104 protein-coding genes, 1 tRNA gene, 2 rRNA genes and 2 pseudogenes (2 of these 109 running past the window's edge) are annotated in these 113,875 nt (G+C 63.3%); 52 read left to right on the forward strand and 57 right to left on the reverse strand.

The features are described from left to right. The 7 genes from RQ479_RS27745 to RQ479_RS27775 form a co-directional block, all read left to right on the forward strand. Positions 1-2,667: ribosomal RNA gene (locus RQ479_RS27745) — 23S ribosomal RNA — on the forward strand; it begins 132 nt to the left of the window's first position. A 100-nt stretch (positions 2,668-2,767) separates the two neighbouring features. After that, positions 2,768-2,882, forward strand: a 5S ribosomal RNA gene (gene rrf, locus RQ479_RS27750). Positions 2,883-3,012: 130 nt separating this feature from the next. Next, a tRNA-Met gene (locus RQ479_RS27755) sits at positions 3,013-3,089 on the forward strand. 188 nt (positions 3,090-3,277) lie between these two features. Continuing rightward, entirely contained in the window at positions 3,278-3,631 is a 354-nt protein-coding gene (locus tag RQ479_RS27760) for a transposase (protein WP_376702193.1), read from the forward strand. Further along, entirely contained in the window at positions 3,628-3,975 is a 348-nt protein-coding gene (gene tnpB / locus RQ479_RS27765) for an IS66 family insertion sequence element accessory protein TnpB (RefSeq protein ID WP_376702194.1), read from the forward strand. The genes RQ479_RS27760 and tnpB overlap by 4 nt, the downstream gene beginning before the upstream one ends. 66 nt (positions 3,976-4,041) lie before the next feature. Next, complete coding sequence (locus RQ479_RS27770) at positions 4,042-5,718, forward strand: IS66 family transposase (protein ID WP_376702195.1); 1,677 nt, start codon at positions 4,042-4,044, stop codon at positions 5,716-5,718. Between the two features lie 2 nt (positions 5,719-5,720). Further along, positions 5,721-5,954 (forward strand): hypothetical protein, encoded by a 234-nt coding sequence (locus tag RQ479_RS27775; RefSeq protein ID WP_376702196.1) that lies wholly within the window; start codon positions 5,721-5,723, stop codon positions 5,952-5,954. 160 nt (positions 5,955-6,114) lie between these two features. Here the strand turns inward: RQ479_RS27775 and RQ479_RS27780 are convergent, their stop codons facing one another. The 6 genes from RQ479_RS27780 to RQ479_RS27805 all read right to left on the reverse strand — a co-directional run bounded on the left by RQ479_RS27780 (position 6,115) and on the right by RQ479_RS27805 (position 12,083). Then, positions 6,115-6,621 (reverse strand): L-2-amino-thiazoline-4-carboxylic acid hydrolase, encoded by a 507-nt coding sequence (locus RQ479_RS27780; protein WP_376703126.1) that lies wholly within the window; start codon positions 6,619-6,621, stop codon positions 6,115-6,117. Further along, positions 6,618-7,409 carry an ATP-binding cassette domain-containing protein gene (locus RQ479_RS27785; RefSeq protein ID WP_376703127.1) on the reverse strand — a complete coding sequence of 264 codons (792 nt, stop codon included), beginning with the start codon at positions 7,407-7,409 and terminating at the stop codon, positions 6,618-6,620. The genes RQ479_RS27780 and RQ479_RS27785 overlap by 4 nt, the downstream gene beginning before the upstream one ends. Next, positions 7,406-8,392 carry an ABC transporter ATP-binding protein gene (locus tag RQ479_RS27790; RefSeq protein ID WP_376703128.1) on the reverse strand — a complete coding sequence of 329 codons (987 nt, stop codon included), beginning with the start codon at positions 8,390-8,392 and terminating at the stop codon, positions 7,406-7,408. Before RQ479_RS27790 ends, RQ479_RS27785 begins: the two co-directional genes overlap by 4 nt. Further along, positions 8,389-9,219, reverse strand: coding sequence for an ABC transporter permease (locus RQ479_RS27795; protein WP_376703129.1), 831 nt, complete (start codon positions 9,217-9,219; stop codon positions 8,389-8,391). The genes RQ479_RS27790 and RQ479_RS27795 overlap by 4 nt, the downstream gene beginning before the upstream one ends. After that, complete coding sequence (locus RQ479_RS27800) at positions 9,216-10,202, reverse strand: ABC transporter permease (protein ID WP_376703130.1); 987 nt, start codon at positions 10,200-10,202, stop codon at positions 9,216-9,218. Before RQ479_RS27800 ends, RQ479_RS27795 begins: the two co-directional genes overlap by 4 nt. Positions 10,203-10,472: 270 nt before the next feature. Continuing rightward, on the reverse strand, positions 10,473-12,083 hold the full coding sequence (locus tag RQ479_RS27805) for an ABC transporter substrate-binding protein (protein ID WP_376703131.1): 1,611 nt from the start codon (positions 12,081-12,083) through the stop codon (positions 10,473-10,475). 365 nt (positions 12,084-12,448) lie between these two features. Here RQ479_RS27805 and RQ479_RS27810 point away from each other — a divergent pair, with 365 nt between their 5' ends. After that, positions 12,449-13,636 carry a M24 family metallopeptidase gene (locus RQ479_RS27810; RefSeq protein WP_376703132.1) on the forward strand — a complete coding sequence of 396 codons (1,188 nt, stop codon included), beginning with the start codon at positions 12,449-12,451 and terminating at the stop codon, positions 13,634-13,636. An 11-nt stretch (positions 13,637-13,647) separates the two neighbouring features. On the opposite strand, the gene RQ479_RS27815 is transcribed toward RQ479_RS27810, so the two are convergent. From RQ479_RS27815 to RQ479_RS27825, 3 genes are read right to left on the reverse strand one after another with little or no spacing between them, the layout of a single operon-like run. After that, positions 13,648-14,067 carry a cupin domain-containing protein gene (locus tag RQ479_RS27815; protein ID WP_292661228.1) on the reverse strand — a complete coding sequence of 140 codons (420 nt, stop codon included), beginning with the start codon at positions 14,065-14,067 and terminating at the stop codon, positions 13,648-13,650. A gap of 27 nt (positions 14,068-14,094) precedes the next feature. After that, positions 14,095-14,934, reverse strand: a complete 840-nt coding sequence (locus RQ479_RS27820; RefSeq protein ID WP_352468717.1) for a phosphoenolpyruvate hydrolase family protein — start codon at positions 14,932-14,934, stop codon at positions 14,095-14,097. A gap of 11 nt (positions 14,935-14,945) precedes the next feature. Then, positions 14,946-16,142, reverse strand: coding sequence for a Tm-1-like ATP-binding domain-containing protein (locus RQ479_RS27825; protein ID WP_376703133.1), 1,197 nt, complete (start codon positions 16,140-16,142; stop codon positions 14,946-14,948). 134 nt (positions 16,143-16,276) lie between these two features. Between RQ479_RS27825 and RQ479_RS27830 the strand changes: the two genes are divergently transcribed. The 7 genes from RQ479_RS27830 (at position 16,277) to RQ479_RS27860 (ending at position 22,983) form a co-directional block, all read left to right on the forward strand. Beyond that, positions 16,277-16,945, forward strand: coding sequence for a TetR/AcrR family transcriptional regulator (locus tag RQ479_RS27830; RefSeq protein WP_376703134.1), 669 nt, complete (start codon positions 16,277-16,279; stop codon positions 16,943-16,945). 359 nt (positions 16,946-17,304) lie between these two features. Beyond that, a complete protein-coding gene (locus RQ479_RS27835) occupies positions 17,305-18,621 on the forward strand; it encodes an ABC transporter substrate-binding protein (protein ID WP_023722314.1) in 1,317 nt (438 codons plus the stop codon). A 74-nt stretch (positions 18,622-18,695) separates the two neighbouring features. Beyond that, complete coding sequence (locus RQ479_RS27840; protein ID WP_376703135.1) at positions 18,696-19,601, forward strand: carbohydrate ABC transporter permease; 906 nt, start codon at positions 18,696-18,698, stop codon at positions 19,599-19,601. Between the two features lies 1 nt (position 19,602). Then, complete coding sequence (locus tag RQ479_RS27845; protein WP_376703136.1) at positions 19,603-20,562, forward strand: carbohydrate ABC transporter permease; 960 nt, start codon at positions 19,603-19,605, stop codon at positions 20,560-20,562. Beyond that, entirely contained in the window at positions 20,559-20,780 is a 222-nt protein-coding gene (locus RQ479_RS27850) for a hypothetical protein (RefSeq protein WP_352864033.1), read from the forward strand. Before RQ479_RS27845 ends, RQ479_RS27850 begins: the two co-directional genes overlap by 4 nt. Beyond that, positions 20,777-21,880: an ABC transporter ATP-binding protein gene (locus RQ479_RS27855; protein WP_376703137.1), complete on the forward strand. Its 1,104-nt coding sequence runs from the start codon at positions 20,777-20,779 to the stop codon at positions 21,878-21,880. The genes RQ479_RS27850 and RQ479_RS27855 overlap by 4 nt, the downstream gene beginning before the upstream one ends. After that, positions 21,880-22,983, forward strand: a complete 1,104-nt coding sequence (locus RQ479_RS27860) for an ABC transporter ATP-binding protein (RefSeq protein ID WP_376703138.1) — start codon at positions 21,880-21,882, stop codon at positions 22,981-22,983. The genes RQ479_RS27855 and RQ479_RS27860 overlap by 1 nt, the downstream gene beginning before the upstream one ends. Before the next feature lie 422 nt (positions 22,984-23,405). On the opposite strand, the gene RQ479_RS27865 is transcribed toward RQ479_RS27860, so the two are convergent. Further along, a complete protein-coding gene (locus RQ479_RS27865; protein ID WP_376703139.1) occupies positions 23,406-24,386 on the reverse strand; it encodes an AraC family transcriptional regulator in 981 nt (326 codons plus the stop codon). A 91-nt stretch (positions 24,387-24,477) separates the two neighbouring features. Between RQ479_RS27865 and RQ479_RS27870 the strand changes: the two genes are divergently transcribed. After that, the gene (locus tag RQ479_RS27870) at positions 24,478-25,701 is read left to right on the forward strand and encodes an MFS transporter (protein ID WP_376703140.1); all 1,224 of its coding nucleotides are present in this window, start codon (positions 24,478-24,480) and stop codon (positions 25,699-25,701) included. A 125-nt stretch (positions 25,702-25,826) separates the two neighbouring features. On the opposite strand, the gene RQ479_RS27875 is transcribed toward RQ479_RS27870, so the two are convergent. After that, positions 25,827-26,174, reverse strand: coding sequence for a GFA family protein (locus RQ479_RS27875; protein WP_376703141.1), 348 nt, complete (start codon positions 26,172-26,174; stop codon positions 25,827-25,829). 119 nt (positions 26,175-26,293) lie between these two features. Here RQ479_RS27875 and RQ479_RS27880 point away from each other — a divergent pair, with 119 nt between their 5' ends. Then, positions 26,294-27,589, forward strand: a complete 1,296-nt coding sequence (locus RQ479_RS27880) for an amidase (protein ID WP_376703142.1) — start codon at positions 26,294-26,296, stop codon at positions 27,587-27,589. Between the two features lie 14 nt (positions 27,590-27,603). Here the strand turns inward: RQ479_RS27880 and RQ479_RS27885 are convergent, their stop codons facing one another. The 5 genes from RQ479_RS27885 to RQ479_RS27905 are packed head-to-tail and all read right to left on the reverse strand — an operon-like array spanning position 27,604 to position 31,842. Then, on the reverse strand, positions 27,604-27,987 hold the full coding sequence (locus RQ479_RS27885) for a hypothetical protein (RefSeq protein ID WP_376703143.1): 384 nt from the start codon (positions 27,985-27,987) through the stop codon (positions 27,604-27,606). A gap of 42 nt (positions 27,988-28,029) precedes the next feature. Further along, the gene (locus RQ479_RS27890; protein ID WP_376703144.1) at positions 28,030-29,010 is read right to left on the reverse strand and encodes a hydroxyacid dehydrogenase; all 981 of its coding nucleotides are present in this window, start codon (positions 29,008-29,010) and stop codon (positions 28,030-28,032) included. Between the two features lies 1 nt (position 29,011). Beyond that, positions 29,012-29,728, reverse strand: a complete 717-nt coding sequence (locus tag RQ479_RS27895; RefSeq protein ID WP_292661187.1) for a FadR/GntR family transcriptional regulator — start codon at positions 29,726-29,728, stop codon at positions 29,012-29,014. A gap of 1 nt (position 29,729) precedes the next feature. Then, positions 29,730-30,899 (reverse strand): mandelate racemase/muconate lactonizing enzyme family protein, encoded by a 1,170-nt coding sequence (locus RQ479_RS27900; protein WP_352469251.1) that lies wholly within the window; start codon positions 30,897-30,899, stop codon positions 29,730-29,732. Between the two features lie 55 nt (positions 30,900-30,954). Continuing rightward, on the reverse strand, positions 30,955-31,842 hold the full coding sequence (locus RQ479_RS27905) for a sugar phosphate isomerase/epimerase (RefSeq protein ID WP_352469252.1): 888 nt from the start codon (positions 31,840-31,842) through the stop codon (positions 30,955-30,957). 392 nt (positions 31,843-32,234) lie between these two features. Between RQ479_RS27905 and RQ479_RS27910 the strand changes: the two genes are divergently transcribed. The 3 genes from RQ479_RS27910 (at position 32,235) to RQ479_RS27920 (ending at position 35,707) form a co-directional block, all read left to right on the forward strand. After that, the gene (locus RQ479_RS27910) at positions 32,235-33,290 is read left to right on the forward strand and encodes a sugar phosphate isomerase/epimerase (protein WP_352469253.1); all 1,056 of its coding nucleotides are present in this window, start codon (positions 32,235-32,237) and stop codon (positions 33,288-33,290) included. A gap of 153 nt (positions 33,291-33,443) precedes the next feature. Next, positions 33,444-34,631 carry a Gfo/Idh/MocA family protein gene (locus RQ479_RS27915; protein ID WP_376703145.1) on the forward strand — a complete coding sequence of 396 codons (1,188 nt, stop codon included), beginning with the start codon at positions 33,444-33,446 and terminating at the stop codon, positions 34,629-34,631. Between the two features lie 224 nt (positions 34,632-34,855). After that, entirely contained in the window at positions 34,856-35,707 is an 852-nt protein-coding gene (locus RQ479_RS27920; RefSeq protein ID WP_376703146.1) for a sugar phosphate isomerase/epimerase family protein, read from the forward strand. Positions 35,708-35,732: 25 nt separating this feature from the next. Here the strand turns inward: RQ479_RS27920 and phnE (RQ479_RS27925) are convergent, their stop codons facing one another. From phnE (RQ479_RS27925) to phnG, 12 genes are all read right to left on the reverse strand, one after another. Next, positions 35,733-37,100 (reverse strand): phosphonate ABC transporter, permease protein PhnE, encoded by a 1,368-nt coding sequence (gene phnE / locus RQ479_RS27925; RefSeq protein WP_376703147.1) that lies wholly within the window; start codon positions 37,098-37,100, stop codon positions 35,733-35,735. Positions 37,101-37,102: 2 nt separating this feature from the next. Further along, positions 37,103-38,059, reverse strand: a complete 957-nt coding sequence (gene phnE, locus RQ479_RS27930) for a phosphonate ABC transporter, permease protein PhnE (protein ID WP_292664869.1) — start codon at positions 38,057-38,059, stop codon at positions 37,103-37,105. Positions 38,060-38,225: 166 nt separating this feature from the next. Beyond that, complete coding sequence (gene phnD, locus RQ479_RS27935) at positions 38,226-39,134, reverse strand: phosphonate ABC transporter substrate-binding protein (protein ID WP_352469257.1); 909 nt, start codon at positions 39,132-39,134, stop codon at positions 38,226-38,228. 89 nt (positions 39,135-39,223) lie between these two features. Then, on the reverse strand, positions 39,224-40,072 hold the full coding sequence (phnC, locus tag RQ479_RS27940) for a phosphonate ABC transporter ATP-binding protein (protein ID WP_352469258.1): 849 nt from the start codon (positions 40,070-40,072) through the stop codon (positions 39,224-39,226). 168 nt (positions 40,073-40,240) lie between these two features. Continuing rightward, positions 40,241-40,951 (reverse strand): DUF1868 domain-containing protein, encoded by a 711-nt coding sequence (locus tag RQ479_RS27945; RefSeq protein ID WP_376703148.1) that lies wholly within the window; start codon positions 40,949-40,951, stop codon positions 40,241-40,243. A 166-nt stretch (positions 40,952-41,117) separates the two neighbouring features. Further along, positions 41,118-41,735: a DapH/DapD/GlmU-related protein gene (locus RQ479_RS27950; RefSeq protein ID WP_352469192.1), complete on the reverse strand. Its 618-nt coding sequence runs from the start codon at positions 41,733-41,735 to the stop codon at positions 41,118-41,120. After that, the gene (gene phnL, locus RQ479_RS27955) at positions 41,732-42,439 is read right to left on the reverse strand and encodes a phosphonate C-P lyase system protein PhnL (protein ID WP_376703149.1); all 708 of its coding nucleotides are present in this window, start codon (positions 42,437-42,439) and stop codon (positions 41,732-41,734) included. Before phnL ends, RQ479_RS27950 begins: the two co-directional genes overlap by 4 nt. A gap of 2 nt (positions 42,440-42,441) precedes the next feature. Then, positions 42,442-43,218: a phosphonate C-P lyase system protein PhnK gene (gene phnK / locus RQ479_RS27960; protein ID WP_065009749.1), complete on the reverse strand. Its 777-nt coding sequence runs from the start codon at positions 43,216-43,218 to the stop codon at positions 42,442-42,444. After that, on the reverse strand, positions 43,215-44,126 hold the full coding sequence (locus tag RQ479_RS27965) for an alpha-D-ribose 1-methylphosphonate 5-phosphate C-P-lyase PhnJ (protein ID WP_376703150.1): 912 nt from the start codon (positions 44,124-44,126) through the stop codon (positions 43,215-43,217). Before RQ479_RS27965 ends, phnK begins: the two co-directional genes overlap by 4 nt. After that, complete coding sequence (locus tag RQ479_RS27970) at positions 44,123-45,235, reverse strand: carbon-phosphorus lyase complex subunit PhnI (protein ID WP_376703151.1); 1,113 nt, start codon at positions 45,233-45,235, stop codon at positions 44,123-44,125. Before RQ479_RS27970 ends, RQ479_RS27965 begins: the two co-directional genes overlap by 4 nt. 1 nt (position 45,236) lies before the next feature. After that, positions 45,237-45,848 (reverse strand): phosphonate C-P lyase system protein PhnH, encoded by a 612-nt coding sequence (gene phnH / locus RQ479_RS27975; RefSeq protein WP_376703152.1) that lies wholly within the window; start codon positions 45,846-45,848, stop codon positions 45,237-45,239. After that, complete coding sequence (gene phnG / locus RQ479_RS27980; protein WP_376703153.1) at positions 45,848-46,309, reverse strand: phosphonate C-P lyase system protein PhnG; 462 nt, start codon at positions 46,307-46,309, stop codon at positions 45,848-45,850. Before phnG ends, phnH begins: the two co-directional genes overlap by 1 nt. Positions 46,310-46,444: 135 nt before the next feature. Between phnG and phnF the strand changes: the two genes are divergently transcribed. Then, complete coding sequence (phnF, locus tag RQ479_RS27985; protein WP_376703154.1) at positions 46,445-47,188, forward strand: phosphonate metabolism transcriptional regulator PhnF; 744 nt, start codon at positions 46,445-46,447, stop codon at positions 47,186-47,188. Positions 47,189-47,206: 18 nt separating this feature from the next. On the opposite strand, the pseudogene RQ479_RS27990 reads toward phnF, so the two are convergent. The 5 genes and pseudogenes from RQ479_RS27990 to RQ479_RS28010 form a co-directional block, all read right to left on the reverse strand. Further along, positions 47,207-48,224: pseudogene (locus RQ479_RS27990) on the reverse strand (zinc-binding alcohol dehydrogenase family protein). A 70-nt stretch (positions 48,225-48,294) separates the two neighbouring features. After that, positions 48,295-49,260 (reverse strand): ABC transporter permease, encoded by a 966-nt coding sequence (locus RQ479_RS27995; RefSeq protein WP_292664616.1) that lies wholly within the window; start codon positions 49,258-49,260, stop codon positions 48,295-48,297. After that, positions 49,257-50,810: a sugar ABC transporter ATP-binding protein gene (locus RQ479_RS28000; RefSeq protein ID WP_376703155.1), complete on the reverse strand. Its 1,554-nt coding sequence runs from the start codon at positions 50,808-50,810 to the stop codon at positions 49,257-49,259. The genes RQ479_RS27995 and RQ479_RS28000 overlap by 4 nt, the downstream gene beginning before the upstream one ends. Before the next feature lie 103 nt (positions 50,811-50,913). Next, positions 50,914-51,909, reverse strand: a complete 996-nt coding sequence (locus RQ479_RS28005; RefSeq protein WP_376703156.1) for an ABC transporter substrate-binding protein — start codon at positions 51,907-51,909, stop codon at positions 50,914-50,916. Positions 51,910-52,225: 316 nt separating this feature from the next. Next, positions 52,226-53,731 (reverse strand): UxaA family hydrolase, encoded by a 1,506-nt coding sequence (locus tag RQ479_RS28010; RefSeq protein ID WP_376703157.1) that lies wholly within the window; start codon positions 53,729-53,731, stop codon positions 52,226-52,228. A gap of 256 nt (positions 53,732-53,987) precedes the next feature. Here RQ479_RS28010 and RQ479_RS28015 point away from each other — a divergent pair, with 256 nt between their 5' ends. The 8 genes from RQ479_RS28015 (at position 53,988) to RQ479_RS28050 (ending at position 60,218) form a co-directional block, all read left to right on the forward strand. Continuing rightward, positions 53,988-54,890 (forward strand): FCD domain-containing protein, encoded by a 903-nt coding sequence (locus RQ479_RS28015; RefSeq protein ID WP_376703158.1) that lies wholly within the window; start codon positions 53,988-53,990, stop codon positions 54,888-54,890. A gap of 119 nt (positions 54,891-55,009) precedes the next feature. Further along, positions 55,010-55,366, forward strand: a complete 357-nt coding sequence (locus tag RQ479_RS28020) for a DUF2946 family protein (protein ID WP_352469205.1) — start codon at positions 55,010-55,012, stop codon at positions 55,364-55,366. A 99-nt stretch (positions 55,367-55,465) separates the two neighbouring features. Then, positions 55,466-56,002, forward strand: a complete 537-nt coding sequence (locus RQ479_RS28025) for a copper chaperone PCu(A)C (protein WP_352469206.1) — start codon at positions 55,466-55,468, stop codon at positions 56,000-56,002. Between the two features lie 25 nt (positions 56,003-56,027). Then, positions 56,028-56,546 carry a YcnI family protein gene (locus RQ479_RS28030; RefSeq protein ID WP_376703159.1) on the forward strand — a complete coding sequence of 173 codons (519 nt, stop codon included), beginning with the start codon at positions 56,028-56,030 and terminating at the stop codon, positions 56,544-56,546. 52 nt (positions 56,547-56,598) lie between these two features. After that, positions 56,599-58,236 (forward strand): copper resistance CopC/CopD family protein, encoded by a 1,638-nt coding sequence (locus RQ479_RS28035; RefSeq protein WP_376703160.1) that lies wholly within the window; start codon positions 56,599-56,601, stop codon positions 58,234-58,236. Then, positions 58,233-58,400, forward strand: coding sequence for a hypothetical protein (locus RQ479_RS28040; RefSeq protein ID WP_376703161.1), 168 nt, complete (start codon positions 58,233-58,235; stop codon positions 58,398-58,400). Before RQ479_RS28035 ends, RQ479_RS28040 begins: the two co-directional genes overlap by 4 nt. After that, positions 58,376-59,800 carry an NADP-dependent phosphogluconate dehydrogenase gene (gndA, locus tag RQ479_RS28045; protein WP_376703162.1) on the forward strand — a complete coding sequence of 475 codons (1,425 nt, stop codon included), beginning with the start codon at positions 58,376-58,378 and terminating at the stop codon, positions 59,798-59,800. Before RQ479_RS28040 ends, gndA begins: the two co-directional genes overlap by 25 nt. Before the next feature lie 202 nt (positions 59,801-60,002). Further along, positions 60,003-60,218 carry a hypothetical protein gene (locus RQ479_RS28050; RefSeq protein WP_376706030.1) on the forward strand — a complete coding sequence of 72 codons (216 nt, stop codon included), beginning with the start codon at positions 60,003-60,005 and terminating at the stop codon, positions 60,216-60,218. 270 nt (positions 60,219-60,488) lie between these two features. Here RQ479_RS28050 and RQ479_RS28055 read toward each other — a convergent pair whose 3' ends face one another. From RQ479_RS28055 to RQ479_RS28080, 6 genes are all read right to left on the reverse strand, one after another. Beyond that, positions 60,489-62,630: a beta-galactosidase gene (locus RQ479_RS28055; RefSeq protein WP_376703163.1), complete on the reverse strand. Its 2,142-nt coding sequence runs from the start codon at positions 62,628-62,630 to the stop codon at positions 60,489-60,491. A 24-nt stretch (positions 62,631-62,654) separates the two neighbouring features. After that, complete coding sequence (locus RQ479_RS28060; RefSeq protein ID WP_376703164.1) at positions 62,655-63,557, reverse strand: carbohydrate ABC transporter permease; 903 nt, start codon at positions 63,555-63,557, stop codon at positions 62,655-62,657. Further along, entirely contained in the window at positions 63,557-64,477 is a 921-nt protein-coding gene (locus RQ479_RS28065) for a sugar ABC transporter permease (protein ID WP_353004400.1), read from the reverse strand. The genes RQ479_RS28060 and RQ479_RS28065 overlap by 1 nt, the downstream gene beginning before the upstream one ends. 77 nt (positions 64,478-64,554) lie before the next feature. After that, positions 64,555-65,862 (reverse strand): ABC transporter substrate-binding protein, encoded by a 1,308-nt coding sequence (locus tag RQ479_RS28070; RefSeq protein ID WP_376703165.1) that lies wholly within the window; start codon positions 65,860-65,862, stop codon positions 64,555-64,557. Positions 65,863-65,973: 111 nt separating this feature from the next. Then, positions 65,974-67,104: an ROK family protein gene (locus RQ479_RS28075; protein ID WP_376703166.1), complete on the reverse strand. Its 1,131-nt coding sequence runs from the start codon at positions 67,102-67,104 to the stop codon at positions 65,974-65,976. A 462-nt stretch (positions 67,105-67,566) separates the two neighbouring features. Beyond that, positions 67,567-68,616, reverse strand: coding sequence for a LacI family transcriptional regulator (locus tag RQ479_RS28080; RefSeq protein WP_376703167.1), 1,050 nt, complete (start codon positions 68,614-68,616; stop codon positions 67,567-67,569). A 393-nt stretch (positions 68,617-69,009) separates the two neighbouring features. On the opposite strand from RQ479_RS28080, the gene RQ479_RS28085 reads away from it, so the two are divergent. From RQ479_RS28085 to mgrA, 7 genes are all read left to right on the forward strand, one after another. Further along, positions 69,010-70,248 carry an ABC transporter substrate-binding protein gene (locus tag RQ479_RS28085; protein WP_352517508.1) on the forward strand — a complete coding sequence of 413 codons (1,239 nt, stop codon included), beginning with the start codon at positions 69,010-69,012 and terminating at the stop codon, positions 70,246-70,248. A gap of 107 nt (positions 70,249-70,355) precedes the next feature. Further along, on the forward strand, positions 70,356-71,249 hold the full coding sequence (locus RQ479_RS28090) for a sugar ABC transporter permease (RefSeq protein WP_352468313.1): 894 nt from the start codon (positions 70,356-70,358) through the stop codon (positions 71,247-71,249). Then, positions 71,242-72,177 carry a carbohydrate ABC transporter permease gene (locus RQ479_RS28095; protein ID WP_292663277.1) on the forward strand — a complete coding sequence of 312 codons (936 nt, stop codon included), beginning with the start codon at positions 71,242-71,244 and terminating at the stop codon, positions 72,175-72,177. Before RQ479_RS28090 ends, RQ479_RS28095 begins: the two co-directional genes overlap by 8 nt. A 5-nt stretch (positions 72,178-72,182) precedes the next feature. Beyond that, complete coding sequence (locus RQ479_RS28100) at positions 72,183-73,331, forward strand: ABC transporter ATP-binding protein (protein WP_376703168.1); 1,149 nt, start codon at positions 72,183-72,185, stop codon at positions 73,329-73,331. A 90-nt stretch (positions 73,332-73,421) separates the two neighbouring features. Continuing rightward, positions 73,422-74,168 carry a sugar phosphate isomerase/epimerase family protein gene (locus tag RQ479_RS28105; protein ID WP_376703169.1) on the forward strand — a complete coding sequence of 249 codons (747 nt, stop codon included), beginning with the start codon at positions 73,422-73,424 and terminating at the stop codon, positions 74,166-74,168. A gap of 12 nt (positions 74,169-74,180) precedes the next feature. Continuing rightward, on the forward strand, positions 74,181-75,329 hold the full coding sequence (locus tag RQ479_RS28110) for a Gfo/Idh/MocA family oxidoreductase (RefSeq protein WP_352713919.1): 1,149 nt from the start codon (positions 74,181-74,183) through the stop codon (positions 75,327-75,329). 131 nt (positions 75,330-75,460) lie between these two features. Beyond that, positions 75,461-76,507: an L-glyceraldehyde 3-phosphate reductase gene (gene mgrA, locus RQ479_RS28115; protein WP_376703170.1), complete on the forward strand. Its 1,047-nt coding sequence runs from the start codon at positions 75,461-75,463 to the stop codon at positions 76,505-76,507. 81 nt (positions 76,508-76,588) lie between these two features. On the opposite strand, the gene RQ479_RS28120 is transcribed toward mgrA, so the two are convergent. Beyond that, on the reverse strand, positions 76,589-76,918 hold the full coding sequence (locus tag RQ479_RS28120) for a DUF2934 domain-containing protein (RefSeq protein ID WP_376703171.1): 330 nt from the start codon (positions 76,916-76,918) through the stop codon (positions 76,589-76,591). A 190-nt stretch (positions 76,919-77,108) separates the two neighbouring features. Between RQ479_RS28120 and RQ479_RS28125 the strand changes: the two genes are divergently transcribed. Both RQ479_RS28125 and RQ479_RS28130 read left to right on the forward strand, forming a co-directional pair. Further along, positions 77,109-77,459, forward strand: a complete 351-nt coding sequence (locus RQ479_RS28125; protein WP_352468319.1) for a hypothetical protein — start codon at positions 77,109-77,111, stop codon at positions 77,457-77,459. A gap of 119 nt (positions 77,460-77,578) precedes the next feature. Beyond that, positions 77,579-77,752: a hypothetical protein gene (locus RQ479_RS28130; protein ID WP_376703172.1), complete on the forward strand. Its 174-nt coding sequence runs from the start codon at positions 77,579-77,581 to the stop codon at positions 77,750-77,752. Between the two features lie 27 nt (positions 77,753-77,779). Here RQ479_RS28130 and RQ479_RS28135 read toward each other — a convergent pair whose 3' ends face one another. From RQ479_RS28135 to RQ479_RS28145, 3 genes are all read right to left on the reverse strand, one after another. Then, positions 77,780-79,144, reverse strand: coding sequence for a S1C family serine protease (locus RQ479_RS28135; protein ID WP_376703173.1), 1,365 nt, complete (start codon positions 79,142-79,144; stop codon positions 77,780-77,782). 303 nt (positions 79,145-79,447) lie between these two features. Then, positions 79,448-80,041, reverse strand: coding sequence for a hypothetical protein (locus RQ479_RS28140; protein ID WP_376703174.1), 594 nt, complete (start codon positions 80,039-80,041; stop codon positions 79,448-79,450). Positions 80,042-80,155: 114 nt separating this feature from the next. After that, positions 80,156-81,250: a S1 family serine peptidase gene (locus tag RQ479_RS28145; protein WP_376703175.1), complete on the reverse strand. Its 1,095-nt coding sequence runs from the start codon at positions 81,248-81,250 to the stop codon at positions 80,156-80,158. A gap of 391 nt (positions 81,251-81,641) precedes the next feature. Between RQ479_RS28145 and RQ479_RS28150 the strand changes: the two genes are divergently transcribed. After that, the gene (locus RQ479_RS28150; RefSeq protein ID WP_376703176.1) at positions 81,642-82,724 is read left to right on the forward strand and encodes a trypsin-like serine peptidase; all 1,083 of its coding nucleotides are present in this window, start codon (positions 81,642-81,644) and stop codon (positions 82,722-82,724) included. Positions 82,725-82,808: 84 nt separating this feature from the next. Here the strand turns inward: RQ479_RS28150 and RQ479_RS28155 are convergent, their stop codons facing one another. The 3 genes from RQ479_RS28155 to RQ479_RS28165 form a co-directional block, all read right to left on the reverse strand. Continuing rightward, complete coding sequence (locus RQ479_RS28155) at positions 82,809-83,513, reverse strand: hypothetical protein (protein WP_376703177.1); 705 nt, start codon at positions 83,511-83,513, stop codon at positions 82,809-82,811. After that, complete coding sequence (locus RQ479_RS28160) at positions 83,510-83,890, reverse strand: hypothetical protein (RefSeq protein ID WP_376703178.1); 381 nt, start codon at positions 83,888-83,890, stop codon at positions 83,510-83,512. Before RQ479_RS28160 ends, RQ479_RS28155 begins: the two co-directional genes overlap by 4 nt. 101 nt (positions 83,891-83,991) lie before the next feature. Beyond that, complete coding sequence (locus tag RQ479_RS28165; RefSeq protein ID WP_376703179.1) at positions 83,992-86,193, reverse strand: caspase family protein; 2,202 nt, start codon at positions 86,191-86,193, stop codon at positions 83,992-83,994. A 211-nt stretch (positions 86,194-86,404) separates the two neighbouring features. Here RQ479_RS28165 and RQ479_RS28170 point away from each other — a divergent pair, with 211 nt between their 5' ends. Next, a complete protein-coding gene (locus RQ479_RS28170; RefSeq protein ID WP_023675234.1) occupies positions 86,405-86,809 on the forward strand; it encodes a Fur family transcriptional regulator in 405 nt (134 codons plus the stop codon). Between the two features lie 226 nt (positions 86,810-87,035). Here the strand turns inward: RQ479_RS28170 and polA are convergent, their stop codons facing one another. Continuing rightward, positions 87,036-89,984 carry a DNA polymerase I gene (gene polA, locus RQ479_RS28175; protein ID WP_376703180.1) on the reverse strand — a complete coding sequence of 983 codons (2,949 nt, stop codon included), beginning with the start codon at positions 89,982-89,984 and terminating at the stop codon, positions 87,036-87,038. A gap of 441 nt (positions 89,985-90,425) precedes the next feature. Between polA and RQ479_RS28180 the strand changes: the two genes are divergently transcribed. The 5 genes from RQ479_RS28180 to RQ479_RS28200 all read left to right on the forward strand — a co-directional run bounded on the left by RQ479_RS28180 (position 90,426) and on the right by RQ479_RS28200 (position 96,188). Then, positions 90,426-91,811, forward strand: a complete 1,386-nt coding sequence (locus tag RQ479_RS28180) for a M20/M25/M40 family metallo-hydrolase (protein ID WP_376703181.1) — start codon at positions 90,426-90,428, stop codon at positions 91,809-91,811. Positions 91,812-91,914: 103 nt separating this feature from the next. Continuing rightward, positions 91,915-92,535: a ribonuclease D gene (locus tag RQ479_RS28185; protein ID WP_023675237.1), complete on the forward strand. Its 621-nt coding sequence runs from the start codon at positions 91,915-91,917 to the stop codon at positions 92,533-92,535. A gap of 41 nt (positions 92,536-92,576) precedes the next feature. Next, a complete protein-coding gene (locus tag RQ479_RS28190) occupies positions 92,577-92,828 on the forward strand; it encodes a hypothetical protein (protein ID WP_376703182.1) in 252 nt (83 codons plus the stop codon). A 292-nt stretch (positions 92,829-93,120) separates the two neighbouring features. Further along, positions 93,121-95,373: a transglycosylase domain-containing protein gene (locus RQ479_RS28195; RefSeq protein ID WP_376703183.1), complete on the forward strand. Its 2,253-nt coding sequence runs from the start codon at positions 93,121-93,123 to the stop codon at positions 95,371-95,373. A gap of 62 nt (positions 95,374-95,435) precedes the next feature. Continuing rightward, the gene (locus RQ479_RS28200; RefSeq protein ID WP_023718933.1) at positions 95,436-96,188 is read left to right on the forward strand and encodes an SDR family NAD(P)-dependent oxidoreductase; all 753 of its coding nucleotides are present in this window, start codon (positions 95,436-95,438) and stop codon (positions 96,186-96,188) included. Positions 96,189-96,197: 9 nt separating this feature from the next. On the opposite strand, the gene RQ479_RS28205 is transcribed toward RQ479_RS28200, so the two are convergent. Together RQ479_RS28205 and RQ479_RS28210 are read right to left on the reverse strand one after the other, a co-directional pair. Next, positions 96,198-97,997 (reverse strand): cation:proton antiporter, encoded by a 1,800-nt coding sequence (locus RQ479_RS28205; RefSeq protein WP_376703184.1) that lies wholly within the window; start codon positions 97,995-97,997, stop codon positions 96,198-96,200. 226 nt (positions 97,998-98,223) lie between these two features. Next, entirely contained in the window at positions 98,224-98,673 is a 450-nt protein-coding gene (locus tag RQ479_RS28210) for a host attachment protein (protein ID WP_376703185.1), read from the reverse strand. 440 nt (positions 98,674-99,113) lie between these two features. Here RQ479_RS28210 and cysG point away from each other — a divergent pair, with 440 nt between their 5' ends. From cysG to RQ479_RS28240, 6 genes are all read left to right on the forward strand, one after another. Next, a complete protein-coding gene (gene cysG, locus RQ479_RS28215; RefSeq protein WP_376703186.1) occupies positions 99,114-100,565 on the forward strand; it encodes a siroheme synthase CysG in 1,452 nt (483 codons plus the stop codon). Then, positions 100,562-100,867 carry a DUF2849 domain-containing protein gene (locus tag RQ479_RS28220; RefSeq protein WP_376703187.1) on the forward strand — a complete coding sequence of 102 codons (306 nt, stop codon included), beginning with the start codon at positions 100,562-100,564 and terminating at the stop codon, positions 100,865-100,867. The genes cysG and RQ479_RS28220 overlap by 4 nt, the downstream gene beginning before the upstream one ends. Positions 100,868-100,940: 73 nt before the next feature. Next, positions 100,941-102,611, forward strand: a complete 1,671-nt coding sequence (locus RQ479_RS28225; RefSeq protein ID WP_376703188.1) for a nitrite/sulfite reductase — start codon at positions 100,941-100,943, stop codon at positions 102,609-102,611. Further along, positions 102,586-103,350, forward strand: coding sequence for a phosphoadenylyl-sulfate reductase (locus tag RQ479_RS28230; RefSeq protein ID WP_292664601.1), 765 nt, complete (start codon positions 102,586-102,588; stop codon positions 103,348-103,350). Before RQ479_RS28225 ends, RQ479_RS28230 begins: the two co-directional genes overlap by 26 nt. Positions 103,351-103,565: 215 nt before the next feature. Beyond that, positions 103,566-104,102 carry a DUF934 domain-containing protein gene (locus RQ479_RS28235; RefSeq protein WP_376703189.1) on the forward strand — a complete coding sequence of 179 codons (537 nt, stop codon included), beginning with the start codon at positions 103,566-103,568 and terminating at the stop codon, positions 104,100-104,102. 137 nt (positions 104,103-104,239) lie between these two features. Next, a complete protein-coding gene (locus tag RQ479_RS28240) occupies positions 104,240-104,860 on the forward strand; it encodes a DJ-1/PfpI family protein (RefSeq protein WP_376703190.1) in 621 nt (206 codons plus the stop codon). Between the two features lie 40 nt (positions 104,861-104,900). On the opposite strand, the gene RQ479_RS28245 is transcribed toward RQ479_RS28240, so the two are convergent. Both RQ479_RS28245 and RQ479_RS28250 read right to left on the reverse strand, forming a co-directional pair. Next, positions 104,901-105,923 (reverse strand): fatty acid desaturase, encoded by a 1,023-nt coding sequence (locus tag RQ479_RS28245; protein ID WP_023675248.1) that lies wholly within the window; start codon positions 105,921-105,923, stop codon positions 104,901-104,903. Between the two features lie 126 nt (positions 105,924-106,049). Next, positions 106,050-106,253 carry a hypothetical protein gene (locus tag RQ479_RS28250; protein WP_023675249.1) on the reverse strand — a complete coding sequence of 68 codons (204 nt, stop codon included), beginning with the start codon at positions 106,251-106,253 and terminating at the stop codon, positions 106,050-106,052. A 237-nt stretch (positions 106,254-106,490) separates the two neighbouring features. On the opposite strand from RQ479_RS28250, the gene grpE reads away from it, so the two are divergent. Then, on the forward strand, positions 106,491-107,126 hold the full coding sequence (gene grpE, locus RQ479_RS28255) for a nucleotide exchange factor GrpE (protein ID WP_376703191.1): 636 nt from the start codon (positions 106,491-106,493) through the stop codon (positions 107,124-107,126). Positions 107,127-107,262: 136 nt separating this feature from the next. Here the strand turns inward: grpE and RQ479_RS28260 are convergent, their stop codons facing one another. The 6 genes and pseudogenes from RQ479_RS28260 to RQ479_RS28285 all read right to left on the reverse strand — a co-directional run. After that, complete coding sequence (locus RQ479_RS28260; protein WP_292664606.1) at positions 107,263-108,138, reverse strand: GNAT family N-acetyltransferase; 876 nt, start codon at positions 108,136-108,138, stop codon at positions 107,263-107,265. Positions 108,139-108,287: 149 nt separating this feature from the next. Next, the gene (locus RQ479_RS28265; protein WP_376703192.1) at positions 108,288-110,576 is read right to left on the reverse strand and encodes a response regulator; all 2,289 of its coding nucleotides are present in this window, start codon (positions 110,574-110,576) and stop codon (positions 108,288-108,290) included. Positions 110,577-110,663: 87 nt separating this feature from the next. Then, positions 110,664-111,653, reverse strand: coding sequence for an MDR family oxidoreductase (locus RQ479_RS28270; protein ID WP_376703193.1), 990 nt, complete (start codon positions 111,651-111,653; stop codon positions 110,664-110,666). A 51-nt stretch (positions 111,654-111,704) separates the two neighbouring features. After that, a complete protein-coding gene (gene lspA / locus RQ479_RS28275) occupies positions 111,705-112,181 on the reverse strand; it encodes a signal peptidase II (RefSeq protein WP_376706031.1) in 477 nt (158 codons plus the stop codon). Positions 112,182-112,207: 26 nt separating this feature from the next. Then, positions 112,208-113,071, reverse strand: coding sequence for a TrmH family RNA methyltransferase (locus RQ479_RS28280; protein ID WP_376703194.1), 864 nt, complete (start codon positions 113,069-113,071; stop codon positions 112,208-112,210). Further along, positions 113,072-113,875: pseudogene (locus RQ479_RS28285) on the reverse strand (class I SAM-dependent methyltransferase) (it continues 257 nt past the right edge of the window).

The raw sequence follows: 113,875 nt of genomic DNA on the forward strand, positions 1-113,875 counted from the left end.
CTAAGGTACTTGGAAAATCAGAGCAGCAGGGCAACTTGCTGCTGTGGTTTCCAAGTATCGATAATAGGTAACTTACCCTGAATAAAATAGGGGTAAAGTGGCGAACGCGGGGAACTGAAACATCTAAGTACCCGTAGGAAAGGACATCAACCGAGACTCCGGAAGTAGTGGCGAGCGAACCCGGACCAGGCCAGTGGCGATGATGAGACAAGCGGAACCTTCTGGAAAGTAGGGCCATAGTGGGTGACAGCCCCGTACGCGTAATGCAAATCATCGTCCTCGAGTAAGGCGGGACACGTGAAATCCTGTCTGAAATTGGGGGGACCACCCTCCAAGCCTAAGTACTCGTGCATGACCGATAGCGAACTAGTACCGTGAGGGAAAGGTGAAAAGCACCCCGACAAGGGGAGTGAAAGAGTACCTGAAACCGATTGCCTACAAACAGTGGGAGCCCGCAAGGGTCACCACGTACCTTTTGTATAATGGGTCAGCGACTTAGTGTGACGAGCAAGCTTAAACCGATAGGTGTAGGCGCAGCGAAAGCGAGTCTGAACAGGGCGTTCAGTTCGTCGCATTAGACCCGAAACCGAGTGATCTAGCCATGAGCAGGTTGAAGGTAAGGTAACACTTACTGGAGGACCGAACCCATAACTGTTGCAATAGTTCGGGATGACTTGTGGCTAGGGGTGAAAGGCCAATCAAACTCGGAAATAGCTGGTTCTCCGCGAAATCTATTTAGGTAGAGCGTCGACCGAATACCCCAGGGGGTAGAGCACTGGATGGGCTAGGGGTCCTCACCGGATTACCAAACCTAACCAAACTCCGAATACCTGGGAGTAATAGTCGGCAGACACACGGCGGGTGCTAACGTCCGTCGTGAAAAGGGAAACAACCCTGACCTACAGCTAAGGTCCCCAAGTTATGGCTAAGTGGGAAAGGATGTGAGGATCCCAAAACAACCAGGATGTTGGCTTAGAAGCAGCCATCATTTAAAGAAAGCGTAACAGCTCACTGGTCTAAATAAGGGTCTTTGCGCCGAAAATGTAACGGGGCTAAAGCCATACACCGAAGCTTAGGGTTTGCAGCAATGCAAGCGGTAGCGGAGCGTTCTGTAAGCTGATGAAGCCATACCCGTGAGGGGTGGTGGAGGTATCAGAAGTGCGAATGCTGACATGAGTAACGTAAGGGGAGTGAGAGACTCCCCCGCCGAAAGTCCAAGGGTTCCTGCTTAAAGCTAATCTGAGCAGGGTTAGCCGGCCCCTAAGTCGAGGCAGAAATGCGTAGACGATGGGAACCACGTTAATATTCGTGGGCCTGGAGGAAGTGACGGATCATTGAGGTAGTCCAATCTTATCGGATTGAAAGGGCTGCTGCGTGGTTCCAGGAAATAGCTCCTCCTTATAGACCGTACCCGAAACCGACACTGGTGGACTGGTAGAGTATACCAAGGCGCTTGAGAGAACTATGCTGAAGGAACTCGGCAAATTGCACGCGTAACTTCGGAAGAAGCGTGACCCTTTCATGCGCAAGCATGGGAGGGTGGCACAGACCAGGGGGTAGCGACTGTTTATCAAAAACACAGGGCTCTGCGAAGTCGCAAGACGACGTATAGGGTCTGACGCCTGCCCGGTGCTGGAAGGTTAAGAGGAGGGGTGCAAGCTCTGAATCGAAGCCCCAGTAAACGGCGGCCGTAACTATAACGGTCCTAAGGTAGCGAAATTCCTTGTCGGGTAAGTTCCGACCTGCACGAATGGCGTAACGACTTCCCCGCTGTCTCCAGCATAGACTCAGTGAAATTGAATTCCCCGTGAAGATGCGGGGTTCCTGCGGTTAGACGGAAAGACCCCGTGCACCTTTACTATAGCTTTACATTGGCATTCGTAGTGGCATGTGTAGGATAGGTGGTAGGCTTTGAAACCTGGGCGCCAGCTCAGGTGGAGCCACCCTTGAAATACCACCCTTATCACTATGGATGTCTAACCGCGGCCCGTTATCCGGGTCCGGGACAATGTATGGTGGGTAGTTTGACTGGGGCGGTCGCCTCCTAAAGAGTAACGGAGGCGCGCGATGGTGGGCTCAGAACGGTCGGAAATCGTTCGCTGAGTGCAATGGCATAAGCCTGCCTGACTGCGAGACTGACAAGTCGAGCAGAGACGAAAGTCGGTCATAGTGATCCGGTGGTCCCGCGTGGAAGGGCCATCGCTCAACGGATAAAAGGTACGCCGGGGATAACAGGCTGATGACCCCCAAGAGTCCATATCGACGGGGTTGTTTGGCACCTCGATGTCGACTCATCGCATCCTGGGGCTGGAGCAGGTCCCAAGGGTATGGCTGTTCGCCATTTAAAGCGGTACGTGAGTTGGGTTCAGAACGTCGTGAGACAGTTCGGTCCCTATCTGCCGTGGGTGTAGGAATATTGAAAGGATCTGTCCCTAGTACGAGAGGACCGGGATGGACGGATCTCTGGTGGACCTGTTGTGGCGCCAGCCGCATAGCAGGGTAGCTATATCCGGACGGGATAACCGCTGAAGGCATCTAAGCGGGAAACCCACCTTAAAACGAGTATTCCCTGAGAACCGTGGAAGACGACCACGTTGATAGGCCGGGTGTGGAAGAGCGGCAACGCTTGAAGCTTACCGGTACTAATAGTTCGATCGGCTTGATCGTTCTCATTCCTAATGCCCATCTCGGCGCAATCCGAAGGATTGTCGCCTGACACGATGGATGGCACAGAAAACAGCTTCTCGAGCAACGTGCGTTTTGCCGACCTGGTGGTTATGGCGGAGCGGCTGCACCCGATCCCATTCCGAACTCGGCCGTGAAACGCTCCAGCGCTGATGGTACTTCGTCTCAAGACGCGGGAGAGTAGGTCGCTGCCAGGTCTGCCAAGCGCACGTTGTTTAATCTTCTCCTTACGAACAGGCCCGCCAACGGGACTCCGGGCCGCGCAAGCGGCCCTTTCATTTGGCGGAAGCTTGAATTCGGTGAGCCAAGGCTTACCTTTAGGGTTGACGCGGGGTGGAGCAGCCCGGTAGCTCGTCAGGCTCATAACCTGAAGGTCACAGGTTCAAATCCTGTCCCCGCAACCAAATACGAAAACGGCCCGCCTTGTGCGGGCCGTTTTCGTTTTGATATCGAACCCCGGTAGCCCTACGGCGCCGGGGTTTTTGTTTTGGGGCGTGGTACGCCTCCGGCGAAGGCCGCCTTGCGGGAGGATGGCACGGTAGCGAGGCTGCGCTCTTAAGGTCGTCCTTACGAGCGTAGTTAGCAGCACAGCATGAGCCATGTGACGTTATTGACCGGGCCGGAGCGGCGGCGCCGTTGGAGTGAAGCGGATCAGTGCCGGATACTGGCCGCGGCATTCGCGCCCGGGGCCACGGTGGCGGCGGTGGCGCGTCAGTACGATGTCGCGACCAGCCTGATCTACAAGTGGCGCCGCACGATGAGAGCCCGCGAGACGGGCTTTGCCGAAGTTGTCGTGGCTCCCGACGAGCCTGTCGCCGTTTCGCGGCCGGCGGCATCCCCAGCGGTGATCGAGCTGGAGGTCGCCGGCAAGGTGCGGCTGCGGATTCCGCTGACCACGCCGCCGACACTGGCGGCGGCGATGGTGAAGGCGCTGGGCGTTTCATGATCCCGGTCCCGAGCCAGGTGCGGATCTGGTTGGCGGTCGGCCGGACCGATATGCGTCGTGGGATGCAAGGCCTCGCTCTGCAGGTTCAGGAGACGTTGGGCCGGGATCCGCATGCCGGCGATATTTATGTCTTCCGCGGCCGCAGCGGCAATCTGATCAAGATTATCTGGCATGATGGGCTCGGCATGTCGCTGTATGCAAAACGGCTCGAGAAGGGCCGGTTTCTATGGCCGTCGCCGGCGGACGGCATGGTTTCCATATCGCCGGCGCAGCTCGCCTACATGCTCGACGGGATCGATTGGCGCAACCCGGTTCACACCTTCCGCCCGCAGCGCGCGGGCTGAGTTTTTCTTTGAGTTTGCGCCATTTTCCGCGAGTCAGCGGACGCGTTTTATGATTCACTCCAGGGCATGGTTGCCACCGCCCAGGATGCTGTTCCGGACGATATCGGCGCGCTGAGAGCAGCGCTGACCGCGGCGCTGGCCAGAGCCGAAGACGAGGCTGCGCGCGCTGCGCTGGTCGAGGCCGAACTGGCGGTCGCCAGGGCCAAGGCATCGGATGATGCGGCGCTGATCGCGCATCAGCATCTGACGATCCGCAAGCTGCAGCGGGCGCTGCATGGTCAGAGTTCTGAACGCTCAGCCCGCCTGCACGATCAGATGGAGCTCACCTTCGAGGAACTCGAGAGCACCGCGACGCAAGACGAGATCGCCGCCGAACAGGCCGCGGCCCGGACCACCGAGGTGGCGCCTTATGTGCGCAAACGACCGGCGCGCCAGCCATTTCCCGAGCATCTGCCGCGCGAACGCGTGGTCGAGCCGGCGCCGACCGCTTGCCATTGCTGCGGCGGTCATCGGCTGCGCAAGCTGGGTGAGGATATCACCGAGACGCTGGAGGTGGTGCCGCGGCAATGGAAGGTGATCCAGCACGTGCGGGAGAAGTTCACCTGCCGCGACTGCGAGACGATCAGCCAGGCTCCGGCGCCGTTCCACGCCACCCCGCGCGGCTGGGCCGGTCCCGGCCTGCTGGCGATGATCCTGTTCGAGAAGTTCGGCCAGCATCAGCCGCTCAACCGCCAGGCCGAACGCTATGCCCGCGAAGGTGTGCCGCTCAGCCTGTCGACGCTCGCCGATCAGGTCGGCGCCGGCGCCGCGGCGCTGATGCCGCTGTTCAAGCGGCTCGAAGCCCATGTGCTGGCCGCTTCACGTCTGCACGGCGACGACACGACGGTGCCGGTCCTGGCCAAGGGCAAGACCGATACCGGCCGATTATGGACCTATGTGCGCGATGACCGACCGTTCGGCGGCGCCGATCCGCCGGCGGCAGTGTTCTACTATTCCCGCGATCGTCGAGGCGAACATCCCGCGGCGCATCTCGCCGGCTGGAGCGGCATTCTGCAGGCCGATGCCTTTGGCGGTTATGGCGATCTCTATGCGACGGGTCGTCAGCCGGCGCCTGTTCTGGAAGCCAGCTGCTGGGCCCACAGCCGGCGCAAAGTGTTTGAGCTGGCCGATGTCGAAGCGGCGGCGCGCAAGAAGGCGCACGGCGAGAAGCCCAACCTGGTCTATCCGCTAGCGGTTGAAGCCGTGAAGCGCATGGATGCCCTGTTCGATATCGAGCGCGCGATCAACGGCCTGTCGCCGGCCCAACGCCACGCCGGGCGCCAAGAGCGGAGCGCGCCGCTGGTCACCGAGCTCGAGCGCTGGATGATCGAGACGCGCGACAAGCTCTCGCGCGGGCACGACCTGACCAAGGCGTTCAACTACATGCTGCGCCGCTGGTCATCCTTCACCCGGTTCCTCGAGGATGGGCGGATCTGCCTATCCAACAATGCTGCCGAGCGAGCCCTGCGCGGCATCGCTCTCGGCAGAAAGTCCTGGCTGTTCTGCGGTTCCGATCGCGGCGGACAGCGCGCGGCCGTTCTCTACAGCCTGATCGTCAGCGCCAAGATGAACGATATCGACCCGCAGGCCTGGCTCGCCGACGTCCTCGCCCGACTGCCCGCCTATCCGGCCCATCGGATCGATGATTTGCTGCCGTGGAATTGGAGATCCGCAAAATTGCGGACCCAACCAGCGGCGGCCTGATCATGCAGCGCAATAAGGTGCATCACGTCTACACCGTCGAACGTGTCGCCAGGGACCTCGGCGTCAGCGAAGCGCTCATCCAGGAACTGACCCTCGGTCTCGAGCCCGAGGACGGCGTCATCTGGGTGTACGGCGCCAACGATGACGACGAGATCTTGGCCTTCACCGATGAAGGCTTCGAGGAGGTCAAACTCCTCCTCGAAGAATATCATCGCGTCTCCCCATCGAAAGCTTGACCCAGCACTCCGGTGCTCAGGTCCTCATGGCCACCAGATACGGACGTCTGCGGTCTTCACCGGATGGGTACGGGGCGTGCTGCCAAACACCGGAACAGCGCGCGCGGGGACGGAATTCCACAATCTCGCCGACACCTGAATGTGCTGCATGGATGCGGCTCTAGCCGGCATCCCGGTTGGTCAAGGCGATGTGGCAGCAACCGGAACCGTGGCCCGGCGTCCAGGTGACGTTGTCGAAGCGCACTCCGGTGGCCTCGAACAGGCCACGGTCGAAGGCGCCGGCGATGCGGCAGAGCGTGGCGAGCTTCTCGTCGCCGACGCCGGCTTCGACCCAAGCGTCCTTCAGCGGACAGCGCCTGACCTTGAAGGCGATGCGGTCCGGACCGCGTTCGACGTCGGTCGGATAGATGCGGCCGCCATCCGGGCTGACGGCGAGGAACGCCTCGCCGATTGCCGGCGCGTCGTTCGGACCGAAATCGGCGAAGGCCGCCGCCGCAACCTCCTTGCCGCGCCGATCGATGGTGCGGATCATGATCGCCTCAGCCCTTTCCGCGCCAACTTCCGCGGTTAGCTCGTCGAGCAACAGACGATAGAGATCGGCGCGGTTGCGGAAGGCGGAATCGAGTTCGCGCGACAGTTTTTCGGCTCGGGCTTCGACGTCGGTCATGATGCGTCCTGTTCGATCCTTGACACTCTTGGCGCTGCCGCCACCAGCGCCTTGCCGATCGCGGATTGCGGCGCGTCGATGACGGTGCGGGCATCGCCGCTCTCGGCAATGCGCCCGGCGTCCAGAATGGCGACGCGGTGGGCGATGGCACGGACGACGCCGAGATCGTGCGAAATGAACAGATAGGCGATGCGCTCCTCGCGTTGAAGGTCGAGCAGCAGCCGCAGGATCTGCGCGCGCACCGAAACGTCGAGCGCCGACACGGCCTCGTCGAGCACGACCAGCGACGGTTTCGTGGCGATGGCGCGGGCGATTGCAACGCGCTGGCGCTGACCGCCGGAGATTTCGTGAATGGCGCGGCTGGCGAGACCGGGGCTGAGGCCGACGCGTTCCAGCAGAGCGGCAATGCGGCGCGGACGCTCGGCACGAGAGGCGATATGATGAATGCGCAAGGGGTCGTCGAGCACCCGCGCCACCGTGGCGCGCGGGTTCAAGGCGGCGAGCGGATCCTGAAACACCATCTGCTGACGAGCGCGCCGGTCGCGCAAGGCAGCGCCGTTCAGCGACAGGAGATCGCTGCCTTCAAATTCGACCTGGCCAGCGTCGGCTTCGATGAGCCGCAGTATGAGCCGAGCTATCGTCGACTTGCCGCTGCCGGAAGGTCCGGCCAGCGCCAGCGTCTCGCCGGGTTCGATGTGGAAGGAAACGTCGTCGACCGCGGCGATGGTCTTGCCGCCGCGACTGTATCGTTTGGTCAGGCCGGAAACGGCGAGCAGCGGGTTGGTCATGTTCGCCGCAACAGCGGCTCGGCGTCGAGGCCGAGATGAGCGTCAAGCAGCACACGAGTGTATGCGTGACGCGGCGCACTGACGATTTGGGCGGTCGAACCGAGCTCGAGCAGCTCGCCGTGCCGGAACACCGCGATGCGCTCTGCCAGCTCAGCGGCCAGCGCGATGTCGTGGCTGACGAACAGCAGCGTCACGCCGTCCTCGGCCACCAACTGCCGGATTAGTGCGACGATCTCGGCCTGCACGATGGTGTCCAGCGCGCTGGTCGCCTCGTCGGCGATCAGCAGTTTCGGCCGGGCCGCAATCGCGGCGGCGATCGCCACGCGCTGCTTCTGGCCGCCTGAGAGCTGGTGCGGAAAGGCGCGCAAAGCGGCATCGGGATCGGGCAGACGGACACGTTCGAGCAGGGTTTTTGCCCTGGCATAGGCGTCTCGCCAACTGAGGCCGAGATGGGTGTAGGCGACTTCCGCGATCTGCTTGCCTATTGGCATCACCGGATCGAGACTTGCGGATGGGTCCTGGAAGATGAAGCCGATGTCCAGGCCGCCGAGGGGACCGAATTTAGGTTGGCGTCTCGTCGCACCCCCCTCTGTCCTGCCGGACATCTCCCCCTCAAGGGGGGAGATTGCGCTTTCATCTCTGCCTTCGCCAATCACCGAAGCTGGCGGAAAGGAACCGGCTGCGGAACTGCCGATCTCCTCCCTTGAGGGGGAGATGTCCGGCAGGACAGAGGGGGGTGCCTTGGCACCAAACATTGGCGGCGCGCGCAAGAGCCAATCGATGCGGCCTTCGATCCTGGCGGTGGCCGGCAGCAGCCCGGCAATGGCCAGCGCCAACGTGCTCTTGCCCGAACCGCTTTCACCGATGATGGCAAAGCGCTCGCCGGCGGTGATGTCGAAGCCGACATTCTTCAGCGCCGCCACCTCGGCGCCGTCGCGGCGATAGGTCACCGTCAGATTGCGGATCGAAGCAAGCGCCGTCACGACAGGCTCCTCCTCATCGCCGTGGTCTCGACGACGCCTTCGCCGGTGAGATACACACCGAGCACGGTCAGCACGAGTGCTGCACCTGGAATGATCGACAGGAACGGCGCGGTGCGCAGCACGGAGCGGCCTTCGGCGATCATGCCGCCCCAGGTAACCCGGTTGGGATCGCCGAGGCCGAGAAAGGACAATGCCGCTTCGGTGAGAATCGCCGCGGCGACGATCACGGACGACAAAGCCATTACCGGCGGCAGCGCATTGGGGAGCACCTCGCGAAAGGCGATCTCCAGCGGATGCATGCCGATGACGCGGGCGCCGGCAACAAAATCGCGCTCGCGGATCGACAGCACTTCGGCTCGCGCCACGCGTGCCGGTCCGGTCCAGGCGCCCAGTGCGATCGCCGCGACCACGACGCCGAGCGACGGCCCGACGATGCTGACGAAAGCCAAAGCCAGCAGGAAGGCTGGCACGGTCTGGAAAGCGTCGGTGATGCGCATCAGCACCTCGTCGACAAGGCCGCCGGCAAAGCCGGCCAACGTGCCGATCACGGCGCCGACGGCAAGGGCGGCGGCTGCTGCTGCCAGCCCGACCGCCAGCGAGGTGCGGGCGCCATGGAAGAGCTCGGCAAGCACGTCACGGCCGAGGCGGTCGGAGCCCAGTGGCAACGACCAGTCCTGGAACGGCGGCAGCAATGCCGGCCCGGCAATTGCCTGCGGATCGCCGGGAAAGAACAAAGGTGCGGCAAGCGCCACGGCAAACAGCGCCGCCAGGATGACCGCCCCGGCGATCGCTTCCGGGGTCCGGAGAAAGCGGCGAAGCGGGTTCACGCGCCGGCCTCACTGGCCCCGACGCGCGGATCGAGGAAGGCGTAGGCGATGTCGACGAGAAGGTTGATGATGACGACCAGGACGGCGCTGACGAGAATGATGCCGAGCAGCAACGGCGTGTCGCGTGCCGCCACCGCTTCCTGCGCCAGCCGGCCGAGGCCTGGCACGGAAAAGACGCTTTCGATGACGACGCTGCCGCCCAGCATTTGCGCGGACTGCAGGCCGAGCATGGTGACCAGCGGCAACAGCGCGTTACGGGCGACGTGAGCGAGCACGATGCGACGGCGGGAAAGTCCCCTGGCGCGAGCGGCCAGCACAAAATCCTGTCGCCACACCTCGGCCATGCCGGCGCGCATCATGCGCAGATAGAGCGCGAGATAGATGAAGCCGAGCGCCGAAACCGGCAGGACGAGATGGCGGGCGATATCGGCGGCGCGATCGAGGCCGGTCCTGGCCGAGGCGATACTCTCGATGCCGCCGATCGGAAACCAGTGCAGGTCGACGGCGAAGACAATGATCAGCACAAGCCCGAGCCAGAAGCCCGGCACGGCATAGAGCGCCAGCGAACCGATGGAGAGAAAGCGATCGCGGAAGCTGCCGGGTCTGGCGCCGGCATAGATGCCGAACGCCGAGCCGAGACCGAAGGAGAGCGCGGTGGCGCTGCCCATCAACAGCAGCGTGTTGGGCAGGCGCTCGAGCATGATATCGCGGATCGGCCGCGAAAAGGTGACCGATTGGCCGAGATCGAGATGCAGCAGCGCCCAAAGATAATTGGCGAGCCGCGTCAGCTCCGACTGATCGAGACCCCAGCGATGGCGCAACAGCTCGATCATCCCGGCGTCGCCGCCGGTCGAGACGATGTAGGCATCGACCGCGTCGCCGGGAGCGGCTTCGAGCAACAGGAAGGTGCCGATGACGACAATCAGCAGCACGAACATGCTGCCGACGAGACGGCGGCGAAGGAGGATGACGGCGCGGGTCATGGCGCAACGCCGATAGGAGAGCCAAGTTTTCGGCGCCGCGCTCTACGGCGCCCCCCTCTGTCCTGCCGGACATCTCCCCCACAAGGAGGGAGATTGGCAGCTTCGGCGTTGCCGGCCGTCTTGCAACGCTGGAGATTGGCGAAAGCGACAATGACAGCCGATCTCCCCCCTCGTGGGGGAGATGTCCGGCAGGACAGAGGGCGCGAAGGAACTCTCATTGCCGAAGCTGAGCACCCACATAGGCGATGTGCAAGCCTTGAGCCGACCTACCTAAGCCTGCAGCCAAGTGTCCGCCCAGTTCGATACCGCCCAGCGCGGGTTGTTGGCGATGTTCTTGACCGTGTCGCGGGCGACGCTGATGAAACTCCATTCGGCGACGTTGATCAGCGGCAGGTCGGCGGCAACTTTTCTCTGGAACTCCTTGTAGAGTTCGGTACGGGCGGCGGTGTCGAGCGTCTCCGATGCCTTGGCGATCAGGGCGTCGAGATCGGCGTTCTTGTAGCCACCCTGGTTGGAGAAGGGCACGCCGTCGGGAATGCCGCTCTGCACCAGGATGGTGGTCGAGATCGCCGGATCGCCGCGGAACACTGGCGGCCCGACCGCAAGGTCGAAGGCGTGGTCGGTGTAAACAGCCTTGATATGCGCGGCAGAGTCGTTGTTGACCAGCTGGGCGTCGATGCCGATGGCGGCGAGCGCCTGGCGCAGATAGTCGCCGAACTGCTTGGTTTCGTTGAAGTAGGGCGCCGGCAGCAACCTCAGTGAAAAGCGCTTGCCGTCATCGCCTCGGCTGTAGCCGGCCTCGTCAAGCAAGGCGTTGGCCTTGGCGACGTCGAAGGCGTAGGTCGGCACGTCGGCGGTGTAGAATTGCGGGTCGTTTTTCGGCACCGGGCCAGTGGCGGTCGCGGCATAGCCAAGGAATACCGTCTTGACGACGAAATCCTTGTCGATGGCGTGAGCGATCGCCTGGCGTACTTTCAGGTCGGCCAGCTCCTTGCGGCGATGATTGATCTCGACGACGAGCTGATAGGTCAGTCCTTCATAACCCTTGGTGATCACCTTGAGACCGGGCACTTTGGAGATGCGGTCGAGATCGGCCAGGGGCACGGCGGAGAACGCGGCGAGCTGGATCTCTTCGGCTTCCAGGGCGCTGGCCGCCGACGTGCGGTCCGGCAGCACCTGATAGATGATCTCGTCGAGATAGGGCTCGTCCTTGCCCCAATAGTCGGTGTTCTTCTCCAACCGGTAATATTCGCCGGGCTTGTGTTCGGCAAATTTGAACGGTCCGGTGCCGACCGGGGCGTTGTTGGCCGGGTTGTCCTCGATCTTTCCGGTCTCGTAGATGTGCTTGGGCACCACGCTGCTCAGCGCCGGCAAGGCGTTGCGGATCAGCTGGAACGGGGTCGGCTTGGCGAATTTAAACACGGCGGTGGCTTCGTCCGGCGTGTCGACCGCCTCCAGATCCTTGAACACGGTGCGGCCGAGATTCTGCAGCGGTTTCCAGACCTGCAGCGCCGAGAAGGCGACATCGGCTGAGGTGAAGGGCTTGCCGTCATGCCATTTGACGCCCTCGCGCAGTTTGAACGTCACCGACAGGCCGTCGGCGGCACCTTCCCAGCTGAGCGCCAGGCGCGGATCGAGCCCGTCCTTGCCGCCGAAGGAGGCCTCGGCCAAAGTTTCCACGATCTTGCTCGAAATGAAGAAGACGCCGTTCGAGGCGACAATCGCCGGATTGAGATTGCGCGGCTCGGAATCAGCGGCGACAACCAGTCGTCCGCCCTTTTTCGGCGTCTGCGCCCAGCCGATCGCCGGCATCGCGGTGGAGGCCAGCAGCAACGCCGAACCGGCCAGCATCGTACGTCTGGAAATGGTGAACTCTGGCATGATTGAACTCCGTCCTCTCCGCGGACCCGGCCGGGTCCGCCGTACCCCTCGGACACTCGTGAGCATCCCGCAAAGCGATTATGGGCCTTGTGCGGGGTTTCGCCAGAGACGGAATTGGCGCATCTTTACGTGGCTTTGAAATTTCCGTCCGCTGGACCAGTTGCACAGAAGCGGTTCGACGCGCGGATTCTGGCAGGACCAGACTGGAGTAGAGTGCAGCAGGTGGAGCAGCTTTTGGGCCTGGTTCGCCCATTCTGGCTGGACCAGATCGGGCAAAATGATGCAGATTTAAGCATAGCCGAGGATCAGAGCCGGAAAAGCCGGTGCCGGCGAGCGGCCGGCTAAGGGATTTCAGGGAGAGAGACATGAACATTGCCCCAGGCAAGAATGCCGTCGGCAGCGTGCCGTTCGACCAAGCCAGGGTGGATGGGCTGATGGAGGAGGCCGGCATTGACGTGCTGCTCGCCACTTCCAAGCACAACACGCAATATCTGCTTGGCGGCTACAAGTTCATCTTCTTCGCCGCCATGGATGCGATCGGCCATAGCCGCTATCTGCCTGTTGTCGTCTATGAGAAAGGCGGGCCGGAGCACGCCGCCTATATCGGCAACCGCATGGAAGGCGGCGAGCACCAGAACCATCCGTTCTGGACGCCGACACTGCATGCCGCCTGCTGGGGCACGCTCGATGCCGCCAATCTGGCGGTCGAGCACTTGCGAAAGTTAGGCAAGGGCATTGCCCGCATCGGCATCGAGCCCGCCTTCCTGCCATCCGACGCCTATATGCTGATCCGCAACGCGCTGCCGGATGCCAAGCTGATCGACGCGACTGATATGCTGGAGCGCATGCGGGCAATCAAAACCGAGGCCGAGTTGGAAAAGCTGCGCATCGCTTCGGAGCTGATCACCGATTCCATGCTGGCGACCATCGGCTGGGCACGCGAAGGCACGACCAAGAGCGAGATCATCGAACAGCTCAGGCGCGAGGAGACCAATCGCGGCGCGCATTTCGAATACTGCCTGTTGACGCTAGGCTCCAGCCACAACCGTGCCGCCTCGCCGCAGGCGTGGAAGAAGGGCGAGGTGATGTCGATCGATTCCGGCGGCAACTACCACGGCTATATCGGCGACCTCTGCCGTATGGGCGTGCTGGGTGAGCCTGACGCCGAACTCGAGGATCTGCTGGCCGAGATCGAGACAGTGCAGCAGGCGGCCTTCTCCAAGGTCAAGGCGGGCACGCTGGGCGGTGACATGATTTCTCATGCCGAAGGCGTGCTGAAGAAGTCGAAGGTTGCGCCCTATACCGATTTCTTCGCGCATGGCATGGGGCTGATCACGCATGAAGCGCCGTTCCTGATGACCAACCATCCGGTGACCTATGAAGGCACCTATGCCGCAAAGCCGCTGGAGAAGAACATGGTGCTTTCGGTCGAGACGACCATGCTCCACCCGACGCGCGGCTTCATCAAGCTGGAGGACACGGTGGCGGTGACCGGTGCCGGCTACGTCATGTTCGGCGATCGGGGCCGGGGCTGGAACAGGGGCGGGCTTTAGGCGCTTCTATCTCACTTCCCGCCCGGCGGCAGCAGCCTGAAATCCGGCAGGTCGCGCAGTGCCAGTTCCGGCCCGGCCGGCGAGTAAACGACGAAAAGCTGCATCGGCCCGTCGCCGGTATTGAGCGTCGAGTGGAAGCGGCTTTCCGGCACATAGATGGTGCAGCCGGGGCCGACTTTCTCGACGACCGGGCTGCCCTTCTCGTCTTCGACCATCTGCTCGCCACTGCCTGAGATGACGAAGATAATCTCCTCCGCACCCGGGTGGTTATGACGCGTATGGCCCTTGCCCGACGGCAGGTCGACGACACCACCGGAAAATCGCTTCGCGCCGTTCACTTCGGGAGCGACCGTCAGCGACAGCCTGCCCCAGTCGAAGCCGAAGGCGCTGACGTCTTTTGGATATACGAATACCTTGCTGTTGTCGGTCATCGTCCCACCCTTCTTTTTGCTGGTCTTCTACGCAGCGCCGAACGTGACGGCCTTGAAATCCGCCGTTTGCCTGGCGATCGAGGCTTCTGCCGGAAGCCGCTCCATCGAACTGGCGCCATAGAACCCGTGCAGGCCCTTGCAGCGCTCGAGAATATATTTGGCGTCGTCCGGCATCGAGATCGGCCCGCCATGGCAAAGCAGGATTATATCCTCGCGCACTGAGCGTGCCGCTTCGGCGATGGCGTCGATCGCCCCTATACAGTCGTCCAGCGATTTGGCCGATGTCGCGCCGATCGAGCCGCCGGTGGTCACCCCCATATGGGCGACGACGATGTCGGCGCCGGCTTTTGTCATGGCGCGCGCCTCGTCTGGGTTGAAGACATAGGGCGTGGTCAACAGGTCGAGTTTGTGAGCCTCGGCGATCATGTCGACCTCGAGCCCGAAGCCCATGCCGGTTTCTTCAAAACTCTGCCGCATCTGGCCGTCGAACAGGCCGATGGTCGGAAAGTTCTGCACACCGGAAAAGCCCATCGTCTTCAACTCGGTCAAAAGCAGCGGCATGATGACGAAGGGATCGGTGCCGTTGACGCCGGCCAGCACCGGCGTCTTCTTCACTACCGGCAGCACTTCGTAGGCCATCTCCTTGACGATCTCGTTGGCGTTGCCATAGGCGAGCAGGCCGGCGGCCGAGCCGCGCCCGGCCATGCGGTAGCGGCCGGAATTGTAGATGATGATCAGGTCGATGCCGCCGGCTTCCTCTGCCTTGGCCGACAGGCCGGTGCCGGCACCGCCGCCGACGATCGGCACGCCGTCCGCGATCATCTTGCGGAATTTCTCCAGGATTTTCTTGCGCGGTATGGCGGCCATGTCTTGGTGTCTCACTGTCTGGCGATGTCGAGGAAGGCCGTGGTGGCAGCCCAGGCGAATTCGGGGTCGTTGATATGCAGCGGCAAGCGCAGCACGCGGCGCTTTTTGTCGGGCTTGATGGTGCGCTCGATCGCTTCGAACAAAGCTGCATCGGCTTCAGGGTCGAAGAAGGCGCCGCCTTCGATGTCGAGCGCCGACACGCCTTTCTCCGGAATGAGGAAGCGAACCGGACCCTGGCAGAGGCTCAGCCTTGTACCGATCCATTCGCCGATCATTCTGCTTTCGTCGGCGGTGGTGCGCATCAGTGTGACGTTTGGATTGTGCTCATAGAATAGCCGGCCGCGATAGCGTTCCGGAATTGTTGGCGGCGCCCAGAAATTGACCATGTCGAGCGCGCCGACCGAGCCGACATAAGGCAGCCCGGTGCGGGCGATGGCACCAAAGCGATCTTCGGTCGCCGGCAGCACGCCGCCAAACAGCAAGTCGCAGACTTCGGTCGTTGTGATGTCGATGACGCCGGACAACAGGCCGCTGTCGGCCAATTTTTCCATGGTGCGGCCGCCGGTTCCGGTGGCATGAAAGACCATGCAGTCATAGGTGGAACGAAGCTCATCGGCGATCGCGGTCACGCATGGCGTGGTGACGCCGAACATGGTCAGGCCGATCGAGGGTCTGCCGTCGGCCGGCGGCGCCGGCTTTGCCGCCATGCCTGATATCGCCTGGGCGGCATTGTGCAGCACGACACGCGAAAGCCGGTTGAGGCCGGCCATGTCGGTCACCGACGGCATCATGACGATGTCGGAGACGTCGACATAGGGCGCGGTGTCACCGGAGGCCAAGGTCGAAACCATGATCTTGGGCAGACCGAGTGGCAGCGTGCGCATGCCTGCGGTGATGATCGAGGTGCCGCCACCGCCGCCAATGCCGATAATCCCGGCAATATCGCTGCGCGACTGGACAAACCGTGCAAAGGCGGCGGCCATTGCCGCCACCGCAGTGCCGCGATCGTCGACGCCGAGCACGGCATTGCGACCCTCGGGATGGCGGCTGGCGACCTCGCCGGCCGAAACATCGACCGGCACGGTCGCGCCGCGTGTTCCGATGTCGATACGGGCAACCGAAGCGCCGGTTGCGGCGACCGCATCGGCCAGAAAAGCGAGTTCCTCGCCCTTGGTGTCGGCGGTGCCCACCACATAGATGCGCTTCATCGCGTTTCCCCGGTCTTGGGCGTGTTCGGCGCTGCCGCCCCTTTGCCCCGCCGTTCGACGGCGCGAACGGCCATTGCAATTTTTTGAGACGCGCGTATCGTATTGACATGAATGTCTCACGTCAACAAGCGGCAATGGACGACGATGCGGGCCAAGGGCCGAACCCGCAGGTAGAGCGCGGGGCCCGCGCGCGCACCAGGCGTCTCATGCTGGAGACGGCGACAAAGCTGATGCAGGCGGGCGCCACGCCCTCCGTCAGCGAGGTGGCGGAGGCAGCGGAAGTCTCGCGCGCCACCGCCTATCGGTATTTTCCGAGCCAGGCGGCGCTGGTGCAGGCGGTGGTCGATGAGGGGCTTGGGCCGATCCTTACCTGGAAATCGAGCTCTGCCGATCCCGAGCGCCGGGTCGCCGAGCTGTTCGAGACCGCCATGCCGCGCATCGAGGTCTTCGAAGCGACGTTCAAGGCGGCGCTGAAACTGTCGCTCGACCAGTGGGCGCAGCGACAGGCAGGCACGCTTGACGGCGAACCTGCCTTCACGCGCGGCCATCGCGTCGATCTTTTGAAAGATGCGATCGCGCCACTCAAAGGCCGGTTGCCGCCGCGCGAATTCAAGCGGCTCGCGCAGGCGCTGTCATTGATCTTCGGTGTTGAGATGCTGATCGTATTGAAGGATATATGGGGATTGGATAGCCGCAGTATGATGTCGGTTGCGCAATGGGCGGCCGGCGCTCTGGTGCGCGCGGCTATGACCGAATCGATGATTGAAGGAGATGGGATCGCGCCGACGTCGGCCGCTAGATAACGCCAATCTGGTTCGACCAGATTTTCAACCTGACTATTCATACTAGTAGCGATGCAGCGGCCCAAGCAAGGCATTCATGTATCAAGGAGTAGGAAAATTCAGGGAAAACAGGCAGATATCGCAGAAACCAACTTGTCTGCGTGTCCGCCACCGTCCAAGAAAGGGCTTGACGTTCGTCTGAAATTGGTAATACCAGATCAGGACAAATAAAGCGGATCAAAGGGTGAAGGCTAAGATCCGTTTCGGTCGAACGAGGAGGCTCAAAAACCGGAACGGTGCCGTCACGGGAGGACTACCAGGGCCGGCCTCGCCGCCGGCTCGCATGACGCGGTAGAATGCGCACAAGGGAGGAAATCATTATGCGCAAGACAATGACCAGCTTGCTTGCTGGTATCGGCCTAGTGCTCGCCTGCGGAACGTCCGTCTACGCGCAGGAAAAGGAACTTACAATCTTCTGGGCGGAATGGGATCCGGCCAATTACCTGCAGGAACTCGGCAACGAGTACGAGAAGGAAACCGGCGTCAAGATCACGGTGGAAACCACACCGTGGCCCGACTTCCAGACCAAGGCCTTCACCGAGTTCAACGCCCATGGCGACGCCTATGATATGGTCGTCGGCGACTCGCAATGGCTCGGTGCCGGCTCGACCGGTGGCCACTATGTCGACCTGACCGACTTCTTCAATAAGCACAAGGTCGGTGACGTGATGGCACCGGCGACGGTGAAGTACTACGCCGAATATCCGGGCGGCAGCAGCAAGTACTGGGCCATTCCGCTTGAAGGCGACGCCGTCGGCTGGTCCTACCGCAAGGACTGGTTCGAGGATCCGAAGGAAAAGGAAGCCTTCAAGGCCAAATATGGCTACGATCTCGACGTGCCGAAGGATTTCAAGGCGCTGCGCGACATCGCCGAGTTCTTCTACCGGCCGGACCAGAAAAAATACGGCATCGCCATCTACACCGACAATTCGTATGACGCGATGGCGATGGGCTTCGAAAACGCGCTGTTTTCCTTTGGCGGCGAGCTGGGTGATTATAAGACCTACAAGGTCGACGGCTTCATCAACTCCGACAAGGCGATCGCGGCGCTCGATGCCTACAAGGAACTCTACAAGTTCACGCCTCCGGGCTGGGCCAAGTCGTTCTTCGTCGAGGACAACCAGGCGATCACTGAAAACCTGGCCGCGATGAGCATGAACTACTTCGCGTTCTTCCCCTCGCTGATCAACGAGGCGTCGAACCCGAATGCCAAGAACACCGGTTTCTTCGCCAATCCTCCCGGCCCGAACGGCGACCAGTTCGCCGCACTCGGCGGTCAGGGCATCTCCATCGTTTCATACTCGCAGAAGCAGGAAGAGGCGACGAAGTTCCTGGAATGGTTCATCAAGGACGAGACCCAGAAGAAATGGGCAGCGCTTGGCGGCTACACCTGCAGTGCCGCCGTGCTCAAGTCGCCCGAATTCCAGAACGCCACGCCCTACAACAAGGCGTTCTACGAGACCATGTTCAAGGTCAAGGACTTCTGGGCGGTTCCGGAATATGCGGAACTGCTGCAGCAGCTCAACCAGCGCATCTATCCCTACATGATCGGCGGCGAAGGCACCGCCAAGGAGACGCTGGACGCACTGGCAGCCGACTGGAACGCGACCTTCAAGAAATACGGCCGCGGCCAATAAGTATGAAGTTTCACGGAGGGGGCGTTCGTGCCTCCTCCGTTTCTTTTTCTGATTCTTGAACCGGGAGCAGGGTCTTGGCGACCACGATGATCACCACGCTGGACAGGACCTCGCGGGCCGCCGCTCGCGGTCTAAGCGACATTTCGATCCGCAATCTCTTCATCATCCCGACGATCCTGTTTCTGATCGTCTTCAACATCTTCCCGCTGATCTATTCGCTGGGCTATTCGTTCACCGATTTCCGCGCCTCGACCAGCGCGGCGGCGAATTTCGTCGGGCTGCAAAACTATCGCGACCTGCTCAGCGATCCCTATGTCTGGTCCAACTTCGCCATCACCGCAAAATACGTCATCATCTCGGTCGCCGGCCAGCTGCTCGTCGGCTTCGGCGTGGCCATGCTGCTCAACCGCGACATTCCGCTCAAGGGCCTGCTGACGACGCTCCTGTTGTTGCCGATGATGCTGTCGATGGCCGTCGTCGGCCTGTTCTGGAAGCTGCTCTACGATCCGTCCTTCGGCATCATCAATTATGCGCTGGGCCTCGGCACCTTCGAATGGCTGTCGGATCCGAAAATGGCGCTCTATGCGGTCGCGCTGACCGACATCTGGATGTGGTCGCCCTTCGTCATGCTGTTGTCGCTGGCCGGCCTGTCGGCCGTGCCCAAGCATCTCTACGAGGCAGCCGCGATCGACAGGGCCGGGCCGTTCTACACCTTCTTCCGCATAACGCTGCCGCTGGTTGCGCCGATCCTGATGATCGCGGTCATCTTCCGCACCATGGAGGCGTTCAAGACCTTCGACCTCGCCTACATCCTGACCAGCCAGCCGACGGCCGAGCTGATCTCGATCCGGCTCTACAAGATGGCGTTCCAGGAATGGCAGACCGGGCGTTCCTGCGCGCTCGCCTACATCGTGCTGATCATGGTGCTGGCGATCACCAACATCTATGTCAAATACCTCAACAAGGTGAAGGAGCGCTGAGATGGCCGCAGTCCGCACTTCTTCCGAAATCACCTTCAACCGGGTCGCCATCGTCGCTGTCCTGCTGGTGACGATCATCTTCCTGGCGCCGATCTACTGGATCGCCTCGACGGCGTTCAAGCCGCGCAACCTCGCCACCACCATTCCGCCGACGGTGGTTTTCCAGCCGGAGATATCGCCCTTCGTCAAGTTGTTCACCAAGCGCTCGCAGCTGCGCAGCCCGCCGTCGCCGGAGGAGTACGCGGCCGCGCCGTGGTGGGAGCGCGTCGTCTTCAATGGCGGCGAAAAGATCGTGCGCGACGGCAAGGGCCAGGTCCAGTGGTCGGGCTATCCGAGCCGTTTCATGAACTCGCTGATCGTTGCCATAACCTCGACCGCCCTGGCCGTCGGCATGGGCACCTTCACCGCCTATGGGTTCTCGCGCTTCAAGGTAAAAGGCGAGGCGGACCTGCTGTTCTTCATCCTGTCGACGCGCATGCTGCCGCCGGTGGTCGTCGCCATTCCGATGTTCCTGATGTACCGGGCGGTCGGCCTCAACGATTCCCATATCGGACTGATCATCCTTTACACCGCCTTCAACCTGTCGTTCTCGGTGTGGCTGATGAAAGGCTTCATGGACGAGATCCCCAAGGAATATGAGGAGGCGGCCCTCGTCGACGGCTATACGCGCATGGAGGCCTTCTTCAAGATCGTGCTGCCCGAGGCCGCCACCGGCATCGCCGCCACCGCCGTGTTCTGCTTCATCACGGCGTGGAACGAATATGCCTTCGCACTGATTATGACCAGCCGCCGTGCCCAGACGGCACCGCCTTTCATTCCCAGCCAGGTCGGCGCCGGCCTGCCGGACTGGACGGTGATCGCCGCCGGAACCTTCCTGTTCCTGCTGCCGGTCGCAATCTTCACCTTCCTGCTCCGCAACCATCTGCTGCGCGGAATGTCGTTTGGAGCGATCCGCAAATGAGCTTTCGCGCCATCAACCAGAAATATCTTGAACCAGGCTCTCAAGTGCTGATGGTGCTCGGTATCATCGCGCTCTGCCAGCCGTGGAACATGCTGCTGCACAGCTATGGCGTGACCATCATCCTGATCGGCCTGATCGGCTTCAACATCACCTCCAAGATCGCGCCGGAGGAGAAGGCCGGCACCGGGCAAGGGGCAAATCCGGGGGCGCAGCATTGACCCAGATCGAGCTTCGCGGCGTGCAGAAATATTTCGGCGCCGTCCAGGTCATCAAGGACCTCAACCTCAAGATCGACGACAACGAGTTCATCGTGCTGCTCGGCCAGTCGGGTTGCGGCAAGACGACGACGCTCAGGGCCGTTGCCGGACTGGAGACGATCGACGGCGGCGACATCCTCATCGACGGCAAGCCGGTCCAGCACCTCAAGGCCGCCGACCGCGACATCGCCATGGTCTTCCAGTCGTTTTCGCTCTATCCGCATATGAGCGTCTACGAGAACATCGCCTTTCCGCTCAGGGCGACGCGCAAGAGCAAGGCCGAGATCGACAGCGAGGTGCGCTCGGTCGCCAAGACGCTGCAGATCAGCGATCTCCTCGCCAAGAAACCGTCGGCGCTGTCGGGCGGCGACATGCAGCGCGTGGCGATCGGCCGGGCCTTGGTGCGGCGGCCGAAGGCGATGCTGATGGACGAGCCGATCGGGGCGCTCGATGCCAAGCTGCGCGAGGAGATGCGGGCCGAGATCAAGCGGCTGCACATCAAGCAGGGCTCGACCAGCATCTACGTCACCCACGACCAGATCGAGGCGATGAGCCTCGCCGACCGCATCGTCATCATGCATGAAGGTGTGCTGCAGCAGGTCGGCTCGCCGGACGAGGTCTATTCGCATCCGGCGAATCTTTTCGTCGCGCAGTTTGTCGGCAGCCCGGTGATGAACGTCACCGACGCTTCGGTGACCGAGAAAGCCTCGTCCGCCTCGGTGACGGTCGGCGATGCGGCCGCCGGCTTCGAATTCCCGCGCGCGTTGCTGTCGAAGCTCAACGGGCATGCCGGCGGGCAGCTCGCGCTCGGCATCCGGCCGGAAGGCGTTCTCGTTCGCCGCGAAGCCGCCGAAGGGTTCTTGCCGGTAGAGACGCAGATCGTTGAGCCGCTCGGGTCCTTCGACATCGTCGACCTCAAGGTCGGCTCCAAGATGCTGCGTGCGCGCACCAAGAGCGGCTTCATCGGCGGCCCCGGCGAAAGGGTCTTCGTCAGAATCGATCCCAGCCAGGCGCATTTCTTCGACACGGCGAGCGGCAAATCGCTGGGAGTGAGACTCTGATGGCCCACATCCAGCTCAAGAACATCTCAAAGAAGTTCGGTAACCACACCGCCTTGACCGGGCTCGATCTCGACATCGCCGATGGCGAGTTCTTCGTCCTGCTTGGCGAGACCGGCGCCGGCAAGACGACGACGCTGCGCATGATTGCCGGCCTGGAAAAACCCAGCGAAGGCCAGGTCTTCATCGATGGCGTCGATGTCGCCGACTGGGGCGCGGCCGAGCGTGACGTGGCACTGGTGCTGCAGCAATATTCGCTCTATCCGCGCTATACGGTGCGCGAAAACCTCGAATTTCCGCTGAAGCCGAAGATCCGCCGGCTGCCCGATGCCGAGATCAAGGATCGTGTCGACCGCGCTGCCAGGACGCTGCGGATCGAACATCTGCTCGACCGCAAGACCGACAGGCTTTCAGGCGGCGAGATGCAGCGCGTCTCGATCGGTCGCGCCATCGTGCGCAAGCCGCGGGTATTCCTGATGGACGAGCCGTTGTCGGCGCTCGACGCCAAATTGCGCGAGGCGCTGCGCACCGAATTGAAGAACCTGCAGATGCAGCTTGGCGCCACCTTCCTGTTCGTGACGCACGATCAGATCGAGGCGATGTCGATGGGGGACAAGGTCGGCGTGCTCAACCATGGCCGCATCGTCCAGACCGGCACGCCGTACGAGATCTACAACAATCCGCGCGACACCTACGTGGCGAGCTTCGTCGGCTCGCCGCCGATGAATCTCATCGACGGCAAGCTTGTGAACGGACGTGCGGTGATGGCGCCGCTCAATTTCGAATTGCCGTTTGCGGGGGGTGCCAAGACTTCGGGGGGTGCCAAGACGGGCGCGGCGACCGACGGTCGCCCGCTCGTCTTCGGTATTCGTCCCGAGGACGTCTATCTCGAGACCGGCGCGCCGGTCGAGGCGCGGGTCCATGACGTCGAGAACCATGGCGTCGAGAAGATCCTGACGCTGCGGGTCGGCGACGCCATGCTGCGCGCCACCGTGCCGGCCAGGACCGACGTGCAGATAGAGCAGCCGGTGCGCTTTGCCTGGAACCCGGACAAGGTGGTGCTGTTCGACAAGGGCAGCGGAATAAGCCTGCGTCACGCCAGCTAAATGCCCTGGGCCATCCGCATCCCCCGTACGGGGGATGCGGATGCTCCGATTTGTCGAATAGGCTGATCCTTCGGTTCCAAAAAGGGATTTGCACGCCCAATTTGGAGACCCAAATACGGAGGGTTGGCTATGGGAAATCTGTTACGCAATTTTGCGACGATCCTGCTTGTCGCCGGTATGGGATTGTCGGCGGCGCATCTGGGCGAGGCGCAGGCAGCCAAGAAAGTTGTCGCCGGCGCGAAGGTCGACCCAAGAAGATCAAGGACCTCAACGGCGCGGTCAATCTGTCCACCAGCGACTGCAAGCTGTTGTTGAGCGGCACCGTCGTCGAAGTCTCGGATGGCAGGTGCGGGGCTTCCGGCAAATATTGCAAGAGCAGCGCCGGCTCGGCCTGCATCACCGAGCAATAACCCGGCCAATGTTTAGCCGGCCTGGCGGATCTCCGCCTGTTCCTCGGCCCGAAAATGGCTGGGCGGCGATCCGATGACCCGTTTGAAGGCGCGGCTGAAGGAGGCGTCGGATTCGTAGCCGAGGCGCGCCGCGACGACGGAAATCTTGAGCCGGTCACGGACCAGCCATTGCCTCGCCTGGTGCATCCGCACCTGCGTGACGTACTTTGCCGGTGTTTCGCCGACAATGGTGGCGAAGCGCTCGGCGAAACCTGATCGCGAGGCGCCCATCATCTTTGCCAGAGCCTCCACCGTCCAGTCGCGATTCGGTTCCAGATGGATCGCGGCGAGCACCCGGCCGATCTCGCGGTCCCTGACCGCCGCAATCCATCCGGAGGCATCGCCGCAGCCGCGCTCGACCCATGAGCGGATGACGGTCGCGGCAAGCACATCGGCCAGCCGCGCCAGGATGCCGCCGGAGCCGACGCGCTCCATCGTGACCTCGCGGGCCATCGCTTCCAGCAAATGCGGGATACCCGGCTCATAGGCTTCCAACTCATGCGCACGCATCACGTCCGGCATCATGCCGAGCAAGGGGTGCAAGCCATCGAGATTGAAATACATGCTGCCGAAAAACAGCAAGGTGCCCGGACGGCAGCCGGGCACGCCGTCATTCGACATGCAATAGACGCCCTTGCAGATTTCCTCGACCTCATAGCCATGGATCGGCGCCGCCTCGATACCCGGCTCGCTCGCCAGCGTATGGGCTGAGCCGCGCGGCAACAAGGCAGCGTCGCCCGCCTTGAGCTCGACCCAGTCGCCGGACGGCTGCAGCAACCAGCAGCCTTTGCGTCCGATGAAATGAAACCGTGCCGCCGCCTGAGCCGGAAAATAGATGCCCCAAGGTTCCTTCATCTCGCAACGGCCGTAATCGACGCCTTCCAGACGCAATCCGCGCAATATGTCCGTCAGCGGATCGCCGGTGATTGGAATTTTGGACGAACGGTCAAACATAATGGTGTTTCTAGCATGGAAACTCCAGCCAGTCACTCCTTATGTTGCATTGCAGCCAAATGCTGCGCTGCAACAGACCGGAGATTCTCTCATGACCGAACCCGCGACAGGCGTCATGGACGCCGTTCTCGATCCATCGGAAACCGGCGAACGATCCGAGCCCGCATGGGGGGCGGTGGTCTCCCTGGCGCTCGGAGTCTTCGGCCTGGTGACCGCGGAATTCCTGCCGGCCAGCCTGCTGACGCCGCTTGCGCAGGATCTCGGCATCACCGAAGGCGCCGCCGGGCAGGCGGTAACGGCCACCGCTGTCATTGGTGCGATAGCGGCGCCGACCATGGCCATTGTCACCAAGCGGCTGGACCGCAGGCTGGTCATGTGGGCGCTGACGGTGCTGCTTGTGCTGTCAAACCTGGTAGCCGCGTTTGCGTCGTCGCTTCCCGTTCTTCTGATCGCCCGCATCATGCTTGGCATTAGTCTCGGCGGCTTCTGGTCGATGTCGGCTGCCATGGCGATGCGGCTCGTTCCGATGCGGCTGATGCCGCGCGCCATGTCGATCATCCTCACCGGCGTTTCGGTGGCGACGGTCTGTGCGGCTCCAGTCGGCGCCTATGTCGGCGACATCTGGGGATGGCGGACGGCGTTCATGATCGCCGCCGTGGTCGGCGCGCTGGCGCTGCTGGTGCAGGTGGCTACCATTCCGAAGCTGCCGCCGGCAGGTACGGCAGGTTTTCGCACGCTGCTGGAGGTGATGAAGCGGCCGATGATCAGGGTGGCACTGCTGGTGGTGCTGCTGGTCGCCTCGGGACACTTTGCCGGCTTCACCTATGTCCGCCCGTTTCTCGAGAAGGTTCCCGCGCTGGACATCGAGACGATCTCGCTTGTGCTGCTCGCCTACGGCATTGGTGGCTTCTTCGGCAATTTTGCCGGCGGCTTCATTGCCGAACGCAGCCTCAAGGCAGCCGTCAGCCTGGCGCCTCTGCTGATCGCGTTTTCGGCGCTCTTGCTGCTGGTCGTCGGAGGCTCACCCGTGGTTGCTGCAATAGCAGTGGCCAGCTGGGGCTTTGCCTTCGGCGCCGTCCCAGTCGGGCTGCAGACCTGGCTAGTGCGGGCCGCCCCCGATCAGGCGGAAAGCGCCGGCGGGCTGATGGTTATGACATTCCAGGTCGCCATCGCGTTGGGCGCCGTCTTCGGCGGCCTGCTGGTCGACAATGTCGGCGTTGCCAGCGCCTTCGCCTATTGCGCGGCTGCGACATTGCTGGCGGCACTGGCGGCGTTCTTCCTTGGCCCGAAGCCGGTCGACGATCCCAAGGCCTAAAGCGCATCGCACTCGATCGGCCTCACGCGATGCGCCTTAGATTCTTGTTTTTACGTATGTCGTTATCGCAAAACCGCTGCACACCCTCGGGTCAAGCCCGAGGGCATGCTTTTGCGCGACATGCATTAAACGGAACGGCCGTCGAAGTCGAAGACCGGCACGGCGGCGACGTCCAACGCCTCGATGCAATGAATATTGATATAGGCACTTCGCCCGCTCCCTTCGCCGACATCCTCGGCGAAGGGGTGAATGCCGCAGCTGCGGCAGAAGCGGTGGGCGATGACATGGTTGCCGAAGCTGTAGCGGCCGAGATCATCGCCCCAGGCAAGTACCCGCATGCTCTCATGCGGCACTGCCCATAGCAGTGCACCCTTGCGCGAGCAGATCGAGCAATTGCACCGTGCGACTCCGGTCAGCTCGCCTTCGACCTCGAACGCGACCTTGCCGCAGTGGCAGCTGCCTTGGTAGCGCATCGGGCCTTCCTCCTTCGGTTCGACAGGTGCAAATCCGACCGTGCCGGGCTATGTCTCCTGCGGCCAGTTTCAGGCTGCTACCTTAAGACGTTGCAAGCGTGCGGAGTCCGACACCGAAAATGCAATCAGCTCGTGATAGCCTCGAAGCAATTCTTTCGCGTCTTGACGCTCGCGCGGGCAACGAAAGCGTTTTCGTAAAGCTCTACCCTGAAGCGGCACGGGCGGCGGCGGACGCCGCCGATGCGCGGCGAAAAGCCGGCGTGACGCTCGGGCCGCTCGATGGGGCGATCGTCTCGATCAAGGATCTGTTCGATGTCGCCGGCGAACCGACTACGGCGGGCTCGCTGCTGCTCGCCACGGCTGCGCCGGCGCTGCGGGATGCCATTGTCGTGCAACGGCTGCGCCAAGCCGGTGCAGTCATCCTCGGCAAGACCAACATGACCGAGTTCGCCTTTACCGCGATCGGCGTCAATCCACATTACGTTACGCCCGGCAATGCAAGCGATGCCAGCCGTATTCCGGGCGGCTCGTCCTCAGGCGCCGCGGTTTCGGTGGGCGAGGGTACCAGCGAAATCTCCATCGGTTCCGATACCGGCGGTTCGGTACGCATTCCGGCATCGTTGAATGGCGTCGTCGGTTTCAAGCCGACGGCGCGGCGCGTGCCGCTCGCGGGTGCGTTTCCGCTGTCGGCCACGCTGGACTCGATCGGTCCGCTGGCCCGCACCGTCGCCGAATGTGCGGCGGCCGATGCAGTGATGTCGGGCGAAAACCTGGCGGCACTGTTGCCGCCTCCGCTGGACGGCCTGCGCATCGGTATTCCGCGCGGCGTGCTGTTCGATGATACGCAGGAAGAGGTCGCGACGACGTTCGACCGGTGTCTTCGCAAGATGGAGCTTAGCGGCGCACGGCTTGTGGAGTTGTCGATCGACGACCTGCTTGCCGATTTGCGCGCGGCAACCCAACGCGCGTCGATCGCGGCGATGGAAGGGGCGGAGATCCATGCCGACTGGCTGGCGACGGGAGCGACGGCGCCGGTCGACCCGCGGGTAAGCGGGCCATTGTCGCGCGCCGCCGCCATTCCGGCCACGGTCTATATCAGGGCAATGCGCCGCCGCACGGCGCTGGCCGCCGCGATGGATGAGCGACTTGCAGCGGTCGACGTGCTGGCCCTGCCGACCACGCCGGTGACGGCGCCGACGACCGTGTCGATGACCAGCGACGAGGCTCTGTGCAACAGGACGGAAGGCCTTCTGCTGCGCAACACGCAGGTCGCCAACCAATTCGATCTATCAGCCATCTCGCTGCCGATGCCGGGAATGACGCGTCCGGCCGGGCTGATGCTGGTGGCGCGCAATGGCCATGACCACCACCTGCTGCGCATCGCAGCGGGCGTGGAGGCGCTGCTTGCAAATTGATAGGGTAGCGCGTGTCAGCGCGACGAGCAGTGGCCGCGTTCGCTGTCCTTGGCGGCGCGTTCGATGCTGGTGGCAACCAGCCAAGGCAGGGTGTACCGCTTGCCGTTGAAGGTCCGGGTGCGGTTCTCGATCGATCCGACAACAACGACCTTGCCGGCATAGAGCTTGTCCGAAAGATCGAGGGCCTTGTCTTGCTGCGGCAGGCGATCGATGTCGATTGAAACGCCTTTGATGAGCTTACCAGTAGCGAGGTCGAGTGCGCTGTTCGATGGACAGGGTGCCGCCACGCAGCGTATGCCGTTGTCGCAGAACACGTAGCTGCCCTGTCCGTTGGCGAAGGCTTGCGCCGTCGCCACGCAGAAGCAGGCGGTCAGCAGGAATTTTGTGACGTGTGCCATGCCGGTACCGTCGCCGGCGAATTCGGGAAAATTAGGGCGCTCTCAGAAATCGGCAGGGAACCGCCGCCGGTAGTGCTCGACCACTTCGGGGTTGCACAGATTGACCGGCAATCTGTTGGCCAGCACCAGCAAGGCTTCGCCAGCCGCGCCGACGCCCATGCGCATCATCGACTGCTCGGTAATCCCAGCCATGTGCGGGGTGACGATGACGTTGTCGAAGCCGAAATAAGGATGGTTGGGCGGTAGCGGTTGTGTTGCAAAGACATCGAGCGCGGCGCCGCCGATGCGGCCCTTCTGCAAGGCTTCGATAAGGGCGTCGTCGTCGATCACCGGCCCGCGCGAAACATTGATCAGCAGCGCATCCGGCTTCATCCGGTCAATGCGCTCCCGGCTGATCAGCCCCCGTGTTTCGGGCGTCAGCGGGCAGCACAGAACGATGATGTCGCTCTGCTCGATGAGTGCATCGATCGACAGGAAGCCGACCCTGTCCGGCGCCGGCCGCATGCTGCGCGTCGTCGCCACCACATTCAGATCGAACCCATGGGCCGCGATATGGCCAACCGCCTGGCCGATCGCGCCGAGGCCGACAATGCCGATCGTCTTGCCCGCTAGCTCACTGGCCACGACGGTGTGTTCGCGGCCGGCCAGCCAACCCTTCGCGCGCAAGTCGCGGTCCAACACACGAAAGCGCCTAAGCAGTGCCAGCGCCGCGAACATCACATATTCGGCGACGGATCGCGCGTTCACCCCCGGCACGTTCGCCACCAACACGCCGGCCGCATTGGCCGCTTCCATCGGTACCATGTCCAGCCCGGCGCCGTGGCGGATCGCGGCCCTGAGCTTCGACGTGCCTTCGAAAAGCGCCGCAGGCAAGGGAGCGCGAACGATGATGACATCGGCGTCCCTTGCCTCGGCGGCCAGCGTGTGCGCGTCGAGGGCGGAAGCAACGACGAGTTCGCCGGCCCCTGTCAGCATGGAAGAGGCACGGGGGTGCAGTCTGTGTGTCGACAGGATCTTGGGCATTTCAGGCCTTTTCGAGCGCTGGGCTTTCGGGTTCCGCCCCACGCCCCTCGATCAGCCCCTTCCAGTAGCTTTCCGCGCCTTGCAGGTGGGCGCTCATCAGCGCCTGGGCGAGATTGCCGTCGCGGCGCAGCAGCGCCTCGTAGATCTGGATATGCTCGGCATGGGAGCGCACGCTGCGTTCGGGATCGTTGAAATAGATCGGCAGGCGCAGCTCACCCATCATGTAGTAGACGCTGCAGATATTGTGGAAGACGCTGTTCTTGGTCGCCCGCACGATCTCGAGGTGGAACTCGCGGTCTTCCCGGGCAAGGCCTTCACCGGCGGCGATGCGATCCTCGGAGGCCTTCAGGATCTCGCGCAGCCGCTCGAAATTCTCCTCGGTGGCGCGTGAACAGGCAAGTTCGGCGGCCTTGATCTCGTGGATCTTGCGCAACTCGACCGTCTCGTAGATCTGGACGGGATCGAGCGGCAGGCCGGCGCGGGCGAACAGCGCCATCGCCTCGACGCTCGCCTGCTTCGTATCGATGTAGATGCCGGATTTCGCCCGTCGCTCGACGATGCGCATGGCCTCGAGAATGGCCAGCGCCTCGCGGATCTGGCCGCGGCTGACGCTGAAATGCTCTGCCAGTTCGCGCTCCGACGGCGTGCGGCCCGTCTCCTTGTCCGAATGGGAGAACAGATAGGCGGCGAGTTCCGCGAGAAGGTTCTTTTCTTTCATGTCAGCCGTGTTGCGCGTGCGCCTCCAGGAACCGCTCCGAAATGGTGAATCCCAGCCCGGGTCTATCAGGGATCGCTACCATACCGTCCTTTGCTTCGACAGTCTCTTCGATCAGATCGTGGATCATCGGGTTGGCGCCGAGCGAATATTCGACGGTGAAGCTCGCCGGCGAAGCAGCGCAGACATGCAGCCCGGCAAAGAAGCAGGGCGCACCCGCCCAAAGATGCGGCGCAAAGCGCAGATTGAAGGCGCTGGCGATGGTGCCGATTTTCATCGCCTCGCTGATTCCACCGCAAAAGGCCGGATCCGGCTGGAAGATATCGGCGGATTTGAGTATGGCGAGGTCGCGGAAGGCATAGCGCGTCGCCTCGCTTTCGCCGGTGGCGATCGGGATCGAGCCGCAGGCGCGCACCTCGGCCATGCCGGGCTTGTCGTCGGCGATCACCGGCTCCTCGAACCAGGCGAGATCGAGGTCGCCGGCGAGATGGATGAAGCGCTTGGCTTCGGCCACCGTGTAGGTGCCGTGCGCGTCGACCATCAGGTCGATATCGGGACCGAGCGCCTGTCTGGCGGCGCGGACGCGAGCGGCCGAGATATGTGGGGCGCCGTCCATGGCGCCGACGCGCATCTTCAGCGCCTTGAAGCCGCCCTTGGCGATGTAGGACTGCAGCTGGTCGCCGATGGCTTCCGCAGTGGCCCAGCCGCCGGAAGCATAGGCCGGCATGCGGTCCAGCTTGCGGCCGCCGAGCAGCCGCCAGACCGGAACGCCGAGCGATTTGCCAAGAATGTCCCACAATGCGATGTCGACCGCGCTGATGGCGGCGATGCTCATGCCCCGTCGTGCCAATTGCGGCATGGCATGGCCGGCGCGAGCGGCGCTGTCGTGGCGCGTGCCATTATAGAGCATCTCCCATATGACGCCGATGTCGGCCGGGTCGCGGCCGACCAGCTGCGGGCCGACCTCGTAGTTTAGCAAATGGACGAGAGCGCCGTAGCTGCCGGCGCTGCCGGCGGCATTCTTGCCTTCGCCCCAGCCGACCAGACCGTCGTCGGTTTCGATGCGCAGGATGGCGGCGTCGAATGTCGCCACCTGACCGAAGTCGCTGCGATGCTGCTTCGCGACTTCGATCGGTATGCGAACCCACCAGGCTTGGACCGTCTTGATGCGCATGTTCATCCTCGGCCCGGCCGCGGTGAGGCGGAAGGGCTTTTTCCAAACGGCTCGGCTACTTGATCAGCGGCAGCAGCGTTTCCGCATTGATGCGCATCTGGTCGGTGTAGAATTTTTCCGTGAGCACGCTGGAGCCGTGGTCCTGAATGAATTTCAGCTGCTCCGGCGAGATGTCGACGGGGTTGCGTTCGACCATGTCGGGATAGGGGGCAGCCGGCGTCCGGTCGACGGGGGCGACGAATTCGTTGGTCAGCGCGCCATCATAGCCGATCTCCTTCAGCGTGCCGACGATCTTCGGCCAGTCGATCTGCCCGAGGCCGGCGGCGAAGCGGTTGTTGTCGGCGACATGGAAGTCGTATAGGCGCTTGCCGACCTGCCGGATGGCGTCATAGACGTTAAATTCTTCCATGTGGATGTGGTAGGCGTCGAGGCAGACGCCGCATTCGGGGCTGACCGCATCGGCCAGCGCCAGTGCCTGGGCGCCGCGGTTGAACAGATAGGTTTCAAAGCGGTTGAGCGGCTCGACCGCGATCTTGACGCCGACCTTCTTGGCGTGGGTGAAGCATTCCCGGGTGGCGTCGACCACCCATTTCCATTCCTCTTCCTCGGTGCCGTCCGGCACCACCTTGCCGACGGTGGCGGGAACCAGCGTGATGATCTCGCCGTCGAGCTCGCTGACCATGGTCAGCACGTCCTTGACGTATTGCACGGAGCGCTCGCGCTGGCCCTGGTTCTTGGCGGCGAGATTGCGCTCGCCCAGCATCAGCGTCACCGCTCCCCAGCAGCGAATGCCGTGCTCCTTCAACAACGCGCGCGTCTCCTTGGGCTTGTATTGTTCGGGTTCGCCTGAAATCTCGATCGACTCATAGCCGAATTTCTTGATGCGCTTGAGCGTCGTTTCCAGCGGCTCCGCCCGCATCCAATTGTGTGTCGAAAGATGCATGGTCTATCCTTCCCAGAATCGCCTGTACCAGTCGCCTGCGGCGCACTCTGCCGAAGCCTGCCGCATGATTCCTCCCCAAGGCGTCCCAGCATTTTTTAGCAAACTGGTTCGACCAATTGGGCTTAATGGGAGGTCTACAGTAATTTTATCTGGACGGCAAGAAGTGCTGCCATCAAGCGTTGGCTCATGACTATGCTATTGATTATACTTAAACATGTGGCTTAACTCGGCATGGTTGCAGGGCTGCGGCAGCGCGTCAAACGGCTTGACCAGATTTCGGCATTTGGTAATACCAGAATAGCGGCGCCGAGCGCGCTGTGCAAAGAGACCAAAGAAGCTGGCCCTGTTTTCAATCGGCGCTATGCTTGGTCGTGAAACATAGGGAGATGCCGATGCCGACGACGATGAAGGGGCCTGGTCTGTTCCTGGCGCAGTTTGCGGGCGACGCCGCGCCGTTCAATTCGCTGGCCTCGATCACCAAATGGGCGGCTGGTCTGGGCTACAAGGGCGTGCAGATCCCGACATGGGACGCCCGACTGTTCGATCTCGAGAAGGCAGCCTCCTCCAGGGCCTATTGCGACGAGGTGAAGGGCGTCTGCGCCGATGCCGGCGTCGAGATCACCGAATTGTCGACGCATCTGCAGGGGCAGCTGGTGGCGGTGCATCCGGCCTATGATGCACAGTTCGACGGCTTCGCGCCGGCTGCGGTGCACAACAATCCAAAGGCCAGGCAGCAATGGGCGGTCGAACAGATGAAGTTCGCCGCCAAGGCGTCGAAGAATCTCGGGCTCAAGGCGTCGGTGTCGTTTTGCGGCGCGCTGGCTTTCCCATACCTCTACCCCTGGCCGCAGCGGCCGGCGGGATTGATCGAGGAAGCGTTTGCCGAACTCGGCAAACGCTGGAAGCCAATCCTCGACGTCTATGACGAGAACGGCGTCGATGTCGGCTACGAAATCCATCCGGGCGAGGACGTGTTCGACGGCGCGACGTTCGAGATGTTCCTCGATGCGGTCGGCGGCCACAAGCGCTGCAACATCAACTACGACCCGTCGCACTTCCTGCTGCAGCAGCTCGATTATCTCGAATTCATCGACATCTACCACGAGCGGATCAAGGCGTTCCACGTCAAGGATGCCGAGTTCAATCCGACCGGGCGGCAAGGCGTCTATTCCGGCTACCAGAGCTGGACCAACCGCGCCGGGCGTTTCCGCTCGCTCGGCGACGGGCAGGTGGATTTCGGCGGCATCTTCTCCAAGCTCACCCAATACAATTACGATTCATGGGCGGTGCTGGAATGGGAATGCTGCCTGAAGCACCCGGAGGATGGTGCGGCCGAAGGCGCTCCCTTCATCCAGCACCACATCATCAGGGTTACGGAAAAAGCGTTCGACGATTTCGCTGGCGGCACGACCGATAAAAAGGTGCTGCGCGGGATGATGGGGATCTAGCACAGATATCCCTCCCCCTCGAGGGGAGGGTGGCCCGGAGGGCCGGATGGGGTCGGTCCATGCCGAGCTTCATGCCCGGCGACCCCACCCCGACGCTACGCGTCGACCCTCCCCTTAAGGGGAGGGGTATCTCAGATAACGAGGGAGAAAATCGTGGTTGGCGCATCGAAGACGGAAACGGGAGGCGGTCCGATCCGCTACGGCATGGTTGGCGGCGGACAAGGCGCCTTTATCGGCGCGGTGCACCGCATCGCGGCGCGCATGGATAACGAGTTCGTGCTGGTTGCCGGCGCCTTGTCGTCGAATCCGGAGCGCGCCAAGGCCTCGGCGACCGAGCTTGGCCTCGATCCGGCACGCAGCTACGGCTCCTATGCCGAGATGGCGAAGGCAGAGGCCAAGCGGCCGGACGGCATCGAGGTGGTCGCCATCGTCACGCCGAACAATGTGCACGTGCCGGCCGCCAAGGCTTTTCTCGAGGCCGGCATCCACGTCATCTGCGACAAGCCGCTGGCGACGACGCTGGCCGAGGCAAAGAAGCTGGCGGCTCTGGTCGAAAAGACCGGCAAGCTGTTCGTGCTGACGCATAACTACACCGCCTATCCGATGATACGGCAGGCACGCGAGATGGTGGCCAAGGGGCAGCTCGGCGACATCCGCATCGTGCAGTCGGAATATCCGCAGGACTGGCTGACCGAAGATCTGGCCGCCACCGGTCAGAAGCAGGCTGCGTGGCGCTCAGACCCCAAGCAGGCCGGTGCCGGCGGTGCGCTGGGCGACATCGGCACGCATGCCTACAACCTTGCCCGTTTCGTCTCCGGGCTGGAGCTCGATTCGCTGTCGGCCGATCTCGATGCCTTCGTGCCGGGGCGGCTGCTCGACGACAACATCAATGTGCTGCTGCGCTTCAAGCCGGTCGGCGGGTCGCACCCGGCCAAGGGCATGATCTGGGCAAGCCAGGTGGCGCCCGGCCACGAGAACGGGTTGAAATTACGCATCTACGGCTCGAAGGGCGGGCTCGAATGGGTGCAGGCCGACCCGAACTATCTCTGGTATACGCCGTTCGGCCAGCCGAAGCAGTTGATCACCCGAAATGGCGCCGGCGCGCTTCCCGTCGCCGGGCGCGTGAGCCGCGTTCCGCCGGGCCATCCGGAAGGCTATCTCGAAGGCTTTGCCAATATCTACCAGGAGGCCGCGCGGGCCATTCGTGCGGCGCGCCGGAAGGGCGGCAAGCCGGCCAAGGATGTCGTCTTCCCGACCGTACAGGACGGCGTCGAAGGCATGGCGTTCATCGAGGCCTGCGTGAAGTCGTCGAAGAAGAATGGGGCGTGGACGAAACTCTGATCGCTGCGCCCGGTTCACGAGAAGTCCCCCCTCACCCGGACTGCCAGCCGAATTGCAAGGGCAATTCGGGGCATTCCAACCTCTCCCCGAGGGGAGAGGAGATCGCCAGCGTTGGCGTCTGCCACCTTCTCCAAGGAGAAGGTGGCCGCGAAGCGGCCGGATGAGGGGGCTTGTAGCGAAGTCGGCGGAGGAGCCGGCCGGCCGTGAATGGAGAGGGGGCGTCGATGAAAATCGGCATGTGCATGTTGTTGTGGACGACCAGTGTCTCGAAAAAACACGAGCCGTTGTTGAGGGACATCAAGGCGACCGGCTTCGACGGCGTCGAAATACCGGTCTTCTCCGGCACGCCGGACGGCTACAAGAAGCTCGGTGATCTGCTCGACCGTATCGGGCTGCAACGCACCGCGGTCTCGGCGATGGGCGATCCGGCGATGAACCTGATCTCGCCGTATGCCTCGACGCGCAAGGCCGGCATCGACTACATGAAGTCGGCGATCGACTGCGCTCAGGCGCTTGGCGCGAACACGTTGAGCGGCCCGCTGCATTCGACACTCGGGGCCTTCTCCGGCAGCGGGCCGACGGCGGCCGAGAAAAAACGTTCGATCGCTTCGCAACGCGCCATCGGTGACCATGCCGGCAACAAGGGTGTCACCATCGGGCTGGAGGCGCTCAACCGCTTCGAATGCTATCTGCTCAACACGATGGACGATTTGTCGGAGCATATCGACGCGATCGACCGGCCGCACATCAAGGCGATGTACGACACCTTCCATGCCAACATCGAAGAGGCCGACCCGATCGGCGCCTATACGCGCAACCGCAAGAACATCGTCCATATCCATATTTCGGAGAACGATCGCGGCGTGCCGGGCCGCGGCCACGTCCCCTGGAAGGAGACGTTCTCCGCCATCCGCAAGAGCGGCTATGACGATTGGCTGACGATCGAGGCGTTCGGCCGCTCGCTGAAGGATCTGGCCGCGGCCACCAAGGTGTGGCGCGACTTTTCCCAAGGCCCTGAAGCCGTCTACCGCGACGGCTACAAGCATATCAGGAATGGATGGAGGAAGGCGCCCTAACCGCACGCCTGCGCAACGCCATCCGTCAGCCCTGGCCGGCCTGGATCCGGTTGTAGTCGTGGATCGTCCTGCTCAAGCGGCGGCGCAGGAAATTGGAAATGTTGTCGAAGATGAAAACGACGAGCAGGACCAAGAGCACCATGTAGAAGACATTGGCCCAGTTGGAATTGGTGCGCATCGCCTCCCAGAGCTTCAGGCCGATGCCACCGGCACCGACGGCGCCGATGATCGTCGCGCCCCTGGTGTTGGATTCCCACTGATAGAGTGTCTGGCTGATGAAGACCGGGATCACTTCCGGCAGCACGCCATAGCGCTGCACCAGCAAGCCGTTGGCGCCGGTCGACTGGATGCCCTCGCGTGGCTTGTCGTCGATGTTCTCGAGGCCTTCCGAATAGACTTTGCCGAGCGTGCCGATCTCGGTGAAGAAAATCGCGGCGCTGCCGGCAAGCGGGCCCGGGCCGAAGGCGCGGGTGAAGAACAGCGCCCAGATCAGCATGTCGACCGAACGCATGAAATCGAAGAACCGCTTTAGCACCTGGCTAAGCAGGCCGCTCGGGGTGATGTTGCGGGCGGCGAAGAAGGCGAGCGGGAAGGCAACGATGCCGCCGAGCAAGGTGCCGAGAAACGCCATGACGATGGTCTGGAACAGCTTCGTCCAGACGTCGCCATGCTGCCATTGGGCGTTGTTCCAGATATTGTCGGCGGCCAGCGCAATGTTTGATGTGCCCGGCTTGAGCTGGGGTCCGGACATCAGCAACGAGACCACCTCGCCGGGCGACTTGCCGAAGAAGGGCGAGCGTGTGTCGAAGACGAAATTCGCCCAGCCGAGGAAGCGCTTGCGGACCTTGACGCGATCGGCGGTTATTCGGACCTCGCCGGCAAAGCCCATCCTGGCGACGATCTCATCGTCGTGCGCAGTGATCCACTCCGGCACCGGGCCGGATATTACCGGTTTGCCGCTGGTCAACGACACCGGCACCGCCTGGCCATTGGCGACAAGCGTCGCCTCGGCCTTGTCGAAGGTGACCGATTTGGCCCGGCCGTCGATCAGGACGGTGTAGGAACCGTTGGCATTGGTGATGACCCAATCGGGATGAGGGTCTTCGCCAAGTGCGGAAAACCGCGGGTATTTGGGCGTGATCTGAGGCTGGTCGAGACGGAATTCCGGCTGCAGATCGTAGCTGATCCATTGCGTCAGGAAGAGCGGCAGGCGCTCCCAGTGCGATTCCCTCAGCACTTGCGGCAGGCTGAAGAACCACAAGGCGTAGAGGAGGTAGAGCAGGATGCCGGTGAACAGGACCAGCGGGCCGAAGCGTTTGTACAGGGGCCGCCGGAACACTTGGGGAAAGCGCTCCTCGATCGCCTGCATCTCATCCGTCGTCAACGCGGCCATGCTCAGGCGCCCATCATGAATGCCTGTTCGCCGACGAGCTTGCGGCGTAGCCAGGCGGAAAACTGGTCGACGAGGAAGATCGTCGTGAACAGCAGCAGCACCAATGCCAGCGTCTTGGCGCCGAAACCGCGCGAGATGGAGAGCTTCAGTTCCTCGCCGATGCCGCCACCGCCGACCGCGCCGATAATGGTCGAGATGCGCACATTGATCTCGATCCTGAGCAGCGTGTAGGACATGAAATTGGGCAGCACCTGCGGCAGGCCGGCGAAGCGCACGCGCTCGAACCAGTTGGCGCCGACCGCGCGCAGGCCTTCTTCGGCGCGCATGTCGATGTTTTCGTTGATCTCGTAGAAGAGCTTGCCGAGGGCACCGATCGAATGCAGGCCGATGGCGATGATGGCCGCGACCGGGCCGGTCGAGAGGATGGCTGCGAACAGGCCGGCAATGACGATCTCCGGGAACGCGCGAAGCAGTTCCATGAAGCGCTTGACGACGAGCCTGAGCACCGGACTGGGTGTCAAGTTGCGCGCCGCGATGAAGGAGAAGGGCACCGCAAGGACGAAGCCGATGAAAGTGGAAACCAGCGCCACGTTAAGCGTGGTGAGCATCAGCTCGAAATATTCGGGTAGATAAAAGCCGCCCCAGAGATAGACGCGGCCAAGCGGGAAGTTGAACTCCTGGCTGCCCTTGTCGTGCGGCGATGCGATGTCGAACAGCGCCCGCCAGACGTCGTTCCAGTCCTTGGGAACAAGCCAACTAAGGAAATCCAGTATGTGCGGCAGCCGCTCGAAGAAATGTCCGGCATTGGCCTCGTCGGCGAACCACATGGCTGTGCACATGGCGACAAGCAGCAAGCCGATGCCGAGCGCCGTGTAGAACCTGCGCAAGGACGTCTGGCGTCGCCAGGCGTCTGCTGCCTGCCGGACCGCGTCTGAACGAATTGTAGCGGCGAAGGTCATACGGGGTCACGAGGGGACACGCAAAAAGGGCGGCGACCGCATCGGCCTGAAAGTCGAAGTTCGACTTTCGGAAAGCACGATGCGGCATCTAAGTGTTAGAGCGTACTTTGTGCGTCCAAGTGGACGCACGTCGCTCTAATGGACGCCGCCCTTTCCGCAATTGTCGTCAGCCGCCGATCGCGGCTTTGCGGGCTTCGACGATGACGCTGTAGAAGTCCGGCTTCACCGGAACGTAGCCGGTGAAATCGCCGCCTTCGATGGCCTCGAAGCAGGGCTTGTCCTTGGCCGGCAGGCTGGTGAAGAAGTTGGCGAGCTTGGCGGTCATATCGCCGCCGAGCGCGGTGCGCACGACCAGCGGGCCGTTCGGGATCAGGCCAGAACGCCAGACTTCGACGAAGTCGTTGGGGTCGACGGCGCCCTTGGCGACTTCCTTGTGGAAGGTGCCGGAAGTATAGCCGTTCTTGAAGTCGCCGATGCCCGAGGAGTCGTCAACCGCTACGTCGACCTTGCCGTCGCGGACGGCGAGAAGGTTGTTCTCGTGACCGCCATTGAACTGCGTCGAGGCGAAGAAGGTTTCGTTCGAAGCGCCGGTGTCCTTCGGGATCTGGGTCAGCGGGATCAGGTAGCCGGAGGTCGAATCCGGGTCGGCATAGCCGAGCTTCTTGCCCTTTGCCGACTTGATGTCGGTGATGCCGGACGACTTCAGCGCCAGGCCAATCGAATAATAACCGGTCGCGCCGTCGGTCTGCTGGGTGGTGAGGATCGGGGTGACGGCGTTCGGATCCTTGAGATAGACGCTGGCATAGCCTGACGCGCCAAGCTCGGCGAAATCGAGCGTGCCGCCGAGCAGGCCCTGGATGACGCCATCATAGTCGGCAGCCGGGAACAGCGAGACCTTTTCGAAACCGAATTCGGTCTTCAGATGATCGGCGAGGCACTGAAAGTTGCGCAGCCGGTCCGCTTCGTTCTCGCCGCCGAGAATGCCGACGCGGAATTCCTTGATATCCTGGGCGTGAGCAGCACTTGCTGCGATGGCGAGCAATGAAACCGCGCCGAAAACCATCTTCCTGAACATTATCTCTCTCCTATTGGTCCCGGCCTCGCGCCGGTAGCGTTCGAATTTTTGACGAGTGCCTTTGACGCGGGCGAGCGATCAGGCCGTTCTCAGTAACCAGGAAACGCTGGCTCGAGCGGTCCGGCGGATGCAGCGATCTTCTGTTTGACGGCGACACTGGTCGAGGTGATGGCCTCGGAGATTTCGGCGCCATTGCTGTCGGCGCCGTAGACCATGCGCACGGCCTCGCGGTTGAGGTCTTCGGGCGGGCCGTCGAAGACCACCTTGCCGGCGGCCATGCCGACGATGCGGTTGCAATAGTTGCGGGCCGTATCAAGCGTATGGAGATTTGTGATGACGGTGATGCCTTCGCGCAAATTGATGTCCTGCAGCGAATCCATCACCACCTTGGCGTTGAGCGGATCGAGCGAGGCAATCGGCTCGTCGGCCAGCAGCACCTTTGGCTGCTGCATCATGGCGCGCGCAATCGCAACGCGCTGCTGCTGGCCGCCGGAAAGCGTGCCAGCAGGCTGCAGCGCGGTGCGGGCGATGTCGAGGCGCTCGAGGGCTGCAACGGCCTCGGCGCATTCGCCGCGGGAAAACATGCCGAACAGGTTGGACAGTGTCGAGCGGTGGTTGAGCCGGCCGAGCAGCACATTGGTCAGCACGTCGAGGCGCGGCACCAGATTGAACTGCTGGAAGATCATGGCGCAGTCACGCTGCCAACGCCGGAGCGGCGAGCCGCGCAACCCGGAGACCTCGATGCCGTCGAACAGGATGGATCCCTGGCTGGGATCGATGAGGCGGTTGATCATGCGCAGAAGCGTCGATTTGCCGGCGCCGGAGCGGCCGATGATGCCGACCATCTGGCCTTGCGGAATGGAGATGTGAACATTGCTGACGGCGGTGTTCTTGCCGAACCGTCGGGTGACGCCGCGGATTTCGAGCGTAGCTGACATGGTGCAGGCTCCAGTCCAGTCGCAATTGAAGGTCTGTTAACTCTCGCTAGCGCAGCCGCATGAACCTGCGGTGTCGGATTGATGTCAGTTTTGTTACCGCCCACAGGCACGTCGAGCGGGGGAAGGGAGTTCATCCAAACCGCTGCTGTCCGGGCGGCGTGCATGGGATCAGCCGAGCACCAGCAGCTCCTCGAAATGCTCCATGTCCCTGAAGCTGCAGAAGGCGGGTGGCCGCAGCTCGATCACCGGAGCCTGCCGGGCAAACAGCGAGAGGCAATCGTCGAACAGATCCCGCCACGCGGATGCCCTTTCGTCGTCGAGACGACGGATCTGGTAGGCGAAAGTGATGTGGAAGACGTAAGCATCGTGGTCAGGGTGCCGGTATCCGAACGGCACCGACAAGGCATCGCGCCAGGCGTTCATGATGCGCACGTCCTCATCGGTTGCGCCGGCAACGGTCAAGCCGGTCGGCACGACATCGACGACCTTGATCTTGAAGGCGCTGCGGCCTTCGAAGCCGTTCAAGCGTTCCCGATAGAGGCGGGTCATGGCGTCAATGCTGGTGTCGAGCGGCACGTCCTGCGGCCAGTAGGGAAGGCGGCGGCGATGTTCGATGATGCCCTGGAAGAGCGTCATGTGCAGGCTGGAAACCGTAGTGAAAGCAAGCCGATCGGCGTCTGGCATTGCGCGCATCTGCTCGCGAACGTCGATGACCGCCGCTTCCGAGGCGGCACCGCCGGCAAGATGGCAGACCACAGTGTTGCCGGGCTCGAAGAGAAAATTTCCCGCAGTGTCGTAGCGCGTGCCTAGATGCAGCGGAGGGGCCGGATTCGAGCCCGCAAAGAATCCGGAGAGTGACGGTTTGATGGAAACAGGCATTGCGATCTCCAGAGGAAGAGACCGCGTCCTGTCCGAGTCATGTGTCAGGGGTGTGAATGGTGAATGGTGAATGGTGAATGGTGAATGTGAATGGCGATAAAGAAGGCGTCCCTGAGCCTCGAAGCCTATTCTCTGCCGCCATTCACCATTCACAATTCACCTTTCGCTAGCCGCCATATTTCTCCAAAAACGCCTCCGCCGACAGTTCCCGAAAATCGTCGAGGGCGGCGTGCAGCCTTGCGTGGTCCCAGTCCCACCAGGCGAGCGCCTGGTAGCGTTCCGCAGTGCGGCGGTCGAAGCGTTCGCGGATCGGCTTGGCCGGTACGCCGCCGACAATGGTGTAGGGGGCCACATCCTTCGAGACGACCGCCCCGGCACCGACCGCCGCACCATCGCCGACGGTGACGCCGGGCAGGATGGTCGAGCCGTGACCGAGCCAGGTGTCGTGGCCGATGGTGACGCGTTTGGCGCGGCGCTGGGCGAAGAATTCGCTCTCGTGCTCGGCGTCGTCCCAATAGTCGGAGGCGCGATAGGTGAAATGGTGTAGCGTCGGCCGCCAGGTCGGATGATTGGTGGCATTGATGCGCACGCTAGCGGCGATGTTGGCGAATTTGCCGATCGTCGCGCACCAGACGGCGCAGTCCTGCATCATGTAGGAATAGTCGCCGAGCGTGCTTTCGGAAACCCGGCTGCGTTCGGCGATCTCGGTCCAGCGGCCAAGCGTCGAGCTCTCGATCTCCGCCGTCTCGTGGACCAGCGGCGCCTCCGACAATTTCCTCGTCATGCAGCGATTTTCCCGGTGCCAAAGGCGGTCACGTCGATGACGCGGTCGGCGACCGCCTCGCGCACGTCGTGATCGTGGAAGATGCCGAGCAAAGCGATGCCCGCCGCCTTCTTGGCGGCGATCAGCGTTATCACCACGTCGCGGTTTTTCGCGTCGAGCGAGGCGGTCGGCTCGTCAAGCAGCAGGATCGGATGCTCGGTGATGAAGCCGCGCGCGATGTTGACGCGCTGCTGCTCGCCGCCGGAGAACGTCGCCGGCGGCAGCGCCCAGAGCTTCTCCGGCAGGTTGAGCTGCGCCAGCAAGGCGCGTGCCTTGCCGCGCGCTACTTCGCGCTCCTCGCCGCGCTCGACCAGCGGTTCGGCGACGACATCGAGCGCCGAGACGCGCGGCACGGTGCGCAGGAACTGGCTGACATAGCCGATCGTGAGCCGGCGCACAGCTAGCACGGTGCGCGGGCTGGCCGAAGCCAGGTCGATCAGCCCGTCCTCGTGCTGGACGATGATCTGGCCTGCGTCGACGGCATAATTCCCGTAGAGCATTTTCAGGATCGAGCTCTTGCCGGCGCCGGACGGGCCGCCGAGCACGGCGCATTCGCCGGCCCTGATCGCGAACGAGACACCGGCGACCACCGGCAATTTGATGCCCTCGCGCAGATGCATGGTGAAGCTCTTGGCGACATCGGAGACAACGAGCGGGGTTGCCATCGTCACACCTGCAATATCGAGGAAACGAGAAGCTGGGTGTAGGGCGCGCGCGGATCGTCGAGCACGCGGTCGGTGAGGCCGCTTTCGACGACGCGGCCGTCCTTCATCACCATCATGCGCTGCGACAAGAGCCGCGCCACCGCGAGGTCGTGCGTGACGACGATGGCCGCCAGGCCAAGGTCGGTGACCAGGCCGCGCAACAGATCGAGCAGACGCGCCTGCACCGAGACGTCGAGGCCGCCGGTCGGCTCGTCCATGAACACCAGCCGCGGCCCGGTCACGAGGTTGCGGGCGATCTGCAGGCGCTGGCGCATGCCGCCGGAAAAGGCGCGCGGCTCGTCGTCGATGCGGTCCTCGTCGATCTCGACGCGCGACAGCCAGTCGACCGCCGTCGCGCGGATTTTTCCATAGTGGCGGTCGCCGACCGCCATCAGCCGCTCGCCGACATTGGCGCCGGCCGACACCGTCATGCGCAGCCCGTCGGCGGGGTTCTGATGGACAAAGCCCCAGTCGGTGCGCATCAGGAAGCGGCGTTCGGCCTCGCTCATGCGGTAGAGCTCGCGGAACTGCCCGTCGCGCATGCGGTAGCTGGCGGTGCCGGAGCTGGGCAGCAGCCTTGTCGACAGGCAGTTGAGCAAAGTCGTCTTGCCGGAACCGGATTCGCCGACGACAGCCAGCACTTCGCCCGGCCAGAGGTCAAAGGTGACGTTCTCGCAGCCGACGCGCGAGCCGTAGAATTTGGACAGCGCCGAAACGCGCAGCAGCGGTTCGTCGGTCATTGCGCCGGCTCCGTTTTTTCTGGGGCAAGATGGGTTTCGGGCGCAAGGTGGCCGCGATGGCCTTCGGCCCGCCGCTTCTCGCAATGATCCGTGTCGGAGCAGACGAACATGTGGCCGCCATGGTCGTCGAGGATGACCTCGTCGAGATAGACGTTCTCGGCCGCGCACAGTGCGCAGGGCTGGTCGAAGGTCTGCACCTCGAACGGATGGTCCTCGAAGTCGAGGCTGACGACATCGGTGAAGGGCGGCAGCGCATAGATGCGCTTTTCGCGGCCGGCGCCGAACAATTGCAAAGCCGGCGAACGGTGCATCTTCGGATTGTCGAATTTCGGCGTCGGCGAGGGATCCATCACATAGCGGCCCTCGACCTTGACCGGATAGGCATAGGTCGTGGCGATGCGGCCGTGCCTGGCGATGTCCTCGTAGAGTTTTACATGCATCAGGCCATACTCCTCCAGCGCATGCATCTTGCGCGTCTCCGTCTCGCGCGGCTCGAGGAAGCGCAGCGGTTCGGGGATCGGCACCTGGTAGACCAGCACCTGGCCGGCACTGAGCGGATATTCAGGGATGCGGTGGCGCGTCTGGATGATGGTCGCCTTCGCCGTCTCGGTGGTGACAGCGACATTGGCGACCTTCTTGAAGAAGGCGCGGATCGAAACCGCATTGGTGGTGTCGTCGGCGCCCTGGTCGATGACCTTGAGCACATCGTCCGGGCCGATGATCGAAGCGGTGACCTGCACACCGCCGGTGCCCCAGCCATAGGGCATCGGCATTTCGCGCGACGCGAACGGCACCTGATAGCCGGGGATGGCAATGCCCTTGAGGATGGCGCGGCGGATCATCCGCTTGGTCTGCTCGTCGAGATAGGCGAAGTTGTAGGTGGCGATGTCGGTCGGTTGTCCGGTCATTCCGCGGCCTGCCTCTTCTCTTCGCCCTTGCCGGCATTTTCGCGGGCGTCGTGCTCTGCGCGCATGCGGCGCACGAGGTCGAGCTCGGCCTGGAAGTCGACATAGTGTGGCAGCTTGAGATGCTCGACGAAGCCGGTCGCCTGGACATTGTCGGAATGCGATATGACGAACTCCTCGTCCTGCGCGGCGGCGACGACGTCCTCCCCGAACTCCGAGGCGCGCAGCGCGCGGTCGCATAGCGCCATGGCCATCGCCTTGCGCTCGCTCTGGCCGAAGACGAGGCCGTAGCCGCGGGTGAATTGCGGCGGCGCCTTAGCCGAGCCCTTGAACTGGTTGACCATCTGGCATTCGGTGACGCGGATGCTGCCGAGCGGCACGGCGAAGGGCAGTTCCTGCACATCGAGTTCCAGCTCGACCTCACCGATGCGAACCTCGCCGACGAAGGGATGGTTGCGGGCGTAGCCGCGCTGGGTGGAATAGCCGAGCGCCAGCAGAAAACCCTCGTCACCGCGTGACAGCGCCTGCAGGCGGATGTCGCGTGCCATCGGGAATTCCAGCGGCTCGCGGGTGATGTCGCCCGGCACATGGTCTTGCGGCATGTCGCCGTCGGGCTCGATCAGGCCTTCACGGGCGAGGATGGCCGATACCCGCGGCATCGCCTCCGTCTCGCCTGCACGCTGTTCCGGTTCGGCGACATCGCCGCCGGCGGCAAGCTCGGGATCGAGCAGCCGGTGGGTGTAGTCGAAGGTCGGGCCGAGCAGCTGGCCGCCGGGCAGGTCCTTGTAGGTCGCCGACACGCGCCGCTCGACCAGCATCGTGCCGGTGTCGATCGCCCTGGTGTAGCCGAAACGCGGCAGCGTGGTGCGATAGGCGCGAACCAGGAAGATCGCCTCGATCATGTCGCCGCGCGCCTGGACGATGGCGAGTGCCGCCAGTTCGCGATCATAAAGCGAACCTTCGCTCATCACCCGGTCGACGCCGAGCGCCAACTGCTCGACGATCTGGTCGAGGCGAAGTGCCGGCACCGATCGGTCGCCGCGCCGGCGGTCGGCGAGCAGTTTGTGAGCATTGCGAATGGCCGCTTCGCCACCCTTTACCGCGACGTACATGCTACGCCTCCATCGTCTTGATGCGCGTCGTGCGCGGCAGGCAGGCAATTGCGTCGGACGTGGCGAGGATGATGTCGACGCCACGCGGAAAGCGCTGGTTGTTCTGCTTCCATTGCTCGACGAAATGGCGCGGCATTTGCGCCGGCGCGATCGTCGCCGTCTTCTCGATGCCCGGGCCTTCGAGCAGCAGCGGAGCGCCGGAGACGAGATCGCCGACCTCGAGGATCAGCGTCGTCGAGCGATCGGGATAATCCTGGGTGCCTTGCGAAAAGCCGTCGAGCGCCATCATCTCGGCCGGCGTGGCGATCAGCGCGAAATGCGCGTCGGCCGGGGTGTTGGCCAGCGGCGCGCCGGTATGGAAGCCAAGCCAGGATTTCATCGCCGCCGACCCCTGCAAAACCAGGTCGAGCCAGAGCGGCGTGTCGTTGTCGCACAGCGCCAGCGCAATGGCGCCGGCGGTGGCCGATAGCGGCGCTGGCGGCTGGGCGAGCGCCGGCAACGGCTGCACGCTGCCCGGCCGCGCCATCGCATCCATGATGGCACGGAATACGGTCTGGGCGTTGAACACCGGATCGGCAAAGCCGCCTTCGATCGATTGCACCGCTGCGTCCATCAGTCTTCTCCGCGCACCATCGTGAAGAAATCGACCTTGGTCGCCGCCGTCTCGGCGCGGCGCTGGTCACGCGCCTTGGCCAGTGCCGCTTGCAAGGGCGCGAGGATCCTGGTCTCGACCTCGTTGCGGTGGGCAGGATCCTGCCAGAGCGCGTCGGCGATTGCCGCCAGCCTTGCCTTCTGCTTGTCGCGGCCGAGCGCGTAGCAGTGGCCGACATGGCCGGACGCAAGCCGCACCGTGGCGCGGGTGACCGTCGCCTCGCCAACATTGAAGGGCGCGCCGCCGCCGCCAATGCGGCCACGCACGGTAACCAGGCCGGTTTCGGGGCCACGCAGAAGTTCCGCCTCAGAAGGCAGGCCGGCTTCGTCCCACAGACGGACGATGTCGTCGCCGGCCGATTGTGCCAGCGTCGCCATCACGGCCTTGCGTTTGGCCTGCTCTCGCGCTTCCTGTCCTCGCATGGCCGGTGCTCCTCGTCTGCGTGCATTTGTCTATTGATATAGACAACTATACAAATTATATCTATTATTTAGCGCGTGTCCATGACGTGTACGTGACACGGGCCAAAAGATCGGCGCAAAGAATTGGGGCGGGAGATGATCGGACAAGCCAACAGCATCGAGCGGCGCAGCGGTGTCGCGCTGTGGCGGCAGATCGCCGACCAGATCCTGCATTCGATCGCCGTCGGCGATTTTCCCGAGAATGCCGCGCTGCCGCCGGAGATCGCGTTGGCCGGACGCTATGGCGTCAACCGCCACACGGTGCGCAGCGCCATCGCAGCGCTGGTGCAGGAGGGTGTGCTCAGGGCAGAGCAGGGGCGCGGCACCTTCGTGCTGTCGCGCAGGCGGCTGTCCTATCCGATCGGCGCCCGCACCCGCTTTTCCGAGGGATTGCAAGGACAGGCGTCAGAGCGGCATATCACCTTGCTCGCGTCATCGGTAGAGCCGGCCAACCGTCGTGTCGCAGAGGGCTTAGGCCTTGCGAAGGGGGCCGATGTGATACGCCTGGAAACGCGCGGCGAAGCCGATGGAGTGCCGGTGTCCCGCGCTGCCGGCTGGTTCGAGGCCAGGCGCTTTGCCGGCATCGATGCCGCCATGGCGGAAACCGGTTCGATCACCGCATCGCTGGCACGTTTCGGCATTGACGACTATCTCCGGCAATCGACCGTGCTGTCGGCGCGCCATGCGGATGCCGCCGACCTTGCGGACCTCGAGCTGCAGCCCGGCGCCATCGTGCTGGTGACGGTCGCCGTCAACGTCACGCCCGACGGTCAGCCGATACAGTTTTCGGAGTCGCGCTTCCCGGCCGAGCGGATCGAGCTCAAACTGTCGGCGCTCTGAGATGCGCCAGCCTTGGCATCATCCGACCTGAATGACAGCCTTGATCAGGCCGGACTTCTCATGCGCCCAGCGGGCGAGGTCGTGCGGCGTCTCGCCAAGCGTGGTGCGGTGGGTGACCAGCTTTGCCAGCGGCAGCGCGCCGTTGCGGATCGAGGCGGCGACATGATCGAAATCGGCACGCAGGGCGTTGCGGCTGCCGATCAGCATCATCTCGCGCTTGTGGAATTCGGGATCGGAAAAGGCGATGTCGTCCTTGACGACGCTGACCAGGACCAGCGCCCCGCCGTGCGCGACATGGGCGAAAGCCGACTGCACCGACCGGGTGTTGCCGGTGGCGTCGAACACCACGTCAAAGCCGTCGCCGCCGGTTGCTTCCCGCACCAGATCGGCGGCGACGCCCCGCGAGCCGTCAAGGGTCGCGAAGCCGAGTTCACTTTCGGCGAAACCCAGCCTCTCCGCACTCATGTCGAGCAGCGTCACGTCTAGCCCGGCGATGCGGGCGAACAGCGCCGTGCCGAGCCCGATCGGGCCGGCGCCGATGACCAGCGTGCGCGCACCTGGATCAGCCAGCGAGCGCCGCACGGCATGGGCGCCGATCGCCAGGAATTCGACGGCGGCGGCATCCGGCCAGCGACAGGCCGTTTGCCGGATAAAGATTTTGCGCCGGCACCAGGATCTGCTCGCACATGGCGCCGTCGCGGTGGACGCCGAGCACCTCGATCCTGACGCAGCAATTCGGCTTGCCTTGCCGGCAGGCGATGCATTTGCCGCAGGCGAGATAGGGATTGACGATCACCGCTTCGCCGACGGCGAGATCGACGTCCTCGCCAACCTCGATCACGGTGCCGGAAACCTCGTGGCCCATGACGCGGGGATAGGCGAGGAACGGGTGCTTGCCTTCGAAGATGTGATAGTCGGTGCCGCAGATGCCGACATGGCTGACGGCGACCAGCGCCCAGCCGGCGGGGGGCGCGCCAGGCGCCGGGCGGTCTTCGAGGACAAGTTCGCCGGGCGAGCGGCAGACGACGGCTTTCATGCTTCAATCCAGTCGGTTCATGGCACCGCCGGCTCTGCTGTCGCGAGGCCGGCGGTTGTTGGGAGGCGGTCTATTTGCCGCGACGGCGCAGCCCGTCGAAATAGACGATGACGATGATCAGCACGCCGGTGATGATGCGCTGCCAGAAGGCGTTGACGTTGAGCAGATTGGCGCCGTTGTTGATGGTGGCAAGGATGAAGGCGCCGAGCAGCGGCCCGTGCACCGAGCCGACAGCGCCGAACAGCGAGGTGCCGCCGATCACCGAGGAGGCGATCGCCTGCAATTCCCAGCCCTCGGCCTGCGTCGGATTGCCGATGCCGATGCGCGACGCGAGCAGCACGCCGACGAAGGCCGCACACAGCCCCGACAGCGTGTAGGCCATGTAGATGGTGCGCTGGACGTTGACGCCCGACAGACGCGACGCCTCGGCGTTGGAGCCGACAGAGAACAGATAGCGGCCCCAGCGGCTGTGGTGCAGGAAGATGTAGGCCGGGATGCCGACCAGGATCACCATCCAGAACAGATTGGGGACGCCGACGAAGGAACTGCGCGAGAACGTCTGGAAGGCGTCGTTGTTGATCGAGATCGAGTTGCCGTTGGTCATCAACAGACCGATGCCGCGCAGCGAGGTCAGCGTCGCCAGGGTGATGATGAAGGGTGGCAGGCCCATCTTGACGATGCCGAAGCCATGGAACATGCCGATGGCGACGCCGACCAGCAAGGTGATCAGGATGGCGAGGAAAACCGGTGTGCCGGCGTTGATCAGCATCGCGACGATGACGGTGGCGAAGCCAACCACGGCGCCGACGGAAAGGTCGATGCCGCCGGTGATGATGACGAAGGTCTGGCCGACCGCCAGGATGGCGATCATCGACCCTTGCCGCAACAGGTTGGAGATGTTGTTGGCGGAGGCGAAGCTCGGCGTCGCCACCGACAGGATGACCCACAAAAGAACCAGCAGCGCCAGCAGTGTCAGCCCGAACAGGGCGTTGTAGTTGCGTTTCGGCCTTTCGACAGCGATCGCCTCGGTGCTCATATCCGTCCTCCCGGTTTTTCTTGTTTCTCGGCCAGCGCCTGGGTGAGGATCTCCTCGTGGTCAGCGGTACGAAACCCATGCGTGGCCACCAGCTTGCCGCGCCGGAACACGTGCAGCGTGTCGGCGAGCTCATAGACCTCCGGCAGGTAGGACGAGATCAGGATGATGCCGGCTCCCTTGGATAACAGCGCGCCGAACAGGCGGTAGATCTCGGCCTTGGTGCCGACATCGACGCCGACAGTCGGCTCGTCGAAGATGAACAGCTTGGCGCCATGGGCGAGCCATTTGCCGATGACGATCTTCTGCTGGTTGCCGCCGGACAGGCTGGAGGCCAGCGCGCCGCGCGTCGGCGTCTTGATGCGCAGGTCGGCGATCTGGCGATCGGCTTGCGCCTTTTCCTGCGCGCGGGAGATCAGCAGATTGCTCGAGATGCGCTTGTAGATCGGCAGATTGAGGTTGAGTCCGACCGGCAGGTTGAGGCAGAGGCCCTGGTCGCGGCGGCTTTCCGGGGCCAGCGCCATGCCGAGCCTGATCGCGTCATGTTCGGAATTGACCTTGACCTCCTTGCCCTCCCACAGGATCTGGCCGGCCGATTTGCGGTGCCGGCCATAGAGCGTGGTGACGAACTCGCTGCGCCCGGCGCCGATCAGGCCATAGAGGCCGACGATCTCGCCGGCGCGGACGGACATCGAGACATTTTCGAAACCCTTGCCGGACAGGTTCCTGGTTTCTACAAGCATCGCGCCCGGGGTGAAATGCTCCTTGTGGTAGACCTGCTCGATCGAGCGGTTGATCATCATCTTGACCAGCTCGGCGTCATTGGTCTCGGCAATGTTCCTGGTGCCGACCAGCGTGCCGTCGCGCAGCACCGAGACGCGGTCGGCGAGCTCGAACACTTCTTCCATGCGATGGCTGATGTAGATGATGGTGACGCCTTCGCCCTTCAGCCGGCGGATCAGCGTGAACAGCTGGTCGGCCTCCTTACGGGTAAGATAGGCGGTCGGCTCGTCGAAGATCAGGAATTTGGTGCCGCGAACGGTGGCGCGGGCGGCGGCGATCAGCTGCTGCTGGCCGATGGTCAGGTCACCCAGCATGACATGCGCCGGCAGGTCGAAGCCGAGATCGTCGATGATCTTCTGCGCCTGCCTGACCATCGCCCGCTGCTGCAGGATGCCGAAACGTGCATCCTCCTCGCCGAGGAACATGTTGGCGGCGACGGTGAGATGGCGGCACAGGACGACTTCCTGATGCACGGCATTGATGCCGAGCGCCATCGCCTCATGCGGCGTCGCCAATGCGGCAGGCTTGCCCTCCCAGATGACGTCGCCGGAGGTGCGCGGCATGACGCCGGTCAGAAGCTTGATCAGGGTGGATTTGCCGGCGCCGTTTTCGCCGACGATGGCATGGATTTCGCCGGCCTTGAAGGCGAGGTCAACCGGCTTCAGCGCGTGAGTGCCGGGATAGCGCTTTTCCAGCCCGCGGAGTTCGAGGATGGTCCTGCCCGGTTCCAGCGTTGGGGCCGGATGAAGTTCCTGCGCCGTCGACATCATGACAATCCTCCCAGATTGGCCCCTAAAGATTGGCCTCGCGATTGGCACGAGCGGGATGTTTCCGGGGCGAAAGGCCCCGGAAACAATTCACTTGCGGCTATGCTCAGTCGAGCTTGGGGTTGAGCAGCGCGTCGATCTTCGGGTCCTTCATGTTGGCCTTGGTGACCAAATTGGCGCCGGTGTCGACATTGGCCTCGACCTTCTCGCCTTTCGAGGCGGCGAGCGCCGTCTTGATGCCGTCATAGCCCATCCGGTACGGATCCTGGACGACGAGAGCCGAAATGACGCCGTCGTTGAGGAATTTGATCAGCTTCTCGTCGCTGTCGAAGCCGACCAGCCCGACCTTGCCTGCGAGGCTGTTCTCGGCGATCGCCTGACCGACGCCCTGCGCCATGATCAGGTTGGAGGCGAAGATGCCCTTGAGGTTGGGGTTGGCGGTGATCAGGTCGGTGGCGATGTTGAGGCCGGTGGTGGCCTGGCCGTCGGCGTATTTGTCGGCGACCAGCTTGAGGCCGGGATATTTGGCGGCGAGCTGTTCCTTAAAACCCTGGGCGCGCTGTTCGAGCGAGCCGGCGCCCGGAAGCGCAGTGATCAGGGCGACGTCGCCCTCGACCTTGCCGCCATTGGCTTCGCCGATGGCTGCGGCAAGGCCGTCAGCGGCGACGCGGCCGCCCTGGATGTTGTCGGTGGTCAGGAACGAGGTGAAGGCCTTGGAGTCGGCACCGGAGTCGATACCGATGATCTTGACCTTGGTGGCGGCCTCGTCGATCGGCTTGCCGAGCGCCTTGGCTTCGGTCGGCGCGATGACGACGGCGGCCGGGTTGCCGGCGACGGCATTTTCGAGGATCGAAATCTGGCCGTTGACGTCGGTCTCGGCCTGGGCGCCGAGTTCCGGCACGTTGACGCCGAGATCCTTGCCGGCCTTACGGGCGCCGGCCAGAACGATCTGCCAGTAGAAGGACGTAGTATCCTTGACGATGATCGGAATGGTCGCGTCAGCCGCGGATGCCGGCGCCGAATGCATCACGCCGGCAAGCATCGAGGCGGCCGTGAGTGCCACGAAGGCGCGGCGATTGAGAATGCTGGTCACGAATTTCATTAGGAGTCCTCCCTAAGTCGCCCGGTGAATGTTACGGAAGCTCCATTCGGATGGCGCGGCCCAAACGGAACTTTATCAATAAAAAACATTTACCGCATTTTGATAGTGCATCATCTCGGTCGGCGCAAGCGCTGTTTGATGGCCGCTTCGAATGGCTGGGTGGGAAAGCTTGCTCCCTCGGAACTCCGCTGCCAATCTCCTCCAATATGTCGCATGGAATATTAATTCCATCGCTCAGTCAATATGGAATGTTCATTCTTTTTTGGGGCGTACGAACTGTGACACCTGGCGATCACGTCAGGTGTTTGCGACTGGCTTAGAGCGTCGCTCCGAGGTGCCACGGCACGAACTCGTTGTCGCCGTAGCCGAATTCCTCACTCTTGGTCTTGCGGCCCGAAGCCGTCTCGACGATCAGCTCGAAGATCTCGCGGCCCATGCCGGCGATGGTCTTTTCGCCCGAGGCGATGACGCCGCAATTCACGTCCATGTCCTCTTCCATGGTGTGGTACATGGTCGAGTTGCTGGCGACCTTGATCGACGGCGTCGGCCGGCAGCCGAAGCAGGAGCCGCGGCCGGTGGTGAAGACGATTACGTTGGCGCCGCCCGCCACCTGGCCGGTGGCCGAGACCGGGTCGTAGCCGGGCGTGTCCATGAACACCAGCCCGTGCCCGGTGACCTTTTCGGCATAGCCGAAGACGCCGTTGAGCGGCGTCTGGCCGCCCTTGGCGACCGCGCCGAGCGACTTTTCCAAGATGGTGGTCAGGCCGCCGCGCTTGTTGCCCGGTGAGGGATTGTTGTCGATGGATGCGCCATGCTTGGCGACGTGGTCTTCCCACCATTTCACATAACCGTCGAGCTTGGCGGCGATCTCGGGAGTTGCGGCGCGATAGGCGAGCAGGTGCTCGGCGCCGTAGATCTCCGTCGTTTCGGAGAGGATGCCGATGCCGCCGACGCCGGCCAGGATGTCGACCGCGGCACCCAGCGCCGGATTGGCGGTGATGCCGGACATGCCGTCGGAGCCGCCGCATTGCAGGCCGACGACGATCTCGCTGACCGGGATCGGCTCACGCTGAAGCTTGCCGACCTCTTCGGCAATCTCGGCCAGCACGACCAGTGCTTTCTCGACCGATTTGCGCGAGCCGCCGGCTTCCTGGATATTGAAATGGCGTTTTCCCGCGGCAACGCCCTTCTGGCCATAGAGGGTGAGCTGGTTGACCTCGCAGCCGAGCCCGACCATCAGCACACCGCCGAAATTCGGATGACGGGCGTAGCCGGCCAGCGTGCGGTGCAGCACCATCATGCCGTCGCCGGTGGCGCTCATGCCGCAGCCCTGGCCGTGGACGATCGGGACGAAGCCGTCGATGCCGGGATATTGCGGCAGAAGCGTGCGGTTCGCGGCGTCGGCGATGGCGTGGCAGACGGTGGCCGAGCAGTTGACGCTGGCGAGAATGCCGACGAAGTTGCGCGTGCCGGCGCGGCCGTCGGCGCGGCGGTAGCCCATGAAGGTGCGGGCGCGGTCGGCCCCGGTCGCATGCACTGCCTCGCTCGGCGGCACCACCGGCAAACGCCCGCTTTCGAAGACCAGATTGTGCGAATGGACATGCTCGCCGGGCGCGATGTCCTGCGTGGCGCGGCCGATCGCCTGGGCGTATTTGACCACGGCTTCGCCGGCCGCAATCGGCTTGATCGCCACTTTGTGGCCCGGCTCGATCAGCGCGGCGGCGACGGCGCCGCCCGGCAGCACGGTGCCGATCTCGATGCGGCCATTGGCGACCGCGACATTGTCAGCGGGAGACAGAAGAATGCTGTTTGCGGCGTTCACGGGAGCTTCCTGGGTGTGTTCCTGGGTGCGCGAGCGGATTGACACGCGGCTCTTAACATATAATGTCTTTTATCGTGAAAAAACATTTATGCGTCAATTGTTTTTTCGCCAGAGCGCGACGCTTCTTTTGGATGCGTGAAGTAGGCTCTACAACCAAAACTAGCGTTGCGCATGATGTTTTCCGAAGCGGTACCGGTTTCATGCGCGAGAAACGCTTCACATCGGACGCAAACGGCGGCGCGCCACGGGGCAGGGGATGTCGAAGAGCAACAACGTTTACAAGGATGCCTATAATCGCGGTCTGAGGCTGCTCGACGAAACCAGGAGCCTGCCTTCGGAGCCGGAGCTGGGCACGCTGCTCGGCGTCAGCCGCACGACGGTCCGCACCATCCTTGCGCGCATGGAAGAGACCGGGCTGATCGACTGGAACAAGCGCAGCAAGACGGTTCTGCGCGAACCGCGGCCGGACGATTTCTTCCCCGAGGAAGAAACCGACACGCTGGCCGAGATCATTGAGCGCTCCTTCATGCGGCGGCTGCTTGCCAGCGGTGCCGAGGCCGGAATGCAGATCAACGAGCTCGAACTGGCGCGCGAGATCGGCGTCGGCACCACCAGCGTGCGCGAATTCCTGATCCGCTTCTCGCGCTTTGGGCTGATCGAGAAGCGCCGCAACAGCCATTGGGTGCTGAAAGGCTTCACCCGCGCCTTCGCGCTGGAGCTGACCGAAATCCGTGAGATGTTCGAACTGCGCTCGGCCGCAGCCTTTGCCGCTCTGCCCGAGGACAGCCCGGTGTGGGCCGACCTCGACCGTCTGGAAGACGAGCATCACCGGCTGGCGCGCGAGATCGCCGTGCGTTTCAACGAATTCTCCGAGCTTGACGAGCGCTTTCACCGGCTGATCCACCGGGCGTCGCACAACCGCTTCATCGTCGATTTCTACGATGTCATCGCCATGATCTTCCACTATCATTACCAGTGGAACAAGGCGCAGGAGCGCGAGCGCAACCAAGTCGCGGTCCAGGAGCATCTCGCCTATATCGCCGCGCTCAAATCGCGCGATCTCGCCAAGGTCGACGCCGCCTGCCGCAAGCACCTGAAATCGGCCCGCCACACGCTGCTGACGTCCATTCCCGAGGGCAGGCAGCCGCAACGCGCGTGATTGTGTTGCGTTGCCGCAGCAACGTTTTGGCGATTTTCCGGCCGCCGTCTCCGTGCTAGAGAGCTGACGTTGCTGCGTGAAGAGGCTGGTTCTTGACCATACGCCGGAGACGATGGAGCATGCCGGTCGCGTTCGCCGCGGCGTGGCTTTTCGTGCTCCAGTCGATGTTCGGCGCGTTTGCTTCCGGCGTCGAGCCGAACGCCTCGCAATTCGATGCTTTCGGCAACACGATCTGCACCCATGACGGTGCGGCGCAACTCCCCGCCGGCGATCCGCATCAGCAGCACATGCCGGCTTGCTGCATGCTTGGCTGCAATCTGGTTTCGGCGGTCTACGTGCCGCCCGATGCCGCCGGGAGCCTGTCTCGCAGCCCCTCCGTCGAAACCATCGCCTTTTTCCTGCCAGCCTTCCGGCATCGCGATTTCGCCCGCGCCCGCACTCCGTCCAATCCGCGCGCACCACCGGCGACGGCCTGATCCGTTCCGGTTCGCGCCGCGCAACGGTTTGCCGGCGCGTTTATCGACATCGTTCGCGACCGGCCATCGGCGCGATCCCCTAAAGTCCACGGAGCAATCATGTCTCACTCTTTTCGCGCTGCCGCATCCAGCCGCAGGCGCTCCTCACTGGGTATTTTCGAGCAGCGTCTCGGCGTCACCCTTTGCGTTCTTGCCCTCCTGTTCGCCAGCGCCCAGATGGTGTTGGCACATGAGTTCAAGCTTGGCGATCTCGAGATCGGGCACCCCTGGTCGCGTGCCACGCCAGCCGGTGCCAAGGTAGCCGGCGGCTACTTCACCATCACCAACACCGGCAGTGCGCCGGATCGCCTGCTGTCGATCACCTCCGACATTTCGGCCAAGGCCGAACTGCACCAGATGGGCGTCAGCAATGGCGTCATGACCATGCGGCCGGTCACCGGCGGCCTCGAAATCCCGGCTGGCGGCAAGGTCGCGCTGGCGCCCAACGGCTATCATTTGATGTTCATGGATCTGAAGCGGCAGCCCAAGGAGGGCGAAATGTTCTCCGCCACGCTGACCTTCGAAAAAGCCGGGCCCGTTCAGATTGAATTCGCCGTGCAAGGCATCGGCAGCGCGGCGCCCCAGGACGACGACTGACTTGGCCGCTTCGAGAGGTAGCATCATGAAGAAATCTCTTTTGCCCGGCTGCGTGCTTCTTGTCCTCGGGACCAGCGCGGCCTTTGCCCACATCACGCTCGAAACGCCGGAGGCGGTGGTGGGCTCGACCTACAAGGCGGTTCTTCGGGTGCCGCATGGCTGCGAGGGCAAGCCGACGACCGCGCTGCGCGTGCAGATCCCGGAAGGGGTGCTCTCGGTCAAACCGATGCCGAAGCCGGGTTGGACGCTGCAGGTCAAGAACGGCAAATACGAGAAGTCCTACCAGCTCTACGGCCAGGCAGTGACCAGCGGCGTCAAGGAGATCGACTGGAGCGCCGGCAGCCTGCCGGACGAGTTCTACGACGAATTCGTCTTTCGCGCGACGCTGGCGTCCGACCTGCCGGCAGGCCAGATGCTGCATTTTCCGGTGGTGCAGGAATGTGACGGCGTTGCCGATCGCTGGATCGAGATTCCGGCGGCCGGGCAGGCTGAGGACGCGCTGGAATTTCCGGCGCCCGGCCTCAAGCTGCTGCCGCAGAAGTGAGCTCCAGCGGCGCGCTTTGGCGGATGAGCGCGCCGCTGCTCTTGGCGGTGAGATGAGCGCGGCATCCTTCCTGCGGCAAGCTTGCATGGCCGGCAACTATTCTGGCCGGCTTGTGGCTGGCCTGCTGGCCGCCATCGTGCTGCTCGCCGCAATTGCCATGCCTGATCTGGCCCTCGCCCATGCGGCGCTGATCAAGGCCGAGCCGGCTGACGGTGCGGTGCTGGCGCAGAGCCCGTCGCAGATGTCGCTGACCTTCAGCGAGCCGGTTTCGCCGCTGGTGCTGACGCTGGTGCGGCCCGACGGCACGGCGGTTCCGCTGACGTCCTTTCGGCTCAGCGGCCAGACCGTCGAGATCGACAATCCGCATGCGCTCACGTCGGGCACACATGTGCTGAGCTGGCGGGTAATCTCCGCCGACGGGCATCCGGTCGGCGGCTCGGTGCTGTTCTCGGTCGGTGCACCGAGTGCTGCGCCGACCGTTGCCGAAGCCGTCGACCGGGGGCTTCGAACGGCGATCTGGATCGGCAAGGTTTTTCTATACATCGGCCTGTTTTTCGGGGTCGGTGGTGCCTTTGCGCAGGCTTGGCTGGCGCAAGGCGGCCGATCCGGCCGGAACCTTGTCGTCGCCGCGATTCTGTGCGGGCTGGCCGCCGCACTCTTGTCGCTCGGTTTCCAGGGGCTGGATGCACTCGGTGCGCCGCTCGCCCGGCTGGCGCAGCCGGTCATCTGGCAGACCGCGCTCGGCACCAGCTTTGGCTGGACGGTGCTGATCGCGCTGATGGCGCTCGGCCTTGGCCTGTTGTCGCTGGTCGTGCCGCCCGCCGACGCCAGGCCGCTCGCCTTGGTCGGACTGGTCGGCGTCGGCGCTGCACTTGCCGCCAGCGGGCATGCCAGTGCCGCCGAGCCGCAATGGCTGACAAGGCCGATGGTGTTTCTGCACGGCGTCGGCATTGCTGTCTGGGCCGGCGCGCTGATGCCGCTCGGTCTAGCCTTGAAACGGCAGCCGGCCGAAGCCGGGCCGTTGCTGCGCCGGTTTTCGCGAGCGATCCTGTTCGTCGTGGCCGTGCTTGCGGCAGCCGGCATCGTGCTCGCCGTCATCCAGGTGCAAACGCCGTCGGCGCTGGTCCATACCGCCTACGGCCGGCTGCTGCTGCTCAAGCTGGTGCTGCTCGTCTTTCTGTTCACGCTCGCCGCGGTCAACCGCTTCAAGCTCACGGTCCCGGCCGAGGCGGGAAAGACGGAAGTCCAGCGGCGGCTGGCCCGCTCGATCGGCATCGAGGTGCTGATCGTGCTGGCGATCTTCGGCGTTGCCGCCGGCTGGCGCTTCACGCCGCCGCCGCGCGCGCTGGCGATCGCCGCGGCACAGCCGGCATCGGTGCATATCCACACGCTGCAAGCGATGGCCGATCTCAGCATTGCGCCCGGCCATGCCGGGCCTGTTGCCGCTTCGATTTTCATCATGACCGGCGATTTCGGCCCGCTCGACGCCAAGCAGGTGACGCTGGTGCTGTCAAAGCCCGATTCCGGCATCGAGCCCATCAAACGCCCGGCGACGAATCCCGGCGACGGCACCTGGCGCGTCGACGATCTCGTCATTCCGGTCGCCGGCCGGTGGACGGCACGGCTCGATATCCTGGTCTCGGATTTCGAGATGGTGAAGATAGAGGCGCCGATCGACATCCGGCCATGAAGACGGCGCTGGTCTGCGCAACACAATTCGGCGAGACGGTTGACGCCGCCTTGAAGGCCCGTCAATCATCGTCATCAAGAATGGGCATCCAACCCAATCGCGGCTCAAAGCAACAAGATCCGAAAGCAGGGAAGAAACAATGGAAAAAGCCGAAATCGGCCTGATCGGCCTTGGCACGATGGGCTCCAACCTGGCGCTCAACATCGCCGAGAAGGGCCACCGCATCGCGGTCTTCAACCGCACCGCGGCGCGCACCGATGCCTTTGTCGAAAATGCCGGCGCGCTCAGGGATAGGGTGGTGCCCTGCTACAGCCTCGAGGAACTGGCCGCCGCGATCCGGCCGCCGCGGCCGATCATCATGATGGTGCTGGCCGGCAAGCCGGTCGACGAGCAGATCGCGGCATTGCGCGGCGTGCTGTCGGCCAACGACATCGTCATCGACGCCGGCAATGCCAATTTCCGCGATACGATGCGGCGCTTCTCGGAGCTTGCCGATTCGGGCCTGACCTTCATCGGCATGGGCGTGTCCGGCGGCGAGGAGGGCGCCCGCCACGGTCCCTCTATCATGGTCGGCGGCACCGAAGAGTCCTGGAAGCGCGTCGAAAAGGTGCTGACCGCGATCTCGGCCAAGTTCAAGGGCGAGCCTTGCGCGGCGTGGCTTGGCACCGACGGCGCCGGCCATTTCGTCAAGACCATCCACAACGGCATCGAATATGCCGACATGCAGATGATCGCCGAGATCTACGGCATATTGCGCGACGGGCTTGGCATGGGGCCGAAAGAAGTCGCTGAGGTGTTTTCCCAGTGGAACACGGGCAGGCTCAACTCGTACCTGATCGAGATCACCGCCAAGGTGCTGGCTGCCGACGACCCCAAGACCGGCAAACCGGTGGTCGACATCATCCTCGACCGCGCCGGCCAGAAAGGCACCGGCAAATGGTCGGTGATCGAGGCGCAGCAGCTCGGCATCCCGGCCACCGCGATCGAGGCGGCTGTGGCGGCCCGCGTGCTGTCGTCGATCAAGGACGAGCGGCTTGCCGCCGAAAAGGTTTATGGCGGCGGCGTGAGCAAGATTTCCGGAGATAGGGACGCCCTGCTCGGCGATCTCGAACTGGCGCTGTTTGCCGGCAAGATCGCCGCCTACGCGCAAGGCTTCGCGGTGATGAGCGGCGCGTCGAAGGAATTCAACTGGAACCTGCCGATGCCGGTCATCGCCAAGATCTGGCGAGCCGGCTGCATCATCCGCTCGCAATTGCTGGATACGATGGCGGAGGCCTTCGGCGCCGGCGGCACAGCCACCAACCTGCTGATGGCGCCGGCTTTCGTCTCGTTGATGCAGGAGGCACAGCCGTCGCTTCGCCGTGTCGTGGCAAGGGCGGCCGAAGCCGGGTCTCCGGTGCCGGCCCTGTCATCCGCACTTGCCTATTTCGACAGTTACCGGCAGGGCCGCGGCACCTCGAACCTGATCCAGGCGCAGCGCGATTTCTTCGGCGCGCACGGCTTCGAGCGCATCGACGGGCAGGGCGCTTTCCATGGCCCGTGGGGAAGCGGCGCGGCGGGTTAGCGCCGCGACTTGGACCTAGAGTCCAATTTTGCGGTTGCCAGAAAGCAGACATCTCCAGCGACCAACTGGGTGTCGGGTCGCGCCAGGAACCTGCTATGCCGGTAGAGACGATTGACGGTCTCATCGGTATCGGCGGAGCCGCGAATCTGTGGTAAGCCGCCGCTCAACCAACCAAAGGACGACACCTGTGAGCGAACCGACCATGGCCCAGGCGACCGAAAGTATCTATGCCTCCCTCCGGGCGGACAATGCCGACATCGACGCACATATCGCGACGCTTAAAGCAGCGCTGACACGAGAAGGGATAAAACAGGCGGTGTTCGATCCGACCAAGTTGGCGCAGAACAACCGCTCGGGGCGCAAGTTGATGCAGGCCTATTTTCGGCAGCACGGCGTGAGCGTGAGGTTTTCGGACTAGTAGAGCCGCGCTCGGGTGATCTCAAGCGCGCCGTTGGGAGTTCTCGGGCCGGTCCGGCGGTTCGCAAGTTGGACGTCGGGACTGCGCCTAATGTCGGCCATTGAGGTCTCCTTCGTCGGTTCCCGAAAGCAGACATTCGGCTCGTGCGGGATGATGTCCGGGTTTGGCCCAAAGCGGCCGTCGAGAACTGGGCAACTCCGTTCCGTACGAGGCACTCCGATCCAACTCCGTCGTGTCGTCCCCTACTTCGGTCAGTCGCGCCCAAGCATCCTAATCGAGTTCGATGATGCTGCAGCCATAGGCGGGGAGCCTCATGCGGCCTGCCTTCACCTGCGCGTCGCCGAGCAGATCGGTGCCCTTTGGAACATTCGGCACGTCTGCCGGCTCGCCTAGCGTGTTGAGGATGAACAGCAGGCGGCGGTCCTTGCTCTCGCGGATGGTCGCTTCGACGCCGGCCGGCATTTCGGCGATGAGCGGCACGATACCGGCGGGCGCCAGCACTTGATCGGCCAGCACCTCGACCAGAGCATCGCTGAGGTACGTGCCGAGGTAGATCACATTGCCCTTGCCGACTTTGCGCGAAGTCATCGCGGCTTGGCCCTCGGCGAAGCGGCTGGCCCAGCTGCCGATAACCTCCGTGCCGGGCGCGACGTTAAGCAGCTCATAAAGATGCGCCGCCGTCACCTGCGCATTCCCGATCTTGAGCTCGTATTGGCGGCCCGCCGACGTCGCCGGCAGCTTCTTGCGCACCGTGTTGGCGCCGAAGCGGCCGCCATGCTCGAACAGGCCGTCGCCGCCGATCGGCGTCAGCAACCCGAACTCCTCGACCGTGATCCCGGCCAGCGCCGAGAGCGTCTTGCCCGGCGAGGTGTCGCGGATAACGTGGTTGTTAACGTCGCGTGATCCGGTGCGGCCGCCCAGGATTACCGTTCCACCCGCCTTAGCGAAGGCCTCGATCCGCGCCGTCCACGCATCGGTCCATTTCAGCCAATGCGGCACGTAGAGCGCCTTGAGCTTGCTGAGATCATCCTCGGGATGGATGAAGCCGCAGGCGATGTTGTTGCGGTAGCAATAGCGGTGCAGCAGCGTCGCATCGTCCTGCGGGCTCGGCATGCCGATGGGGTAGGAGCGGTGCATCTCCTGATTGTCGAAATCTGATCCGGCGATGCCCAAATCCATGCGCACATGCGTGCCGAGGATCTTGTCCTTGAGCGGCGTGACCTCACCCGCAAACTGCTTGGCCTCGTCATAGCGCCGCCGCGGGATGTCGTCGTGATCGATGATGCCCATCCAATAGATCTCGGCGCCGAAATGCGCCGGCCGCCAGCGGAAGAACATCACGCCATCGGCGCCGCGCGCCACTGACGTATAGGCCATGCGGCGCATCTCGCCGGGTTCGGGCGTCAGCGTCGAGAAGTTCGGCTGCGCACCGAAGCCCGATTGCTGCTCGGGCACGATGAAGTTGCCGGTGAGGCCGCGGCAGATGTCGAGACGCAGCGCCTGCACCTCGCCGACGCCGCCGACCCGCTGCATCTCGTCATCGAGATGCGGGTAGATGTCGAAGCCGAGAAAATCGAGATCGGTCGAGAACTCGCCGCGGAAGTCGATGTCGTCGATCCGCCCGAGATTGTGGAAGACGAACCAGTCTGGATTGGTGGCGCGCAGGATCAGCACCTGATCGTGCTGGAACCGCGCCGTGACGAAGGCGAGGAAGCGGTGATAGTCGACCACATGGGTCGGCCCGACCGGGGCAGGGGCGTAGTCGAGGGGCAGCACCACTTGATCGAAATCGTCGTAGGCGGTGGCCCAGAAATGCCCGCCCCACGCATCGTTGAGCGCGACGATGGTCTTGTACTTGTCCTTGAGGAAGGCCTGGAACTCGGCCAGAGTCACCGGACCGTAGGACAGCGATCCAGAGGTATTGAGCTCATTGTCCGTCTGCCAGCCGATGATGTCCGAATTGCCGCGATAATGCTCGGCCATCGCTTCAGTGATGCGCTTCGAATGCTCGCGGAACACTCCGCTCGCAAGATTGGCGTGCTGGCGCGAGCCATGGCTCATGGCGCGGCCATTGGCATCGACGCGCAACACTTCGGGATAACGCGCCGTCAGCCAGCGCGGCGGCGTCGCCGTCGGCGTGCACATGATGGTCTTGATGCCAGCCTTGCCCAGCACATCTATGGCGCGGTCGAACAAATCGAAGTCGAACGTCCCCTCATGCGGCTCGATAATATGCCAGGCGAATTCCGCAAGTCGCACCGCGTTGAAGCCCGCGGCTGCCATGCGGTCGGCGTCGCGCTGCCAATAGCTCTCATCGACATGCTCCGGGTAATGCGGGGTACCGACGAGGAAAGTGTCGGTCGCGATCGGCCGCCAGACAGAGAGCGGCGCGGACTTCGAGGCAGTCGTCATAGTCGGAAAACTCCAGGCGATAGTCTATTTGATGGAGCCGGCGGTGAGGCCGCCCTGCCAGAACCGCTGCAGCAGCAGGAACACCACGATGACCGGGATGATGCTGACCAGCGCGCCGGTGATGATGATCGAGAACAGCACCTCTCCGCCGCCACCGCCCTGCTGCGCGAGCTGATACCAGGTCGCAAGGCCCACCGTGATCGGCTGGTACTCCTGCGAGCGCAGCACGATGAGCGGCAGGAAGTAATTGTTCCAGGTCCCGACGAACGAGAGCAGCGCCACGGTCACCATGCCCGGCGCCACCAGCCGCAGCACGATGGCGCGGAAGATCACGAACTCGCCGGCGCCATCGATACGCGCTGCGTCGAGCAGTTCGTCGTCGACGCCCTGCTCGATATAGACGCACATCAGATAGACGCCGATCGGCGAGATCATCGAGGGCAGGATCACGCCCAACGGATTGTCGCTGAGACCCGAAAGCGCCAGCAGCAGGAAGATCGGCACGACGAGGGCGGTCTGCGGGATCATCACAGCGCCCAAGACCAGCGCAAACAGCAGATTGCGGCCGACGAATTTGAACTTGGCGAACGCATAGCCTGCCGCGGTAGCAAAGATCGCGGCACCGAGCCCGGCGACGGTGGAATAGAGCACGCTGTTGAACATCCAGCGCATGAAGACGCCGTTGTCGCGCGCCAGCAGATCGCTCAGATTCTGCCAGAGGTTGAACTCGGTGCCGAAGCCGAAGCCGAACGTGGTGAACAGGTCGCCATTCGTCTTCGTTGCCGATAGGACCAGATAGACCAGCGGCACAAAGCTGTAGAGGAGGAACACTGACAGCAGCAGCGTGAGGATGATCCGCGAGCGCCGCCGTTCGCCGGGCCGGCGCTTGGCAGCTTCGAAAGTGGCGATGTCGGTGGTCGCAGTCATCATTGCTCCGGCCGACGGCGGTTGGTGATCAGGGTGAAGATGTAGGAGGCACCGGCGATCACGAAGCCAAGCACGAACGAGACGGCGGCCGCATAGCCATACTGCTGGTTCGAAGTCGCAAGCGAATAGGCATAGAGGTTCGGCGTGTAGCTCGAATTGATGGTGTTTCTGGCGAGCGCGCGCATCAAATACGGCTCATTGAACAGCTGCAGTGTGCCGTTGATCGAAAAGATAATGGTGAGCAGGATCGCCGGCCACAGCAGCGGCAGCTGGATCAGCCGCGCAAATTGCCAGGCCGAGGCGCCATCGATCCGCGAGGCCTCGGCGAGGTCCGACGGGATCGTCTTCAGCGCGGCGTAGTAGATCACCATATTGTAGCCGACATATTCCCACGTCACGATATTGGCCAATGAGAAGATCATCGCGCCCGGCGACAGGAAGTCCGGCGGCGGCAGGTTGAACGCCTTGGCCATCTGCGTGAACGGGCCGAAGTTGGGGCCGTAGAGATAACCCCACATGATCGTCGCGATCACGCTCGGCACGGCGTAGGGGAGGAAGAAGCCGAGCCGGAAGACGCCCTTGGCATAGACCTGGCCGCGATCGAGCACGATGGCGAACAACAGCGCCAGGCCCAGCATGATCGGCACCTGCACGATGCCGAACAGAACGAGGTTCCACACGCCGCCCCAGAATTTGGCGTCGCCCGTGACCTTGATGTAGCTGGCTGCACCCGCGAATTGCCGTCCGCCCACCAGCGTGTCGCGGTAGAGGCTCATATAGAACGCATAAACCAGCGGCGCGACGATGAAGGCGATAAATAGCAGCACGAAGGGCGCCAGGAACAGATAGGGCGCGAGCTTTCGTGACGTAAAACCGCCCGATCGCGCTGGGCGCGTCGCTGCGGCTGGCGAATTCGACATTGCCATGGTCCCCCGTCCGGCAAGATGAAGAGATCGGGCGCGCCGATCAAGCGCGCCCGGCCGTTGCCCGGGAGAACTCAGTCTACGGTGAAGCCTTGTTCCCGCGCGTAGGTGACCACGGCGTCCTGGATGCGGTCGAACGCATCCGACAGCGTGCCCTTGCCGCTGATCGAGGCGCCGAATTCATCTTCCATCGACTGGTAGAAGAAGTCCTGGAACGGGCTCCACTCAAAATTGCTGACTGCGGCCGCCGATTTGGCGAACACTTTATTGACCGCCTGGCCACCGTAGAAGTCCATCTTCTGTCCGGCGAACTCGGCGCTGGTCAGCAGAGCGGTGGTGCATGGGAACAGGAACTGCTTGGTGGTGTAGAGCTTTGTGGCTTCGGGATTCGTAGTCAGCCAGATCGCGAGTTCGGCGGCCTCGGGCAGATGCTGGGTCGCTTTCATCACGGCCAGCGCTGAGCCACCCCAATTGCCGGTCGCGAACTTGCTCGCGTCCCACTGCGGCAGATCGGCGGCACGCCACTGGCCCACGCTGGTCTTGGCGACCGAGGTCAGGAACACCGGACCCCAGCCGGCGGTGAGCCAGGTGGCATAGCGGCCCGAGTCGAGGCTGGTGTACCACTCATTGTTGAACCCCGGCTTGGTCTCGATGACACCCGCGGTAATAAGGTCCTGCCAATAGGCGGCGAAGTCCTTAGAAATCTTGTCGTTGATGTTGATCACGAGCTTGTCGCCATCGCGGCTGATCGGCTTCCAACCCATCGGCCACAGAAGACCATTGACCCAGCCGCCATTGCTGAGCAACGCGTCCGTCAGGAAGACATTGGGGTCGGCCGCATGCAGCTTCTTGGCGGCATCGGCAAATTCCGCCCAGGTCGCGGGCGGCGTGATGCCATGCTTGTCGAGAATGTCCTTGCGGTAGAGCATCGCCATCGGACCGGAATCCCATGGCATGCCGCTGACAACATCACCCTTGGCGACCTGGGTCCACGTGCCTTCGGGGAACTCCGCCTTGTGCGGGTTTGCCCACTGGCCGATATCGGCGAACGCGTCGACCTGGCGGAAGCTCTCGAGGAACTGGAATTCGATATGGACGACGTCGGGCAGGCCGCTGCCCGCCTGCAGGCCCGCACGGACCGCCTGATACTCCGGGGCGCCCTGGCCGGCATTCACGAGTTTGACCTGGATGCCTGGATGCGCGGCGTTGAACATGTCGACCTGAGTCTGGAAATCCGGCAGCCACGACCACAGAAGCAGCTTGACGGGATCGGCACCGCGAACTGCCGCCGGCAGGGCTGCAACCGCAACGCTCGCACCCGCAACTTTCAAGAAGTTACGACGCTGCATCGTCCGCCCAAGCGGATTGAAAATCCTTGTCATTGAAGTCCTCCCACGAAAGATACGCTCCCCACACGATGCAGGGCGCATTTTTCTTTCAGTTAGAAACTTAATGCCGACATACAGTCGCTGTCAATTGCGATCGATTGATCTTCAGTCGGCCATCACGAGGCGGTCGGCAGGGTTGAGCGTCGTCGCATCGAGCACCAGGCGCACCGCTCCAAGTACGATGTCGCGGTGCCCCAGCGCGCCTAACACGAGGCGCGGCGGGTCGTACACATTGCCCTTGAGGCGATGCCGCAGCACATCGAGCACCAGATCACCGCCGCCGACGACCCGGCCCGCCAGTACGATGATTTCGGGGTTCATGAAGGCAGCAACACTGCCCACCGCCATCGTCGCATAGTCGAGCAGTTCGGTCACGACTGGCGCGATTTTGTCCGCCTGCCGGTCGGTGACGGCGCCCAGGGTGAGCTTTCCCGCCGCATACTGGGTGTTGGCCTCTTCGAGCATCTTGGTCGCCTGTTCGGGGATGCCGAAAAAGCGCAGCGATTGCTTGTCGCCCAGATGTTTGAACGGCCGCCCGGTGAGGAGGGGGTCATCGAGATACCAGCCGAGCTCGCCCGCCGCATGCGAGTGCCCGCCATAGAGCTTGCCGTCGATGACGACGCCCGCGCCGGCGCCGGGCCCGATCGAGAGGCTCACGACGCTGTCGGCGCCACGCCCGGCCCCGAACCCCCATTCGCCCACGGCGGCGAGGTTGCGCCCGTTCTCGACAAAGACCGGCACGTCGAATTTCTCGCTCAGCAATTGCCGAAGTGGAAAGTCGCGCCAGCCGAGCCCGAGCGTCAGAATCACTTCGCCCGCCGGCTGCCTGACGATCGAGGGAACACCGATGCCGATGCCACGAATTGTTTGGCCAGCCGGACGTGGAGCGCCCATTAGCCGTTCGACAAGGGAGGTGATCTTTTGAAGATTGCGCTCACCATCGTCATCGGCGGTTTCATGCATCTCAGTCTGCACGACGCCTTCCAGGTTTGCGACCGCACCGTAGAATTCACCCTTGCCCGCTTCAATGCCGATAATTGCGTGCGATGCGCCGCGGAACTTGATGCGTGCCCGAGGACGTCCCCGGACACTAGCCTCGTCAAACCCGTCATATGCCACCAGATCCTCGGCAATCAGATCTTTGATCACTCGCATCACGGTCGGAATGCTGATGTTCAGTCGCTTGGCAAGGCTCGAAGGTGATGCCACTCCTTCCGTGCGGATCACGTCGACCACGGCCGATCGATTCAATCGGCGCAGAAGGCTGGACGTCGTGGGCTGGCGCTTCATATACGGACCAGTGTGCGAGGGCCGGCTGCCCGGCAACGAGCGACGGCATAGACCAGAACAGAGATAGAGTCCGCCTTTTTCTGAAGACGCTTAACGCTGAGCGGCGAAGGCAACTGCGGTAGCCGGTCGACGATCGCCGCGAGATGGCGCCAGGCTCCCAGGCCCTCCGGACTACTGCGGGCAGTAAGCGACATGATCAACGACCGCAATTGGCGCAAAGCGGTCCGCACCAGGCTGGGCCAAGGTCGGCTTTCTAGCCCGATTATCCCGAAAGTGGACTGTCCACTTTCGGCCCCCAAGCTGCCAGTCAGCAGCGCGCACTTGCAGCCAAGTGGAATCACTTGGCGTCGCAGAAATGCGGCTAAGACAAATAGATGGAGCCCAGTCCCAGTCTAAACGTATCCCGCTCTAGTCGGGGCGGCGATAGGCCTGCACTTCGCCCGGCTCGCTCAGGCTTTGCAGGGTGCCGGGTGCGGCGCCGCCGATCCAGCCCAGCACCGAGCGGGCGAGCTCGGCGCCGGCCAGCCGGAAGTTCTCGTTGACGACCAGCAATTCGCTGCGAAACAGGTGCAGAAGCTCCGACGATTGTTTGGACACCACATCGACATCGCGGCCAAGCTTGAGGCCGGCGTCTTCGATGCCGGCGACGATGGCGAGCGTCGCGGCGGCGGCGCTGCTGATGAAACCATCCGGGCGGTTTTCGCGGCGCATCAGCTGCGCCGTCCGCATTCTGATCTGCTCGATCGAATGATCGATCGAAACGGTGTTGAACGGGATCTCGCTGGCGCCGACCTCGCTCAGCGCATCGGCAAAGCCGGCGAGCGTGTGGCCGTGATAGGTCAGCTCGACCGGCGGCGCCAGCAGCGCCAGGCGGCGGCGGCCGAGGCCGGCCAGATGGCGCACTGCCCCGGCCGCGAAAGCGTAATTGTCGAAATCATGATAGGGGTGGATCAGCCCCATATCGGTGCGGCCATGCGTGGCAAAGGGAATGCCGCGCTCCAGCATATAACGGGCCCTCGGATCGTTCGGCTGCGTGCGCGAAATGATGACGCCGTCGGCTGAACCGGTTTCCACGAGGTAGCGGATCGGGTCGAGCGGATCCTGTGAGCGCGAGTAGGGCGTCACGATCAAATGATATGGCGTGTCGGCGATGACTTCCGAAACGCCGTAGATGATATCCGAGACAAAGCTCATGATCTCGTGCTCGGTGTTGAGCACCAGGCTGATGACATTGGTCTTGCCGGTGCGCAGGCGGACGCCGGCACGGTTGGGCCGATAACCGATCTGCTTGGCGACAAGCTGGACGCGCCTTCTGGTCTCGGCGCCGATCTCGGGCGCGTCCTTCAGCGCGCGCGACACGGTGGTGACGCCCAGCCCGGTCATGAAGGCGAGCGTCTTCAGTGTCGGCCGGCCCTGGCCCGACGCCTCGTCGGCCTTCTCTTTTTGATGCCTGTTCATTCGTCCCGCCCCGTCAGGCGCATAACAGTTGCCGGACAGCCCGGCAATCGGCCGGCCGCGGGTTCGCCGCCGGCCTTCACCGAATGAGACCGCTATATACTGAAACGTTACAGATTGTCACGACCATCGCCGCATCACTGGTGACAGATGCAGAACGAGCGGTGCTGCAATCGGCGCAAAACCATGATTGGAACGGGCTTTTCCGATTTTTCGGCACCGCAGCATTCCATTTTGCGGTGCAACCTCTCTTGTTGCGGCGCGGTAGGCCGGCGAGCCGCGCGATTTTGTTCGCGCTTCGAAAAAACCTGATGCCACCTTCGCCTGAGGGGTTGCGCGCCTCAAGCAATTGCCGTATCGAAAATCTGTAACGTTTCAGATTCTGGGAGGAACGAAATGCGATACCAACTCATGACTGCTGCGCTGGCTGCGACGGTCGCGCTGCAATTCGCCGGCCCGGCGGCCGCGACGGATCTGGAAGTCACCCATTGGTGGACCTCCGGCGGCGAGGCGGCAGCGGTCGCCGAACTCGCCAAGGCTTTCGACGCAACGGGCAATCATTGGGTGGACGGCGCTATCGCCGGCTCCGGCGGCACGGCGCGGCCGATCATGATCAGCCGCATCACCGGCGGCGACCCGATGGGCGCGACCCAGTTCAATCACGGCCGGCAGGCGGAAGAATTGGTGCAGGCCGGGCTGATGCGCGACCTCACCGATCTCGCCACCAAGGAAAAGTGGACGGAAATCGTGCAGCCGAAGAGCCTGCTCGACGGCTGTACCCTCGACGGCAAGATCTATTGCGTGCCGGTCAATATCCACTCCTGGCAGTGGCTGTGGCTGTCGAACGCGGCCTTCGAAAAAGCCGGTGTGCCGGTGCCGAAGAACTGGAATGAATATGTCGCTGCGGCGCCCGCGCTGGAAAAAGCAGGCATCCAGCCGCTCGCGGTCGGCGGCCAGCCCTGGCAAGCGTCCGGCGCTTTCGACGTGCTGCTTGCGGCGGTCGGCGGCACCGACGCCTTCCTCAAGGTCTACAAGGACAAGGACGCGGAATTCGCCGCCGGGCCCGAGGTCGCCAAGGTCTTCAAGGCCGCGGACGACGCTCGCAAGATGGCGAAGAACACCAATGTGCAGGACTGGAACCAGGCCACCAACCTGGTCATCACCGGCAAGGCCGGCGGCCAGATCATGGGTGACTGGGCGCAGGGCGAGTTCCAGGTTGCCGGCCAGACCGCCGGCAAGGACTATACCTGCCTTCCGGGCCTCGGTCTCAACGAGATGATCGCCACCGGCGGCGACGCTTTCTACTTCCCGCTGCTAAAAGATCCTGAAAAATCGAAGGCGCAGGAAGTGCTGGCCCACACGCTGCTCGATCCCAAGACGCAGGTCGCCTTCAATCTCAAGAAAGGTTCGCTGCCGGTGCGCGGCGACGTCGACCTCAAGGCGGCGAACGACTGCATGAAGAAGGGCCTCGAAATTCTCGCCAAGGGCAATGTCATGCCCTGGACCGACCAGCTGCTTTCGCAGGATACGCAGAAGCAGAAGGAGGATCTGTTCTCCGAGTTCTTCGCTAAGCAGGACATGACCGTGGAAGATGCGCAGAAGCGCTTCGCCGCCATTGTCGGTTCGGCCGATTGAGCGATCGACCAACCGCCTCACTCCCGCCCCTGCAAACGCAGGGTCGGGAGCTCGGGTCAAGGCCTCTTGACCCTCCGGCCCTTACCCGATCCAGCCCGGCTGTGCAGATGAGCAAGAGCGAACGCCCTAGCCAACTCTTTCGCAACCTCAATGCGAAAATCGCCTCGATCCCAATGATCTTCACCGCGCTGGTGATCTTTGTCGGCGGCACCGTCTGGACGGTGTTGTATTCCTTCACCAATTCCAAGCTGCTGCCGCGGCTGCATTTCGTCGGGCTCGACCAGTACTACCGGTTGTGGGCAACGCCGCGCTGGCTGATCTCGATCGAGAACCTGCTGATCTATGGCGTGCTGTCGCTGGTGTTCTCGCTGGTCATCGGCTTCCTGCTTGCTGCCTTGCTCGACCAGAAGATCCGGTTCGAGGACACGTTCCGGACCATTTTCCTCTATCCCTTCGCCCTGTCCTTCATCGTCACCGGTCTCGTCTGGCAGTGGCTGCTCAACCCCGAATTCGGTATCCAGGGAGTGGTGCGCAGCCTCGGCTGGACGAGCTTCAGCTTCAATCCGCTCTATGATTCCAGCATCGTCATCTACGGCATATTGATCGCCGCTCTCTGGCAAGGCACCGGGCTCATCATGTGCCTGATGCTGGCCGGCCTGCGCGGCATCGACGAGGATATCTGGAAAGCCGCGCGGGTCGACGGGATACCGACCTGGAAGACCTATCTGTTCATCATCATACCGATGATGCGGCCGGTCTTCATCACCACGCTCGTCATCGTCGCCTCCAACATCGTTCGCGTCTACGACCTTGTCGTCGCCCAGACCAGCGGCGGGCCTGGTATCGCCTCCGAAGTTCCGGCCAAATATGTCTATGATTACATGTTCTTCGCCCAGAACCTCGGTCAGGGGTTCGCCGCCTCGACGATGATGTTGCTGTCGGTGATTATCGTCATCGTGCCGTGGGCCTATCTCGAGTTCGGAGGCAAGAAGCGTGTCTGACCATGCCGTTTCATTGCCTGCCATTGCCGGTGCCGGCGGGCTCGAAGCCTACGGGCCGAGCGGACCGAAGCCGCGCCATACATTCTCGCGCCGCAACATCTTCCTCTACGGCACGCTGATCGTGGTGGCGCTCTACTATCTCCTGCCGCTCTACGTGATGGTGGTGACATCGCTCAAAGGCATGCCCGAGATACGCCTCGGCAACATCTTCTCGCCGCCGATGGAGATCACCTTCGAGCCCTGGGTCAAGGCCTGGTCGAGCGCCTGCACCGGGCTCAACTGCGACGGGCTGTCGCGTGGTTTCTGGAATTCGGTGCGCATCACCATCCCGTCGGTGATCCTGTCGATCGCGCTCGCCTCGGTGAACGGTTATGCGCTTGCCAACTGGCGCTTCAAAGGGGCCGACACTTTCTTCATTATCCTGATCGTCGGCGCCTTCATACCTTACCAGGTGATGATCTATCCGATCGTCATCATCCTGCGCGAGGTCGGCCTTTACGGCAGCCTCAGCGGCCTGGTGATCGTCCATTCCATCTTCGGCATGCCGATTCTCACGCTTTTGTTCCGCAACTACTTTACCTCCATGCCGGAGGAGCTGTTCCGGGCAGCGCGTGTCGACGGCGCCGGCTTCTGGGGCATCTATTTCCGCATCATGCTGCCGATGTCGCTGCCGATCTTCGTCGTCGCCATCATCCTGCAGGTGACCGGCATCTGGAACGACTTCCTGTTCGGCGTCGTCTACACCCGCCCCGACACCTATCCGATGACGGTGCAGCTCAACAACATCGTCAACTCGGTGCAAGGCGTGAAGGAATACAACGTCAACATGGCAGCCACTATCCTGACCGGCCTGGTGCCGCTGATTGTCTATTTCCTGTCCGGAAAATTGTTTGTGCGCGGCATCGCCGCCGGCGCTGTGAAAGGATGATGGCGATGAACGCAAACGGCAGCATTGAGGTAAACGGCAGCAAGGGGGTAAACGGCAGCAAGGGGGCAAACGGCACCAGTGTCTCGATCCAGAACCTGTCGCTGAATTTCGGCGCGATATCGGTGCTGCAGACGCTCAATCTCGATGTCGCCGAAGGCGAGTTCATCGTGCTGCTCGGCCCATCCGGCTGCGGCAAGTCGACCCTGCTCAACTGCATTGCCGGGTTGCTCGACGTTTCCGAAGGCCGCATCTTCATCAAGGGCAAGAACGTCACCTGGGAAGAGCCCAAGGATCGCGGCATCGGCATGGTGTTCCAGTCCTACGCGCTCTATCCGCAGATGACGGTGGAGAAGAACCTGTCGTTCGGGCTGCGCGTTGCCGGCCTCGCCAAGGACGAGATCGCCAAGCGCATCGCCCGGGCTGCCGAGATCCTGCAGATCGAACCGCTCTTGCATCGCAAGCCGGCGGCCCTGTCCGGTGGCCAGCGCCAGCGCGTGGCGATCGGGCGTGCACTTGTCCGCGACGTCGATGTCTTTCTGTTCGACGAGCCGCTCTCCAACCTCGACGCCAAGTTGCGCGCGGAATTGCGCGTCGAAATCAAGCTGCTGCACCGCAAGCTCGAGAACACCATGATCTACGTCACCCACGACCAGATCGAGGCGATGACGCTGGCCGACCGTATCGCCGTGATGAAGGGCGGCGTCATCCAGCAGCTCGATGCGCCGCAGACCATCTATAACCGGCCGGTCAACCGGTTTGTCGCCGGCTTCCTCGGCTCGCCGGCAATGAACTTCCTCGACGGCAGGCTGGAGCAGGCGGACGGCGACTGGCACTTTGTCGCCGAGGATGTGCGGATCCCGCTTGCCACCTATGCCTTCGAGAAGGACCCTGTGCCGGGGCCGGCCGTGTTCGGCATCCGCCCCGAGCACGTGGCGTTCAACAGCGGCACGGGATGGCCGTTCGCAGCCACGGCAAATGTCGAGGTCGTCGAGCCGATGGGTTCCGACACGCTGGTCTGGCTGAAGCTCGGCGGCCAGAATTTCACGGTACGGGTGACAGCCGAGCGCACGCCAAACAACGCCGAGGCGGTCGGCATCGGCTTCGACCCGATGCGCGCTTCGCTTTTCGACGCCGCCACCGGCAGCCGCCTCTAGAGCATGATTTAGCCCTCCCAACACTTTTCCATTCCCCCCAAGACTCTCATCCCCCAAGACTAACCATCCACAAGAAAACGGACAGAGACGATGAACTGGTCATTCCAACTTTACAGCGCCCGCAATTTCCAGCCCTGGGAGGGCGTGCTCAAGATGCTGGGCGAGCTTGGTTACAGCCAAGTCGAAGGGTTCGGCGGCGTCTATGACGATCCCAAGGCGTTCCGTGCCGAGCTCGACAAGAACGGCCTCGCCATGCCGACCGGGCATTTCTCGATCGACGCGCTCGAGAAGGATTTCGACGGCGTGCGCAGGACGGCCGATGCGCTCGGCATCACGCTGCTCATCTGCCCCTTCCTGAACGCCGAGTTCAGGCCGGCCGACGCGGCCGGCTGGCGCGGCTTCGGCGAACGCCTGGCCAAGGTCGGCGAGACGGCCAAGAAAGCCGGCTATGGCTTTGCCTGGCACAACCATGATTTCGAGTTCAAGGCGCTTGCCGACGGCTCGGTGCCGCAGGACCATATCCTGTCCTCGGCGCCCGACATCGGCTGGGAGATGGATGTCGCCTGGGTGGTGCGCGGCGGCGTCGATCCGCTGCCCTGGATCGAGAAGCACGGCAAGCGCATCGTCGCTGTCCATGTCAAGGACATGGCCAAGCCGGGCGAGGGCCTCGACGAGGACGGCTGGTCGGATGTCGGCCACGGCACCATCGACTGGCCCGGCCTGATCAAGGCGCTGCGCGCCAAAAGCGCTGCAAAATACTACGTCATGGAACAGGATAACCCCAACGATATCGAGCGCTTCGCCCGCCGCTCGATCGCAGCTGCCAAGACCTATTAGGAGCACACCAGCATGGCAACAAAACTTGGCATCGGCGTCATCGGCTGCGGCAACATCTCGAAGGCGTATTTCTCGCTGGCGCCGCTGTTTCGCGGCATCGAGATGCGCGCCTGCGCCGACATCAACATGGAAGCGGCGAAAGCGCGGGCAAAAGAGTTCAAGCTACGCGCCGAAACCGTCGAGGGGCTGCTCAAGGCCGACGATATCGACATCATCGTCAACCTGACCATTCCGGCGGTGCATTACGAGGTGTCGAAGCAGATCCTCGACGCCGGCAAGCATGTCTATTCGGAGAAGCCTTTCGTGCTGTCGGTCAAGGAAGGACTCGATCTGAAGAAACGGGCGGAAAACAAGGGGCTGCGCATCGGCTCGGCCCCCGACACCTTCCTCGGCGGCGCGCACCAGCTTGTCCGCGACCTGATCGACACCGGCAGGCTCGGCAGGATCACCAGCGGCACCTGTCATGTGATGAGCCATGGCATGGAGCATTGGCACCCCAATCCGGACTTCTTCTTCCAGCCGGGCGCCGGGCCGGTGCTCGACATCGGACCCTATTACATCACCAACCTGATCCAGCTGATCGGGCCGGTGAAGCAGGTCGCGGCTTTTGCTTCGATCCCGATGACGGAACGCATCATCAGCTCGAAGCCGCGTGCCGGCGAAAAGATCCCGGTCTCCACGCCGACGACGATCCATGGCGTGCTGGAATTCGAGAACGGCGCCGTGGTGACGCTCAACACCAGCTGGGATGTCTGGAGCCACGGCCACGCGCCGATGGAACTCTATGGCGAGGCAGGCACGGTGTTCGTGCCGGATCCGAACTTCTTCGGCGGCGAGGTGCGCTACACCGAAGCCGCCAAGCCGGTGAAGAAGCTGCCGAAATGGCGGCATCCGTTCGGCGTGCCCAACGAGATGCATTCGCACGGCATGATGGCCAACTACCGCACCGCCGGCCTTGCCGACATGGCGATCGCGATCAGGGAAGGCCGGCCGCATCGCTGCTCGATGGAACTGGCGCTGCATGCCGTCGACGTCATGACCGGCCTGTTGCGCTCGGGCGAGACCGGAAAGTTCGTTGTCATGCAGACCAGCTGCGAGCGGCCCGCAGCACTCGGCGTCAAGGCAGCGAAGGAGCTGCTGGCGAAGAAGAAAACGAAGTAGGCGGCGCACCTCCCAAGCACCGCAAAAGCCTCTCCCCGTTTGCGCGGGGAGAGGCTAAGGGTGGGGCCGAAGTCGACTTGCCCGTCATCGCGGCGGCAGCCGTCGGGCTCGTTTCGATATGAGGATTTTCCATGCCCTATGTTCCCGCCGAAAACCGCTACGAAAAGATGGTCTACAATCGCTGCGGGCGCTCCGGCCTGAAGCTGCCGGCGATCTCGCTTGGGCTGTGGCACAACTTCGGTGACGACACGCCGCATAGAATCAAGCAGGCGATCACGCGCAAGGCGTTCGACCTCGGCATCACGCATTTCGACCTCGCCAACAATTACGGCCCGCCGCCCGGCTCGGCGGAGCGGGCCTTCGGCGAAATCCTCCGGACGGACTTTGCCGGCTATCGCGACGAGCTGATCATCTCGACCAAGGCCGGCTACGAAATGTGGGCAGGACCTTACGGCGAATGGGGCGGCCGCAAATATGTGCTGGCCAGCCTCGACCAGAGCCTGAAGCGGATGGGGCTCGACTATGTCGACATCTTTTATTCGCACCGCTTCGACCCCGACACCCCGCTGGAAGAGACGATGGGCGCGCTCGATCACGCGGTGCGCTCGGGCAAGGCACTCTATGCCGGCATTTCCTCCTATAATTCGCAGAGAACCCGCGAGGCCGCCGATATATTGAAGCAACTCGGCACGCCTTGCGTGATCCATCAGCCGAGCTATTCGATGCTCAACCGCTGGGTCGAGGATGATGGCCTGCTCGATACGCTGGAGGGGCTTGGCGTCGGCTCCATCGTGTTCTCGCCGCTGGCGCAAGGCATGCTGACCGCCAAATATCTCGGCGGCATCCCCGATGGCAGCCGTGCCAGCCAGGGCAAGTCGCTGCGCCCGGCATTCATCAACGACAAGTCGATCGCCAATATCGAGGCGCTGAACGTCATCGCCCGTCGCCGCGGCCAGACGCTGGCGCAGATGGCGCTGGCCTGGGTGCTGCGCCGGGGCAGGGTGACGTCGGCGCTGATCGGCGCCAGCCGGCCGGAACAGGTCGTGGATTGCGTCGGCGCGCTTGAGGCGCTCGACTTCAGCGATGCCGAGCTCGCCGAGATCGACACCTTTGCCCGCGAGTCGGACATCAACCTCTGGGCGGCGTCGGCCGAGCGCAAGGGGCCGCCGAGGAAGTAGGCGACGACGGCTGCGGTCCGTTTTCATCGAAAAGACGCGCCAGCGCAAACTGGTAGCTGTCTTCGACACGGTGGCCAGCGGCTAACTTTCGGCTGCCTTGAGGTTCCGCGCGGCTTGCTCGAGCGTCGCCCTGTCGTTGCCAAGCCTGTCGATCAGCTCTTGCGCCTGATCACCGGTTATCCCGGTGCGCATCGCCAGTGCCTCGACCGTCAGAACGTCGGAACTGGCGATCGTTCCAGCCGGACCGTGCTCGGCCGCGTCATCATCAGCCTGGCCGGTCGTCGTCTCATCGTAGCCAAGCTCTTGCTTCGCCTGCTGCCAATGACGCTCATGCGCGCCATCCGGGCGGCCCTCGCGCAGCCAGATTTCATAGGCTCGCTGCCGAATTTTTTCATGCCGATCGTCATCCATGGCGGTTCCTCCCTTGTGGCGTTTTCACCAACGCGGGGAGCGCCGGAACGATCCTATGTTCAAGCCGATTTCGCACACATGCCGGACAAAACCCGGTCTCTCATCGAACAAACACCGGACAGACGCGTTTTGCAGAGGAACCTAGATAGCGGGCCGGCCGTTGAGCCGAACCTGAGCAAAGGAGATTACCATGGCCGACGAACCGAACGAATCCGCAACACCGAAGATGACTCAACGTGAAGCTCAGGAAGCCCTGGAGAAGCAGGTCGCGCAGCTGAGGCGCGAGATCAGCAAGATCAATCGGACCTTGGCCGAACGCGCGGAAGAGGCGATCGAAGACGCCGGCGGCTGGTATGACAACGCTGCTGAGCGCGCCTCTCGGACGGCACAAGCCCTCCGCAACAGGGCGCAAACGGTGTCGGGGGTTGTCCAGGAGAATCCTGGTACAATATCGTCCGCATTCATGCTCGGAGCGGCAGTAGGGGCGCTACTGGGCCTCACCTTGGCCGCCACAGACCAGCGCCGCGATCGCTGGTTCTAGTTCCGATCTGGTCTAAGGCGCTTCGCTTAGACGGCAACTTGCGACCCGCTTCATGGCGGTAGCTTGGCACGCCTCTATATAATCCATCAGCCGAGCCGATGCGCTCTCGCGGGGCGAAGATGACGGCGGGATCCACCGTGGTCCGCAAGGTGATCAGAGCCATGCTCCGTGCACGCTTGGCCGTATCGTCGCCCGGCGAACTGCCGGCGACGCTGAATGCTGTTGCCCCACAGCTGGTGCTGTATCTCAATGCCGATTTGGACGTGCCCGAGAACCACTTGGTCGCAGAATGAAAGGCGACGGCTTGGACCCCTCCGATTTCACCGAAGGGACGCGGCATCGCAGACATGCCACTTCATTTGGTAGCCATAATCGTCTTTGTGTCCGTAACACCATCCTGCCTTGGCCAATTCGCCATCTAGGGCGGTACGTCGGTCGCATGCCTCCAGGCTATCCGTATCGTCGCCCGCCCCGCCCCTACAGCGACCATTCTCTTTGTACCATCGCGCAAGCAAACTCTTGACATCGGCACGTGCGGGACGAATGACGCTACCGGATTCGCGCAGAACCACCCCTCGGTCGACATCGACCGACATAAAAAAATCCGCGATACCGGCGGCCGTTTTCTGTCTCTTTTCGCTCCGTACTTGCCAGTCTAGAACGCCATTTATTGCACAGATTGACCCGACGCACTGAGCGCTCAAGGAACCGTCTCGGATAGAATATGTGCGGACCGGCCATCGATCAGCGAACCTGCGTTTTTCTTCAATTACGTCCACGGCCGATTGCATTTTGCCGTAATAAATCACCTGGCCTGAGTATGCCGAGTTCATGTAGACAAAAGCTGCAGCATTGTCCGAGGACCACGCAGCGTGGTACCCGTAGGCGAACGCCTTCGCCTTTTGGGTCGCATCTTCCAACGTGCCTGGGATTGTCTCGGAGCCCTTGTCCGTCGGCACAGTAGGCTGAATTGTGACAAATACAGGCGCCGAGCCGTGGCAAAGGATCTGAGCCGTTGCCGGCGCGATCTTGTCAGCAAGGTCGGCGGTTGACAGAATCGGGCCAATCGCTTCGGCCGCTTGAAATTCGACGCTGCGGCTTTGCAAGAACAAGGCGAGCAAGCTGGCCCGAACTGCAAAGTTTACATTCTGAGGAGTGACACTGACGTCTCCGGTCGCGCCTTCCCTAAGCGTCGCTGCAGTAATGCCGATGAGGCTGCCGCTTTGATCAACAAGCGGCCCTCCAGAATTTCCTGGCTGGATCGGAGTCGAAATCTGAAGATACCGAGTGTCGTCACCAATGCCGAGGAGCGAGTTCACATTGCCAGTCGTGATCTTCACCGAGCTGGAAAGTACAGGTGCAAGAGGGTAGCCGAGCGCAGCCACATCCTCGCCCAAGCGCGCGGGGGTATTGCGAACAGAGATTATTGCCGGGGCAACCCCAGGGCTGTGGATCACGGCTAGATCGTTCAGCTCGTCGTTCTTCCATTCCGACGTGTCGCCGCGGCCAACGACGGTGACGCTGACGCAGCCTTTCAGGACATGGGCATTGGTCACAAGCCAACCATCACTGTTGACGAAGAAACCGGTGCCTGAAGCGATCAGGTCGGACTGCGCCGCTTGCCCGGTGCCGACCAGCAGAAGCACCGACGCTATACCCCACGCGATGAGATTACCGGCACTCATTGCACTACCCCTGCCAAAGGTTCGCGCTTTCGCTTGAGGTCGTCAACCGCCATGAGCATCGGAAGCGGGCTGCCACACGTTCGTTGTGATCAGATCGACGCGGACAGTCCAATATGGCAGCGGGACAATGCGGAGTGCCACGCCCGGCGGCAATGGCATGCACCGATCTGGCATTCCACATGCTGTCAGGGCATGGGCATTCGGAAGGATGCGCTGCGGTGGCCATGAAGAACCATAAGCGTCAGCCGTACCCGCCGAAGCGACGATGGCCACTATCATAGTCCATGCCTTGCTCATCCAACTTCACGCCGGCGGCAACGGAATATCTGAAAGCTTGCACCCGTCTATCACCCGCTGCATCGCGGTAGTCGAGCCACGCGAGCTGAACGACGCGGAATCTTGGTTGCCGGCGATCTCATAGCCGACGTTGACTTTCGCCTTTGAGTTTTTGATCTCCTGGATAGCAGCCATCAACTCCGGCGACCGTCCAACCGCAACGACGCCGGCATAATTGTCATTCCATGTCCGTATCGTCGCTTCGAGCTTCAGAGGAGTTCCGCCGCTCCCTTGAATATAAAGGGTGGCCGGGGCTTCGGGCACATCCTCAAATTCCTTTTTGCGAAGGACGTATGCAACAAATAGAGTTTCCTTACTGTCACATTGCACAACTAAGGAATCGTGTGGTCCGCCTTCGGTTGCAATTACTTTGGTTACGCCAAACACGTCGGGACCTTCCGTGCTCGCCTGCCATGCAAATACCGGCTGAATACTACTGGCCGCAGCTACCGCTGACAGCAGGAATGCTTTGAACATTTCCAGAACCCTCCACCCGTGCAAATAAAAGCAGAACAGGTGAAGGTTGTCGACGGCCCAGGAAGCTGATTTCATTTTGTTCACGTGCACGCCGGCACCAGTCCCGCTTCCGTGACCCAGGCATCGAGCTAAAATCAGCTAGCCGGAAAATGTCGAGACGGCGGGATTGCTCCCGCCGTCATTCAGCAAGTGACACCGTCAGGGCGTGGCCGGCTTCTGCGCCGTGCCGAGGGCCTTGGGCGCTGCGGGTACGGGCACTGCCGTATTCATCTTCTCCTCGATCCAGCCGGTGTAATTGGCCAGCCGCGTGTAGATGCCGTAGGCGTTCTTGTGGCCGCAGGCGGTGCTGCCGTCGGCCGGACCTTCGCCCCAGCTGACGACGCCGACCTGCACCGGACCATCGGCGCCGGTCATGAACAGCGGTCCGCCGCTGTCGCCATTGCAGGCGTCGCGCTCGCCGCTTGCGGTGCCGGCGCAGATCATGTTGCCGGTCAGCGGATCGGCCATGTCAGCTGCAATCGCGTTGGCGGCTGCCTCGATGCCCCTTTCCGAATAACGCATGCGGCGGGCGAGCTCGCCGAGCGCAGCCTTCAAATCATGCGCATAAATCGCCTTGATGCCGCTGTTGCAGGTTGCGTTCGGCTGGAGGTCCAGGTCGGCGACCATCAGTGCGGTGGGAAATGTTCCGTCCTGCATCTTGCCCCAGCCGGTGACCGTCGTTTTGCCGGCGTCGGGGGTCGGCTCACGGGCAATTTTGATGGTCGGGGCATTGGCCGGCTCGGCCAGACGGATCAAGCCGAGATCGTTGTCCAGCGTCTGCTCGCTATAGCCCTCGTTGACGATGATCTCCACCGCCTTGTAGCGCTTGCCCTCGCTGAGATCGGTGGCGCCGGTGAGCACGGTGACCACATCAGGCGAAATCGGCTCGCCATCGTCATTGAGGCAGTGCGCCGCCGTCAGCACCCATTGCGGCGCGATCAGGCTGCCGCCGCAGAACTGCGCATTCGCCTGCGAGGCCGGGCTTTTGTCCAGTTTGCCGGTGGTCAGCAACGCCACCTGGAACGGGTAAGCGCCCTTCTCGGCCTCTTTGCCGCCGTAGACGCGATCGGCGCCGTCGGGGTTCTCCGCCCTGGCCTTTGCCCTGGCCTCGGCCACGCGTTTCATCGGCGAGATCGCCGCCTCCGGCCGGGCGGCCGTGTTCCCGGCATGAACGGAATTGACGATCGGCACGGCCACCGCGATGCCAAGCAGCGCGGCGGCGGCAATCGGTCTGAACCTATGGATGATCTTCACCTCGAACCCCCCTGAGACGATGTTCCGACAGGTCAGCCGCCGACGCATGATCCACTGAAATGGAACCGGCCGGTGAGATCATGCTCCACGGCGAAGCACGATCCGTCACAAAGCCGAGCACCACTTCTGCTAGTCGTGCTGTCGAGCCAAACCCGCCCAAAATCCTATAGCCCCCCACGGGCTATGTGGAAGCAATTTGTCGTTGCCAATGTTGGATTATTTTAGGCAGTATACCGTTGCAGGCATTTTTGGCGGGGACCTAAACTGGCTGCACTGAATAATGGCCCGGTAAAGGCACCGCTAACCAATTTCATTTTTCTGCGCCACCACGATCTCGACAATATTTCTGTATCTTGATCCAGTCCTTGCTGACTTTTGGGAGAGTCTCACCATGACAAAACTGACACAGTGCATTATTGCGTCCGCGTTGCTTTCCACCGCAATGTGGGCGGTTCCTGCCTTGGCTGCCGATCCAGGTTCCGCCAATGCCGGCAACGGTGAAAGCATGCGGGACGTAACGTCGGGCGATTACAAGCCCGGCCGGGCGAAACCGATCGCCCCGCCGAAACTGACCGACGACGAAGCCAACCGCGCCGCGCCGCTCACCGACGAAGCAACGGCTGTCAAATCCTATGGCATCGTCGGCCGCTCCGCCGATGGCAAGGACATCAAGATCGACCCGAACGAGACGCTGAAGGACCTTGTCATCAAGGAAATGAACGCGCCCGCCGACGGGCAGAAGTCCGACAATTCCGGGCTGAACGGAGGCGAAGAGGCCGGCCGCCAGGTGTTCGGCACGGACGACCGCGAGCAGATCAAGAATACCAAGACCTACCCGTTCACCGCGATCGGCTATCTCGAAGGCAAATCGAAGAGCGGCAGCTATGGCAGCTGCTCAGCGACGCTGATCGGCCCGCGCACGGTGCTCACCGCGGCGCACTGCCTCTACAGCCACGAAGACAAGGCCTGGCTGGACGACATCCTGTTCGTGCCGGCTCTCAACGGCAAGACCGCCGACGACGCACCGTTCGGCGCCTTCACCTATGAAAGCGCCTATATCGTCCAGGGCTTCATCGACAATTACCAGGGCTTTTACGGCTCGGTCGTGCCGTGGGATCTCGGCATCGTTACTCTGAAACAGGATGTCGGCACCAATCTCGGCTGGCTGGGCTATGCCAATTACGTGGATCTCGGCGATTTCACCGCCAACATCATCGGCTATCCCGGCGACAAGCCGATGGGCACGATGTGGAAGGCGACCTGCGAAGTGCGCGCCGAAAACATCGCCACCGAGTATTTCCAGTACGACTGCGACACGTATCCAGGATCGAGCGGCAGCTCGGTCTATGCCTATGACAATGGCTCCAAGCAGCGCGTCATCACCGGCGTGAACGTGGCCGAGAGCCCAGATGCCAATACCGCCGTGCGCCTGAACGCCATCAACGTCCAGTGGATCAACAGCCTGTACAAATAGGCGTGCAGAATTTCGGCCGCGATCGTCACGGAAAACCAGCCGGCGGCGGAACGTTTCCGTCGCCGGCTTTCGCATTTTCGGGGATTATCTGGACTGGGCCGAGGCTGGCGCCTGGCGCACATAGTTCTCGATCGGCAGGGCAAAAGTCGGCGAGCCGGCCTTGCGCTCCTTGTCGATATAGCCGGCAAAATAGCTCCAGAACGAAGCGGCATAGTCGCGGAAATAGGAGTCGGCGACCTCGCGCGAGCACAGCCTGCCTTCGACGCAGAAGGAAAGGCGGTTGAGGAAATAGACGATGCGGTCGAAATTATCGCTGAACTCGGCCAGCGGCATGTCGCCGCCGGTAGCGCTCATCGCTTCGATGCCGATGCGCTGTCTGAACACCTGTTCCTCGGTCGGCGTCGGATTGGCGCTGAGCAGATTGCCGTATTTGGCGTTGAGCGCCGCCAGACGTTGCTTGAGGGCCCGTTGCGCCTGCTGGTAATCCTTGCTTTCCCAGAGCTCGACCAACGACATCGTCTGTTCGACGCGCTTCTGCTCCTGGTTTGCCAGGAACTGGTAGACCGAAAAGATCAAGGTGAAGATGATCGCCAGGCGTACCAGCAATCCGGACCAGGCATAGACGAGCATGCGCCAGTCGCGATCGGTGAACGGGTTCGCCTCTTTCTTGACCTCGTGATTGCTTACCCACGGCAGGCCTTCGACGGTTTCCGGCAGTGACACCGGCTTCTTTTCCAATGCCGGCGCTGACACTGCCTGCTGTGTTTCGTTGCCCCCCGCTCTCGTCATCCGCAGCTGTCCAGTTCTATGGTGGCGGACGGGTCGAGCACGATGCCCGGCGTCTCCAGCTTCTTCTTCAGGCAATCCAGCTGTGTGCGCGATACGATGAACTGCACGTCAGGCGCCACCTGCGCCTTGCCCGGCGACGGCAATGGTTCGACCACGCCGCGTGAGGTGCAGCTGCTGAGATCGACGACGACGGCGGTGTTGCCGGTCTTGGCGATCTGGTCGTACTGGTCGAGAAAGCAGCTCGCCAGCTCGGAGTTGATGACGACCTCCTTGGCGCAGAGGCCACAAGCCTCGTCCGCCGAGGCATTGGCGGCCAACAATAGCCCGGCGACAAGGCCGGCGGTTGTTGCGCGCCACGAAAATACGATCCTGTTCACGAACGCCTCATCCGTTCCGTTCGGCCGCCGACAGCGGCGGTCGAAGAATGTTCATTATCAGCCGATCAGGCAAGAGGCCCGGCCGGGCACTTGATCCCGCTTCAGGCGCGCGGCACCGTCTCCATCGGGAAGATCATCACGGCGCCCTTCGACCCCTTGTCGTCGGTGAGCCGCATGGCCGATCGCGTCGCCGGCGCCATGCCGATATCGGCCAGCATATCGGAGAAGCTTGGCTGTCCCAGTCCGCGCGTTACCGAGACAACGCCCTCTTGCGCCAGGAAGCTCAGATCCTGCTTCTCGCTCTGCGGCGGCGCTTCGGTCAAGACGGCGATCATCCGCTCCATACCGAAGCTGGTATCGGTGAATTTGAACAGGCCTTCCTCGAGCACGGCGCCTTCGGTCAGGCGCTCGGCAAGAAAATGCTGGATGGAATAGTCGGAGCCGACATAGAGCACGTTGATGTCGACCAGGTTGGTCGAGCCGTTCCTGGCCAGCACGTGCACCTGATCGTCTGGCGAAACACGCGGCACCGTCGACGGTTCGATCGGCTGCAGCGTGTCGCTGTCGAAACGCTTGATCCGGAACTCGACACTGACCTCTTCCGGCCGATAATCGGAAGCGGCGGCCAGCCTCGACAGGCCGATGGCGCGGAAGATTTTCGTCAGATTCCGGGCCGCGGCGTCGATCACCTTTTTGCGGCCATCCGGATGAATGACGATCATCGGCGGCTTGCTGCCGTCCTTGAGCGTCATGTCGCCCGAAGCCGGCAGGAACCACAGCGCCGGCGTGTCGGTGGCATCTTCTGCGGCGCCGGCAATGGCGTTCTCGCGCAGCACGGCGAGACGCAGATCCGCGCTCTTGCCCGGCTCGACCAGCGCGATGTGGAACCCTGAGTTCTCCCTGGCCGCCAGATCGTCGAGAACCGAGTTCGCCAGCGCAGCCTCTTTCTCGAGGCCTTTGGTCGCCGCCGGCCGCGCGACCACGAGCTTGTAGTCGACGGCGAGCTCGGCCAGCCGGGCATAGGCATTGGCGGGGATGTCGGCCAGCTTGAGCGCCGGCTTGCCGCCGAACTCGACCGGCTTGACCCGGCTTTCCAGGTTCTTCGCCGACTGCACCTGGAGATAACCAAGCGCCTCGGACAGCGGCGACAGCGCCGACGGCAATATTCCGAGCCTGCTGCCGGGGGTGAGTCGATGCAGCAGTCCGGCGCCGATCGTGGCTTTGTCGCTCTCGATGACGATCGGCCATTGCATGACCGCGTCGGTCTTGTCGGTGCCGAAGACGCGTGCATCGAGTTCTCCCTCGAACAGCGGCGTCGGCCGGGTGCGACCGTCCGCCGAATATTGCTGCAGCACGGCCTGGCCGAGCTGGCGGTAGGTGATGTTGGGATTCTCGGCCAGTTTCGACAGGATGGTGAAGGTGAACAGCCCGAAACGCGGCGCATCGGCCGTGCCCTTGGGCAGCGGCATCTCAGGTGTCGTCTCCACCGTCTGCGCCGCGTAGAAGGCGACCAATTTACCCTTGGTGGTCGACTCGGCGCCGGTCGGCGTCAGCTTGAAGGCCGGCTTGCGCTGCCCGTCCTCGTCGAAGCCGCGCGGCGCGGCCGACGCAATCCCGTCATAGGCTTTCACCGCAGCCGCCCTGGCGGCGTCGTCGCCGCCGACCAGATCGGCGAACTCGACCTTGCGTTCCGCCTCGTCGTCGACCTCGGCGGCGCGCGTCGCCGTGCCGGAATGGCAGCAGTCGAACACGGCCCAGATAAAGGCGCCCTTGTCGCGGATGGCGTCGAGCGCGGCGCCGATCTCGTTGTCGACCAGCGCATTGGGCACGCCCTTGTCGCGGTTGATCCATTTATCGATGTCGGACGGCAAGAAAATCTCGTCGAGGCCGTCGGTCTCATCGCCCTTGTTTGCCGCCGGCTGCTGCGCGCCGTGACCGGACAGATGCAGGTAGACGAAATCGTCGCGCTGGACCTTGGCGGCAAGGTCGGCCAACGCCGCCTTGATCGCCGCATGTGTCGGCGGTCCGTTGGCGGCATCGACATCCTTGGCGAGCAACGTGACGTTTTCGGCTGAAAACTTCACCGGCGCGGGCGTGTTCTTCAGGAGGTAATCGCGCACCAGGCCGGCATCGTTCTTCGGTCCGATCAGCCAGTTTTTCTTCGGCAGGTTCGGGTAATCGGTGCAGGCAACAAGCAGCGCATGGTAGGTGCGCGCCGCTGCGAATGCCGGAAACGGCACCAGGCCGGCAGCGGCCAGCGCGGACGTGCCGGCAAGCAGCGTCCGCCGCGTCACTTTGATCATGATTGCTTCCCCAAGCCCGATCGAATTTCCAAGCACGGCCAGCCTCGCCGACGATTTTGTCAGTATTTTGAATATGGCACCGCCGGCCAGCCGATCACCGGCTGCGAATAGAAACAGTAGCAAAAATGGCAGTTCGTCGCTATCTCAGTGGAAGTGGTCCGATCGCATGCGAAATGGCAGTGATCGGCACGAAGCGGGTTGGAACAGGATCATGGCGGCAAGGGATGTACTGACGAAGAACCAGCTTTGCGTTCTCGAGAAACTCGAGGCCGCCAGCGGCCCGCTCAGCGCCTATACGTTGCTCGACCAATTGCGCGAGCGCGGCTTTCGCGCGCCGCTGCAGGTCTACCGGGCGCTCGACACGCTGGTGAAATCCGGCTTCGTGCACAGGCTCGAAAGCCTCAATTCATTCGTCGCCTGCGCCGAGCCGCACGACCACAGCCATTCGATGACGGCGTTTGCCATCTGCGACACCTGCGGCCAGGTGACCGAGTTCTCCGACCACGATGTCGGCCACCGGCTCGACGAATGGGTGCGCTCGACCGGCTTCGCCGCCAAGAAGGCGGTGATCGAATTCCGCGGGACTTGTGCGAAGTGTTTGGCCGAGGCGGCTTGAGGGCTTACTAAGCCGCGAGATGCTGGCGGGACAGCGCCCCCCTCTGTCCTGCCGGACATCTCCCCCACATGGGGGGAGATCGGCTAACATCCCGGCGTTTGCCACTTCCAATCGATGGTGCGCAGCGCCCAAGCTGCCAATTTCCCCCCTCGTGGGGGAGATGTCCGGCAGGACAGAGGGGGGCGCGACGAATCGCTACAGATTGCAGTTGATCGGCCGCGGGACGTTAATGCGCCTCTTCCCAATTGTTGGCGGCGCGGGCGTCGACGTGCAGGGGCACCGACATCGATACCGCCGGCATGGCGGCGTTCTCCATGACGTGGCAGACGACGGGAATCGTCGCCTCGACCTCGGCTTCGACCGTCTCGAAAACCAGCTCGTCATGCACCTGCAGCAGCATGCGGGCAGAAAGCTTGGCCTTTTCCAGCGCCTCGTCCATGCGGATCATGGCGCGGCGGATGATGTCGGCGGCGGTGCCCTGCAGGCGTGCGTTGATCGAGGCGCGCTCGTTGAACGCGCGGACCGACGGGTTTGACGATCTGATCTCCGGATAGTGGATGCGGCGGCCAAAAATGGTTTCGACGAAGCCGTGCTCGCGGGCATAGGCCTTGGTCGCATCGATATAGTCGCGGATGCCGGGGAAACGCTCGAAATATTTCTTGATGTAGTCGCCGGCTTCTTCGCGCGCGATCGACAGCTGGTTGGCGAGGCCGAAGGCCGAAATGCCGTAGATGATGCCGAAATTGATCGCCTTGGCGCGGCGGCGCACTTCCGAAGGCATGCCCTCGACCGGCACGTTGAACATTTCAGACGCGGTAATCGCGTGGATGTCGGCGCCGTCGGCGAAGGCCTGCTTGAGCTGCGGGATTTCGGCGACGTGGGCCAGCACGCGCAATTCGATCTGGCTGTAGTCGGCGGATACCAGCTTGTTGCCCTTGTCGGCGATGAAGGCCGTCCTGATCTTTCGGCCCTCGACGGTGCGCACCGGAATGTTCTGCAGATTGGGGTCCGAGGACGACAGCCGCCCGGTCGTCGTCGCGGCAAGCGCGTAGGAGGTGTGGACGCGCTTGGTGTCGGGATGGATGAACCCGGGCAGCGCATCGGTATAGGTCGATTTCAATTTGGTCAGCTGGCGCCAGTCGACGATCTTGCGTGGCAATTCGTGGCCTTCGGCGGCGAGGTCTTCGAGAAGCTGCGCCGAGGTCGACCACTGGCCGGTCTTGGTTTTAGAACCGCCGGGCAGGCCCATCCTGCCGAACAGGATGTCGCCGAGCTGTTTTGGCGAGCCGATGTTGATGCGCTCGCCGACCAGCTGATAGATCTCGTCCTCGAGCCGTGCGGCACCCTGTGCCAGTTCGCCGGAGAGCCGCGACAGGATCTGCCGGTCGACTGAGATGCCGCGCTGTTCCATCCGCGCCAAAACCGGCACCAGCGGCCGTTCCAGCCGTTCATAGACCGAGACCAGGCCCTTGGCGGCAAGCCGCGGCTTCAGCACCTGCCAGAGCCTGAGCGCGACGTCGGCGTGCTCGGCGCCGTAAGCGGTCGCCTTGCCGAGGTCGGCCTGGTCGAGGCCGACGAAGCTTCTTCCCGAACCGGCCAGTTCCTTCAGCGGAATGGTCGCGTGGCCGAGCCATTTGTCGGCCAGCGCCTCAAGGCCATGGCCACCATGGGTTCCGGCGTCGAGCACGTAGGAGATCAGCATGGTGTCGTCATAGGGGCCGATTTCGATGCCGTGACGGCTCATGACGACAAGGCGGTATTTCATGTCGTGCACGATCTTGAGGACGGATTTGTCCTCGAGCAGCGGCTTGAGCAACGCCAGCGCGTCGCGGATCGGGATCTGGTTTTCGACCGCGCCGCCGCCGAGCAGGTCGCCATTGCCGTTCTTGTGGGCAAGCGGCACGTAGGCGGCATGGCCGGGCGCGACGGCCATGGCAAGGCCGATCAGTTCGGCCCGCATCGGATCCGGCGAGGAGGTCTTAACGTCGAACGCGACGATGCCTCTCTCCATCGCCTCGGCTATCCAGACCTTCAGCGTCGCGGCGTCGCGGATGCAGGCGTAGGCGCCGGTGTCGATCTTGCGGGCGGTGGCAGCCTCCAGGCGAAGCGCCGAAAGCAGGGATGGGGTGTCGCCTTGCTTGACTGCGGCCGGGGCTTCGAGTGCCGCTTCGTCCGACGGCGGTGCGCTCTCGGCGGCCGCGGGCACGCCAAAACGCATATCGGGGCCATGCGCGGTATCGGCACGCTCTATCGTGACGGGAGTGGCCGCAACGTCGCCCGCGTCCGTTCCGGTCGTTTCGGCCACGCGGCGGGTCAGCGTCGAGAATTCCATGGTCTTGAGAAAGCCGATCAGCCTGGGGCCGTCCGGCTCGTGCAACACGAACTCGTCGAGCCCCTCGGTCACCGGCACGTCGTTCTTCAGCGTCACCAGGTCACGCGAGATGCGCGCCTTGTCGGCATTGGCGATGATCGATTCGCGCCGCTTGTCTTGCTTGATCTCGCCGGCGCGGGCGAGCAGCGTATCGAGGTCGCCGAACTGTTCGAGCAATTGCGCCGCCGTCTTCGGCCCGATGCCGGGCACGCCCGGCACATTGTCGACCGAATCGCCGGTCAGCGCCTGCAGGTCGATCATCTTCTGCGGCGGCACGCCCCATTTGTCGATCACCTCGGGAACGCCGATCTGGCGGTCCTTCATCGGGTCGTACATGGCAACCGTTGGGCCAACCAGTTGCATCAGGTCCTTGTCGGAAGAGATGATGGTGGTGTCGGCGCCGGCTTCGCAGGCAAGCCGGCAATAGGTGGCGATCAGGTCATCGGCCTCGTAGCCTTCCGTCTCAAGGCATGGCAGGTTGAAGGCCCTGGTCGCCTGGCGGATCAGGCCGAATTGCGGGATCAAATCTTCCGGCGGCGCCGAGCGGTTGGCCTTGTATTCGGGGTAGAGGTCGTTGCGGAAGGTTTTCGACGAATAGTCGAAAATCACGGCGAAATGCGTCGGCACGATGCCGACATCGGTGTTGCGGGCGTCCTGCGTCAGCTTCCAGACCATGTTGCAGAAACCGAGCACGGCACTGGTCGGCAGCCCGTCGGACTTGCGGGACAGTGGCGGGAGCGCGTGATAGGCACGGAAGATGTAGCCGGAGCCGTCGACAAGGAAGAGATGATCGCCTTTTTTCATGGCACGAGGGATAGCGCGGCGCAGCGCCGCGGTCCATGCCAAAGGCGGCTTGCGCCAAGGGTTCCGGCAACACCCTGACAAATGGCGTGCGAGCTTGGCCGGCCATGGCGGCTTGGCCGGAGCTTTGTTCGCTCACGCCTATGTTACAAAAGTGTAATTTTTGTGCCCTTGAATCGCCACGTTCGCAGACACAAATAAACGCCATCGGCAGTTTTCGCCGAAGTCCGGAGCAAGGCCCGTCCCCCGCCTATCCCGGACACTTGCGGCAGCCTATCCCCCTCTCCGGGCTGCCGCATCGTTTCGAGTAAGGCCGCCGTGGTTCCCCTCCACCACGGCGGCATTTTTTTGCCTTTCGACAGGAAGCTGTGGCCCAACGATCGCGGGCTTTCCGTTTCGCCGCATGGGCTCTAGATTCGCCGCCAGAATCGAAAGGCCCACCAGATGTCCGCAGTTTCCCCTGTCCTTGACCGCCTCGACAAGAACTTCGACCAGAGCCTCGAACGCCTGTTCGGTCTGCTCGGCATCAAGTCGATCTCCACCGATCCGGACTACGCCGCCGACTGCCGCAAGGCCGCCGAATGGCTGGTCGCCGAGCTCAAGCTGATCGGCTTCGACGCCAGTGTGCGCGACACGCCGGGGCATCCGATGGTGGTCGCGCATCACGATGGGCCGGCGGGCGCGCCGCATCTGTTGTTTTACGGCCATTACGACGTCCAGCCGGTCGATCCGATCGAGCTGTGGGAAAGCGACCCGTTCGCGCCGGCGGTCAAGGAGGTCGAGCCCGGCCACAAGGTGATCACCGGCCGCGGCGCGGCCGACGACAAGGGCCAACTGATGACCTTCGTCGAGGCCTGCCGCGCGTGGAAGCAGGTGCATGGCGGATTGCCGTGCCGAATCACGATCCTGTTCGAGGGCGAGGAGGAGTCCGGATCGCCGTCGCTGAAACCGTTTCTCGAGGCGAATGCGGATGAGCTCAAGGCCGATTTCGCGCTGGTCTGCGACACCGGCATGTGGGACCGCGATACGCCATCGATCTGCGTCTCGCTGCGCGGGCTGGTCGGCGAGGAGATCACGGTGACGGCCGCCGACCGCGACCTGCATTCCGGGCTCTATGGCGGTGCGGCCGCCAATCCGATCCGTATCCTGGCAAAAATCCTGGCCGACATCCACGATGCGGACGGCCACGTCACCATTCCGGGTTTCTATGACGGCGTCGAGGAAACGCCGTCGCAGATATTGCAGTCGTGGCTGTCGCTCGGCGAGACCGCCGAGACCTTCCTCGGCCCGATTGGCCTGTCGATCCCGTCCGGCGAAACGGGCCGCTCGGTGCTCGAACTGACCTGGGCCCGCCCGACGGCCGAGTTCAACGGCATCATCGGCGGCTATACCGGCAAGGGCTTCAAGACGGTGATCGCCGCGCAGGCCTCGGCAAAAGTCTCCTTCCGCCTCGTTCACAAACAGGATCCGGAAAAAATCCGCGCCGCCTTCCAGGCATTTGTCAGGCAGCGGGTTCCGGCCGACTGCTCGGTCGAATTCCATCCGCATGGCGGCTCGCCGGCAATCCAGCTTTCCTACGACTCGCCCTTCCTCGCCAAGGCCAAGCAGGCGCTGTCCGACGAGTGGCCGAAGCCGGCGGTGGTGACCGGCAGCGGCGGCTCGATCCCGGTGGTCGGCGATTTCCAGACCTATCTCGGCATGGAATCGCTGCTGGTCGGTTTCGGCCTCGACGACGACCGCATCCACTCGCCGAACGAGAAGTACGAGATGAGCTCCTTTCACAAGGGCCAGCGCTCCTGGGCGCGCATTCTCGACGCGCTGACACGCTGAAATTGCGCCAGACTCAAGTTTTTGTTGATTTTTCGCCGGATCGCGGCAAGGACGGGCATGGTCCGTCGCGCATCGCTGCACGGGGCCGCGACCGGAGAAGACGATGAGCGACATACGTTTCCACAAAAACGATCTGCCCGGCCTGCTGCATTACGATGTCGGGGCGGTCGCCATCGACACCGAGACGCTGGGGCTGAACCCGCATCGCGACCGGCTCTGCGTCGTGCAGATCTCGCCGGGCGACGGCTCGGCCGACGTCATCCAGATCGCGCCCGGCCAGAAGAAGGCGCCGAACCTTGTCAGCCTGCTCAAGAACCGCAGCATCACCAAGCTCTTCCATTACGGCCGCTTCGACCTCGCCGTGCTCTACAACGCGTTCGGCGTCATGCCGGAGCCGGTGTTCTGCACCAAGATTGCGTCGCGGCTGACGCGCACCTACACCGACCGGCACGGGCTGAAGGACATCTGCTTCGAGCTTCTCGGGGTCGGCCTGTCGAAAGCGCAGCAATCATCGGACTGGGCGGCCGAGACGCTGTCGCCCGAGCAGCTCGAATATGCCGCCTCCGACGTGCTCTACCTGCACCGGCTGCGCGACGTGCTGAGCGCGCGATTGGCGCGCGACAACCGGACCAGGGAGGCCGATGCCTGCTTCCGCTTCCTGCCGACGCGTGCGAAACTCGACCTGATGGGCTGGGATGAAGAGGATATCTTCGCCCACAGCTAATGGCCTTCTGGCACTAACGCCGTCGGCCGGGAGGAATTGAAATGGCTGCGCGAAAATCAATCGAAACGGCACCGAAGGACGGTTCCAAGATCACCGTCTATTGGCAGGACAGCAACGGTGTGATGAACGAGAGCATCGCGCAATACCGCTCGCTCGACCGGCTGAAAGCGGCCGGCGGCGACTGGGACGAAAGCGACGCCGGCTGGTGGGCCTATACCGACGGCCATACGCAAAGGAAGATCGAGCCAATCAGCTGGCGACCCGCCTCCGACGACCCGGACGCCGACGACTGAGGGTTGTCGCAACCGTCGACCTGAAGTGATTATTCTGAGGCGAAGCGTATTTTGTTCTTGCTTTGTGCCGGCAGCTATGCTACTAATTTGGCTATGGTGCTCATTGGCTCCAACGACCCGCCCGCCGAGGGCGGGTTTTTCATTTCGGGCTTTGGCGCTGTCGCGGGCCGCGCCGGCTTCGCAAGCGATTGAATACAGTTTACGTCGATTTTTCCCGACTTAACCCGCCCTTAAATCGCCGCATCTAGTCTTCAACCCGAACGCCATAGGCATGGGGAAGACAGCACAGCGCATGGCGAACCGGAAAGACAGCCGCATCGAGCCCAGCTTCGAGGCATCGCCGGGGGCGAGATCCTCGGCCGGTTTTTCGGTGAGCGAGGAGGACCGCGTCGTGCCGAGCAATCGAAAAGCCGCTGCAAAGCGCAAATCGTCCAATGCCAGGCCGTCACGCGGCGGGCGCGGCAAAGGCCGGCGCGGCCTGTTCGGCGTGCTTGGCCGGCTGTTCTACTGGTGCTTCGTGCTGGCCATCTGGGGCGGCATCGCCACTGCCGGCATCGTCGTCTATTACGGCGCGAAAATGCCGGCGGCCACCACCTGGGCCATTCCCGACCGCGCCCCCAACATCAAGATCGTCTCGGTCGATGGCCAGCTGCTTGGCAATCGCGGCATGAGCGGCGGCGAAGCCGTCGGCCTGCACGAAATGTCGCCCTATATTCCCGAGGCCGTCATCGCCATCGAGGACCGCCGCTTCTATTCGCATTTCGGCATCGACCCGATCGGCCTTTCCCGGGCCATGGCGACCAATGTGCTGGGCGGGCATTTTTCGCAGGGCGGTTCGACGCTGACCCAGCAATTGGCCAAGAACCTGTTCCTGACGCCGGACCGCACCCTGGAACGCAAGGTGCAGGAAGTGCTCTTGGCGCTGTGGCTGGAGCACAAGCATACGAAGGACCAGATCCTCGAAATGTACCTCAACCGGGTTTATTTCGGCTCCGGCGCCTATGGCGTCGAAGCGGCCTCGCGCCGCTATTTCGGCAAGAGCGCGCGCGATGTCACGCTGTCGGAGGCCGCACTTCTCGCCGGCCTGCTCAAGGCGCCGTCGCGGCTATCGCCGGCGCGCGACCCAAAAGCGGCCGAGCAACGCTCGCAGCTGGTTCTCGCCGCGATGCGCGACGAGGGCAAGATCAGCGCCAAGGAGATGACCACGGCGATGAGCGCGCCGGCGACGCGCGCGCCGTCCTACTGGACCGGCTCGGAAAACTATGTCGCCGACACGATCATGGAAGAACTGCCCGACCTGATCGGCGACGTGCGCCGCGACATCGTTGTCGACACGACTGTCGACCTGACGCTGCAGAAGCTCGCCGAGCAATCGATCCGCCGGCTGATCGACCAGAGCGGCAAGAAGCTCAATGTCAGCCAGGGCGCGCTGGTGTCGATCGACAATTCCGGCGCGGTGCGCGCCATGGTCGGCGGTTATGATTATTCGACCAGCCAGTTCGACCGCGCCTCGGAAGCACGCCGCCAGCCGGGTTCGGCGTTCAAGCCGTTCGTCTATATGGCGGCGCTGGAATCCGGCCGTACGCCGGACAGCGTGCGCAATGACGCGCCGATCAAGATCGGCAACTGGACGCCCGACAATTATGGCGGCAAGTATTTCGGCAAGGTGACGCTGGCGACGGCGCTGGCAAAATCGCTGAACTCGGTTGCCGCGCAGCTGACCATGGAAGTCGGGCCGAATGCGGTGGTCGAGGCGGCGCACCGCATGGGCATCCAGTCCGAGCTGACGGCCAACACCTCGATCGCACTCGGCACCTCGGAAGTGACGCCGCTGGAACTGACCTCGGCCTACGTTCCCTTCGCCAATGGCGGCTATAAGCCGGACATCCATTTTATCCGCCGGGTCACGACGAGCGACGGCAAGGTGCTCTACGAAAACAATGGCGGCGGTGCGCCGCGGGTCGTCAAGCCCGATGTCGTCGGCATGATGAACTCGATGATGACCGGCACGGTCGAGATCGGCACGGCCAGGAAGGCGGCGTTCGCCTGGCCGGCGGCCGGCAAGACCGGCACCAGCCAGAATTCGCGCGACGCCTGGTTCATCGGCTATACCGCCAATCTGACCACCGGCGTCTGGTTCGGCAATGATGACGGCAGCGCGATGAAGAAGGTCACCGGCGGCGCACTGCCGGCGCAGGCCTGGCACGAGTTCATGGTCGCCGCGCATGAGGGCGTGCCGGTGAGGCCGCTGCCCGGAACCTGGAAGTCGACGCCGCCCGACACCGTCGTCCCGGACGACATACCGTCCGATACGGCGCCGCCGGCGCCGGTCGCTTCCGTTGGCCAATCGGCGCAGCCCGCAGCAGCTACCCAGTCGCCTTCGCGCCCCGTGCGTCCTGCCGAGACGGTCGATGCCGGCGGCCTGGCCATGCCGGGCGTCGATAGCGCTACCGGATCGATCAAGCATCCGGTGCCGCCCGGCGAAGTTGGCGGCCCGGTCAAGAAGCGGCAGACCTCGATCCTGGACATTCTGACAGGCGGCTGAGCGGCGATCCCCCTCGCAACGGCGACGATGTTCCGCTACATGTCCGCCTGGAGACAAGCGACATGGCTGAACCCGACACCAGAAAGACGATCGTGCTGACCGGCGCCAGCCGCGGCATCGGCCACGCCACGGTCAAGCGCTTTTCACGCGAAGGCTGGCGCGTCATCACCTGCTCGCGTCAGGCCTTTGCCGAGGACTGCCCGTGGCCGGCCGGCCCGGAAGACCACATCAAGGTCGACCTCGCCGACCAGGAAGATGTCGGCATCGCCATCTCCGAGATCCGCCACCGGCTCGAGGCGCATGGCGGGCAGTTGCACGCGCTGGTCAACAATGCCGGCATCTCGCCGAAGCTCAAGGACGGCAACAGCCGCATGAACTCGATCGACACGCCGATGCATGTCTGGCGCGACGTCTTCCAGGTGAATTTCTTCGCGCCGATCATGCTGGCGCGCGGACTGTTCAAGGAGCTGGCATCGGCCAAGGGTTCGATCGTCAATGTCACCTCGATCGCCGGCACCCGCGTGCACCCTTTCGCCGGCACCGCCTACGCGACCTCGAAGGCGGCACTCGGCTCGCTGACACGCGAGATGGCGCATGATTTCGGACCGCACGGCATTCGCGTCAACGCCATTGCGCCGGGCGAGATCGACACCGCGATCCTGTCGCCGGGCACCGAAAAAATCGTCGAGACCATCCCGCTAAGGCGCCTCGGCACCACGGCGGAAGTCGCCGACATCATTTTCTTCCTGTGCTCGCAGCAGGCGTCTTACGTGACCGGCTCGGAAATCCACATCAATGGCGGCCAGCACGTTTGAGCGGTGAGCTTACGCGGTCGACTTCTCAGCTGTCTCTAACGGTACCGCCGGTGCCGTCGCATGTCCGATCACTACTTCGACGATCTCGCGGGCGATCTCGCGTTCGCCCATGATGACGGTGTCGGCGCCGAGGCCCTTGAGGTGCTCGACCTCGGCATCGGAATGGGCGCGGGCGATGATTTCGATTGCCGGATTGGCGGCGCGGGCGCGCAGCACGACCTGCCCGGCCTCGAAGGCGTTGGGGATGGCCAGGATCAGCCGCTTCGCACCGTCGGGATTGGATGCGGCGAACACGTCGCCATTCGCCGCGTTGCCGGCCACGGTTTCGATGCCGTCGGCCTTGAGCTTCGCCAACATCTTGTCGGCATCCTCGATGACGAGGAAGGGCAGGGCGGCCGCCTTCAGCGCCGTGCCGACAAGGCTGCCGACCCGGCCGTAGCCGATCAGGATGGTGTGGCCCGTCAGCCTCGTCCTGGGCGGTGGGCCATCCTCCTTCGCAGGCGCCGCGACCGAAGCCACCTGGCCGGGTTCGGTCGCCGGGCCGATCGGCCTTGCTTCGCCGGACGGCGCCGTCCTGCCGGCGCGTGCTTCCAGCCAGGGCTTCATCCGGTCGACGGCAAGAAACATCAGCGGATTGAGGACGATCGACAGGATGGCGCCGGCGAGGATGAGGTCGCGGCCTTGTTCGGGCAGCAGCTTCAGCCCGACACCGAGTTCGGCAAGGATGAACGAGAATTCGCCGATCTGGGCAAGGCTTGCCGAAATCATCAACGCGGTTGCGATCGGATAGCGGAAAACGACGACGATGACGAAGGCTGCCAGCGACTTGCCGATAACGATGATGGCCAGCGTCGCCAGGATCGGCCAGCCATTGCTGATCAGGCTGAACGGGTCGAACAACATGCCGACCGAGACGAAGAACAGCACGGAAAAAGCGTCGCGCAGCGGCAGCGATTCCTCGGCCGCGCGATGGCTGAGCTCGGATTCGCTCATGATCATGCCGGCGAAGAAAGCGCCGAGAGCCAGCGACACGCCAAACAGCTTGGCCGCGCCGAAGGCGACGCCAAGCGCTATCGCAAGCACCGCCAGCCGGAACAGTTCGCGCGATCCGGTATGGGCGACGTAGTGCAGGATCCAGGGGATAAGCCGGCGGCCGACCACCAGCATGACCACGACAAAGGCCGCGACCTTGGCCAGTGTGATGCCGACGACGCCCCAGACGCCGTAGCTCGCCGGCAGCGACAGCAGACCGCTGGAGTGCACCTCCACCTGCTCTTGGCCGCCGAGCACGCCGGCCAATGCTGGCAAAAGCACCAGCGCCAGTACCATGGCGAGATCCTCGACGATCAGCCACCCGACGGCGATGCGGCCGCGCTCGGTCTCGATCAGCCGCCGCTCCTGCAGGGCGCGCAACAGCACCACCGTCGAGGCCACGGAAAGCGCCAGGCCGAAGACCAGCCCCGCGCCCATCGACCAGCCGAGCATCCAGGCAAGGCCGGCGCCAAGGGCTGTCGCGAAGCCGATCTGCACAATGGCGCCGGGCACGGCGATGGCGCGGACCGACAACAGGTCCTTCAGCGAGAAATGCAGGCCGACGCCGAACATCAGCAGGATGACGCCGATCTCGGCCAGTTCATTGGCAAGGCCGGCATCGGCCACGAAACCCGGCGTGTTCGGTCCAACCAGAACGCCGGCGACGAGATAGCCTACCAGCGGCGGGACACGGAAGCGGTTGGCAAGTGCGCCGAAGACGAAAGCCAGCCCCAGACCGGCGACAATGGTGGCGATTAGGGGCGTGTCATGCGGCATTGTCTATGGAGCGCCTTCAGGAATTGCGATGTCGGACATGCGCCGCCCGAAAGCCGCCGCCTTGGCAGTATGGAGGCTGGGACAGTCGCGAGACAACCCCGCATTCCCCATCAAATCGATGACAAGGCAGCAAAAGGCGGAGAGCCGGCAAGCGTTGCCACCCGGCCGCCTGCTCCAGGCAGGCGATTGCTACGGAAACGAAAATTGCGCGCCGCCGATGCCCCGATCAGGTTGCCTGCAGCAGGCTCTCGATATCGGGTATGCTGTGGTTGGTCAGCGTCTTTGGAATTTCGGCCGCTATCTTCTCGGTGACCTCCTTGTGCAGCTTCCTGCGCATGTCGCCCAGCACCGCCGGCGGCGCGATCAGCACGATCTCCTTGAAGGTGCCGCGATGTGCGAGCTTGTAGAGCCTGTCGGCAATCTCTTCGGCAAAACGCTCCTTGCCGAGACGGTGCCAGTCGGTGTCCTCGACCGCACTGCGGTGGACGGAAGGGCCGTCGCTGTAGCGGCCGGGGCGGTCCGTGCCTTGTTCTCGGGTTGCCGGATTTTCCTGCTCCATCTCGTGCACGACCTGAAGGTCGGGATATTGGACGTCTCCACGATTCTCGAGGAACAGCGCCTTTTCGCCATCTGCCACCACGATCCACAGTCCGCGTTTCAGTCTGACGTTGCTCATGGGGCGCTCCTTTTTTGATTTTTCGAGCCCATCGCCGGGCCTTTGCCGCAGGGGCATAACCGGGCCTGGGCCCATAGGCAAACGCGTGCCGAGGCGGGAATGTTCCGGTACTCGGACCCGGTATTCCAACAAGAGCCGGCGAGAGCGCCGGGCTGCCTTTGATGGCTCGGTTGGCATCCGGCGGCTTTAATCTACTAAATTGGTAGAATTTAGAAAAATCTGTTTTGTGGCCGGCTCTGCCAGCCGCTAGAAAGCCAGCGGATCAAGGGCCGCAACAGCAGCTTCAATCCGCTCCGCATTTGAATGTGGAATATTTTTCTCTTGGCCTTCATGCTTGCAGAAAAGAGATTGCCTGCTACGAAGCGATGCGCGAGTGGGTGCCTTCTGGTTTTTCGCGCCCCCGCGTAGAACTGGCAAACGGTTCCAGGATTCCGCTCGTCATGCCGCAAGCCACGCCCAAGCTCAATGCCTTTCCCGTCTTCATGCGGGTCGAGGGCGAAGCCGTAGCCATAGTCGGCGGCGGCGAGGAGGCGCTGGCCAAGGCGCGGCTGCTCGCTCAGTCGAGCGCTGTGCTGCGCATCGTCAGCGATGCCGCAAGCGCCGATCTGCTGGCCTTTATCGCCGAGACGGGGGCCACCCACATTGCCGACGCCTACGATGCAGCACATCTCGCCGGTGCGGTGATGGTGTTTGCCGCCAGCGGCAATGAGGCGCTCGACAGCCGCGTTGCCGGGGATGCGCGCCGGCTGGGCATTCCGGTCAATGCCGTCGACCGGCCGGAGCTGTGCGATTTCTTCACGCCGGCACTGGTCAACCGCGCGCCGGTCGCCATCGCCATCGGCACCGAAGGCGCCGGCCCGGTGCTGGCGCAGATGCTGCGCAGCCGCATCGACCGCATGCTGGCGCCCTCGCTCGGGCCGCTCGCAGCCCTTGCCGCATCGTTTCGCGGCGCCGCCGAAAAACTGTTGCCGAAAGGCAATGCCCGCCGCCGCTTCTGGAGCGAATTCTTTGGCGGCGCGCCGGCCCGTGCCGTGGAGGCCGGCGAGCTTTCGCAGGCGCATGATGCCGCCGTCGGCCTGCTGCTTTCGAACGAACCGCCATCGGGCCATATCGCGCTTGTAGGCGCCGGTCCCGGCGCCGAGGACCTTTTGACGCTGCGCGCCCATCGCTTGCTGATGGAAGCCGACGTGATCGTCCATGACGCGCTGGTGCCGGAGGCGATCGTCGCCATGGGCCGCCGCGATGCCGAACGCCTGCCGGTCGGCAAGCGCAAGGGCTGCCACTCCAAGAGCCAGGCCGAGATCAATGCGCTGCTGGCCGAGCTTGGCCACGCCGGCAAGCGCGTCGTGCGGCTGAAGTCCGGCGACCCGCTGGTGTTCGGCCGGGCCGGCGAGGAGATGGCGGCACTTCGCGATGCCGGCGTCGCCTACGAAGTGGTTCCGGGCGTCACCGCGGCGTTTGCCGCCGCCGCCGATTTCGAACTGCCGCTGACGCTGCGCGGCGTGTCGTCGTCGATGGTGTTCACCACCGGCCACGACCTCAAGGGAAATTCGCTGCCCGACTGGGCAAAGCTCGCCATTTCCGGCGCGACGGTCGCCGTCTATATGGGGCGCTCGGTCGCCGCCGAGGTCGCCGGCCGGCTGATCGAAGCCGGCCTGTCGCCGGATACCGCCGTCGCCGTGGTCGAGAATGCCAGCCTTGCCAACCGCCGCCGTTTCCACGGCACGCTCGCCGACCTGCCGTCGCTGGAGGCACGCGCCGACCTCAGCGGCCCGGTGATGACCATCATCGGCGACGCGGTCGCCGGCGCCAATTTCGAACGGTCCGAGCCGCTGGCGGCACACAGGCAGGAAGGCGTGGCCCGGTCTGCCGCGGAAGGAGTGAACCAATGAAAGTCCTGACCGCAAACCGCCTCGCCGACGGCATAGCCGTCTGGTACGCCAATGGCGGCTGGGCCGAGACCATCGACCATGCCGACATCGCCCATGACAAGGCGGCCGAGGACCGGCTGGAGGCGATCGGCGCCAAGGCCTCCGCCAACAACGAAGTGGTCGACGTCAATCTGATCGACGTGACCGTGGTCAACGGTGCGGTCGAGGCGGTCCGGCTGCGTGAAAAGATCCGTGCCGCCGGCCCGACGACCCGCAACGATCTGGGCAAGCGGGCCCGTCCGCAGGCCGCACGCGCGGCGTAGATGACACAAGCATGATCCCGATCATGCTCGAACGAAGAAAATAACGGGCGGACGCGCCCGGAAAGACCTGAATATGTACCGTTACGATGAGTTCGACCACGATTTCGTCAAGGCCCGCGTCGCCGAGTTCAGCGACCAGGTCGCGCGGCGGCTTGCCGGCGAGATCACCGAGGACCAGTTCCGGCCGCTTCGGCTGATGAATGGCGTCTATCTGCAGCTGCATGCCTATATGCTGCGCATCGCGGTGCCCTACGGCACGCTGAACAGCAAGCAGCTGCGCATGCTCGGCCATATCGCCCGCAAATACGACAAGGGTTATGGGCATTTCACGACGCGCCAGAACATCCAGTTCAACTGGCCGGCGCTGTCGGACATCCCGGCGATCCTGGCGGATCTGGCAAGCGTCGAGATGCATGCCATCCAGACCAGCGGCAACTGCATTCGCAACGTCACCGCCGACCACTTCGCCGGCGCCGCCGCCGACGAGGTTGCCGATCCGCGCCCCTATGCCGAAATCCTGCGGCAATGGTCGTCGGTGCATCCGGAATTCTCGTTCCTGCCGCGAAAGTTCAAGATCGCGGTGACCGGCGCCGAGCGCGACCGCGCCGCCATCCAGACGCACGACATCGGCCTGCACCTGAAGAAGAACGCTGCCGGCGAGCTCGGTTTCGCCGTCTATGTCGGCGGCGGCCAGGGCCGCACGCCGATGGTCGCCAAGAAGATCCGCGACTTCCTGCCCGAAGCGGATCTGCTGTCCTATTGCACAGCGATCCTGCGCGTTTACAACCTCTACGGCCGTCGCGACAACAAATTCAAGGCGCGCATCAAGATCCTGGTCCATGAGACCGGCGTCGAGGAGATCACCCGTCAGGTCGAGGCCGAATGGCAGGAATTGAAAGACGCCGAGCTGAAGCTGCCGGAAGAAGACATCCGTGCCATCGACGCCTATTTCGCGCCGCCGGCGCTTGTCGACCGGCCGGAAGGCGACGAGGCGGTCAAGCTTGCCCGCCTCGACTCCAAGAGCTTTTCCGAATGGCTGGACCAGAATGTGGTCACCCATCGCCATCCCGACTACGCGGCGGTGACCATCTCGCTCAAGGGCATCGGCGAGACGCCGGGCGACGCCTCCGACAGCCAGATGGAAGCGGTCGCCGACATTGCCGAAAAATATTCATTCGACGAGCTGCGCGTCAGTCACGAGCAGAACCTGATCCTGCCGCATGTAGCGCGTGCCGACCTCAAGGCGGTCTACGACGCGCTTGTCGATATCGGGCTGGCGACGGCGAATTCCAACCTGATCAGCGACATCATCTCCTGTCCCGGCCTCGATTATTGCGCGCTGGCGACGGCGCGCTCGATTCCCGTGGCGCAGGAAATTTCGCGGCGCTTCGCCTCGCTGGAGCGCCAGCGCGAGATCGGCGAATTGAAGCTGAAGATTTCCGGCTGCATCAATGCCTGCGGCCATCACCATGTCGGCCATATCGGCATCCTCGGCGTCGAGAAGAAAGGCGCCGAGCTCTACCAGGTGACGCTCGGCGGCTCGGCCGACGAGAACACCTCGGTCGGCGAGATCATCGGCCGCGGCTTCAGTTCGGAAGAGATCACCGATGCCATCGAGCAGATCGTCGAGACCTATCTCGGGCTTCGGCTGGACAGAAACGAACGATTCATCGACGCCTACCGCCGAGTCGGTCCCACGCCGTTCAAGGAGGCGCTCTATGCTGGCGAAACCAAGGCCGCTTGACCGGATCGTCGACGTCGAGGCCGGCATCGCCGCCGAAGCGGCGGGCCTCGACGCGCTCTATGGCCACCTGAAGCCGCTGGAGATCATCGAGCGGTCGGCCCGGGAATTCTTTCACGGCGAAATCGCCGCCGTCTCGTCCTTCGGCGCGGATTCGGCGGTGCTGCTGCACATGATCGCCGAGATCGACCGCACGCTGCCGGTGATCTTTCTCGACACCGGCAAGCATTTCGAGGAGACCCTCGGCTATCGTGACGCGCTGGTCGCCGATTTCGGGCTGACCGATATCCGGGTGATCAGGCCCGACGATGCGGCACTGGCAAGGATCGACCCGACCGGCAATCTGAACGAGACCGATACCGACGCCTGCTGCGACGTGCGCAAGGTCGAGCCGCTGGCGCGCGGCGTCGAGCCGTTCCGCGCATGGTTCACCGGACGCAAACGCTTCCAGGCGGCGACCCGGGCAGCGCTCCCGGTGTTCGAGGCGGTCGGCTCGCGCATCCGCATCAATCCGCTGGCGCACTGGACGACATCAGACCAGGCCGGCTACATGCGCGCACATGCGCTGCGTGAAAACCCGCTGGTCGCCTATGGCTATCTGTCGATCGGCTGCTTCCCATGCACGCAGCCGGTTCAGCCGGGCGACGACGCGCGCAGCGGCCGCTGGGCCGGGCACGCCAAGACCGAATGCGGCATTCATTTGTCGGGGCTGGAAAGGTCGCTGACCGACGCCTCGCTTTAGGGTATGTTGATATTCAGGTGATGCCGGCCTGCAAACGGCGGCTTCCTGCGCTTCCGGCGCTCACGTACCAAAAGTACGCTCCGCTCCGGTTCTCGGAAGCCACGCAGATTGGTCGCTTCGCGCCCGCCTTCGGCTCCGGCTCGGCCTGACCTGAATCTCAACACACCCTGAGGTGTTTTGCACTTTAGAACCTTGTGGACTTGGGAAATTTCTTGATGAGCGACTTGATAGCCGAAAACGCCACGCGGCTGTGGACACCGGATGGGTTCCGCGAGGACGAGTGGGTTCATGCCGAAAGCGCCGAGGCGCTGGTCGGCAATGGCCGTTTCATCCTGCCGCTGCAGGCGTTTCTCGGCCTCAATCCGGAGGTGCGGCGGTCGGCGAAGGAACGCATCGGCGTGCTGCTGCAGCCCGGCGACCAGCTCGAAAAGATCGCCGGCCTGCTCGATCAGCTGTCGCTGGTGGCGCTGGCCTTCCCGGCGTTCAATGACGGCCGCTCGTTCTCCAAGGGCGAATTGCTGCGCAGCCGGTACCACTTCACCGGCGCCATGCGCGCCACCGGGCAAGTGCTGGTCGACCAGCTGCCGCACATGCTGCGCCTCGGCTTCGACGAATTCGAGATCTCGCACCCGGTGCTGCTGAAGCGGCTCGAGCAAGGCCGCACTGGCGGACTGCCGCTGTCGTATCAGCCGGCGGTAAAGCCGGAGGCCAAAGGCCCGAAATATTCCTGGCGGCGGGTGCGCGCCGGCTGATCCGCTCCAGAGGGCCAGAAACCCTATCTGGTCGGACCACATTCCCGATTCAGCCTTTTATTTTGCGCCTCTCCACCTTACGATAGGCCTATTATTTCGCGCTCCGAATAAATGTGGCCACAAGGGAGGAACCGGATATGGCTGGCAAGAAGATATTGATGCTCGTTGGCGAGTTCAGCGAGGAATACGAGATTTTCGTCTTTGAACAGGCCATGCATGCGGTGGGCCACACCGTCCACGTCGTCTGTCCCGACAAGAAGGCCGGCGATATCCTGAAGATCTCGCTGCACGACTTCGAAGGCCACCAGACCTACACGGAAAAGCTCGGCCACGACTACATCCTCAACAAGACGTTTTCCGAGGTCAATCCCGCCGAATACGACGCCGTCTACGCGGCGGGCGGGCGTGGGCCGGAATATATCCGTATCGACAAGCGCGTGCAGGCGCTGGTGCGGCATTTCCATGAAGCGGGAAAACCGATCTTCACCATCTGCCACGGCGTGCAGATCCTGATCGCGGTCGACGGCGTGGTGCGCGGCCGCGAAGTCGCGGCGCTGCAATATTGCGAGCCGGAAGTCACGCTGGCCGGCGGCATCTATATCGATGTTGCGCCGACCGGCGCTCATGTCGACGGCAATCTTGTGTCGGCCAAGGGCTGGCCGGGCCTTGCCGCCTTCATGCGCGAATGCCTGAAAGTGCTGGGCACCGAGATCCGCCAGGGCGAGACCCTCATGCGCGACCAACGCCAGGCGGCTTAAGCTGGAATTTGCCCGCCGCACCCTTGGTGCGGCGGTGCGTCTACACGGCCATCCGCGCTTCGCGGAACGATACCAGTTTGCTGCGGCTCTCGTCCCACAGCGCCAGCTTGACGCAGCGCAGGCTGTCGAGAAGCGTGACGCGGCCGATCTCACGCAGCTCCGGATAGTCCCTCAGCACTTCCGGAAGCCGATAGCATGGCACCTTGGCCGAGAGGTGGTGCACGTGGTGGACGCCGATATTGCCGGTAATCCAGTTCAGCACCGGCGGCAGGTCGTAATAGGACGAGCCGTGCAGGGCTGCGTGCTGGAATTCCCACTCGGAGTCCTTTGTCCACTCCGTCTCCTCGAACTGGTGCTGGACATAAAACAGCCAGATGCCGGCCGATCCGGCGAGGATGACGATCGGCAAATGCACGACCAGGAACGCGCCAGGGCCAACGAACCAGATGAGCAGCGCGGCGATGACCGCGATAGCGAGATTGGTCGACATCGACGACACCCAGGGGGTGAGGCCGCCCCGCATCATGCCCAACGGCAATCTCTGCTCGAAAATGAAGATCCATATCGGGCCAAGGCCAAACATCACCAGCGGATGGCGATAGAGGCGATAGGCGAGCCGGCCCCGCCACGAAAGTTGCCGGTATTCGGCGACGGTCAGTGTCTTGATGTCGCCGGTGCCGCGCTCGTCGAGATTGCCGGCGCTGGCGTGATGGGTTGCGTGGGCGCGGCGCCAGCAATCGTAGGGCGTCAGCGTCAGCACGCCAAGCACGCGGCCGATCCAGTCGTCGGCATAGCGGTTGGCAAAGAAGGACCCGTGGCCGCAATCGTGCTGGATCATGAAGATCCGCACCAGAAAGCCGGCTGCCGGAAGGATGAGGACCAGACCCCACCAATGGCCATAGGCATAGGCGGCCGAGGACAGTGCCCACAGCGTCGCGAAGGGGATGAGGGTGATGGCGAGTTCGACGGCGCTGCGACGCCTGTCGGGCTTTTTATAGCGCGACAGGATTTTCAACCAGGCGCGCTTGCTGTTTGCCACAGCTTCGGGGGAAATCATGTTCATCATGAAACATAGGCGGAGCGGCGCGCTGCCGCAAGGCGGAGATCACGCAAAGTTACTGCGCGTAAATGTCGCGCGATAGCAAGGAATGCCGGCCACAATCGCCGGGCGCGGCGCCGGCAACGGCGCCTACCGACGGCGCCCGCCTGCGACCACCTTGGCTTCCACGCCGTCCAGGCGGTCGAGCAATTCCTTCAGACGGTCGGGAATATCGGACTCCGTGCGGAAGGCCGGCAAGGTGCGCAGAAAGCGCTTGGTCGCCTCGGTGCCGAGCTGGCGCCGGATATCGGCGGCGAGCCCGTCGCGTTTTTCGCCGTTCCTGCGGGGCATCATCTCAAAATCCTGTGTCGGCTTCGAAACTCTTCCAAGGGAGGAATGGTTCCCGCATTGTAGTAGCCTGGCAAGCAAAGCCGGCGGTCACGGTAAAGTTTGAATTAAAATCGAAAGGTTTGCGCCGTCGGTCATCAAGCCGCGACAGCGGCTGGAGTAGCGCTTGCCCCTTGATTTTTGGCCGCTAAACCTCGATATCGGGCGCAAATCCACACCATTCGAAAATGACGGGAAACGGCGATGAGCGACCAGGCAAAAGACGAACGCGTGCCCGATGAAGCCGAGAAGACCGAGGCTGCCGCGGAGCCAAGGGAAAGCGGCGTCGACGGCGACTATGAAGCGCTTGTGCGGCTTCTGAAGGAAAACGAAGAGCTGAAGGATCGCGCGCTGCGCGTCGCGGCCGACATGGAGAATTTGCGCCGCCGCACGGCCCGAGACGTCCACGATGCGCGCGCCTATGCGGTTGCCAACTTTGCCCGCGACATGCTTTCGGTGTCAGACAATCTGCGCCGTGCTCTGGATGCCATCCCGGAGGAGGCCAAGGCGTCGGGCGATCCCGGTTTCAAGGCGCTGATCGACGGCGTCGAGATCACCGAGCGCGCCATGCTGTCGGCGCTGGAGCGCCACGGCGTGAAGAAGCTTGAGCCCGAGGGTGAGAAATTCGATCCGAATTTCCACCAGGCGATGTTCGAGGTGCCCAATCCCGACGTGCCGGCCAACACGGTCGTCCAGGTCGTGCAGCCCGGCTATTCGATCGGCGAGCGCGTGCTGCGGCCGGCCATGGTCGGCGTCGCCAAGGGCGGTCCCAAGCATGTGGCAAGCGAAGCGCCGGTCGAGCCGGGGCCGGTCAACGAGCAGGCTGAGAAGGATGCGTAAGTTAGGGGAGTAGGGGAATAGGGCAGTACGGGAGTAGGGAATAACGCTACGTCGGGTAGAGTACAGCAATTGCCTACTCCGGCCGTTGCCTTCTCTCCGCCTACTCCCCTACTGCCTTATTCCCCTACTGCCTTACTCAGGCCGCAAACCGCTGCGCTTCCCCGCCATAATAATTGACGTAGCGGGCGCCGATCTCCTTGACCGGCATCACCACGAACACGTCGACCGTCGAGAATTCACGGTCGATGACGCAGCCGTCGCCAATGCGCGCGCCGACGCGCAGATAGCCCTTCACCAGCGGCGGCATCGCGGCGATCGCCGCCTTGGCATTGACGGCCTCGATCGGCATCAGATCCATGGAACAATAGCGCCCGGCGACGGCACGCACGTCCCACGATGAATTCGTCCGGCAGTGGTGGGCAAGATAGGTCAGCGCCTCGGCATGTGCCGCCGGCACGGTGCCGTGGAACGACGCGCAGCCGGTCATCACGCCGATGCCGTAATGGTTGATATAAGCCCAGATGCCTTGCCACAGCGCCTCGATGGTGCGCTTCGAGCGGTATTCCGGCAGAACGCAGGAGCGGCCGAGCTCGAGGAAGCGCTGGCCGGGATGCCGCGCGATCAGCTTGGTCAGCTCGAATTCGCCTTCGGAATAGAAGCCGCCGGCGGCCGCGGCAATCTCCTGCCGCAGCAGGCGGTAGGTGCCGACGATGCGGCGGTGCTCGGGGCCGGAAAGCGAAGTGTCGAAGACCAGCAGATGGTCGCAGAGGGGATCGAAGCGATCGGCATCGCGGCGGTCCTGCATCTGGAACAGGTCCTTCCTGGCACCAAGCTCGTCGTAGAACACCCGGTAGCGCACTTCCTGCGCGGCAGCGATCTCGGCCTCGTTGCGGGCGAGCCGCACTTCGAGATTGCCGATGCGGCCGAGCGATGCGCCTTTTATGACGGCATCGGCGTTCCGGCCGACGAGCAAAGGCCCGCTGGCGTTCGGCCGAGCATCACATTCCGGCATGACTGTATGCACGAGTGATTCTCCTTCGAGCCATCCCTCTTGGCACGGGGATACGTTGTAGGTGCAACAGGATTGTGACAGTACCGTGATACGGCTCTGCGGGCAATACTTCGTCGGCTGGGTAATCTATCAACCGTCTATGTTGTGCCTCAGGCGGCCACTTGGCCCTCGACCGCATGAACCAGGGCATCGGGGTCGAGCGGCTTGGTGACGAAGCCGCTGGCACCGTGAGCGAGCACGGCGTGGCGGGTCTTTTCTTGGCTGTCGGCCGACAGCACCATAATCGGCACCGGCGGCACCGCGGTCTCCTCCTCATGGCGGCGGATGGCGGCGATGGCGTCGAGACCGTCCATGACAGGCATGTGCAAGTCCATCAGCACCACGTCGTAGCGGTGCTTGTGGCCGGTGCTGATGACCGCCTCGACGGCGGCCTTGCCGTTGCCGACCACTTTCACGCGATGCCCGGCCTTCAGCAGCGTGGCGCGGGCCAGCATGGCGTTGATGTCGTTGTCCTCGGCGATCAGCACCGACAGGCCCTGCTGGCGGCCGCCAATGGCGTGCCCAGCCTGCGCGCCGCGCTTTTGGGGTTGTGGCTCTGCGATGACTGGCGCATGGCTGGTCAAAAGCACGCGCAGCAATGTCTCGCCGCGCACCGGCCTCGCCAGGAAGGTGGCGTAACCGTTGGCACGGAATTCGCCAAGCATGCCGCGGTCGGTCGGCGCGATCAGCGTCACCGCTTCGCAATCGGCAAATCCGCCCTGGCGCAGGCGCCTGAGCAGCCTGCCGTCGCTTTGCTCCATGGCAGCATCGATCAGCAGCACGTCGCAGCCCTCGGCGAAAGGGGTGGCCTGGGCGGCGGTGGTGGCCATATCGACCGTGCCGCCATTGGCGCGAATGGTGCGGGCGATGGCTTCGGCCTCGACTAGGTTCTTCGACACGATCACCACATGCCGGCCCGACAGCGGGTCCTGGCGGATCTGCGGCGCCTCGACGGCGGAAATAGCGGGGATATCGAAGACGAATTCGGACCCCTGGCCAAGCCGGCTAGACACAGAGATGGTGCCGCCCATGGCGGTCACCAGGCGCTTGGAAATGGCAAGACCGAGGCCGGCACCGCCATGCGCACGGGTCGAGGTGCCGTCAGCCTGTTCGAAGTCCTCGAAGATGCGCTCCATGTCCTCCTCGCGCAGACCGGGGCCGGTGTCGGTGATGGTGAAGCGGATGCGGTCGGTGGTTTCGGTGCGGACGCGGGCGATGCTTGCCAGGACGCCGCCGCTGTCGGTGAACTTGACGGCGTTGCCGATCAGGTTGAGCAGCACCTGCCTGACCCTGCCGGGGTCGGCGGTGATCAGCTGCGGCACATCGGGTTCGACATGACAGCCGAGGCCGATATCCTTGGCAAAAGCCCGCGCCGCCAAAAGCTCGATGACATTGTCGGCGATTTCGCGCACCGACATCGGCTGCGGTTCGGGATCGAAGCGGCCGGCCTCGATCTTGGAGTAGTCGAGCAGGTCCTCGATCAGCGCCAGCAGCGCGCTGGCCGAGGTCGAGATGGCGCCGACATAGGTCCGCTGCTCGGGCGAAAGGCTGGTGTCGGCGAGAAGCCGGGCCATGCCCATGATGCCGTTCATCGGCGTGCGGATCTCGTGGCTGACGGTGGCGAGGAAGCGCGATTTGGCCTGGCTCGCATATTCGGCCCGCTCGCGGGCGGTGATCAGCGAGGATTCGGCGCGCTTGCGGGCAGTGATGTCGCGGGCGATGGCGCGATGCGAAACGGCGCCGCTGTCCTTGTCGCGCACCGACAGCTCGATCCAAGAGAACCAGCGTGGGCCGTCCGGCGTGCGAATGGCGACATCGGTGGAACTCAGGCATTCATGGTCGGAAAACGCGGCGTCGGGAACGATGCCGACATCGATGCCTAGTTCGGCCAGGGTCTTGCCGGCGAGGTCGCGCTGGTCGGTTTCGACAAGGTCGGCGAAAACCTTGTTGGCGTAGACGATATGGCCGTCGCGGTCGCGGTGGACGACGAGATCGCCGAGTGCATCGATCAGACCGTGAAAGCGCTCCTCGCTCTCCTGCATCTCCCACATGCGGTCGGCCAGCGTCTCGATTTCGGCGCGGCTGCGGGCGGTCGTGGCATCGAGCAGGGCCACCGCGCGACGCTGGGTGCGCCTGTTGCGCAGATGCATGGCGAGCCCGGCGATGGCTGTCGCCAAAAGGCCAATGGTGATGAAGATCGGCGCTCCGGTCAGATGCGACAGGCCTGCCAGCACGACGATGGCGACGAGAGTCAGGAAGGGCAGGCCTTCGCGGTTGGCGGCCGGCAGTTTCGGCGCCAGCGGCGGCGCGACGACAAGCTGCCGTCCTGGCGCCTCGGGGGCCATCCCGTCGGCTCGTTCGGCTGGTTCCGCCTCTCTGATGCCGGGTTCCGCAATCATACGGAACTCCTGCCAGACAGAGCTTATTGAAGGTTGTGGTTGATCGCTCGAATTTTAGCGGTCGCGCGCTTTTTTCCCTTTGGGGGCTCACATGTCCACCACCACGCGGCCGCGGATCTTGCCCTCGACGATATCATGCGCGGCGCCGATGATGCCGTCGAAGCCGATGCTCGTCGACAGGCTGGCAAGCTTTGCGTGATCGAGATCGGTGCCGATGCGGCGCCAGGCCTCGATGCGGACCGCCTTGGGCGCCATCACCGAATCGATGCCGAGCAGGGAGACGCCGCGCAGAATGAAGGGGGCGACGCTGGCCGGCAGGTCCATGCCGCCGGCGAGGCCGCAAGCGGCGACGGCGCCGCCATAGGAGGTCATCGACAGTACGTTGGCCAGCGTATGACTGCCGACAGCATCGACGCCACCGGCCCAGCGTTCCTTGGCGAGCGGTTTTGCCGGCTGGGCAAGCTCGTCGCGTGAAATCACTTCCGCGGCGCCAAGATCTATCAGATAGGGGCTTTCGGCAGCGCGGCCGGTCGAGGCAATGACGTGATAGCCGAGGCTGGACAGGATCGAGACCGCGACCGAGCCGACGCCGCCGGCAGCGCCCGTCACCACCACCGGGCCGCGATCGGGCACGATGCCGTGGCGCTCCAGCGCGATGACGCAAAGCATGGCGGTGTAGCCGGCGGTGCCGACCGCCATCGCTTCATGCGGGCTCATGCCGTCCGGCAGCGGCACCAGCCAGTCGCCTTTGACGCGGGCGCGTCCGGCATAGGCGCCGAAATGCGTCTCGCCGACGCCCCAGCCGTTCAATATGACCTTGTCACCCTTGCGCCAGTCGGGATTGGACGACGAGATGACGGTGCCGGCGAAATCGACGCCCGGCACCAGCGGCCAGCGGCGGATCACCGGCGCCTTGCCGGTAATCGCAAGGCCGTCCTTGTAGTTCACCGTCGTCGCCTCGACCGCGACGGTGACGTCGCCTTCCATCAGGTCTGCTTCGGTAAGCTCGGTCACCGCGACCGACTGGTTTTTCTCGGCGTCGCGCGAAACGAGGATGGCTTTGAAGGTTTCGGGCATTTTTTCTCCTCGGGCTTGCAGATCAGAATGTGCGGCGCCAGGCGAGTGAGGTCAATCGCCCGACGTTCCGCGCCGCCAGCCAATGAGTTCGTCGAAGACGACCAGCACGGCACCGACCGAAATGAAGGCGTCGGCGAGGTTGAAGACGGCGAAGGACCAGACCGGCGTATGAAACAGGACATAGTCGATGACGTGGCCATAGGCAGCGCGGTCGATCAGGTTGCCGAGCGCGCCGCCGACGATCAGTGCGAAGCCGATGCGGGCAAGCAGGTGGCCGGGCGGCGTGCGGGCCGCAAGATAGAGCACGAAAGCGACCACCAGAACCGCGACGACCACCAGGCCGGTGTCGCCGAACGACGAAAACAGCGAAAACGCGATGCCGGTGTTGTAGGTGCGGTACAGCGCCAGGAACGGCAGCAGGTCGAGCCGTTCCTGAAAGGCAAGGCCGGTTTCGATCAGATATTTCAGCCACTGGTCGAGCGCTATCGCGGCGACGACCAGAAGAGCATAGGGCCTCCAGGACTTCATGGTTTGCAGTTTCACGGTTTGGGATGTCACGATCTGGCGTCCTCCGGGCCGAGCTTCAGCGCGCCGCGCCGGATCTCGAACAGCATGACGCCGGTGGCCACCGCAAGGTTGAGCGAATCGGCGCGGCCGGCCTGCGGTATCCGCAGCAGCTTGTCGCAGCTTGCGGCAAGCTCGTCAGGCAGGCCTTGCTGCTCGTTGCCCATCATCAAAAGCACCGGGCCTTTTGAAAAATCGACCGAGCGGTAGTCGACCGCACCCTTCAGATGGGTGCCGGCGACAAGGCCGGGGAAGCTCTTTCGCCAGGCGAGAAAAGCCTCGGGCGTCGCCTTGGCGACCGGCACGGCGAAGATCGAGCCCATGGTGGCGCGCACCGTCTCGACCGAAAAGGGATCGGTGGTCTCGCCGACCAGGATGACGCCCCTGGCGCCGACAGCGTCGACGGTGCGGATGACGGTGCCGAGATTGCCGGGGTCGCGGACGCGGTCGAGCGCCACCCAGACGTCGCCGTCCTGGACGCGGATGTCCTTCAGCGGCAGGAATTTCTGCGAGAACACGCCGACGACCATTTGCGGATTGTCGCGGCGGGTGATGGCGACCAGCACCTTTTCCGAGACTTCAAGTACGGTGCCGCCGGCGGCGACCGTGCGCGCCGCGACCTTTTCGACTGCCGCATTGCCACGTCCGGCCTTGGCGAAGACCAATGTCCTGATCGACCAGCCAAGATCGAGCGCGTCGATGACCAGCTTCAGGCCTTCGGCCATGAAGGCATTCTGCTGGTCACGGAATTTCTTCAACGCGAGCGCCTTGATGTCCTTGACCAGCGGGTTGGCGAGGCTGGTGACTTCCTTCACCTGCCCTGGCGCGCCCGCGTGCCGTTCGTACGCACTCATTCAAGCCACCCAGCGTGAGAACAGCGAGGTCGAAAGCGCCCGGCCTGCGGATTTCTCGCGGATGATCAATTCGCCCGATTCGACCGTGCCGCCCATGCCGGCGAAGGTGTCGCGCATTAAGGCATGGATGGCGAAAAAAGAGGCGCGGATCGAATAGGCGGTCAGTACCACGGCGAGCGGCTTCGGCGTCAGGATCGCGCGGCAGATATCGGTCAGCGCCGGCAGGTCCTCGAACAGCTGCCAGACCTCGCCCTTCGGTCCGCGGCCAAAGGCGGGCGGATCGAACAGTATGATGTCGTAGCGGCTGCCGCGGCGCTCCTCGCGTTCGGCGAATTTCACGGCATCGTCGACGATCCAGCGGATCGGCTTTTGCGACAGGCCCGCCATCTCCTGGTTTTCGCGCGCCCAGCCGATCGCCTTCTTGGAAGCATCGACATGCGTGACCTCGGCGCCGGCACGCGCCGCCACCAGCGAGGCAAGGCCGGTGTAACCGAACAGGTTCAGCACCTTCACAGGCCGTTTTGCCGCCGCGATCAGTCCGGCCATGTGGTCCCAATGCGAGGCCTGCTCGGGAAAGACGCCGACATGGCGAAACGACGTGAAGCGGCCGAGATAGTCGATGCCGTCGTGCTTCATCGGCCAGGTCTCGCCGAGCGGCGTCTTGGGGAAGCGCCAGCGGCCGATGCCTTCCTCGTCGGTATCGCCGGTGAAAATGGCGTCGGCGCGCTCCCAGTCCCTGGCCGGCAAAGCCTTTGCCAGATCGCCTGGCCTTCCGGCCGAACGATGCGGTAGGGACCGTATTGC

Source organism: Mesorhizobium sp. ISC25, assembly GCF_042295465.1.
Taxonomy (GTDB): Bacteria; Pseudomonadota; Alphaproteobacteria; order Rhizobiales; family Rhizobiaceae; genus Mesorhizobium.

Bases quoted from the DNA above. Each gene is read 5' to 3' on its own strand.
- RQ479_RS27770 (WP_376702195.1), top strand. From the start codon at position 4,042: ATGGTTGCCACCGCCCAGGATGCTGTTCCGGACGATATCGGCGCGCTG.
- RQ479_RS28240 (WP_376703190.1), top strand. From the start codon at position 104,240: ATGGCTGGCAAGAAGATATTGATGCTCGTTGGCGAGTTCAGCGAGGAA.
- RQ479_RS28090 (WP_352468313.1), top strand. From the start codon at position 70,356: ATGAGCAAGAGCGAACGCCCTAGCCAACTCTTTCGCAACCTCAATGCG.
- phnK (WP_065009749.1), bottom strand. From the start codon at position 43,218: ATGACCGACGAACCGCTGCTGCGCGTTTCGGCGCTGTCCAAATTCTAC.
- gndA (WP_376703162.1), top strand. From the start codon at position 58,376: ATGGAAAAAGCCGAAATCGGCCTGATCGGCCTTGGCACGATGGGCTCC.
- RQ479_RS28105 (WP_376703169.1), top strand. From the start codon at position 73,422: ATGAACTGGTCATTCCAACTTTACAGCGCCCGCAATTTCCAGCCCTGG.
- RQ479_RS28060 (WP_376703164.1), bottom strand. From the start codon at position 63,557: ATGACTGCGACCACCGACATCGCCACTTTCGAAGCTGCCAAGCGCCGG.
- RQ479_RS27920 (WP_376703146.1), top strand. From the start codon at position 34,856: ATGAAAATCGGCATGTGCATGTTGTTGTGGACGACCAGTGTCTCGAAA.
- RQ479_RS28150 (WP_376703176.1), top strand. From the start codon at position 81,642: ATGACAAAACTGACACAGTGCATTATTGCGTCCGCGTTGCTTTCCACC.
- RQ479_RS27970 (WP_376703151.1), bottom strand. From the start codon at position 45,235: ATGTACGTCGCGGTAAAGGGTGGCGAAGCGGCCATTCGCAATGCTCAC.
- RQ479_RS28185 (WP_023675237.1), top strand. From the start codon at position 91,915: ATGAGCGACATACGTTTCCACAAAAACGATCTGCCCGGCCTGCTGCAT.
- RQ479_RS28025 (WP_352469206.1), top strand. From the start codon at position 55,466: ATGTCTCACTCTTTTCGCGCTGCCGCATCCAGCCGCAGGCGCTCCTCA.
- RQ479_RS28280 (WP_376703194.1), bottom strand. From the start codon at position 113,071: ATGAGTGCGTACGAACGGCACGCGGGCGCGCCAGGGCAGGTGAAGGAA.
- RQ479_RS28270 (WP_376703193.1), bottom strand. From the start codon at position 111,653: ATGCCCGAAACCTTCAAAGCCATCCTCGTTTCGCGCGACGCCGAGAAA.
- RQ479_RS28180 (WP_376703181.1), top strand. From the start codon at position 90,426: ATGTCCGCAGTTTCCCCTGTCCTTGACCGCCTCGACAAGAACTTCGAC.
- RQ479_RS27875 (WP_376703141.1), bottom strand. From the start codon at position 26,174: ATGCGCTACCAAGGCAGCTGCCACTGCGGCAAGGTCGCGTTCGAGGTC.
- RQ479_RS27760 (WP_376702193.1), top strand. From the start codon at position 3,278: ATGAGCCATGTGACGTTATTGACCGGGCCGGAGCGGCGGCGCCGTTGG.
- RQ479_RS28005 (WP_376703156.1), bottom strand. From the start codon at position 51,909: ATGAAATTCGTGACCAGCATTCTCAATCGCCGCGCCTTCGTGGCACTC.
- RQ479_RS27950 (WP_352469192.1), bottom strand. From the start codon at position 41,735: ATGACGAGGAAATTGTCGGAGGCGCCGCTGGTCCACGAGACGGCGGAG.
- RQ479_RS28035 (WP_376703160.1), top strand. From the start codon at position 56,599: ATGAGCGCGGCATCCTTCCTGCGGCAAGCTTGCATGGCCGGCAACTAT.
- RQ479_RS28235 (WP_376703189.1), top strand. From the start codon at position 103,566: ATGAGCGACTTGATAGCCGAAAACGCCACGCGGCTGTGGACACCGGAT.
- RQ479_RS28030 (WP_376703159.1), top strand. From the start codon at position 56,028: ATGAAGAAATCTCTTTTGCCCGGCTGCGTGCTTCTTGTCCTCGGGACC.
- phnG (WP_376703153.1), bottom strand. From the start codon at position 46,309: ATGCGAGGACAGGAAGCGCGAGAGCAGGCCAAACGCAAGGCCGTGATG.
- RQ479_RS28155 (WP_376703177.1), bottom strand. From the start codon at position 83,513: ATGACGAGAGCGGGGGGCAACGAAACACAGCAGGCAGTGTCAGCGCCG.
- RQ479_RS28080 (WP_376703167.1), bottom strand. From the start codon at position 68,616: ATGAACAGGCATCAAAAAGAGAAGGCCGACGAGGCGTCGGGCCAGGGC.
- polA (WP_376703180.1), bottom strand. From the start codon at position 89,984: ATGAAAAAAGGCGATCATCTCTTCCTTGTCGACGGCTCCGGCTACATC.
- RQ479_RS28040 (WP_376703161.1), top strand. From the start codon at position 58,233: ATGAAGACGGCGCTGGTCTGCGCAACACAATTCGGCGAGACGGTTGAC.
- RQ479_RS27945 (WP_376703148.1), bottom strand. From the start codon at position 40,951: ATGCCTGTTTCCATCAAACCGTCACTCTCCGGATTCTTTGCGGGCTCG.
- RQ479_RS28125 (WP_352468319.1), top strand. From the start codon at position 77,109: ATGGCCGACGAACCGAACGAATCCGCAACACCGAAGATGACTCAACGT.
- RQ479_RS28015 (WP_376703158.1), top strand. From the start codon at position 53,988: ATGTCGAAGAGCAACAACGTTTACAAGGATGCCTATAATCGCGGTCTG.
- phnF (WP_376703154.1), top strand. From the start codon at position 46,445: ATGATCGGACAAGCCAACAGCATCGAGCGGCGCAGCGGTGTCGCGCTG.
- RQ479_RS28130 (WP_376703172.1), top strand. From the start codon at position 77,579: ATGACGGCGGGATCCACCGTGGTCCGCAAGGTGATCAGAGCCATGCTC.
- RQ479_RS28065 (WP_353004400.1), bottom strand. From the start codon at position 64,477: ATGTCGAATTCGCCAGCCGCAGCGACGCGCCCAGCGCGATCGGGCGGT.
- RQ479_RS27820 (WP_352468717.1), bottom strand. From the start codon at position 14,934: ATGGCCGCCATACCGCGCAAGAAAATCCTGGAGAAATTCCGCAAGATG.
- RQ479_RS28225 (WP_376703188.1), top strand. From the start codon at position 100,941: ATGTACCGTTACGATGAGTTCGACCACGATTTCGTCAAGGCCCGCGTC.
- RQ479_RS27890 (WP_376703144.1), bottom strand. From the start codon at position 29,010: ATGCCCAAGATCCTGTCGACACACAGACTGCACCCCCGTGCCTCTTCC.
- RQ479_RS27905 (WP_352469252.1), bottom strand. From the start codon at position 31,842: ATGCATCTTTCGACACACAATTGGATGCGGGCGGAGCCGCTGGAAACG.
- RQ479_RS28110 (WP_352713919.1), top strand. From the start codon at position 74,181: ATGGCAACAAAACTTGGCATCGGCGTCATCGGCTGCGGCAACATCTCG.
- RQ479_RS27815 (WP_292661228.1), bottom strand. From the start codon at position 14,067: ATGACCGACAACAGCAAGGTATTCGTATATCCAAAAGACGTCAGCGCC.
- RQ479_RS28020 (WP_352469205.1), top strand. From the start codon at position 55,010: ATGCCGGTCGCGTTCGCCGCGGCGTGGCTTTTCGTGCTCCAGTCGATG.
- RQ479_RS27825 (WP_376703133.1), bottom strand. From the start codon at position 16,142: ATGAAGCGCATCTATGTGGTGGGCACCGCCGACACCAAGGGCGAGGAA.
- RQ479_RS27835 (WP_023722314.1), top strand. From the start codon at position 17,305: ATGCGCAAGACAATGACCAGCTTGCTTGCTGGTATCGGCCTAGTGCTC.
- RQ479_RS28190 (WP_376703182.1), top strand. From the start codon at position 92,577: ATGGCTGCGCGAAAATCAATCGAAACGGCACCGAAGGACGGTTCCAAG.
- RQ479_RS28250 (WP_023675249.1), bottom strand. From the start codon at position 106,253: ATGATGCCCCGCAGGAACGGCGAAAAACGCGACGGGCTCGCCGCCGAT.
- lspA (WP_376706031.1), bottom strand. From the start codon at position 112,181: ATGAAGTCCTGGAGGCCCTATGCTCTTCTGGTCGTCGCCGCGATAGCG.
- phnE (WP_376703147.1), bottom strand. From the start codon at position 37,100: ATGGCCGCGTTGACGACGGATGAGATGCAGGCGATCGAGGAGCGCTTT.
- RQ479_RS27810 (WP_376703132.1), top strand. From the start codon at position 12,449: ATGAACATTGCCCCAGGCAAGAATGCCGTCGGCAGCGTGCCGTTCGAC.
- RQ479_RS28260 (WP_292664606.1), bottom strand. From the start codon at position 108,138: ATGCCGGAATGTGATGCTCGGCCGAACGCCAGCGGGCCTTTGCTCGTC.
- RQ479_RS27800 (WP_376703130.1), bottom strand. From the start codon at position 10,202: ATGACCCGCGCCGTCATCCTCCTTCGCCGCCGTCTCGTCGGCAGCATG.
- phnD (WP_352469257.1), bottom strand. From the start codon at position 39,134: ATGTTCAGGAAGATGGTTTTCGGCGCGGTTTCATTGCTCGCCATCGCA.
- RQ479_RS27910 (WP_352469253.1), top strand. From the start codon at position 32,235: ATGCCGACGACGATGAAGGGGCCTGGTCTGTTCCTGGCGCAGTTTGCG.
- RQ479_RS28165 (WP_376703179.1), bottom strand. From the start codon at position 86,193: ATGATCAAAGTGACGCGGCGGACGCTGCTTGCCGGCACGTCCGCGCTG.
- RQ479_RS27965 (WP_376703150.1), bottom strand. From the start codon at position 44,126: ATGACCGGACAACCGACCGACATCGCCACCTACAACTTCGCCTATCTC.
- grpE (WP_376703191.1), top strand. From the start codon at position 106,491: ATGAGCGACCAGGCAAAAGACGAACGCGTGCCCGATGAAGCCGAGAAG.
- RQ479_RS27870 (WP_376703140.1), top strand. From the start codon at position 24,478: ATGACCGAACCCGCGACAGGCGTCATGGACGCCGTTCTCGATCCATCG.
- mgrA (WP_376703170.1), top strand. From the start codon at position 75,461: ATGCCCTATGTTCCCGCCGAAAACCGCTACGAAAAGATGGTCTACAAT.
- RQ479_RS27775 (WP_376702196.1), top strand. From the start codon at position 5,721: ATGCAGCGCAATAAGGTGCATCACGTCTACACCGTCGAACGTGTCGCC.
- RQ479_RS27865 (WP_376703139.1), bottom strand. From the start codon at position 24,386: ATGTTTGACCGTTCGTCCAAAATTCCAATCACCGGCGATCCGCTGACG.
- RQ479_RS27850 (WP_352864033.1), top strand. From the start codon at position 20,559: ATGAGCTTTCGCGCCATCAACCAGAAATATCTTGAACCAGGCTCTCAA.
- RQ479_RS28070 (WP_376703165.1), bottom strand. From the start codon at position 65,862: ATGACAAGGATTTTCAATCCGCTTGGGCGGACGATGCAGCGTCGTAAC.
- RQ479_RS28170 (WP_023675234.1), top strand. From the start codon at position 86,405: ATGGCGGCAAGGGATGTACTGACGAAGAACCAGCTTTGCGTTCTCGAG.
- phnH (WP_376703152.1), bottom strand. From the start codon at position 45,848: ATGGACGCAGCGGTGCAATCGATCGAAGGCGGCTTTGCCGATCCGGTG.
- RQ479_RS28265 (WP_376703192.1), bottom strand. From the start codon at position 110,576: ATGATTGCGGAACCCGGCATCAGAGAGGCGGAACCAGCCGAACGAGCC.
- RQ479_RS27780 (WP_376703126.1), bottom strand. From the start codon at position 6,621: ATGACCGACGTCGAAGCCCGAGCCGAAAAACTGTCGCGCGAACTCGAT.
- RQ479_RS27880 (WP_376703142.1), top strand. From the start codon at position 26,294: ATGCAATCAGCTCGTGATAGCCTCGAAGCAATTCTTTCGCGTCTTGAC.
- RQ479_RS27785 (WP_376703127.1), bottom strand. From the start codon at position 7,409: ATGACCAACCCGCTGCTCGCCGTTTCCGGCCTGACCAAACGATACAGT.
- RQ479_RS27830 (WP_376703134.1), top strand. From the start codon at position 16,277: ATGGACGACGATGCGGGCCAAGGGCCGAACCCGCAGGTAGAGCGCGGG.
- RQ479_RS28120 (WP_376703171.1), bottom strand. From the start codon at position 76,918: ATGGATGACGATCGGCATGAAAAAATTCGGCAGCGAGCCTATGAAATC.
- RQ479_RS27885 (WP_376703143.1), bottom strand. From the start codon at position 27,987: ATGGCACACGTCACAAAATTCCTGCTGACCGCCTGCTTCTGCGTGGCG.
- phnL (WP_376703149.1), bottom strand. From the start codon at position 42,439: ATGGCAACCCCGCTCGTTGTCTCCGATGTCGCCAAGAGCTTCACCATG.
- RQ479_RS27860 (WP_376703138.1), top strand. From the start codon at position 21,880: ATGGCCCACATCCAGCTCAAGAACATCTCAAAGAAGTTCGGTAACCAC.
- cysG (WP_376703186.1), top strand. From the start codon at position 99,114: ATGCCGCAAGCCACGCCCAAGCTCAATGCCTTTCCCGTCTTCATGCGG.
- RQ479_RS28085 (WP_352517508.1), top strand. From the start codon at position 69,010: ATGCGATACCAACTCATGACTGCTGCGCTGGCTGCGACGGTCGCGCTG.
- RQ479_RS28245 (WP_023675248.1), bottom strand. From the start codon at position 105,923: ATGAACATGATTTCCCCCGAAGCTGTGGCAAACAGCAAGCGCGCCTGG.
- phnC (WP_352469258.1), bottom strand. From the start codon at position 40,072: ATGTCAGCTACGCTCGAAATCCGCGGCGTCACCCGACGGTTCGGCAAG.
- RQ479_RS28230 (WP_292664601.1), top strand. From the start codon at position 102,586: ATGCTGGCGAAACCAAGGCCGCTTGACCGGATCGTCGACGTCGAGGCC.
- RQ479_RS28135 (WP_376703173.1), bottom strand. From the start codon at position 79,144: ATGAGTGCCGGTAATCTCATCGCGTGGGGTATAGCGTCGGTGCTTCTG.
- RQ479_RS27895 (WP_292661187.1), bottom strand. From the start codon at position 29,728: ATGAAAGAAAAGAACCTTCTCGCGGAACTCGCCGCCTATCTGTTCTCC.
- tnpB (WP_376702194.1), top strand. From the start codon at position 3,628: ATGATCCCGGTCCCGAGCCAGGTGCGGATCTGGTTGGCGGTCGGCCGG.
- RQ479_RS28195 (WP_376703183.1), top strand. From the start codon at position 93,121: ATGGCGAACCGGAAAGACAGCCGCATCGAGCCCAGCTTCGAGGCATCG.
- RQ479_RS28220 (WP_376703187.1), top strand. From the start codon at position 100,562: ATGAAAGTCCTGACCGCAAACCGCCTCGCCGACGGCATAGCCGTCTGG.
- RQ479_RS28000 (WP_376703155.1), bottom strand. From the start codon at position 50,810: ATGATGTCGACGGCGCAGGAACTTCATCCGGCCCCAACGCTGGAACCG.
- RQ479_RS28210 (WP_376703185.1), bottom strand. From the start codon at position 98,673: ATGAGCAACGTCAGACTGAAACGCGGACTGTGGATCGTGGTGGCAGAT.
- RQ479_RS28200 (WP_023718933.1), top strand. From the start codon at position 95,436: ATGGCTGAACCCGACACCAGAAAGACGATCGTGCTGACCGGCGCCAGC.
- RQ479_RS27900 (WP_352469251.1), bottom strand. From the start codon at position 30,899: ATGCGCATCAAGACGGTCCAAGCCTGGTGGGTTCGCATACCGATCGAA.
- phnE (WP_292664869.1), bottom strand. From the start codon at position 38,059: ATGACCTTCGCCGCTACAATTCGTTCAGACGCGGTCCGGCAGGCAGCA.
- RQ479_RS28055 (WP_376703163.1), bottom strand. From the start codon at position 62,630: ATGACGACTGCCTCGAAGTCCGCGCCGCTCTCTGTCTGGCGGCCGATC.
- RQ479_RS28050 (WP_376706030.1), top strand. From the start codon at position 60,003: ATGGCCCAGGCGACCGAAAGTATCTATGCCTCCCTCCGGGCGGACAAT.
- RQ479_RS28205 (WP_376703184.1), bottom strand. From the start codon at position 97,997: ATGCCGCATGACACGCCCCTAATCGCCACCATTGTCGCCGGTCTGGGG.
- RQ479_RS27995 (WP_292664616.1), bottom strand. From the start codon at position 49,260: ATGAGCACCGAGGCGATCGCTGTCGAAAGGCCGAAACGCAACTACAAC.
- RQ479_RS27805 (WP_376703131.1), bottom strand. From the start codon at position 12,083: ATGCCAGAGTTCACCATTTCCAGACGTACGATGCTGGCCGGTTCGGCG.
- RQ479_RS28100 (WP_376703168.1), top strand. From the start codon at position 72,183: ATGAACGCAAACGGCAGCATTGAGGTAAACGGCAGCAAGGGGGTAAAC.
- RQ479_RS27845 (WP_376703136.1), top strand. From the start codon at position 19,603: ATGGCCGCAGTCCGCACTTCTTCCGAAATCACCTTCAACCGGGTCGCC.